Below are 115,343 nucleotides of genomic sequence, written 5' to 3'. Positions count from 1 at the left end.
CGATCCTGATGATCCTCTGCATCGTAGCAGTAGTCTCTCAGAGCGAAACCTTGCTCGCATTCAACACTCAGTTCCGGGAGGGTCTTGGCGTGATTGGCCAGAAGAATTGATTGCCGATTGCCACAAGGAAAAATCAGGGAAATCCTACAGTAGTGTCTATGGTCGCATGGTCTGGGATCAGCCTGCTCCAACTATTACTACCCAGTTTTATGGCTATGGTAATGGACGATTTGGGCACCCAGAACAAGATCGAGGGCTTTCCCTAAGGGAAGGAGCAATACTGCAATCGTTTCGACCCGACTACCAATTCATTGAGAAAAGTGACAACTATCATTTTACAACAATTGGTCGAATGATCGGCAACGCAGTCCCCGTTCGCTTAGGAGAGATAATCGGGGTTTCAATTCAACAACATATCCAGTCTCATTATGGATAACCAGCCCTATAAAATGACGTTAAGCCTGAACTTGCTTAACCACCTTGGTATTAATCTTTATAGCAGCGTTCCAGCAGTACTGTCCGAGGTAGTTGCAAACTCTTGGGATGCAGATGCTGAACTCGTTACCATAACGATTGATAGTGATAAAATAGTCATCACCGATGATGGTAACGGTATGGCGAAAAACGATATCAACAACCGCTACTTATCAATTGGCTATCAACGGCGCAATGTGCCAGATGGTAGTATTACCCCTAAATACCAGCGGAAGGTGATGGGTCGGAAAGGAATCGGTAAGCTTTCTCTGTTTTCTATTGCCCGTAATATCACCATTTATTCGGTGAAAGATGGAGAAAAAAATGGCTTCCAAATGCTACTTGCCGATATTGAAAAAAAAATCCAACAGGAAGAATCCACATATTATCCTGCTGAACTCAATGACTTTCCACCTGATCTTACTCGAGGTACCCGAATTATCTTACGAGACTTAAAAAAGCGTCAGCGTCAAACTCCTGCTGCGTTACGTAAACAGCTTGCTCGACGGTTTAGTATACTCACTGCAAAGAGGTTTGCGAAAATCAGAGCACGTGGAAATTCAGGGTTAGAAGTCTCTCTAACTCTGGGCGGTACTCCTCAATATCGTTGAAAAATCTTCGGATAGCTCCACGAAATTCATCCTTCGTTTCATAATACCTCCTGTCTATTACCTTCTTCCTCATGTATTTCCATAATCGCTCAATTAAATTCAAATTCGGTGAGTAACTCGGCAAAAATACCTGCTCTATTCGCGATGATGATAACCACTCCCGCAAACGACGACTCCGATAGTATCTCGCGTTGTCGCAAATCACTCTGATCCTTCCACTCGGATGCTTCCGCTCTAAGGCTGCATACAACTCAATCGTTGATTCACTATCCACCCGCTCGCTTTCCACCACCTCCACATCTCCCACATCATGCGCGTTCAATGCCGCGTTGATGTTCACACGTTCCCGACCCGTGTTCGATCGCACTTCATACCGACTCCCCGACTTGATCCACCCGTAACTGCTCCGTGTGTTGTGCTGAGGATGCACCGCATCACTGAAATACACTACCCCACCTTCCTCGCCTTCACCCCTATCAGCAAGCAATCCCGCCAGACGTTCAAGAAATTCCTCCTGCTCCGCTCGATTCCCCTTCGATAACACCAGACTCGTCTTCTTGTACACAAAGCCCAGACGCTTCAGCAATGCTACCATCCCGCTCTCCGTATATCGCACACCATAACGCTCGCACACCAACTCCACTACCTCCTTCGATGTATGATGCAGATGTCCCTCCAGTTCCTTCGATACAGCTGATGCCTGTTCACCGCTCAGCTTCCCACCATAGCACACATACTTGTCTTCTATGTAATCCTCAAAGCTCTTTGATGCTCGATACCCTTCGGCATACCGATATATCGTCGAATTATCAACACCCAACGCAAAGGCCGTCTTGCCAACGCTAAATCCCCGTCAAGCATCAGCAGCGTCGTGATCTTCACATACCGACGCTTCTCTTTCTCCATTCGCTGCAATTTCCGCAGTTGTGTCCGTAATTCCTCCGTAAGTTCTATCATCTCTTCCCTCTATCTATTCAATGACTACTATCTTTTCCCTAACGTAACCCCATCATCCCTTTTTCGCAAACTACTTTATTTCGAGTATATCTTGGGAAGTAAGCATCATTTTGCCCTTTCTATCAATAATGATCCAGTTACCATTGAAGATAGAGATTACTTCTCTAAAATTCAATTTTTGTGGATGTATGATTTAGATGATGATTTCAAGCACTATTTCAAAAATAGCGACCACAGTGAAGTTCGTAAAAGCACTATCTGTTGGGAAAATGATGATGGAAGTTCTGGTAAAGGAAATGTAATAGGGTGGATTGGTACAGTAAAATCTGCCGGAAGTCTAAAAGATGATGCAGGAAATATTAATAAAATCGTCATTCTTGTTCGTGGTAAAATGGCACAAGAAGATATCCTCGATATCTTTAATGAAGGAGGAATGTACTCCAAATACATCATTGGCGAACTCCACGCAGATTTTTTAGATCTTGACGATAGCGATGATATCACTACCAGTAGCCGACAGCAATTTATTGATGGAGATCCAAGGCTTAAATCACTTCAGGATTTTGTTCAACAAGAATTAAAGCACATTCAAAAAAAATGGACTAGCCTACGGAACGATGAAGGAACAAAAGTTGCACTTGAAATTGATGCAATCAAACAATGGTTCAACTCTTTAGGAGAAGATCATAAAAAGCGAGCAAAATCACTCTTTGGAAAAATCAACCAACTTACCATTGATGAACCCGAAGATCGAAAAAATTTACTCAAATATGCAGTCCTAGCATTCGAACATCTGAGCTATAAAAATAATTTGGATGCCTTGGAAAAAATCGAACCTGATGATATCCTATTAGTCGGAAGCATCTTTTCTCGGCTAGATGATATTGAGGCAAGCCTGTACTACCAAATCGTGCGTGGAAGAATAGAAGTTATCGAGACTTTAGAGAAAAATGTAAAAGACAACGCATTAGAGAAAGTCATTCAAAACCATATTGCCGAGCACCTCTGGTTACTTGATCCAAGCTGGGAACGAGCTACAGATTCTAAATTTGTTGAATCAAGAATTTATAAAGAATTTTATGAAGCATTTGGTGAAGAAATAAAATCTGATCTTACAGCCGAAGAGCAACAAGCAAGATACGACATTAAATATTCAACAATTTCAGGAACTCATATTATTATTGAATTAAAGCGACCTAATGTGAAAACTAAGACCGGAGCTTTGATCGATCAAGGAAAAAAATATCAAAGGATTCTGAGAAAAATCATCCAAAAACATAATAACCACGATCCTATTATTGAAGTGGTTTTTTTAGTCGGTCAGCTGCCGGTTGGTTGGGACGACAAAAAAGAACGTGACGAAGACATTCAATCTTTACAAATTAAAGGTATGCGAATACTCTTATATAGCGAACTATTAGATAATGCTCGCCGTGTATACAGTGAATATCTTGAGCAACGCCAATCAACTGGCCGTATCCAAAAGCTGCTGGATAGCATTGATACGGCCAGTCTTCTCTCCTAAACCAGCGTTCTTTCCATGTCAGAGATCAGTACCTGAGCATATTTCAGAAAAGAATAACGCCACCGCATAGAACCATGTATCCTGCTGATATGATTTTTGCCTTATCTGAATTTCAGTAGCTGATGCATCATCAGCTACAAATCACAATGTGATTACGATGACCTCACTTCCCCTCCCCGAACTCCGTTTTGGATTGGCCGCCGAAGAAGTGATCCCCGGCACTGCCCTCCTGAGCGACCCGCTTGGATATGCCGAGCGGAGCGTCAGCATCCCGATGGACCTGGTGTTCCTGCTGGAACTGTTCGACGGGTCCACCACTGCCGAGCAAGCCGTTGAGCAGGGAAGCAACGCCGGCATCCGCTGCACCGTTGCCGAACTGCTGGACCTTGCCGAGCAGTTGAGCGCAGCCTGCTTTTTAGAAACCCCGCAATTCCACCAGCGGAAAGCGGAGGTTGACAACGCCTACAACGCCCTTGCCGTCCGCCCGATGGCGCTTGCGGATGCGTGCTACCCCAGCAACCCGGCGGAGTTCCACCGCCAGCTTGATGAGTGGCTGGAATGGGACACCCAACCCCACGACCGCACCCCGCCCCCGGCAATCATCATCCCCCACATTGACCCGCACGTTGGTTGGCGAAGCTACGCCCGCGCCTGGAACGCCTTGCGGGAAACCGATGCCGACACCTTCGTGATTTTTGGCGTGCCGCACGTGATGAACTACGACCGGTTTATGATCTGCGAACAAGACTTTGCAGTCCCCGGGGGCGTGGTTCGTACCGATCGCCAGTTTATCAAACGGCTGCGGGAGCGGCTTCGCTACCCGGCCACCCATAACCAGATTGCCCACCGCGACGAGCATTCCATTGAGCTGCAAGCCATCTTCCTCCATCACCTGTTCCCCAATCGTGATATCCAGATTGTCCCAATCCTCCACGGCGCGTTGTGGGAGTATGTGGAGGAAGGTTTGGGTTCGCCCGATAGCGACCAGCGGGTGCAAGATTTTTATCAAGCAATCGGCACCGTTGCCGCCGAACTTGGCCGAAACGTCTGCTGGATTGCCAGCGCGGATTTATGCCACATCGGCCACAAGTTTGGCGACAACACCAGCGGGCGGCAGATGCTGAAAAAGATTCGCGAGTTCGATGAGTCGGTGATTGACCACACCCTTCGCGCCGATGCTTCGGGCTTTATTGGCCACGTTGCTGCGGTGCGGAACCGCTACCGGATTTGCGGTGTTGCGCCAATCTACGCCACGCTTCGGATTAGCGGCGCACGCGCCGGGAAGCTGCTCCACTACGAGCAGTGGGATAACGCCCAGGAGAAGTCCGCAGTGACGTACGCAAGCGTTGGGCTGTGGTAGGCCGCCCCCTTGTTCCGTATCTTCATGGCCATACAATCACTGTTCGGAGAGATAGACAATGAACCGATGGTTTTTCTTGCTGATTCTTCTGGCGTGGGTTCCGGCCAGCGCGCAATATCCTGGCTGGAGCCAGTACACCAACGGCAACTTCGTCTCGGCAATTCTTGACGATGGCGATAATCTGTGGTTGGGGACGCTGGGCGCGGGATTGATCCATTACACCAAAGCAACCGGCGCGAAGGTGATCTACAACCGCGCAAGCTCCGGAATGCCCGACGACTGGGTGTCCACAATGGTCCGCGACAGCAGCAACCGGCTGTGGATTGCCACACAGCGCGGGGTGGCGATGTTCGACGGCACAACCTGGGCCGTGCACGACACCTTCCCCAACGGCAGCCAGATTCCTGTGCTGACTTCAATGGCCGCCAGCCCCGACAACAGCATCTGGGGTGTGGCAACCGGGACCTCGCGGTACGGCGTGCTGAAGTTCGATGGCCAGGAATGGAGCCGCCCCGCCGACACCTCCGGCTTCGCGCCGCAGATCGTCACCTTCAGCGTTGCCGCAGCAAAGGACTCGACAATATGGGTCGGGACCGAAGCCAGCTATCTAACCTCGTTCAACGGGAAAAAATGGAATGAAGGGGAAACCGGCAATGCCTTCTGGGTTGGCACCGATTCGGAAGGGAGCGTCTGGTATGCGAACAACCCGGGGACGCTGTACCGAACCAACAGCAGCAACGACACCAGCTACACCCTTGACATCCCCACTACTGGAGCTACTCGCAGAATCCTTGTCCTGTCGCCAAGCCAGGTTGTGATTCTTGGCGAGATAGATGTGAAGTCAACAACGCACCATTTCACCATGTTTGATGGAACGAAGCTGACCCCATACCGGAACCCACGCGGCATGGTGCTGCATTGCGTTGCTGCCGGGGCCAACGGGGACCTCTATTTCGGCACCAACAAGGGGCTTGCAAAATTCCACGACGGACAGTGGGAGTTTTTAGAATTGGATCTTGGGGATCTTCCCTCCAACCAACTGTACGATGTCCTTCGGATTGGGAGCGTGGTGTGGATTGCCGGGCAAGGGGGCCTAACCCGCTTCGACGGAACCACCTGGACCACGTTCGACTCCTCCACCATCGGCATCAGCGGCCAGCCCGTCTCACTCTCCCGCGACGGCAAAGGGGGATTCTGGGTCCTGACGAACGAGGGCGCGTCGCACTTCAACGGAGCAACATGGATCGCGGTTCCCCGCGCCACGCTTATCGGCACCAAAGCCCTGCTGCACACCATCACTGCCGATGCTTCTGGAACAATCTGGATTGGAACAGGCGGCGGTGGGGTGATTAAATACAACGGCACGAACGTCGTCCGGTATTCGCCGCCGGGGCTGACTGGGGATGTGAAATCCATCGCCATTGATTCCGCCGGCAACCTGTGGATTGGGTCGGTGCAATCGGGGATTGCGGTGTTGGTTGCCGCCACCGCGCAGTTCCAATCCCTGAATCAATCCAACAGCAAACTCCCTTCCAACAAGGTCAACGCAATTATTCCCGACGGAGCCGATGGCGTGTGGATCGGGACCTCGGTGGGGATGGTGCGTTTCAGCCTTTTGGCGCAAACCACGTTCCAGAATGCCCCCCTTGCCAGCCCCTTCATCCGCTCGCTGCGGCACGCCCCCGACGGCGCGCTGTGGCTGACCACCAGCAGCGGCCTGTACCGCTACGATGGCCAGCGTTGGGCTGGATTCACCCGGGAAAATTCTGGCTTTGTTGATATAGGAGCGGTGGATATCGGCCCCGACGGCGATGTCTGGATTGCCACCACCGCAAGCGGCCTTACCCGCTACGATGCCCGCATCATCACCGGCGTGCAGCAGCAACTGCCGGGGCCAAACGTGCTGGACCTGCGGTGAAACAAGGGAAGAAAGGCGTGGCAAGTGTGAGATAAACAAGAACGTCACCGTGAGGGCTGAACCTTGCGGTGACGTTCTTGTTGTGCTATCGTCGGCGTTCTCAGAAATTTTCTGGGTTCAGCGGAAGCAGCCGTTCGTGGACGAACTTCCGCCCTTCGCGAATCAGCTGGCCATCCAGCATCACGTTGGCTCCGATGCAGACCAGGTCCCAGTGGATGGCGCTCTGGTTGCCGTTCGGGGCGATGTCGTAGGCCTGGCCAAGCGTCAGGTGGTTGGACCCCCAAATTTTTTCGTCGAACAGGATGTCGTACATCGGCTCATCAATGAACGGATTTGTTCCGAACGAGAACTCGCCAAACCGCCGCGCCCCTTCGTCGGTGTTCAGGATATCCTCCAACGCCTTCGCGTTGCTCGATTGGAAATCCACCACAACCCCATCTTTCACAATCAGGGTGATGCTCTCGAACGGCTTCCCGTCATAGACCGTTGGGGCGTAGGAAATTTGGCCGTTGACGGAGGTGAGGATTGGCGAGGAGAAAATCTCTCCATCGGGGATGTTCAAATCGCCAGCGCAGGAGATCCAGGTTTGCCCTTCAATCGAGAAGCGGATGTCGGTCCCTTCCCCTTTCAGGTGAATCTCCTTTCCGGCGGCAAGAAGTTCATGCAGCGGCTTCATCCGTTCGTTCAGGTCGGCGTAATCCAGAAGGCAGGCGCGGTAGAAGAAATCGGCGAAGCGGTTGGTGGGCATTCGTGCGTTCATGGCAAACGCCGGCGACGGATAGCGCATGACGCACCAGCGGGTGTTGTTCACCCGCTCGCGCATGTGGACCGGATGCTGGTACTCCTCGGCATACGCCTTGCTGGCATCGGGCTTCACGCCGCTTAGTTCGTAGATATTCTCGCCGGCGCGAACGCCGATGTACACGTCCATCTGCTGCATCAGCGGGAGCGCGGTTACGTCGCGGACCTTGGCCCACAACTCACGCGATCCGTTCTCGCGGATAATCCGCTCGGTGTCGGTGTCGCGGATCATCACGAAGGGGACCGCGCCGGCCTGCAAGGTTGCGCGCGCCATCTCCTGCGCCAGCTGGATTCCGTTGATGCCGAACAGCTCGATCATCACATTCTCCCCAGGCTTTGTTTGGGTGGAGTATCCAATGATCTTGTCGGCCAGTTCCCTGTTTCTTGAATCGTACATGGTTGATTGCTTCTGATTGGTTGAGCGTGATTGATTGCTTCTGATTGATAGATGTCGTTGGTCGGGCGGCGCTGGGCGGGGTGTTGGCTCGCCGTTTCTTGCCGGTTATTCGGCCTTCTCCTTCCAGACAAATTTCAGGTCCATGCGGGCCATTGCGTCAAGCCAGCGGCCGCGGACGTTGGGTTGCAGCAGCTGGTAGTGCATCTCGTAAAACAGTGGCATCAGCGGGGCATCGTTCATGCCAATCTGTTCGGCTTTGGCGTAGTGGGCCATGCGGGCAAGCGCGTCAATGGTGGCCACCCCTTTGCGGAAATTTGCGTCGAAGTCCGCGCTCCTGTAGCGGGTTCCGTTCGGATAGCTGGGAAGCGTGTCGAAGGCCGGAACGTTCGCGCCGTACAGCAGTGCCAGATAGGTTTCCGGGTCGGGATAATCGCCGTACCAGCGTGTTCCCCAAAACGAAAAATGCCCAAGCTCCGCCTGCGATTGCATCTGCGCAAACTCCACCTGCTTGATCTCCACGTTCACGTTCAGCTCCCGCGTGAGCATCTCCTGGACGGCTTGCGCAACCTCCACCAACCGTGGCTCGGGATAGATAAAAAGGGTGATTGGCCCCAAGCCTTTCCCCTGCGGATAGCCAGCCGTGGCCAGCAATTTCCGCGCAAGCTCCGGCTGGTAATCGTAGCCCTTGATTGCGTCGGTTTGGTAGTTCGGGAAAACGGGCGGGACCAGCCCATGGATTGCCGGAGCGTAGGCCGAGCCTTGCAGCACATAGCGGACAATCTTCTGGCGGTCAATCGCGTAGTTGAAGGCGCGGCGCAGATTGGCATTGTTGAACGGCGGGCGCGCGGTGTTGAAATCGAAAAACCACGTCAGCATTGCCGGCGTGCTTTGCACCTGGTAGCCCGCGTATTTCTGGGTTGGCTTCCCGGTGGCGGTGTCAATCACCATCGTGTAAAACTCGGTGGGGATTCCGAACAATTCGTCCAACGTCTTCTGCTCAAACTCGCTGAATTGCACCTTGTCGTCGGTGACAAACCGGAAGCGGAGTTCATCCAAAAATGGATAGTGATTCCCTTGCTCATCGCGCCCCCAGTAGTTCGGGTTCCGTTTCAGCACAATCTGCTCGCGGTTGGTCCAGCTGACGAACGTAAACGCCCCGGTCCCAACCGGATGCTGGAAGAAATTCTCCCGATACTTCTCCACCGCCTCACGCGGGACAACGCTGCCAAGTGAGTTGACCAAGTAGTAGATAAACGGTGCGAACGGCTCCACCAACTCAATCTCGAACGTGGAATCGTCCACGGCGCGGAATCCGGGGATATCCTTTGCGGCGGTGTCGCCAGCGTTCATCGCCGTAAAATATTCGGACGCGCCGCGGACCTTCCCCTTGAATGCCCAGAACGCCAGCGTCTGGGTGCGGGGGTCGCAGCAGCGGGTGAGTGAGTATTTCACGTCGTGCGCGGTCATCCGCCGTCCTTTGCCGCCGGGGAAGCATCCGTCGTCCTGAAACTTGACATCGGTGCGGAGCGCGAAACGGTAGGTCTTCCCATCCTCGCTGATTGCCGGAAGCGTGCGGGCAAGCTCCGGCACAAGCTCCAGCTTGCTGTTCAGGTCCACCAGCTTGTCGTAAATCTGGGTGCAGATGTCGTCGGCGTGTTTGCTGTTGACCTGCACGGGGTCCAGCCCTTTCGGGTCGCCACGCAGCACGTTCAGGGTGTAGGTTCCGCCGTAGATCTTCCCCCCTTTTCCGGCGGTGGTGGTTGTGGCTTCCTCCTTGCCGCCGCATCCAACGGCCAGCAAGCTGAGAAGAAGAAGCATGGGGAGCGAAGCAGCAATGCGCATGATTGAAGGATTCCGAAATAGGTTAGAAAAAGGGGAAGCGGGGCGAAACTATGAAGCAACAGGAACGAGGCCAAAAAAAAAGCACCAATCAACAGAATTGATCGGTGCTTTTTGGTTTTGTTGTCGGGGAGGCCGGATTTGAACCGACGACCTTCTGCTCCCAAAGCAGACGCGATACCGGGCTACGCTACTCCCCGAACGGGCTGCAAATGTCGGCAATCGCGCTGGTGTGAACAAGTAAACAAAAGTAGTTTCGCGGAAAAATATTTCGGAGGGGTGTAGCTTGGGGGGTGTCAAGCCAACAGGAACTCATCAACAACCATCCATAATCATCCATCATGCTGGCAACGTTTGGGCATTCCCCTGTTATTCTTATCACCGGCGCAAGCAGCGGCATTGGGCGGGCGTTGGCCGTGCGGCTTGCCGGCAGCGGTGCGCGGCTTGCGATTGTTGCCCGGCGTGGCGCGTTACTAACCCAGCTTGCCGCCGAAGTTGAAGCCGCTGGCGGAGTCGCGCTCCCGTTGCCTTGCGATGTCACGGTGCCCAGCCAATTCCGAGAAGCCGTTGCCGCAACGATTGCGCGATTTGGCGAGCTTCACGTGCTGGTGAACAACGCCGGGCGCGGCAACAACGCCTACATCCACGACACTCCGGAGGATCAGCTGGAAAGCATCTTTCGGGTGAATGTTTTCTCGTTGTGGCATGGCACCGCGGCGGCGTTGCGCCACATGGTTCCGCTGCGGCGCGGGCAGATTATCAACGTGGCCTCGGTGGCGGGGAAGATCGGTTTCCCGGGGAACGGAGCCTACGTTGCGGCAAAACACGCGACGGTTGGATTCACGCGGGCGCTCCGTTCGGAGCTTGCCGGCACGGGGGTGCTGGCCACCGCCGTCATCGCCGCCGGAACGCTGACCGACTGGGCAACCGCCGCCGAAGGGGGATCCATGATTGCCCTGTTCGACTACGAGCGCGAACGTGGGAACCAGCTTGCCGCGCAAATGGGTCGCGAGCTTCCCCCAGCCATTCCGCTTCTTTCCGCCGACCACGTTGCCCAAGCAATCGCCGGGGCGATTGGGGACCCCACGCCGGAACTGTACACCCACCCGGGCCTGCGCGATTGGGTGATGGAGTACGAGGCGAATCAAGAATTAGCCGAGCAGAAATTGGAGCCGTTTTGGCTGGCCAATCGGGAGGGGTATGAGAAGCAGCACGATGCCCCGCCGGCGGATTGAGCGGGATGGCACGTTTCGGCACGCGCGTGGTTCTTTATCCCCGCGCTTTTTTCTGCAATCGCTCCAACTCCATCATGGCTTGCAGCGGGGTCATGGAGTAAAGGTCAATCGCGCTCAGTGCCTGGCGAAGCTCTTCGGCAATCGGGTCCGGCGTGGGCGCGGGGAGCGCAAGCTCGAACAGCGAAACCTGCGGCGATGCGGTGGCGATTGCCCCACTGTTCGCCCGCCGCGCCGCTGGCCCATTGAACGGCATCTGCCCGCCGCTGTGGACCTCGGCGGCCAGCGCGGCTTCGGTTCCACCAATCGGTTTTTCTTCCGAGGCACTTTCCAGCTGTGCCAAAATCTCCTTTGCCCGCCGCGTCACCTCCTCGGGCAATCCCGCCATTTGCGCCACTTGGATTCCGTAGGAGTGGTCCGCCGAGCCGGGTGTTACCTTCCGCAGGAAGATCACGTGGTCGTCGTGTTCACGCACCTCCACTTTGTAATTGCAGATATGCTGGAACCGCTCGGCAAGGGCGTTCAGCTCGTGGTAGTGGGTGGCGAACAAGGTTCGTGCGCCGATTCGCTCGTGCAAATATTCGGTCATGGACCAGGCGATGGAGATGCCGTCGAAGGTGGAGGTCCCCCTGCCAACTTCATCCAGCAAAATCAAGCTGCGGTCCGTGGCGTTGTTCAGGATGTTCGCGGCCTCGTGCATCTCCACAAGGAAGGTGCTTTCCCCCGCCGCAAGGTTATCCTGCGCGCCAACTCGGGTGAAGATTTTATCCACCACACCAATCCGCGCACGCTCGGCGGGAACGAAGCAACCAACTTGGGCCATCAGCACAATCAGCCCGGTTTGGCGCAGGTAGCTTGATTTGCCCGACATATTCGGCCCGGTGATAATGGCGATCCTGTCGGCAGCGGTGTCCAGCGCGGTATCGTTCGGGACGTAACGCTCGCCCGGGGGCAGCAACGTTTCCACCACCGGATGCCGCCCGCCAACGATCTCCAACACGGTCGAGTCGTCCACCGTTGGGCGGGTGTATTCCCGCTCGCGGGCAACGCGTGCAAACCCAACAAAGCAATCCAGCATTGCCAGCAGCTGGGCGTTCCGCAGAATCGCCTCGCTGAACTCGGCGGTGTAGCTTTGCAGCTCGGCGAACAGCTCCCGCTCCAGTGTGGCAATCTTTTCTTCGGCATGGAGGACCTTCTCCTCGTACTCCTTCAGCTCGGGGGTGATGTAGCGTTCGGCGTTGGCAAGGGTTTGCTTGCGGGTGTAATCGTTCGGGACCCGGTCGCGGTTGGCGTTGCTGATCTCGATGTAGTAGCCGAACACATTGTTGAACCCAACTTTCAGCGAGTTGATGTTGGTGCGTGCGCGCTCCCGTTCCTGCAATCCCTCGATGTAGCTTTTGCCGCTTGCGCGAAGGTCCCGCAGCTCGTCAAGTTCCGGCGAGTAACCGCTGCGGATTGCGCCGCCATCGTTCAGGGTTGCTGGGGGGTCATCGGGGAGTGCGCGGCCCAGGCGTTCGGCAAGGTCCCTGGGGTGGCTTAGCCCGCGGCCAATGGTGGAAAGCGTGGCGGAGTTGCAGCGTGCAAGAAGCTCAACCAATCGGGGAATCCGGTCCAGCGTCAGCCGGATGTTCCCCAGGTCCCGAGGGGTTGCGCGTGCGGTGGCAACGCGGGCCATCATCCGCTCAAGATCGCTGACGCAACGGAGTTCTTTCTCCAGCTCGGTGGCGATGGATGGATCGTCGAACAGCGAGGCCACGGCGTTCAGCCGCTTTTCAATCTGCTCGCGCGATTTCAGCGGGTGGATCATCCAACGTTTCAGCAGCCGCCCTCCCATTGGGGTGGCGGTGCGGTCAATCACCCCAACCAGCGATCCGTGGCGGCCGCCATCGTTGGTGGAGAAAAGGATTTCCAGATTCCGTTTGGTTGCTGGGTCAAGGGCGATGTAGTCGCCGTGGGCGTAGTGGCCAATCCGGCGGATATGGCTAAGCCGCGCCCGCTGTGTTTCCATCAAGTAATGCATCGCCCCGCCGGCGGCAATCGTTGCCAGCCGAAGCTCCTCGATCCCAAACCCTTTCAGCGAGTGGGTCCCGAAGTGCTCGCGCAGGCGTTCGCTGGCGTAGTGGTGGTCAAAGATCCATTCCTCCAGCTTGGTGATTCGTGGCTCGCTGCTAAGGCGGCGATTGCTGAACTGCTCCTTCTGCCCACGGCTCACGATAATCTCCGCCGGGCCGATGGACTCCAGAATTTCGTTCAGTTCGGAAAGGTGATTCTCGGTTGCCGAAAACTCCCCGGTGGAGATGTCGCAGAAGGCAATGCCGGCATGGTCCCGCTCGATAAAAACCGAGGCCAGATAGTTGTTCCGTCCGGCTTCCAGCAGCTTGTCGTTCATTGCCACGCCGGGCGTCACCACCTCAATCACGTCGCGGCGGACGATTCCGCGCGCAAGTTTTGGGTCCTCCAACTGTTCGCACACGGCCACGCGGTATCCGGCCTTCACCAATTTTGGGAGGTAGTTATCAAGCTGGTGGTAGGGGAATCCGGCAAGCGGGGTTTCCTCCTCGGCTCCGTTGTTGCGGCGGGTTAGGGTGATTCCGCAAACGCGCGCGGTGATTCCGGCATCCTCCTCGAACGTCTCGTAAAAATCGCCCAAGCGGAACAGCAGAACCGTGTCGGGATACTTGGCTTTGATCTGATGATATTGCCGCATCAGCGGCGTGCGTTGCTTGCTCATGGCGTGGGACTCTTTCTCTCTATCTATCTGCGCTCTGCTGTCAGTTTGGGATTGGGGGAATGGGGGTAAACGGCCCTCCATCCACCTGCGGCCCCAAAGATACAACGCCCCGAAGCCGAAGCGTCGGGGCGTTGGATAAAAAAGCAGGGCGCGGGGAGGGGAAGCGGTGAAGGCTAAAGATGCCGAAGGCTAAAGGCATCGAAGGATAGAGACACCGAAGGCTAAAGACCTTTTATCAACCCCGATTGAATCGGGGCGGCTACCAGATGCTTTGCTTTAGCCGTAGCGAGTTTGTCACCACGCTTACGGAGCTCATGGCCATTGCTGCGCCAGCAACGATTGGGCTAAGCAATCCGGCGGCGGCAAGGGGAATGCCGATGACGTTGTAGATAAACGCCCAAAACAGGTTTTGCCGGATGATCCGCATGGTGCGCCGCGAAAGGGCGATTGCATCGGGAACGCGGCTAAGGTCCCCGCCAACAAGGGTGATGTCGCTGGCGGACATGGCCACATCGGTTCCGGTGGCCATTGCAATCCCAACGTCGGCGGCGGCAAGCGCGGGGGCATCGTTTACCCCATCCCCCACCATCGCAACCACGTTTCCATTGGCCTGCAGTTCTTTCACCTTCTCCCCTTTGTCGGCGGGAAGGACTTCGGCGATAACCTGCCGAATCCCCAACGCGGCAGCAACGGATTCGGCGGCGGCGCGGTTGTCGCCGGTCAGCATCACCGTTTGGATTCCCATCTGGTGAAGTTTCGCCACCGCCTGCTGGGCGTTTGGTTTGGGGGTGTCGGCAAGGGCGATTGCGCCGGCAACGGCTCCGTCAAGCTCCACCCACACCACGCTGCTTCCGGCGGGGGGAACCCAAGCGGATGCTTCGGCGGAGCGGTCCAGCGTGGGGATGGTGCTGGCGCGCCCAGCGAACAGGGTTCGCCCGTCGGCAACGGCATACACCCCCATCCCCGCCGCCGATTTGAATTCCGCCACCTGCACGTGGCCAAGCTCCATCCCCTGCTTGGTTGCGTGGCGAACAATCCCCTGGGCCAATGGATGCTCGCTGTGGGATTCCACCGCCGCCACCAGCCGCAGCAGCGTTGCGGGGTCGTTGCCGTGGAAGGCTTCCACCGCCACCACTTCTGGGCGGCCGTGGGTAAGCGTTCCGGTTTTGTCGAACACCACCACGTTGGTGCTTCCGGCGCGTTCCAACGACTCGGCATTGCGGATTAAAATCCCCCGCTTTGCCCCTTGCCCCGACCCAGCAATCACGGCGGTTGGGACCGCCAGCCCCATGGCGCAGGGGCAGGCAATCACCAGCACCGCAACGGCGTTAATCAGCGCGTGCGCCAGCCCTGCATCGCCAAGCAAAAGCCAGCCAAGAAACGTCAGCACGGCAATGCCAATCACCACCGGAACAAAGATTCCGGCAATGGAGTCGGCAAGGCGTTGCACCGGGGCTTTGGAGCTTTGGGCCTCCTCCACCGTGCGGATAATCTGCGCCAGAACCGTCTCCTGGCCCACCCCTTCGGCCCGCATGGTGAACGCGCCGGAGGTGTTAATGGTCCCGCCAACAACGTTCGACCCAATGACTTTTTCCACCGGGATAGATTCCCCGGTCATCATCGCCTCATCCACGGCGGTTGCCCCTTCCACCAGAACTCCATCGGCGGGGATTTGCTCGCCGGGGCGGACCAGCAGAAGGTCGCCGTGGCGGATGAACTCTGCTTCAACGTCGGTGATGGTTCCGTCGCTTGCGCGGCGGTGGGCAATTTTTGGAGCAAGCCGCATCAAGCTGTGGATTGCCTCGGTCGCTTCCGACTTCGCGCGCGACTCCATCCACCGCCCCAGCAGGACCAGGGCAACCACCACCGCCGCCGTGTCGAAATAGACCTCGTGTTGGCTAACGCCCGGGAGCAGGTGGGGGAAGAACATCAGCACGCTGCTGAACAGCCACGCCGTGCCGGTTCCAACGGCAACCAGCGTGTTCATGTCGGCCACAAGGTGGCGTGCGTTGCGGGCCGCAAGCCGGAAGAAGCTCCGCCCGGGAAGGGCAAGGATGAACGTGGTCAGCACGAATTGCAGCAGGTTCAGTTCCCCCATCCATCGCATGGCCAGCGGTTCCAGCGGGGTGATAATCATTGGAAGCATCGAGACCATCATCACCGCAGCGGCGGCGGGCGCGGCCATCAGGAAGTTCCGCCGGTAGGTTGCGGCGGTCTCGGCCTGGTGGTGGTGCAACGCGGCATCGGTTGCGGGGGAAGCGGAGTATCCGGCACGCTCCACGCGGTCCTGCAAGGCGGCAATCGGAACGCCGGCCACCATTTTTACGCGGGCGCGATTGGTGGCCAGGTTCACGGCAACTTCTTGGACCCCATCCACTTTCCGAAGCGAACGCTCCACCCGTGTGACGCAGCTTGCGCAGGTCATCCCCTCGATGTCAAGGTCAATGATTTCCGCTGGGGGAGGGTCGTTCGGCGCGCCGGTGGTTGTTGGGTGTTCAATCGGCGGCAATGCTGTTGTTGTCATGGTGTTGTTGCTTTCTGTGCTTCCCACTTGTGAAGTAGGCGGAGATTTATTGAACCACAAGGGGGGAGACTGGTGGTTTTTTGAAGAGGGCGCGCCACAAATATTCTTTGGGCGGTGGCGCACCGATTTTCACGATGTCCACGAATCCAGTTTGGTGAGCATCGCTTGTTATTGGTCCAGCGTAAAAAGTGGCATTCTGTAGGGGTGGCATCGGCTGTGGTGTCGTTAGGTCGCCATACCCAAAGGCAAGGATATTCACCTCGTTCGGGTGCTGGCTGATATAATTTTGCAGGTTCAGTGCGGTGCTGCTAGAAATGTAATCGGCAAGCACGTCTTGGATTAACCAGATGGTTTTGCCGCCCCATGCCAACGCCGTCTGCGATTTTACGATGAGCTGGCTGACCATACGCGCCCAGACTTGGCGGTAATTAATTCCGGGGCCTGTGTGGTCTTGGCGTAGAATTGCATCTTCAAAGGCCATTGCAATCTGCGTTCGGTTGCGCTTGTTCCCTCCGGCTGTGCTCGAGGCCATAACCTCCAGAATGACAATGGGGTCTGAGGGGAAATCATCAATCCAGAGATCGCCTTCCCTTTGTGCTACGGTGAAACCGTTTTTTTCGGCTTCACTTCTTGTTCTCCTGAAACCTAATCCGACGATGTCCGCCACTTCCGACAATTTTTTCCTGCATGAACCTGCGATGATGTAGTCAAAGGTGTAGTCAAAATATTTGTCCTCGTCCTCATTGGTTGTGGTCTCTATTTTCATTTTGGCATCGGACCAAACGCGGTAGCTACCCTTCGGTAATGCAACGTGCTGCAGAAGAGACCGCAGAACGAATTCTTGATGCGCGTGTTCATCGGAGCGCATGGTGAGAAGTCGGCGAGGGCAGACAATCCACGGTTGATGGGCGTCGTTTATCAGAAGCGAGCAAACACCAGCCTGAACTTTTGACTTGCCCGGGAAATGTGCTGCCAGTTCAGAATGCTGGGTTAGATCTATCACGGATTGGTGGCGGTTCCCGCCGCCGTCGCACTCGGCTCCCATGAATGGGCAATGGGCTGACTGAAGGTTTTCCTGAGCTTCAACAGTCCATGCATCGCGCCGGTATCCGAAAAGCTCAAAGATTTTGCTCATGGAGATAGGAGAGTATGTGTGCACTGAGTGCCCGGGCAACAGGGGGAGGAACCGAGTTTGCCACTTGCCGATGCTGGTCCAGATTACGGACGGTTCCGCTGCGGGAGCGAATGGGGCCAATCAGGTAGTAATCATCTGGATAACCGTGAATCCTCATGTATTCACGCGGGGTTAGATACCGGTCTTCTGTTGGATGGTAAAATATCTCGCCACAGCGCAGGGTGTTTGCCGGGCGCTGCCTATGAATGCGGAGATACTTTGTCGTGTCTTTCGCTGTAAGATTTCGCCTAAGGCTTAGGCTTAGATGGGTTTGCGCTGCTAAATATGAGCCTTCGGGAACCAAGTGGATTCTCTCGCGATCCCTCTCGGGGGTGACATCAACATGGCTGTCTCCGGATTCATAATACGGTTTGCCAGGTGTTTTTGGAGCTGGTTTTCCAAGTCCGCCCAACACCGCCCCCACAGTGTTATATGGCTCAAGCGGGAACAGGCCGTTGCACTCATCTTTGGGGGCATGGGTTCGCTCTGGAAACATGAAGCCGTTGCGGTCGCGTGTGGCCACCACAAACAATCGTTCCCGCAGTTGCGGTACACCGAAGTCCGCAGCAACCAGTACCCTCCATTTCGGACAGTAATGGATGCTCTCAAGGTCTTGTAAGAAATGCTCGAACACCTCACCTTTTCGGTTCTGCTCACCCTTCGCGGAAAGCAGCCCTTTCACTTGTTCGATCAGCATAGCCTTCGGTTGGAAAACAGCGGCGAACCGTGCCATCTCAAAAAGCAGTAGGCCACGTGCATCGTTTAACCCCAGTTGCTTCCCTGCCAATGAAAAGGATTGGCAGGGAGGGCCGCCGAACAGAAGGTCAAGTTCACCTGCTTTAAGTCCAAGCTCGTTCATCAGTGCTTGGGGGTCTATCTTGCGAATGTCGGATTCAATCACGCGAGTTACCCTCTGCTCACGCTCTGCAGCTGCCCGAAGTGTTGAGCAAGCATGTGGGTCCGACTCGACCTCAGCCAATACCGTAAAACCTGCCTGCCTTACACCAATATCCATCCCCCCTGCACCGGAGAACAGACTTAAGGCTACTCGTTCTTTACGCATACGAAAATGAGAATTGGAGGGGGCTTGAGCAGGCAAACACCTTGAAGCACGCTCCGTGATGACACGATGACCGATTCCCGGCTCTTGATTAACCAAATTACCGAACAGTCCTGTTTCTTAGTGAATGCCGCCAAGCGTGTAGCCGGCATCCTCGATTGCTTCGGTAAGCTGCTGGTTGGTTGCGCGTGCCGGGTCGCGGCGGATCTGCGCGCTTCCAATCGTGACGTTCTGGACCTCTATTCCCTCAAGCTCCTGCAATGCTTGCCGCACTGCCACAACGCACTGCCCGCAGCTCATGCCGGCAATGGTGAGCGTTTCGGTGGCCGATAGGGTCGTATTCGTTTCTGTGGTATCCATCGTGATTTTCCTTGTGTGATAATGTTGAATTTTCCCCCGCCATGTTGGCGTTGGTTGGCGCGCGTGTGTGTGTGTCAGGCACGGCGGCAGCTGCAATCCAGGCATCCATGCTGGGCGCACGTGCGGCAGGTTTCCTGAAGACGTTCGCGCAGTTGGGTTCGTGCGCGGTGGCGGCGAACTTTTAAGTTGTTGCGGGTGATCCCAAGCTGCGCCGCCACAAACTCAGGGTCGCCATCCTCAAGCTCCAGCAACCGAATCACCTCCGCCTGTTCCGGGCGCAGGGTCGGGATGATGTCGGCAATGCAGGCGCAGATCATCCCTTTCTCGTCGGGTGGAACCTCGGTGCTTTGCCGCATATCGTCCAAGTCCTCCCGCCCCCGTTCAAGATGTTTCCCCTCGACGGCTTTATGGCGGTAGTAATCAATAATGGCGTTGTTGATGATCCGGTGGAACCACGGGATCAACCGCTCTTCATCGCGCAGATCGGGGAGCGTGCGAAGCACTTTCACCAAGCTGTCTTGAAGGATGTCCTCGGCTGCGTCGGGGTCCGCAACTTTGCTGCGGATATAGCGGAGCGTTGCGGCCCGCCCGTTCACCAGCATCTGTGCGATAGCGTCAATTCCCATGTTGGCGTTTCCCATGTTGGCATTGCTTGATTTGATGTTGCAATCAAAAAGACGAGGAGGCAGAATGGCGGTTACAACAACCGCAGCGGTCAGGATTGGGGAGGATTAGTGCGTTGGAAATTGGCGAAGGTCATTCCAGCCATAGCCGATGTCCTGATAGGTGAAGCCGTCAATCGTCACCTGGCCCTGGTCCTCAAAATCGGGATTGAAGGATGAGTAGAAGGCCCGCGCCGAGTGATTCTCTTTCAGCACAAACAGGACGAAGGAATCAATCGCCCGCTGCCGGAATTCCTGAACGCACTGCAGGAACAGCTTGCGGCCAAGCCCTTTCCCCTGATGCTCGGCAAGCAAGTAAATGGCCAGCAGCTCGCCGGAAAACGGGAGGTCGCTGTGGCGGCTTAATCCCCCCATGACGTAGCCAACGATAAGGGGCGCGGCTGCGGAATCGCCCGCTGGATCGCCGTCCGGCTGAAGCGTGGCAACAAAGCAGAAGAGCGCGCTGTTTGCCGGGGAAAGCCGGTTGCGCCAACGCTCCTGCAGCACGGCGGGGTCCATGCTTTGCAGCGCGGCATCGTCAATCAACCCGCGGTAGGTGGTGTGCCAGCTTTCGCGGTTCACAGCGGCGCAACCGGAAGCGTCGGTGGCGGTGGCGCGGCGGATTTGGTAACGGGGAAATGTTGGCATACCGGCATTGGTTGATAAGAGGGCAGAATAAAAATTTGAGCTGCCCATCAGCTGGGGTGTTGCAGGCGATTGGCACCGTGTAATCTTGCAAAACTTACACTTCCCTACCAGCTCCGGCTTGCACCGTCAGGCAGGGTTGGCGAAGTTGTCGCGCTTCGTAAAATGAGGGCGTTTTTTGGGGTGTCCCTCCGTCCTTTTCCGAAACCCTGCCACGCATGGGGGCGTAGCGCGGCGTGCATTCCGCTTCGGCCGCGCTTCGGTGAACACGACCTGCAAGCATAACCATAATCCACATAGAACCGAGGGTAGCACCATGACCAACAGCTTCAGCGCCCGTTCCCCCTTTCAGGTGGGTGGGCGCACCTACGACATCTTCCGCCTTGACGCACTTTCCCAACTTGGCGTTGACCTCCGCAGCCTCCCCTTCTCCATCCGTATCCTCCTGGAAAATCTTCTCCGAACCGAAGACGGCCTTTCCGTCACTGCCGACGACGTTCGCGCGCTTGCGGCGTGGAGCCCGGTTTCGTTGCCGGAGAAGGAGATTGCCTTCACGCCGGCGCGGGTGCTGATGCAAGATTTCACCGGGGTTCCCGCCGTGGTGGACCTTGCGGCCATGCGCGACGCAATGGCGGCAATGGGGGGTGATCCCGCAAAAATCAATCCCCTTTCCCCCGCCGAATTGGTGATTGACCACTCGGTCCAGGTGGATGCCTTCGGAACGGTGGATGCGTTCCGTATCAACACCGAGTTGGAGTATGAGCGGAACCGCGAACGGTACGCATTCCTTCGCTGGGGCCAGAAAGCCTTCCGCAATTTTAACGTTGTTCCGCCCGAGACCGGGATTGTTCACCAGGTGAATTTGGAGTATCTGGCGCGCGTGGTCTTCACCGCCGACGCTGCCGATGGAAACCCGCTTGCCTACCCCGACACCCTTGTCGGGACCGACAGCCACACCACCATGATTAACGGGCTTGGGGTCCTTGGCTGGGGCGTTGGTGGGATCGAGGCCGAGGCCGCACTGCTTGGCCAGCCGGTCTCGATGCTGATTCCAAAAGTTGTTGGATTCCGCCTAAGCGGGACGCTGCCGGAAGGGGCAACCGCCACCGACCTTGTGCTGACCGTCACGCAGATGCTGCGCGCGCAGGGGGTGGTTGGGAAGTTCGTTGAGTTCTACGGCCCGGGCCTTGCCGCGCTTCCGTTGGCGGACCGCGCCACCATCGCCAACATGGCACCAGAGTACGGCGCAACCTGCGGCATCTTCCCGGTGGATGATGAAACCCTCCGGTTCCTCCGATTCAGCGGACGGAGCGAGGAACAGGTTGCCCTTGTGGAGGCCTACATGAAAGAGCAAGGCCTGTTCCACACTGCCGACACGCCAGAAGCTGAGTACAGCGAGCGGTTGGAGCTTGACTTGGGCACGGTGGAACCAAGCATCGCCGGCCCGAAACGCCCCCAGGATCGGGTGCGGCTGGCCGATGCAAAGGAATCTTTCCGCGAAGCACTTCGGGGGATGGTGGGCCACAACACCCCAGCCACCGCCGCGGCGCAAACCGAGCAATGGGAGGACGAAGGTGGGCACCCGGCAGACCACCACGATTACTCCAAACACGCATCGGCAGTGCGGTTCCACATGGGGAACAATGAGTGCGTTCTGCACCACGGCTCGGTGGTGATTGCAGCAATCACCAGCTGCACAAACACCTCCAACCCATCGGTGTTGATTGCCGCAGGATTGCTTGCCAAAAACGCTGCCATGCGCGGGCTTACGGCCAAGCCCTGGGTGAAAACCTCGCTGGCACCGGGGTCGAAGGTCGTCACCGAATATCTTGACAAAGCGGGCCTGACCCCATATCTGAACCAGCTTGGATTCCAGACGGTTGGATATGGCTGCACCACCTGCATTGGCAACAGCGGACCGCTTCCGGCGGAGGTGTCGGGGGCGATTAACGAAGGGAATCTTGTGGTCTGCTCGGTGCTGTCGGGGAACCGGAATTTCGAGGGGCGCGTGAACTCCGAGGTCCGCGCCAATTACCTGATGTCCCCGCCATTGGTGGTGGCCTACGCGCTTGCCGGGCGGATGGACATTGACCTCCATAACGACCCGATTGGCGTGGATGCCGAAGGGGAGAAGGTCTATCTAAAAGACATTTGGCCAACCACCCACAGCGTCCGGCAGACGGTGGAGCAAAGCCTGCAAGCGGAGATGTTCCAGAAAAGCTACAGCAGCGTGTTCGAAGGGGATGCGCACTGGAAGGCGTTGCAGATTCCCGACGGAGAGATCTACGAGTGGGACAACGACTCCACCTACGTGAAGAACCCGCCCTACTTTGTGGACATGCCGCGCCAGGCCGCCGAAACGCTGGCCGACATCACCGATGCGCGGGTGCTTGCGGTGCTTGGCCACAGCATCACCACGGACCACATCTCGCCAGCGGGAAGCATCAAAAAAGATTCCCCGGCAGGGAAGTATCTGATGGAGCGTGGCGTTCAGCCAAAGGACTTCAACCAGTACGGTGCGCGGCGCGGAAACCACGAGGTGATGATGCGCGGCACCTTTCGCCAACGTCCGGCTGCGGAACCAGCTTGCCCCGGGGACCGAAGGGGGCTTCACCACCTACCTTCCAACTGGTGAGATAGCGACAATCTTCGATGCCTCGATGCAGTACCAGCAAAGCGGAACGCCGCTGGTGGTGATTGCCGGAAAAGAGTACGGCAGCGGAAGCAGCCGCGACTGGGCCGCAAAAGGTCCGCGCCTGCTTGGCGTGCGTGCGGTGATTGCCGAAAGCTACGAGCGCATCCACCGCTCCAACCTTGTGGGGATGGGGGTTCTGCCGTTGCAGTTCCTTCCGGACCAAAGCGCGGAAACGCTTGGGCTAACCGGGCACGAGGTTTATCAGATCACCGGATTGAACGATCTGTTCGCCGGTGGATTCCCCGCCGCACGGAACCTGACCGTCCGTGCCGAACGCCCTGACGGGACAGCGGTGGAGTTCACAACGCTGGTGCGGATTGACACCCCGCAGGAAGTCCTGTACTACCGCAACGGCGGCATCCTCCATTACGTGCTGCGCGGATTGGTGAACGGGAAGTAAGCGGCCTCATTCGTCAACAAACCGGAGCCGATGGGAAATGATCCATCGGCTCCGGTTTTTTTATGGCCATTTCCAGTTTGGGATTGCGTGGTGGTTGGATTGCCGAAATTTATTTATGTTCCGAACGTAATAAATATCAAAGATGCTTTCATTGCCGCTGGGTCGAATTTTTTGTCATGGTAGATTGAGCAGGTGTTTTTGCTGAGTTATTCGCCAAGTTTGAATTTGATCAAGAAGAAGGTAACAGACACGAGATTTATAGAACGAAGGAGGAGTGTTGAGAAGAGACAATGAGGCTTTTCAGAGGCATCAAGAATTACTGACCAGAGTTAGAGGGACTTCTAACCCTGAATTCCCGTGTGGTCTGATTTCCGCAAACCTCTTTACGTTGAGTATAATTCTAAGACTTACGGTCTTCTTTAGTCTTGCCCTGTTGCTTATGTCGTGTGACCCCGAAGACCTTGGGCATGGCCCAGCTCCCGGTTGGTCAACATGGCGAGATTGGAAAGGGATCGAAGCACCGAATTATGCCTACGATCTTGCCTTCTCACCTACTCAAGGCATCTGGATTGCCTCTGCTTCCGGCATCTTTTTCTTCGATAATCCTACCTTTACTCGCTACGATAGCGTTACTACTAATGGAGCACTCTCACGCTCCGATTTTCGTGCCGTAGATATTGCTTCCGATGGATCCGTCTGGGCTGGAGCAACCAATGGTCTGCTTGCTCGCTTCAATGGCACACAGTGGCAGGAATTCCCAGACCTTGCCGACTCTCTTTATTCTGCCACCATTACTGCAATTCAATGCCGTGGTGACAATGAAGTCTGGGTAGGTACCAATGCCGTCGGCTTGCTGCGGCTTACGGATAGTCGGTGGAGTAGCATCACGGCTGAGAACACTAATAAAGAACTGCCTGGCAACATTATCAATGACATTGTGGTGGATCGGAATAACGTTGTGTGGGTTGCAACCGATTCAGGAATTGGTCGGTTTGATGGGAGTAGTTGGCAGGGGCTGACGGTACAGACAACGAATGGGAAGTTGCCAGAGAATCGGGTAACAGCAGTTGCGGTAGATTCCTTGAACCAGTTATGGGCAGGGACATATCGTGGGTATTTACTGAGGTACGACGGACGAGAGTGGTTGAGTTACGCTCCTGACAGCACAAGTGGAAAATTGCCGGGGCTTCCGATTATCAGCTTAGCAGTGGATGGTCGGGGAGTAAAATGGATAGGGTTTGAACTCAGTTCTTATGGAGACCCGAAACGCTATGGTTATCATGATGGTGGTGTGATGAGATTTGATGATATATTCTGGAAATGGTATTCCAGTGAAAGCACATATACTGCTATGCCCGGGGGGGATGTAGTAGATGTTGAAATTGATGCTGCTGGAAAAATATGGATGGCAATTCTTGGATCGGGAATCAGCAGCTATCGTGGTGAATAACCGTCTTTTTCATAGTGCCATTCACCTTACACAGAATCTGGGAAGTGGATATTCGCGTGCTCGGTGGCTCAGCATCTGCGAGCCTCGACAAATTGGAATTTCCAACAGGAAATTCAACTGATGTTTTGAATAAATCTAGAACCTTTCATTCGTCAACAAACCGGAGCCGATGGGAAATGATCCATCGGCTCCGGTTTTTTTATGGCCATTATTTGCTTTGGGGTTAGGCCGCAACGCGCTGCAGAATGGAGTGAACCGGAACGTGCGCTGGCGGGCATGGTTCCGGCAAGCGATACCGCCGTTCCTTCACGATGTCCAGCAGGTCCGTCACCACTGCGTTGGCGGTGGGGATTGCGCCCGCGCCCCGCCCCGTGAACCGCTGGACCCCAACCCCATGGCACGTCACCTCCACAATGTTCACCTCATCGCGAACCTCCGCCAGCGGATCGGTAAGCGGAACAAGCCGCGGGGCAACCGATGCTTTTATCCTCCCGTTCTCGCGTGCGGCTTCGGCCACCAGTTTTATCGTGCTTCCGGCGGCGCGTGCGTGCTCCAAATCCCGCTCGGTGATGCACTCAATCCCGGTTGTGGGGATCGCATCGGGGGAAAGGTGAACGCCGAATGCGTGGTAGATCAAGATGGAGAGCTTCTGCGCAGCATCCGCGCCGGAGATGTCCGCCGTTGGGTCGGCCTCCAGGAATCCTTCGCGCTTGGCAATCGCCAACGCCTCATCGCGGCTAACTCCATCGGCCAAGCGGGAAAGGATAAAGTTGGTGGAGCCGTTGACGATTCCGCGCAGCTTGTTCACTTGGTCGAACGGAAGCGTTTCATCAATCAATTTCAGAATGGGGATCGAGCCGCAGACCGACGCGCCGTACAGCAATCGCCCGCCATGCAGTTCCTCCAACCGCCGAAGCAGCGGCAGATGTTTGGAGACCACCAATTTGTTGGCCGTCACCACCTGCTTGCCGTTGACCAGTGCGCGGGTGATGATCCCCAACGCCTCCGCCTCGCCCCCAATCACCTCCACCACAACGTTGATGGAAGGATCGTCCAGCAACGCCGTTCCGTTGGTGGTAAGCAGCTGGGGCGGGATCTGCACCGAGCGTTCTTTCTGAAGGTCACGCACGCACACTTTTGCCACCCGGAAGGTGGCTCCGGTGCGCCATGTGATGGTTTGCGCAACTTCGCTAAGCAAAGGGTAGAGTCCGCTTCCCACGGTCCCACATCCAAACAGGGCAATGTTCAAAGTTTTCATCAGGTTATGCTGGTAGAGTGTTGTTGGTACGGTTGACGGCAGTGCTACTGCGGTGCGATTGCGGCTGCGATTGGCGCGACTTCTGGAGCGGGCGGTGTGCCGCTTCCAAAAAATCCCCCACGATGGTTTGCATCTGGTCGAACTCAATCAGGAACGCATCGTGGCCGCAGGGGGAATGGATCTGGGCATATCTGGCGTTGGGAATCAGCCGCGCAATCTGCTGCTGCTCCTGCGGGGGATAGAGTACGTCGCTGCCGATGCCGACGCACAGCGTGGGTTGGGCAATGGAGCCAAGCACCTGCGGAAGCGTGCCCCGCCCGTGCGCAACGTCGTGCCGGTCCATGGCGCGGGTGATTGCGTTGAACGATTCCGGCGTGAACCGCCCGGCCAATTGCCGGCCATGATGCTCCAGCCACAGCTCCACCGCAAAGGCCTCGTCGGGTTGGGGCGTGCTGTTGGGGGTGCTGCGGGTTCGGCCAAATCGTTCGGCAAATTCTTGGCTGCTTCGGTAGGTCATCATGGCAACTTTGCGGGCAAGGCGAAGCCCTGCGGAAACATCGCCGGCGGCATGGCCAAGCGCGATTGCTTCGCGGGCAATGGCATTGAACGCCAGCGCCCACGCCGAATGCTGCGCAGCGGTGGCGATTGGGATCAGCAGGTCCACGTCGTCGGGGAAAAGCAATGCCCACTCCAGCACCTGCATCCCCCCCATGGATCCGCCGATGGCGCAATGGAGCCGTGGGATTTCCAAATGGTTCAGCAGCAGCCGTTGCGCCCGCACCATATCGCGGATGGTGAGTGCCGGGAAACTGTGGCCGTACGGAACCCCCGTTTCGGGATTGATGCTTCCCGGCCCGGTGCTGCCGTAGCAGCTTCCGATGATATTGGAGCAGATGATGTGGTGGCGGCGGGTGTCCAGCGCGTTGCCGGGGCCAATCAGCCCTGCCCACCAACCGGCGCGGCCATTTGGACCAACACCAGCGGCGGCGCTTCCGGTAAGGGCGTGGCAAACCAGAATGACGTTGTCGCGATTGGGGGAAAGTTTGCCGTACGATTCGTAGGCAAGGTGGAGTTCGGGAAGCACCGCCCCAGACTCCAGAACGAACGGAGCCGGAAGCGTTGCGATTGCAGAAACGTGATGCGGAACAGCCGACATGATAACTCCTGATAAGCGTTGCAAGAAACTCATCAGGAATCGAAGAAGGGAAGGAGAACGAAGGCTTCCGAAAACGAAAACGCCCGCTTCAACTTCTGCCGTGGCAGGGGGGAACCGAGTGGGGGGAAGCTGTGAAAAGAGTGCTGCGGTGTGGCGTTCCCCTTTCCAGAAATATCTGGAGGAAGAACCGTGGCAGCAGAAGAACAAGCGTTGCGCCCCCTCTCATCTCCCCTGAAAACAACAAACCCTCCGTGTTGGCGACAGGAGGGCTTCATCCTTCTGCTGCCGCCCGACCCCGCGGAATGGTTGCGGGATGTGCGGACCGGCAGATAAGCAGTGTGAATTGCCCTCATCGTCCCTGGGTTTGCTGCCAGGCAGGATTTAGCACCTTGCCGTTCATCCTTTCGGAGAACCGGTTGCTACGACGTCATCGGGCCTGATCCCTCGGTCGTTCTTGATGAGTTGTGCCAAACATACGGCGGCGGGCCAGGCGAACGCAAGGGGTAGGAATCTTTCAAAATGTAGAATCGCGGCTGTTTCGGGGAAGGGGGTATTTTGGGCGGGCGTTGGCCGCCAACGTGGGAAGCAGGGGGGCGCGTCGCCTTTCCCTCCATCCATTGCATGGCTCCGCATCGCTCAGCACTTGATTGTTCTTCCATGAATCTTCTTTTTGTTCTTGGCACCCGGCCCGAGGCCGTGAAGGTGGCCCCGGTAATTGCTGCGTTCCGCGCCCAGGGGGCGTGGGCGAACGTCCAGACGTTGCTGACCGACCAGCATCGCGACATGGTGGAGCCAATCCTGCGCCTGTTCGATATCGCCCCCGATATCCGGCTGAACCTGATGCGAAAAGGGCAACGCCCGTTGCCGTTGGCCGCCCGGGTGATGGCGGAGATGGACCGCGTGCTATCGGCCATGCGCCCCGATTTGGTGGTGGTCCAGGGGGATACAACCTCGGCAATGGGGGCGGCGATGGCGGCGTTCCACCACAAAATCCCGGTTGCCCACATCGAGGCGGGTTTACGAACGGACGACCGGTACAGCCCTTTCCCTGAGGAGATGAACCGCCGGATTATCACCCAGCTTGCAACGCTCCATTTTGCGGCCACCAACGCCAACCGCGACCGCCTGCTGGCGGAGAACGTTCCGGCGCAGAGCATTGCGGTGACGGGGAACCCGGTGATTGACACGCTGCAGCGAATCACCAGCACCCGCCCGCCGGCTGCGGGCACCGCTCCAAGCCGCCGCACGATTCTGCTGACCACACACCGCCGCGAAAATTTTGGCGTGCCGCAAGCCAACATCTTGAAGTCCGTTGGGCTGATTGTGGAGCGGTTCGCCGATGTTGAAGTGGTGGTTCCGGTGCACCCAAATCCTGAGGTTCGCCGTGCCGTGCGGCAGCATCTTCCCAGCCACCCCCGTATCCACCAGATTGCCCCGTTGAACTATCCTGAGTTTATCCAACTGATGGCGCGTGCCTTCCTTGTGATGACCGATAGCGGCGGCGTGCAGGAGGAAGCGCCAGCGTTGGGGAAACCGGTGATCGTCCTGCGAACCGAGACCGAGCGTGAGGAGGTTGTGGAGTCGGGAAATGGGATGATGGTCCCGTTGGAATCGGAAGCAATCGCCAGCGCGGTGGCGGGGCTTCTGACCGATGCCAAACTCTACCGGCGGATGTCGCGCAAGGCCTTCCCCTTCGGCAAAGGGAACGCCGCCGCGAAGATTGTGCGGGAAGTGAAGAAGTGGGCAAAAGGGCTTCGGGGATAAAGGGGGATGGGTTCCGATAATTGCGTTGCCACACCTCCGTTCACCTCCCGATTTCTTTCAGCATCTCCATGTTTTCCGAACTGTTATCACGGTCGATCGCTGTTGTTATCGGCAGGGAATACCTTGAAGAGTAGCAACCGGAGATTATCAGATTGGCGACGCTCTTCATGCTGTCAACCTTCAAAACTTTGCCCGAGGAACATGGCGCGGGGAAGATGCGGTTCCTTGGCGTTCCATTGTGCCACCGTTGCGGGACCGCTGGGTACCGCGACGAACAATTCTGCCCCCAATGCGGCGAAGAATTTGACCGCACCCAGCTTCAGCACCGTGCCGAGCAGCGATGCCCGGCTTGCAACGCTGCGGTTCGCCACCCGGTTGCTTTTTTCTGCACGGCCTGCGGCAACGAACTGCCGCCGGAGGCCAGCAACCACCATCCCCACGCCGCCAACGGAAGACGCTAACCGCCACCATGGCACCATAACAACCATAACCTATGCTTGAACAAGGAGAAGCAACGATGAAGATCAACACCACGATGATGCTTGCCACCACTGCCGCCGCGATGATGCTTGCCACAACGTCGTTTGCGCAGCAACCAAAACCGACGATTGAGCCAATGGGAAGCCAACCGAACATCCAAACCCAACGGCCAAAGGTCCAGATGGTGAAACGCCCCGACCTGAAAACGCAAGTGGCGTGGGTTGGCGGAAGCGGGGCCGGGCGCACCGTCAATCTGAAAATCTACAACATCGGCGAAGGAAACAGCACGCAACCCTGCTCGCTGAACGTGGAGTTCAGTTACTACGCCTGCTGCTACGGTCAGGGGGGCTACCAGGAGCCGCAAAGCTATGTGAGCCAGGACCTGACCTTTACGATCCCAGCGCTGGCAAAGGGGGCATCGCATCAGTATCAGATCCCGATTCCGTCGGGGGTTGATTATCGCCCATTCAGTGCTCGCGTCTATGTTGACAGCGGCGACCAGGTGATGGAAACCAACGAGGAAAACAACATCTACACGCTAAGCTCGCCAATCCAACCCCATTAACGTTGAAGATAGCGACGGCAAACGGGTGATAGTGGAGGATTAGCCCTGCTTCGGTTCAAGAAGGCAAGGGGGCTAAAACCCCACTGTCACCCCATTGCTGATGGCGAGGTCGTACGGGCGCACCGCCGGTGGAGGTTGATGGTCGTAGCGGTAGTTCAGCGCGACGTTGAAGCTAAGAAGGTCGCTGATGGAGAAGGTCCCCCCCAGGTTGCTCAGCACGCGGAAATCGCTGGGGTCGCCGAACGCTGGTTGGTAGTACGTGGTGGTGGTAACGGAGAAATTTTTCCGCACCCGCCACGCAAACGATAGATAGTTAGTGGAGCGGACCATGCTTGACTGGTGGTCGGCGGGATCAAGGTCCAGGACCTCACGCTCGTACATTGCTCCGGTTCCCAGATGAACCGTTAGCAAGAACGTGTCGGTGTTGGCTTCGGCAAGGGTGAATCGAACGCCCGCCCCAAGCAGACCCCGGTCCTTCAGCCGGATAAAATCGTTGAACTCCTTCTGGGCGAACCCTTCGGCTTTCACCGTTGGGATCAGGGTGTACACAACGCGGGCATGGAGGAATCCATCGTGCTGTTTTAGGGTTCCGGCATCGGTGCGGCGTTGCCAGTTTGCCACGGCAAAGGTGTAGATTGGATCGGCCAGATAATCAACCCGTGCCCCCAAGCCAAGCCGCAGATATTGGGAGTTCCCTTGCTGCAACGCAAGGTTGAACCCCGCTTGCCCATGCACCCCTTCCCCACCCCATTCCCGCCGCATAGACTCCGTATTCACCTGGGCCTGCGTGGTTCCCAGCACCAACCAACCAGCGGCCACCACTTGCGCCGCCCTGCGCCAACCGTGAAATATCTGTGAAGTATGGATCATGGGAAGCAAGCTACATGATCGAACGCCACCGGCGCAACAATCTTCCCAATTCGCCCCTTGCTGATCAATCAGATTCAAGCCATTTTACTGCGGGCAGAACTGCCCATCGGATACGTTCGCAACACTTTTTTTTCAAGGAGGAACATCATGGTTCGCTGGCTGCCCACCGCGCTGACATTGCTGCTGCTGCTTGCCACTTTTGGCAGTGTTCAAAGCGTTGCTCAAGACCTTCTGCCCGAAGTTCCCTCAACACCGGAACAGGATAGCTTAATCGCCATCGGAGTCCATTGGCACGACCGCAAGGATTATGACGAAGCGATTGAGTTCTACAAAAAAGCATTGCAGAAAAACCCTGCCAACACCATAGCCTTGTATGAGCTTGCCTACTCGCAATATGAAAAAGGGGAGAAGGAGGAAGCCTTGCAAACAGCAATGGAAGGAACGCGCTACCGCTCGCAGATGCTGCCACAGCTCTACATGGTAATCGCCAATATCCACGACGACCAGGGGGAGCCGGAGAAAGCGGTGGAGATATATCAGGAAGCCCTTGCCGCCAGCCCAGATTTCTTCCTGCTTCACTACAACCTGGGGCTGACGTTTGCCCGAATGAGCAGGGGGAAAGAAGCCGAAGCCAGTTTCCAGCAAGCATTGCGGCTCTATCCATTTCACCCCTCCAGCCACATGGCGCTGGCCCAGCTATGGATGGCACGCGGCTTGCACGCCCCCGCCCTTATGGCGTACACACACTTCCTGATTCTTGAAGGGGGAACCGAGCGGGCGCAACAAGCGGCGGCGGTGGTTGAAGAAATCATCACAGGCAGAATTAACCAGAAGAATAACGAGAAGAATAAGATCTATCTGAGCGGTTCTTCCGATACCAGCGAAGGAAATTTCCAACTGCAAGAGGGGGCGTTGGCGTTGATGGGGCATCTTAACAAGCTGCTGGACTCAGCGTTGGTGGACAGCGTGGGCGCATACCGTACCGATCTGGACAAGTACATAAAAAACATCCGGGCGGCAGTGGATTTGGTTGCGGAGGCAGCGGAGAAGAACCCTGTGGCAACCAGTTTTACCCAGCAGTTCTACTTGCCCTGGTATTCGGAAATCGTTCGGTTGAATCATGTTCAGGCCTTCTGCCATTTGGTGGCGGCGAACTCCATGATCCCCGGCGCAGAGTCCTGGCTAACCGAGCACCAGAAAGAAGTGAAAGCGTTCGCCAATTGGATGAAAGAATACAGACCCGTCAAACCCATCAAGTAATCATGCGCCATCAGCTGCGGAGCTGCCTTCTGATCCTGATCGCCTTGGTCGGCGCGGCGGCTCCGCTCCGGCTGGGGCTGCCAGCCCTGATGACGTTGCAGGCCAACGGAACCCCCCGCAACGCACGTGAGCTTTCGGCAATGGCAGCCGGCGAAAGCTACAACCCCACAGCGGTGCGTGCGCTGCTTCAGGAATGGCGGAAATAACCCCCGCGATTTCCTTCTCCATTCCAAGGAGATCAAGCGGATTTGCCGCCCTCCTTCTTACCACAATTCCGAAGCTCTGCTCACTGCTGGGGGCGGCTCTTCTCCCGATGCTCCACCGTCTTCAAGATGTACGATTCCGCATCGGGAGTTTTGCAGCTGGTTTGGCCGTGGTCAACCTCAACTTTGCCAATTGCCCGTGCGGTGGCAATCGCTTGTTGGCGCAGGCCCGGGCGCAGGCCAATGGAGATCAATGCTGTGTTCATGGCGTAGCGGGTTCGGTTCTTCGCCTTGTGGATGGTGGCTTCGATGATGGGGAGCAGTGCGGCAAGGGAGTCGTCGGCCACGGCTGGGTTCCCGGCTTGCTGTGCGGTGATGAACCATCCAGCACTGCTTACCCACTCCTCCTTCGACTTCCTCCATTTCGCAGATTTCTTTGTTCCGTCTGGCGCATCGTCTGCAATTTTTGCAAAGGCATCGGTGAGTGGGGCGGAGTCTAAATCGGCAACCCACGTATCCAGAATTTTGCCGTCAAGCTGTGCGGGATCGGCAATCATGGTGGCAAGCATCCGTGCATCGTGGTTGCCGCTTTGCCACAACGCTAACGCCAATGGGTGGTTCCTTTTCAGCTTCTTTGCTAAGGCTCCAAGATTGGCATAACTCACCCCGTACATCTCCCCCAAAACACCATGCCTCCGGTAGGTTTTTCGTGTTTGCTCGCTGCCGAGCGACTCCAATTGTTGAAAGACTTCTTCTGCTGTCATGGCTTTCCTCTGTTGATTATGGACGGGTTCAGACTTGCCGCAAAATACAAGCGGGGGATGCATTGCTGCATCCCCCGCTTGCTGTTGTGTGATCGGTGCGATTCTGCTTGTGAGCTTTCGGCTTAGAAGACGCTCATCACGTGCCATTTGCCGTCGTTGCAGCGAACAAACGTTGCCGATTCGTTCTTGAGAACGCTGACGGTTTTGTTGACGCTGGCCCCGCTGATTGTCAGGGTCCGAATTGAGGTGCTGTTGTAGGTGTTCACCACAATCAGCAAGCTGCCAACTGGAAGGTCCGTTGGGGTTGGCAACGTCACCGATAGCGTGTCAAGCGGCGAGATTTCGTGGACCGTGTATGCCGGGTCCAGCGTGATTGCTGTGCTTGAGCTGTAGGTCTTCAGCGAATATGCTGCCGTGCCACGCGTGATGGTCAGGGCCGGTGCTTTGGTTCCGGTTCCGTCGTGGTTCAGCTTCATGGTTTCGTTGGTGGTGGTGACGTCGGCCATGTTGACGTTCACCCCAATCCCTTTGTTCGCCACGTTTGCGTCGTTCCCCACGCTCACGTCAATGCCGGTTCCGTTGGCGTAGCCGTTCATGTTCACTTGCAAACCAACGCCACCCGTGGCTGCGGAAGTTCCCGACTTGTCAATCTGCACAACGTTTCCGGTTGCGGCGTTGGCGCTGGCGGCTGCCAAAATCACATTCCCTGTTCCGCTGTTGCTGGCATCAACCGTGGCGCCGCCGCCGTTGTTGCGTGCGCGCAGTGTGCTGGCCGATCCGCTTTCGGCATCCAATGCCACGCCACTTGTCACGCCCGATGAAGTGTTCTGCGAACGAACACGAATGCCAGGGCCGCTTGCGTTGGTGTTCGTTACGTCGAACACTGCCGCCGGCGATGAGCTTGCCGATCCGCTGAAGGGGAGCGCAAATCCGTTATCGGTTCCGGGTGCCCAGTTGGTTCCGTCGAACTTCAACACTTGGTTGGTCGTTGGCGTGGTTGCCGAAACGTTAGTTCCGCGAATCCGCGCCACTGTCAGGCTACCGAACGCGCCGGTGACATCGCCCGCAGCATTGGGAAGATCGCCAGCAACAAGACCACGGAAGGTTGGTGCACCAGTGGATCCGTTTGGCGAAGCAAAGACCATGTTCTGCGTTTGATTGGCCAGCGTAGCGGTCAGCGTTCCGGCATTGGTGACAGGGCTGCCACTGACGTTGAAGATGGATGGCATTGCCATGCCGACGGAGGTAACGGTTCCTGTTCCGGCGTTATCGGCAGCCGGTGCCCAGTTGGTTCCGTCGAACTTCAACACTTGGTTGGTCGTTGGCGTGGTTGCCGAAACGTTAGTTCCGCGAATCCGCGCCACCGTCAGGCTACCGAACGCGCCGGTGACATCGCCCGCAGCGTTGGGAAGATCGCCAGCAACAAGACCACGGAAGGTTGGTGCACCAGTGGATCCGTTTGGCGAAGCAAAGACCATGTTCTGCGTTTGATTGGCCAGCGTAGCGGTCAGCGTTCCGGCGTTGGTGACGGGGCTGCCACTGACGTTGAAGATGGATGGCATTGCCATGCCAACGGAGGTAACGGTTCCTGTTCCGGCGTTATCGGCAGCCGGAGCCCAGTTGGTTCCGTCGAACTTCAACACTTGGTTGGTCGTTGGTGCGGTTGCCGAAACGTTGGTTCCGCGGAGTTTAGCAACGGTTGGGTTTGGATAGGTTCCGGTTAGGTCTCCGCCCGCAGCACCGTTAGGTGGCGCACCGGTAAGGGTGACGGAACCGGCGGCTGTTAAGCGACCGTCATCATCAACGGTGAAGGTTGGGATTTGGGTCAGGCTGCCGTAGGTCCCTGGTGTTACTCCGGTGCTGGCCAACTGCAAGTCGTCGTAGGCACCGGTCACGTCGCCGTCGGCATCGGGCAAATCATCAGCAACGATGCCACGGAAGGTTGGTGTGCCAGTAGATCCGTTTGGCGAAGCGAAGAAAAGGTTCTGCGTTTGATTGGCCAGCGTAGCGGTCAGCGTTCCGGCATTGGTGACGGGGCTGCCGCTGACGTTGAAGATGGATGGCATTGCCATGCCAACGGAGGTAACGGTTCCTGTTCCGGCGTTGTCGGCAGCCGGAGCCCAGTTGGTTCCGTCGAACTTCAACACTTGGTTGGTCGTTGGTGCGGTTGCCGAAACGTTGGTTCCGCGGAGTTTAGCAACGGTTGGGTTTGGATAGGTTCCGGTTAGGTCTCCTCCCGCAGCACCGTTAGGTGGCGCACCGGTAAGGGTGACGGAACCGGCGGCTGTTAAGCGACCGTCATCATCAACGGTGAAGGTTGGGATTTGGGTCAGGCTGCCGTAGGTCCCTGGTGTTACTCCGGTGCTGGCCAACTGCAAGTCGTCGTAGGCACCGGTCACGTCGCCGTCGGCATCGGGCAAATCATCAGCAACAAGGTTGCGGAAACTTGGAGTTCCGTTTGCTCCGTTTGGTGCAGCAAACACGGTGTTTTGTGTTTGGCTTGCCAGCGTAGCTGTGAGCGTTCCGTTGGTGGTGACGGGGCTGCCGCTGACACCGAAAATGCTCGGCATCGCCAGTCCGACGGAGGTAACGGTTCCGGTTCCGGCGTTGTCGGCAGCCGGAGCCCAGTTGGTTCCGTCGAACTTGAGGACCTGGCCGTTGGTTGGTGCGGTCGTGGCAACGTTAGTGCCGCGGATTCGTGCAGTGGTCAGGTTGTTGATTGGCCCGGTGACATCACCCGCAGCATTCGGAAGATTGGCAACGTTAATGGTGCCGCTGATATTCGCTCCATTCAGGTTCGTCAAGGCCGAGCCATCGGTGGAAGGTTCCCACTGCCCAGCGGTGTTGTTGAAACGGAGCATCTGGCCAGTAACCGTTGGCGCGGTTGCCGAAACGTTGGTGCCGCGGAGCTTCGCAACGGTTGGGTTTGGATAGGTTCCGGTCAAATCTCCCCCGGCAGCACCGCTTGGCGGAAGGGTTGTTGGGATCACACCCGGGGCAAGATCAATCGCCAAGATGGTGTTGTCCAGAATCTCGGTGGTGGTTACTGCGCTGGTTGCAATCTCGCTTGCGCCAACAGCATCGGCCGCAATCTCGCTAGAGTTGACGGCGTTTGCAGCAATCTTGCTGGCGGTGACGGCATCGTCGGCCAAGTCACCATTGCCCACGGCTCCGTCAAGGATTTTCGCGCTGGTGATGGCGTTTGGCGCAACGGTTGGGTTTGGATAGGTTCCGGTTAGGTCTCCTCCCGCAGCACCGTTAGGTGGCGCACCGGTAAGGGTGACGGAACCGGCGGCTGTTAAGCGACCATCATCATCAACGGTGAAGGTTGGGATTTGGGTCAGGCTGCCGTAGGTCCCTGGTGTTACTCCGGTGCTGGCCAACTGCAAGTCGTCGTAGGCACCGGTCACGTCGCCGTCGGCATCGGGCAAATCATCAGCAACAAGGTTGCGGAAACTTGGAGTTCCGTTTGCTCCGTTTGGTGCAGCAAACACGGTGTTTTGTGTTTGGCTTGCCAGCGTAGCTGTGAGCGTTCCGTTGGTGGTGACGGGGCTGCCGCTGACACCGAAAATGCTCGGCATCGCCAGTCCGACGGAGGTGACGGTTCCGGTTCCGGCGTTGTCGGTTGATGGAGTCCAGTTGGTTCCATCAAACTTGAGGACCTGGCCGTTGGTTGGCGCGGTCGTGGCAACGTTGGTTCCGCGGATTCGCGCAGTGGTCAGGTTGTTGATCGGACCGGTGACATCGCCCGCAGCGTTCGGCAAATTGGCTGGCGGAACGGTCCCGGTGGTGATGTTCGTTGCGTTGATGTTGGTGATGCTTGCCCCGTTCAACGCTGGCAGATTTCCGGTGAGATTTCCGGCGTTCAGGTTCGTCAAAGCCGAGCCATCGGTGGAAGGTTCCCACTGCCCAGCGGTGTTGTTGAAACGGAGCATTTGGCCAGTAACCGTCGGAGCGGTTGCCGAAACGTTAGTGCCGCGGATTCGCGCAGTGGTCAGGTTGTTGATTGGCCCGGTGACATCACCCGCAGCGTTCGGCAAGTTGGCTGGCGGAACGGTCCCGGTGGTGATGTTCGTTGCGTTGATGTTGGTGATGTTCGCCCCGTTCAACGCTGGCAGATTTCCGGTGAGGTTCCCGGCGTTCAGATTCGTCAAAGCCGAGCCATCGGTGGAAGGTTCCCACTGCCCTGCGGTGTTGTTGAAACGAAGCATCTGGCCAGTAACCGTTGGCGCGGTCAGCGAGACGTTGGTGCCGCGGATTCGCGCAGTGGTCAGGTTGTTGATTGGACCGGTGACATCGCCAGAGGCGTTGGGAAGATTGGCCAGCGAAACAGGGCCAACAAGGCTGGATGAGTTAAGATTGACCAAGCTGGAACCATCGGTGGAAGGCTCCCAGCGTCCGGTGGTGTTGTTGAACCGAAGCACCTCCCCGTTGGCTGGGGCGGCTGCGGAAACGGGAACGCCCCGAATCGCTGCCACCTTTGGGGTTGGGTAGAAATCGGTTAAATCGCCACCGGCGGGACCTGCGGGCTGTGCGCCGGCAATGTCAACCTCTTGGGCATTGGTGACGCGCCCTTTTGCGTCAACGGTGATCTTCGCCACCTTTGTGTTGCCGCCGTAGCTTCCGGCCAACGCGCCGCTGTTCACCAATTTTTCTGGGGTGATGGCATTGTTCTGGATCATCGCCGTCTGGATTCCGTTCGGGCGGATGAACAGCGTCACATCGCCGTTGGTTCCGCCGCCGCCAAGCCCATCGCCAGCGTTCACTGCGGTGATATCCCCCCCCCCCGTGCTGTTCAGCGTTTGCCATTCAGGGGTTCCCCCGTTGTTCACCAGCACTTGGCCATTGCTGCTTCCTTCGGTGCCTATTTTGCTTGGGCTAATGGATCCGTCGGGAATTTGACCCAGAACGGCGCTCCCCAAATTTTGCAGCAACGTTGGCGAAAGTTTATCCAGCGTTACCGCGCCGTTTGCCAGCTTGTCGGTGGTGATCGCGCCGTTCGGCACGGTCAGCGCGCTGGCGGCGCTCAGTGCGTACGGGGCCGAAACCAGCGGCGTGCGGGTTAGCTCGCTTCCCCCAATCGTCACCCCAAGCTGATAGGGCTTGTCGAACTTCAAGGAGCTGAGCGAGGTGCTTTGCCCCAACGTCACGTTGAACAATCCCTTGCTGATCTGCACGGATTGCGTTTCGGACCAAATGGCGGTTGCCCCTTCGTAAATGTTGAAGGTCATCGTTACCGAGCCGTCGGGGAACGGGGTTCCGTTGCTGTTGGTCAGAAGCCCCTGGTAGGTCATCTGTCCCGGAATCTGGGCCATCCCCTGCTGTGCGGCAAACAGCGCGGCAGCAAGCGTGGCGGCGTAAGCAATGCGCGAACGTTTCATGGCGGTTGTTAGTTGGTTATTCAAGGTTTCTATCTTTCCGTGGTGTTGTCTCTCTCTCTCTCTTCACTCTGTCTGGTTTTTCGGCTGACCCCAACAGCGTTAAGGGCTGTCGGCTGACTTCTTTAGATCGCCCCCACACTCTGGGCAGTAAAAGGCAATGGCGTGGGGGATAACGAACCCGCAGTGCTGGCAGGTTGGCCGTAGCGATCCCCCGCAGCAGGGGCAGTAGTTCTCGGTTCGCAAGGCCAGCGTGCCGCACGTGTGGCAGCGGCGTGCTGTTAGGATGTACGGTTCGCCAGCCCGTGCGGCGGTGCGTTGTTGGTTCATTGGGCGCTCGCTCTCGGATTCGTTGGCCATTTGGGTTCCTCCCTTGTTGTGGGCACTGGCCTCGGTTGTGGGCCAGCTTGCCGGTAATGCTTCGGGATTTGGGTGGATCCGCTGGTTCCTACCTTCCCTCCTTCGTTCTACCTTGCACCGGAGGAACACGCTGCGGGGTCTTGCACCCGTAACCAATCTATCCGCGCCGTGCCAAGAACTGCGGCAAAGCGTGCCAAGATTTCCTTTTCGCTATTTTTTTTCCTTCGGATTCCTTCCGGTTGATGTTGTGGCCAGTGTTGCCCGCTGCGCCATCGAAGGGTGCGTTCGCCTTTCCCCAATGCCTCATTGGCTCAAAAAACTGCTGCCCATTTCCATGATTTCAAGATGGAGCGGGGCGATTACAGTTTGCCAACCAAGCGATTACAGTTTGCCGAGCATGGGCGATAGGGCGAAAAAAAATGGCGAGCCGAACAAGTCGCTTGATGCTACCAGGCCTCCGCCCCCCCCCTTTTTTCCATAAAACCTTTAACGCTCGATTTTTCGCCAGATGCAGGCCCTACTCGATTTTGCCAACCACGGTATTCTCCCCTTTGTTGGGCGGGAACAGGAACGATCTAGAATCATGGGGTTCTGGGAAGCCTCCGGCGATCAACAGACGCTGCGCGCTGCGTTGGTTGTTGGGGAAGCAGGGGTTGGGAAGTCGCGGCTGTTCGATGAGTTGTTGTTGGCAAATGAGGAGGCTGGCGGGGTTGTGGTGCGGGCAAAATTTCACCCCGGGGGGGCAACTTCTGTGGTGGCGTTGGTTGCGCGGTCGCTCTGGTTGTCGCCGGAGCTTCGGGCGTTGTTGAAAAAAGAACCGGACGCAACCACAATGGCGGTGGTGGCCGCGCTGCAACGCTTGTCGCGGTTGCGGCGGATGTTGCTGGTTCTGGAGGATGTCCACCTGCTGGCGGGCGACACCGTGCGTGAGTTTGCCATGCTTATCAACGCCGTGGCCGATGAACCCTTCGCCCTGCTCCTTTCGGCGCGCCCGCTGGAGCTTCCGGTGCGCGGGATTATCGAGCCATACCTTACTCTGGAAATGGAGCTTCACGGCCTAAGCCAATGTGAAACCGAGCAGATGTGGCAAGCCCTGTTCAACCGTGCCGACGAGCCGGAGCTTGTGGCGCAGCTTCGCCAAAAAACGTTCGGGAATCCGCTGGCGCTCCGGTCCGCGCTTCGCACTGCCGTCAGGATGGACCAAGGGGTAATGGCCGACGAGGTTCGGTTGCGGTTCGACCGCTCGGGCTTTATCGGAACGCTGGAGCGGAACGTGAGGTTGTTGTCCGAAGGAATGACCGCGCATCTTACCGCGGAAGAACATCACGCCGCCGGGCAGTTAGCAATGTTGGGAGAGGTGTTCGCGCGCGAAACCGCCGCCCTGCTTCTGGACGATGCTGACCGCTTGATTGAACAACTACTATTCAAAGGCGTGCTGGCAACCTCCCACACAATCTCAAAACACCTTTCCCGAGACTTCAGCCGCAAGCCGTTGCTGGCGTTCACGCACACCTTGCTTCACCATCATCTGGCCGGCAACGCCCAGCTCCCCATCCAGCGGTTGATGGAAATCTGCGCACGGCAAACCCCGCTCTATTCCATCCTCCCTTTTGAACTCCTTGCCGATTGCGGGCCGCACGTGAGCGTTGGCAGCAATCTGGCGTTGGAAGCATTCCGGGGATCGCTCTCCTGGGTCTATCTAGAGCTTGATTACACTGCCGACTGGCGGCTTGCGCCTTCGGTTGGGAAGGCAATGGGGGTGTTGCTGGAGCACAGCCAGATCCGCTGGGAACCCACCGACCATGCCCAGGCATGGCTGCTCTACCTGAACTGCCTGATCCGCTCGCTCCGCCGCGACAACGATGCGCCGGAGTGGGAAGAATACATCCTAAAGTACTGGCAGATTGCCATGAGCTTGGAGGCTCCCGAGCTGCTTCATTGGCGGTTGCTGGCGGTGAATTTTCGGTTGGCGTTGGAGGGGAATCGGGGCTATCCGCCGGAAGAACAGATTGCCCAGCAAGTGGCCACCGCTTTGATAGATGCCCACCCCGAACTTGTGCGCCACGAGAGCTATATGCGGTATGCCTATTTGGTTGGAATGGTTCACCAGGGGAGCGGCAACCGCGCCGGGCTGCGGCAGTTGAAGCAGACGATTGACGGCGCGTTGGCCAATCCCGCAACCACCGATGCCTACCGCAACGGCGTGTGCCGCAACATTCTTCCGCTGTTCATCCTGATGTTTGAAAACGCGGGCGAGCTGGAAGAATCCTTTGTGATGCTGCGCCAGGTGGAGGCAGTTGGGGCTGGGCTGAATCTTTCCACGCCGATGATCGGCATCCGGCTGTGGTACTCGATTGGCGCGGTAAGCACATTGCTGCCGATGTGCGAGGAGTTCATCCAGCACGCGAAGGATCGCCAGGTGTTGGAATATGCCTGGGAGTCGGCCATGGTTCGCCAGTGCGCGCTGTGGCTTACCGGAGCGGACCCCGCCGCTGGCTTGCAGGAATTGATTGCCTTCCACGACCAGCTTTCGGCAACGCAGCGGCGGCTGATTAACACCAGCGTTGCCGCCGGCGTGGCGTGGCTTGTGGGCGCGGGCGATGTTGCCGCAGCGGTTGCGGAGCAGTTCACTTTCCGGTATCACCATCCGCAATTGGGGGTGATGCTGTTGCTGCAAAACCCCGCCACCTTCCCGCAGCTGCTTCTGGACGAGCGGTTCCAGCACTCCCGGCTCCGCCCGCTGGTTGCTGCCCACACCGAAGGGGCCGCCGCCGCAGCGGTGCAAGCGGCAACGGAGCTTCTTGCCAAACCGATTGTGCGTATCGAGCAGGTTCTGGACCTTTGCGCAGCACTTACCCTGATTACCGATAATGAGTGTGGGTTGCTTCAGGAGTACGCCCAGCTGGCGGGGGTGGCGGCTTCCGCACTTTCGGGTGGGCTGGATTGGCTGGCGGACCGGAAGATGTTCCCGGCAATCCTTCATATCCTTGAACGCTTTGGCCACTTCCTAAGCCAGCGCGATTCCGATTCGCGGCGCAGCGGTGCCCAGGGTTTTGCCACCGAGCATCGCGCCCGGCAACCGAAGCAAGCCACGGCTGCCGCGCCAACGGCTGAAGAAAAAATTGCGATCACCCTGCTTGGGCGCGTGGAGTACACCATCCCCGGCCAGCCGCAGCAATCGGTGCGTGGCGGGCGGATGAAGGCGATTGTTGGGCTGCTTGCTGCGGACCGCATAGCCCGCCGCCCGCTGGCGAAGCAAGAGTTTTACCGGCTGGCCGCTGGGGAGGAAGGGAAAGATTTTGAGTTGGCCCGCAAAACCGTCAACATGGCCATTGCCAGCTTGCGGAAGATGCTTGGCGACGATGCGTTCCTGCGGGATGAGGATGCCATCCGGCTGAACTTCCAGCGGGTGCGGGTGGACCTGGTGGATATCCATGAAACGATGAACGCCGTCCAACGGCTTCTGCGGGAACGTGCGTTTGGCAGGGCACGCGAGGGGATGGTTCAAGCCGCAACGCTGTTTGCCGGCGAGGTCCCCTTCCCCGGGTTGTACCACGAATACTTCGAGGCATTGCGGGAAGAGTTGGAGACAAGAATGCGGGCGTTGATGATTGAGGTTGGGGAAGCATTGCTGCGCGAAGGGGACGCAGCCGGTGCCGAACAGGTTCTATCCATCGGGTTCGACTGGCTGCCGAACGATGAGGAGCTTGCGGCGTTGCTCTGCCAGGCCTTGCTCCAATCTGGCCGCCGTGCCGAATCGGAGCGGATACGGCTTCGCAGCCAAATAGAAGCCGAATAGCCCCCGAAAGACTGGGCAACAATTATGCTGTCCTTCTTCATTCCCGCGATTTTCTTCCCTTCGCCCTCTTGGTTTTACGGGAAGGTGATGTTACTTTAGCCAAAGCAGGAATCTGGCACGCAAGCCCTGCGTTTGCAGCGTGTGGCATTGCCGCCGTAAGCCCTCTCAATCCTGTGCCCCATCCCAACGCACTCCGCAGAAAGTAGAAGGGGGGACGCTCCTCACGATGTTCGGCATCCCCCCTTTTTTATCCTTGACGTATCTATCCTTTGGCTGCCGGCTGCGCGTGTGGTGTGCCGGCTCCTTTTCGGTGGCTTGCTTTCGGAGCAATGCTGCTTCTCTGTCCCGCTTCGTTCTCTTCCATCGTCTGCCTTGCTTGCCACTTCCGCCCATGGGAGTGGGTATCGGCCTAAACTTCTGCTGAATAAAGGAGGATCATCGGCTAACCAAGTAGTCTCGTCATCGCAAGGTCCACGCGCATCGCGTGCAAACGGCGTTGCCTGCCGTTGCCGCATGAATGGTTCTTAACGCTGCGCAATGTTGGACTTGGCAACCAATACATCAACCCGTTTTCCAAAAACTTACCAGAGGAGTACCTCATGAGCTATCGGCGAACATTGTGCAGTTCGACGAAGGCGGCAAGTGCCGCTAACGTTCATAGGACAACAAGTGCCGGCCGGCTTCTAAGCACGGCTGCGCTGCTGTTCCTTGCAGCAACTGGGCTACAGGCCCAAAACACCGGAACGATTCAAGGCTCGGTTACCGATGCCGACACGAAAAGTCCGGTAACTGGCGCAACCGTGCAGGTTGTTGGCCAGAAGATCGGTGCCATCACCGACCGCAACGGAAAATTCACCATCCGCAACGTCCCAGCCGGAAAAGTTAGCGTGGAAGCGCGTGCGATTGGCTACACCAAACTTGCCAAATCGGCCGATGTGAAATCGGGGGAAACCGCCGATCTCAGCTTCAGCCTGCGTGGCGTGGCGTTGCAGCAGAATGAGATTGTGGTGGTTGGCCTAAGCGGCGCAACCGAACGGAAAAAATTGGGGAACACTATCGGATCGGTAGATGGTGAACAAGTGGCGCGGGCCGTAACCCCCAGCGCGATTGACGCGATCTCCGGGCGCGTAACTGGCGTAACCGTCACCCGCACCAACGGCGTTCCGGGCGCGGGAACCTACGTCACGATTCGTGGACGCAAAACCATCTCCGGCAGCTCCGAACCGCTCTACATTGTGGACGGTGTGGTGATTGATAACAGCTCCCAACAAGGGGACCTGTTCCAGGGGGGGAACGTCCAACTAAGCAACCGCGCGGTGGACATCAACCCCAGCGACATTGAGTCCATGGAGGTTCTGAAGGGGGCATCGGCAGCGGCCATTTACGGGTCCTTGGCCGCCAACGGTGTGGTGATTATCACCACCAAAAAAGGGAAAGCCATTGGCGACAAACCACGCGTGACGCTTTCCACAGCATACCAAACGGACAACAAGGTGGGCGAGGTCCCGTTGCAACGGATTTATGGGCAAACCATCCCCTACAAGCCGGGGCAAAATGGGGAACCAGGAACTCCAGGTGGGTCGCAATCCTACGGTGCGAAACTGGCCGACGGAACGCCAACCTACGACCACAGCAGCGATGTCTTCCGCACCGGGGAATCGTGGGAATCCACCCTTTCGGTTTCCGGTGGCGCGGGGTTAACCAACTACCTGATCTCCGGCACGTGGCTGGATCAAGAAGGCTTCGTGATCGGGTCCGAGTTGGACCGCAAAAGCGTGCGCATGAATATCGGCACCCAGGTTCTTCCGAACGTCATGCTGCAGTCGAACTCCAACTACATCCAGATTGACAACGACCTTCCGCAAAACGGAAGCAACACGGCGGGCATTCTGCTGGGCGGGTTGCGTACTCCGCCGGAGTTCAACAGCCTAGAGTATCTGGAGCCAGACGGAACGCAACGCCGTTTTGCGGCGTACGACAACCCAATCTGGACCCAACACAACAACAAGTTTAACACCAACATCAACCGGTTTATCCACAGCTCCAAGGTCTCCATTGATATGTTCGATTGGCTGAATCTTGGCGGCGTGTTGGGGGTGGATCGCTACGACCACCGGAACCTTGAACGCCTTGCCGTTGGCAGCGCGGCCAGCGACGGGCGGTTGGGCCAAATCCGTCACTTCAATTTCTCCACAAGCAACATCAACCTGGACCTGACGGCGAACGTGGATTACAAGTTCACCGACGACCTGTTGGTGGAAGTGACGTTGGGGAGCCAAATCCTTTGGGGGAAAGCGACCAGCGATGTGAGCAAGTCCACCCAAACGCTCTCCTTTTTTGATGAAGTGAAAGCGGGTGCAAGCATTGATGCCGAGTCGTCAACGGCCGAATCGAAAACCGTGGGGTTGTTTGCCCAAGCAACGGCAACGCTGATGGATCGCCTTAGCCTAACGCTGGCAGTCCGCCGCGACGGAAGCTCCACGTTCGGGACCTCCAAGCAGTTCCACACCTATCCCAAAGCCAGCCTTGCCTACACCCTTTCCGATGAGTCCTTCATGGAGGGGACAAAGGATGTGATCAGCAACGTGCGGTTGCGTGGTTCCTACGGCGCGGCTGGGTCGCCTTCGCTTCCGGGCGCGTATGCAACCAACATTCTGTACAACACCGCAGGATTCCCCGAGCCGTGGAGCCGTCAAACTTCCGCAGGGCGGAACGGGCAGATTGGAATCAAGCAAGGCCCCGGCGATTACACGGCCTTTGTCACCACCGGCAACACCAATATCGAGCCGGAACGGAACACCGAATATGAGTTCGGGATTGACCTTGGATTCCTGAACGACATGATCGGCATCGAGGCCACCTTCTACCACAGCGACATCACCAACATGATCCTTTGGACACCGGTTCCGGGTTCTTCTGGCTTCGACCAGCAGTTGCGGAACAGTGCGGAGATGTGGAACGAAGGGGTGGAAATTGGCATTAGCGCGTCGCCGGTTCGGACCGAGGACTTCACCTGGAGCACGAACATCAACTACACCAAAAACACCAACATGGTGACCAAGCTCTCGGGTGCGGAATTTGTGCAGTTGGAAGGTGGGTTTACCGGTGCGGTCAACGTTGGAGTGGAAGGGAAACCATTGGGGGCAATTCGCGCCACCGGGTGGCTACGCGACATCAACGGAAACCGTGTTTATTCGGGGGACATCTACACCGACAAGAACGGCAACCTTGACACCGCCGAAGACTACTTTGGGAATCCCTACAAGGGAACTCCAGTGATTGATCCCGACCAACAGATTGTGGGCTACACCGATCCCGATTTCCAAGTCTCCTGGAGCAATGATTTCAGGGTGCTTAAAAATCTGAGCATTGGGTTCTTGTTCGATGCCTCGTTCGGGCAAGACGTATGGAACGGAACACGGGGCGCACTGTACAACTTCGGCACCCATGCCGACACCAAAGACCGCGACGAACTGTGGGTGAACGACCGTGGGGAGAAGGTCATGGATATTTCCAACCCAGACTCCGCGTTCCAAATCACGCGGAAATCCTACTACCGCCAGTACGCCAACAGCTTCCTTGATGGTCCGGACGAAGCACACGTTGAGGATGGATCGTACATCAAACTGCGCGAGGTTCATGCCGAGTACACGTTTGACGGGTTGCCCGATTGGGGCATTCCTATCAGCCAAGCAACCATCGGCGTGGCAATCCGCAACCTGCTGACGATCAGCGACTACAGCGGCTACGACCCAGAAGTCAACAACTTCCAGCAAGCCGAAGGGCGCGGGTTTGATTACTTCACACTGCCGCAAACCCGCTCGCTCCGTTTTAACCTGTCGCTTACCTACTAACCATCCATTGAGGCAACCATGAAACAGATACCGATAAAACAGACAATAACAGGGATCATCGGCAGTGCTTTCCTTCTGCTGATGATGGTTGGAATTGGCGGTTGCACCATTGATGAATCTATCAATGAGGACCCCAACGGCATCAGCGAAGCAAAGCTGAAATCAAGGGATGGAGTGCTGGGATTGCTGGTTGGGCTGCAAAGCATCACCGGCGACTTCTACAGCGGCGACCGCTCGCGCCTCAACAGCATCTGGACCTGGCAGATGTGCGGCTCCGGCTTGGCACGCCCGCAACCGGTTGGATGGAACGACTATATCCAATCGGAAGATGGTCCAACCAACGACAACTGGCTGAATGGCTACCGCGCTGTGCGGATTGCCAACGACATCCTGAAGTATGCCCCAGAAGTCAACCTGGGATCCGAAGGGGAAAACCAAGCGGCATTGGGAATCGCCAAAGCCTTGAAAGCATTGGTGCTTGGTGAGCTTGCCGCGATGTACGGATCCATCCCGATTGAAATCAACGGGCTGGAACCATCGCCATTTGTCACGCAGGCCGCCGCCTACGATAAGGTGCAAAGCCTGCTCAGCGAGGCGTTGGGACATTTTGCAAAGGCCGGCGGGCTTGTGCAAGATTTGAACTTCGGTGGCGATGGTGCCAAGTGGACAGCAGTTTGCCATTCCTTGAAGGCACGCTACTTCTTGCACGTCAAGAAATATGCCGAGTCGCTTGCCGAGGCCAAGCAAGGGATTGCCGCTGCCGACGGAAACCTGCTTGCCATCTACACCGAAACCATAGGCGAATACTCACCATGGGGCCATTGGTCCCTAACCGAAGGTGTCCCCGGGGAACAGCCGATCGTTGTGGAAAAAACGCTGATGAACCTGCTTGCTGCCGACAGCAACGACACACGCCGCGCCGAGTACTTCACGCCGAACGATGATGGCAACTTCGTTGGGCTTGCCGCGCATGGCCAAGCCAACGCCACGGAGGATGAGTTGAATCCGAAGAAGGCGGCCAGCTTAAAGAAGTACGGCCAGTTTGGCGATGACTTCCCGATGATCTCCTTCGAGGAGAACACCTTGATCGTTGCCGAGTGCGAAGCCCGCGTGGGAAGCGTCACGAATGCCGTGACGGAGCTGAACAAAATCCGCACCGCCGCCGGCCTTGCCGATTTCAGCTCTAGCGATGCCGCCGCAACGATTACCGAGGTCCTGCAGCAGAAGTATATCGAGCTATTCCTGGAGGGCCAGGCCTACCACGATATGCGCCGCACCGGAACGTTGCCGGAGTCGCGCGTGCCGAAGCGTTGGAGCTATCCAGAAAGCGAAAAGAACGCCAACCCGAACACGCCCGCCGATGCCGATGCATTGGTTAGCACGTTGGTGGGACCGTAAAGGCTCCGCGCCGCACGCCCCGAACAAGCGGGGTGAGTAAACAGCAAAAGAGCCTATCTGCGCAGGTGCAGATAGGCTCTTTGCGTTCGTTGCTTCGGCTTCGCGGGCGCGTTGTATCAAGAAAAAAAACGATCTTCAGGAAACCGAAACCCATATCCACAAAAACTCTATTGCATGCACGATTCCCAACTCTCCACACTCTCCACACTGCGGCCACGCGCCGGGCAGCTGCTGCGGAACGGAATATTTATCGCGCTTGGGGTGCTTAGCGCGGGGCTGGCGTTAAAAGGCTTCTTGCTTCCAAGCAATTTTTTGGATGGCGGCGTTACCGGAATCTCGCTGCTGCTGAACAAACTTACGGGGTGGGATATCGCCCTGCTGATCTGCGTGGTGAACGCGCCGTTCATTGCCATGGGGTATTTCCAGGTGGGGCGCAATTTCGCGGTCAAGACTGGGTTGGCGATTGCTGGGCTGTCGCTCTGCTTGCTGCTGATTCCCTATCCCGTTGTCACCACCGATAAACTGCTGATTGCCGTCTTCGGCGGTTTCTTTCTGGGGTGCGGAATTGGGCTTTCCATGCGTGGCGGCGCGGTGATTGATGGGACCGAAGTGCTGGCGTTGTTCATCAGCCGCAAAACCAGCATGACCATCGGCGATGTGATCTTTGTGCTGAACGTGCTGATCTTCAGCACCGCCGCGCTGCTGCTTACCCTGGAGACGGCCTTCTACGCCATGCTGACCTACCTTTCGGCTTCCCGCACCGTGGATTTTATCATTGAAGGTATCGAGGAATACGTTGGGGTGACGATCATCTCGCACCGGTACAGCGACCCGATCCGCGTTGCGATTATCGAGAAAGTTGGGCGCGGCGTGACGATGTACCGTGGGGCGGGCGGATACGGTAAGCAAGGGGACGTGCAGCAGGATATTGACATCGTGTTCACAGTGGTGACGCGGCTAGAGTTGTCGAAACTGCAACAGGAGATTGACCTGATTGATCCCGATGCCTTCGTGATCCAGCACAGCATCAACGACACCAAGGGGGGGATGATTAAGAAACGCCCGTTGCATTGATGCGATCACCCGTCGGTATATTCGTGCCGCCGGAACATCCATTGGCATATCCATCAGCGCGTCGCACGCCATGATTTCATCTATCGTTCAAAGGGTGCTGCAATCGGCAGCGCAGCGTAATCAACAGGACCAACCCAACGCAACACCGATGACCCACAGCCAGCAGATAGCCCAAGCCGTTGCCACAATTCAGGAAACGATCAACGCAACCGGCGTTCCGTTTCGGCCCACGATTGGGATAATTTTGGGGACCGGACTTGGCCGCCTGGCCGAGCGGATTGAAGCGGTGGCCAGCATCAGCTACGACGACATCTCCCACTTCCCAATCTCCACGGTGGAATCGCATCATGGCCGGCTGATTCTGGGGCGATTGGGGGGGCGCGACGTGGTGGCAATGCAAGGGCGGTTCCACTACTACGAAGGCTACACCATGCGCCAGATCGTCTTCCCCGTTCGGGTGATGCGGTCGCTGGGAATCGCCATGCTCTTTGTCTCGAACGCTTGCGGCGGAATGAACCCACACTACCGCCGTGGCGACCTGATGATTATGGAGGACCATATCAACCTGCTGGGCGACAACCCGTTGATTGGCCCGAACGACGACACCCTGGGCCCGCGGTTCCCCGATATGTCCGAACCCTACAGCCACAGGCTGATTGCGATTGCCGAACAGGTGGCCTTGCAGGAAAAAATCAAACTGCAGAAAGGAGTCTATGTGGCGGTGCCGGGGCCAAACCTGGAAACCCGTGCCGAGTACCGATTCCTCCGGACAATCGGGGCCGACGTTGTTGGGATGAGCACCGTCCCGGAAGTGATTGCCGCACGCCACATGGCGATGGAGGTTTTTGGCATCTCGATCGTCACCGATGAGTGCTTCCCCGACAACCTTGCGCCGGTGAATATTGCCGAGATTATTGCCGCCGCCAACAGCGCCGAACCGAAGATGACAACGATTATTGAAGAGGTGATACGGCAAGCAGAGGGGTGATGCAAGAAATGCCCGCAGGGACGCTTGCAGAAACGTTCGCTGCGGATCGCCTGGCTCCGATTCTCCGTAACCGATAACCGATTTTTGGCATGGCAGAATTCAACCTGAAGATCCCGGAAAAAATTGCGCAGGAACGGAACCGCCGGGCTGCGATGGCCACCACTGTGACGCTCCACGTTGCGGTGCTGCTGGTGATGGTGTTTACCCAATGTGCCTCCCCAACAAAACCTCCGGAAGAACTGACTGAAATAGAATGGGGCGGAAGCGGCGGCGCGCCAAACGTGGACGCACCCGCCGGCCCGGCAATGCGCGGAACCCCGGTGCCGCAACCGAAGCCGCAGCAAGCAACAACAACCCAAAAACCGGAAACAACAACGCAGCCAAAAACGGACCCGCAAAAAGTGGAGGTCCCGAAAACCACGAACACCCCCTCGCGTGAGACGATTCCGGCAACAACGGCAAAGCCAACAAAGCCGAACACCGCGCCAGCAACAACCAACACAAACTCGCAAGCCTCCCCTTCCTCACCATCGGGAACACAAGGGGGGCAGCGCCCGGACGGAACGGGGACAACGCCCGCGGGGGGAAGCGGCGGAAGCACCAGCGGCTACTCCGTTGCGGGGCTTGGCACGCGCGGCTGGCTTACCTCACCCAGCGCCCGCTACCCCGATGAAGAAGATGTTAGCGGCGTTGTTGTGCTCCGGTTTACGGTGATGCCAGACGGCAGCGTGACGAACATCCAACCGGTGCGCCGCGCGGCGGCATCGCTGGTAAACGCTGCCACGGCGGGGCTGCGGAAGGCGCGCGCCAGGGCGCTTCCCCCAAACGCGCCGCAAGTTCCCCAGCAAGGGACCATCACCTACACCTTCAAACTGAAGTAATCGCGGTTATCCTTCCTGCTTCATTACAACATAGCCTTCCGAGTGAGCCACGTAGGTGACGGCGGTGAGGTCCCCCACCACGTTCAGAGTGGTGCGGCACATATCCAGCACGCGGTCCACCCCAAGGATAATCGCGATCAGCGTTGGCTCCCCCCCGACGGTTGCCAGCACCCCAATGATAAACGGAATGGAGCCGGAGGGAACGCCCGCAGTCCCAATCCCCCCAAGAATTGCCAGATAGACCACCATCAGTTGCTGCCCCAGCGTCAGGTCCACCCCGGCAAGCTGCGCAAGGAACAGCACTGTTACCCCTTCGTAGAGTGCCGTCCCGTTTTGGTTGGCGGTTGCCCCCACCGTCAGCACAAAGCTGTTGATTTCGCGCGGCGCGCCCAGGTTCTCCTCGCTCACCCGGATTGCCGTCGGCAGCGTGGCGTTGCTGCTGCTGGTGGAGAACGCCGTCAGAATCACCATCTTCACCCGCCGGAAAAACTCAATCGGGTTCAGTTTTGAGAGGAGGATAAGGGAAAGGGAATAGACCCCGAACATATGCAACGACAATCCCGCCAGCACCACCACCACAAACCACCCCAGGGCCACCATCAGGTCCACCCCGAACCTGGCAAGATTGGTGAACAGCAACGCCGCCACGGCATAGGGGGCAAATCGCATAATCAAATCCACCAGCTTTGCGGTGATGTGATACAGCCCATCCACCGCGCCGATGAAGGGGTCGGCAACGCGGCGGGGCAGAAGCGTTGCAGCCATCCCAATCACCAGCGCGAAGAACATCAAGTGGAGCATATTCGGAGGGTCGCTGGACATGGACATCAGCGGGTTGACCGGGACAATCGTTTTCACGACAGTCATCAGGGGGGTGTCGCTGGCGGAAGCATCTTTCTGTGCGGTCTCCACCCGTTTGGTGGCATCCCCCCCGAACTTCTCCCGCATTTTTTCGGCCACCACGGGGTCCACCTTCTTCCCAGGTTCAATGGTGTTTGCCAGCGTCAGCCCAATCACTACCGAGATTGCGGAGATGGCGATGGTGTAGGCAAACGATTTCACCGCCACGCGCCCCAACTTCCGTATCTCCCCAACGCCCGCCACCCCAACCACCAGCGAGCTGAAGACCAACGGAATCACAATCATCATCAACAGCCGCAGAAACAGCTTGCCAACTGGGTCGGTAATGTTGGCGATAACCCACTCAATGGCCGGATGCTCGTCGCCCCAGATGCCGTTGGCCGCAAGCCCCGCCGCCACGCCGATTGCAAGCCCAATCAGGATGCGGTTGTGCAAGGCCATTCCACGCGGTTTGTCGGGGGTTTGGTCGTTCAGGTCGGTTGTCAGTTCGCGCTCGTAGTTGTTTGGCATATCGGAAGGGAAAGGATAAAAAGATGGGAGAGGGAAGAAATGCCAGCACCAAGATGACGAAAATGGATGGAAGTGGGAAGCAAGGAAGGAAGATTGCAGAAGCGGCGGGTGCGGCAACCAGCTCCCGAATCCGAAGCATCCGCTGCGAAAACCCTCCACCCCCCAGCGGTGGAAGGTTGGGTGGGGGTGATACCGGAAACGGTGGAACCTACTAACCCGCCATCGCAGCAGCCCCCTCCCCGCCTCCCCCAATTTTGGGGGAGGGGCTGGCAGAGGATGACCGGGACAACCGTGAGAAACGAATCTTTCTAGAAACCCTTTTCCCCCCAGCATTGGGGGGACGCGCAGCCCGCCAGGGCGAAGCAGGGGGGGGCGCGACGGTGGTGAGGCGATGCCACCCCACCCCAATCCACCCCAACCTCAGTCGGCTCTTACCTATCCCTCCTTCCCTTTTGCCAATTTCTTCGCCTGGCGCAGAAGTTTTTTCAGCAAAGGCGATAGCTGCTCCAATTCTTCTATCGAGCGGACTTTCACGTGGCGAATCTTTTTTCCGGTCCCGACCAGCAATCCATCAGGGTCGGGAAGTTCGGCACCACGCATAAAATAGAGGTTGCAGTATCCGTTGTTGACTTGGATGCCGCACGTTTCGGCGTGCTCCTTGTAAAGTGCCATTCGCCACCCGGTTGGCCAGATGGTTTCCTGGGACTTGGGGAAAGCTGCCCACACCAATGCGCGCAGCCGCAAGGCAATCTCCTGAAGCTCCGGCGGACGCTGCCGCAGAAGGTCATCGAAGGTTCCCGTTCTTTTTGATTCCAGCTGGCGGGCGGCGGCGGGCATCCGTTTGGATAGCGGCATGGTGGGTAGGCGGTATGATGGATAGATGTTCAAAAATACGCCTGCCTGCTCCGTGATTCAATGGCGCAACGGCTATCCTGTTCGTAACCCTTCCAAACCATCGGCTTCCTTCGGGGAGTGCTATTTTGCCCCCCGTTTCCGCAGCAACAGATCTATCAATTCACCAAATCAACGAGCACAGGAACATGGCTGAATCGTTTCGCAATTTCATCAATGGCCGTTGGGTTGATGCCCAGCAAGGGCAAACCTTCCAGAACCACAATCCCGCTAATCTTGACGACGTGATCGGCACGTTCCCGCTAAGTGCCCAGGCCGACGTGGCCGCCGCCGCGCACGCCGCCAACGAAGCCTACAAAACATGGCGGATGACCCCCGCGCCAAAACGTGGCGACATCCTGCGCCGCGCCGGGGATCTTCTGGCCGAGCGGAAGGAGGAGCTTGCACGCGCCATGACCCGCGAAATGGGGAAGCCGGTGTTCGAGACGAAAGGGGATGTTCAGGAAGCGATTGACACCGCCTACTACTCCGCCACCGAAACCCGCCGGTTGTTCGGCTACAACACCCCCAGCGAGCTTCCGGACAAAATGAACTTGTCGTTCCGAATGCCGATTGGGGTCTGCGGGATCATCACCGCGTGGAATTTCCCAATGGCGGTTCCAAGCTGGAAGATTTTCCCGGCCCTTGCGTGCGGCAACACCGTGGTCTATAAGCCATCGGAGGACGCGCCCCACTCCGGCAATCTGTTGGCCGAAGTCCTGCAAGAAGCGGGGCTTCCCGATGGTGTGTTCAACGTGGTCCATGGCGGGGCCGAGTGTGGCGCGGCCATTGTGGAGCATCCATCCATCAAGGTGGTTGGCTTCACCGGGTCCACCCAGGTTGGAGCCGAAATCGCCGCACGCGCCGGAGCTCTCAACAAAAAAGTCTCGTTGGAAATGGGTGGGAAAAACGCCCAGATTGTGATGCCCGATGCCGATTTGGACTTGGCATTGGATGGCGTTGTGTGGGGGGCATTTGGGACCACCGGGCAGCGGTGCACCGCCACCAGCCGGTTAATCCTTCACGAGGCGATTTACGATGATTTCATCAATCGCCTTATCACCCGTGCCTCCAAGCTGCGGTTGGGGCCGGGGCTGGAAGAAGGGACGGACGTTGGGCCGGTGATCAATCAGAAGCAGCTGGGACGGGTGCAGGAGTACGCCCGCATTGGTCGCGAGGAAGGCGCGTTGTGCGTGCTTGGTGGCGACGTTGCCGATGAGGGTGAGTTGGCACGCGGCTGCTTCTTCCACCCCACCATCTTTATCAATGTTGACCGGAACATGCGGATTGCCCGGGAGGAGATTTTCGGCCCGGTCCTTTCGGTGCTGAAAGCGCGGGACCTGACCGATGCCATCGAGATTTTGAACGACACCCCGTACGGCCTTTCCTCCAGCCTCTACACCTCGAACGTCAACGATGCCTTCCGTGCGGTGCGGGATATTGAGGCGGGGATCACCTACATCAACGTGCCAACCATCGGAGCCGAGGCGCACATGCCGTTTGGTGGGGTAAAAGGGACCGGCAACGGGCATCGCGAAGGCGGCTGGACCGTGTTCGACATCTTCACCGAATGGAAGACGGTCTATATTGATTACAGCGGATCGCTGCAGCGTGCGCAGATTGATAACTACTAAGCCGGGCCAGCCAAATCGGGTGCAACATAGCTGGGAAGGGAATGGATTTGCTGCCGCCGCAGGCGTACCTTGCGGCGGCAGTATTATTTGCGGGCTGGTTTGCAAGGCAACTTGAAAGGCAATGGGGGGGGCTTCTCCGATCTTGCGATCTTCGCAACGCCTGCAACTTGGTCACAGCAATCGCGAATGGGGGATTCCGTTCGCAATTTCCCCTCCGTAGTTTCTTTTCGGGCGTGTGTATGTGTGCCCGACTTCGTTATATTGAGCCTCCGTTTATCAGCAATCAGCCGTTAGGTTGGTTTGGCAATAAACGGAGTACCGCAATGGCCAGGGGGCCTCTCCTTCCCACGGAATCAGATCCGTTTCTCAGGTAGCAGAAAGCATCTCAACAATCTGACAGCAGACAGACAACTCGAACCAATCTTTTGGGATACCAGGTATGAAGCGAACAGCACGGAACACCGGAGCATGGCTTGCAGCGTTGCTCCTAATGGCAATGACGGTAGCGGGCTGCGATTGCGGCGGCGGCAACACACCTCCGGCAAAAGGGGGCGCAGCAATGGCCATCACCACCGAAGATAAATTCAAAGTTCCGCCGGGAGCGGACCCCAGCGTCAGCGCCGAACTTGGCGGCAACGGCTTTGAGAAAATAGCAGCGGATAGTGGGTGGAAGACCGGAACGATTACGCCGGAACAAATGCGCTACATCGCTGATACAAACGCAAAGAAAGGCGGGCAGGTGACAATATCTTTAGGAGAGTTTCCGGCAACATTCCGCCAGTATGGGAAAGATGAAAATTCATCTACTACCAGAATGATTAACAGCATGGTTTACGAAAACCTAATAGGCGTTAATCCTCTAACCTTGGAATTCCTTCCTGGCTTAGCTTCACACTGGAAAGTAGGTGAGGATGGACAAACGTACTGGTTCCGTATTGATCCTCGCGCTCGTTTCAGCGATGGTCATCCAGTTACCAGTGAGGATGTGATTGCAACTTATAAGCTGGCAATTGACTCGACGATTCTATCACCATATACGAATTCATTTTATGGTGAATTTGAGATGCCTGTTGCTGTGAGCAAGTACATTTTCTACGTGCGCTCAAAAACAAAAATTTGGAAAAACATGCTCTATTTTGGTGGAACTACTATTCTACCTGCGCATGTTATCGGAGGCTTAAGTGGCAAGCAGTATTTGGAAAAATATCAATATGATATGGTTCCCGGGACAGGTCCATATATTGTGCTGCCAAATGAGGTTGAGAAGCAAAAATCTATCACACTAACGCGCCGCGCAAACTGGTGGGGGCTGGAGGATCCGTTGAACAAAGGGGTCAACAACTTTGATAAAATCAAGTTGCTGATTGTTCGTGATGAACGGCTTGCCCTAGAAAAATTTAGAGCTGGTGAGCTTGATCTGTACCCGATTTCACGTGCAGGTTGGTGGAAAGATGAATTTGATTATGATGAGATTAAGCGAGGGATAGTTCAAAAACGCAGGGTATATACTGATAACCCAGTTGGAGTTAGCGGGTTTGTTTTCAATATGAGGAAACCTCCGTTTGACGATCCAAGAATCCGTGAAGCATTTATTTGCTTATTTAACCGTGAGCAATTACTGGAGAAACTGATGTATAATCAGTACACCGCTACGGATTCGTATGAACCAAACTCAGTGTATGCGAACCCAAATAATCCGAAGTACAGATATAACCCCGAGCGGGCTGCACAGTTGTTAGCAGAAGCTGGCTATACCACTCGGAACAATGAAGGTATCCTTGTGAAGAATGGGCAACCGTTTTCAATCGAAATGGCAATTACTGAGGGATTAGATCGGCTTATCACCCCAGTCCAGCAAGACCTTCGCAAAGCGGGAATTGAGCTGAAATTGAGGAACATAGATGGACCTTCCAATTTCAAGCTGATGAACGAAAGGAATTTCACTATCGCGTGGATTAGTTGGGGTGGGCTGCTCTATCCAAATCCAATCAGCTCGTTTGAGGGTAAACTTGCCGATAAGCCTAACACCAACAACTTAGCTGGATTTAAGAATGCTCGTGCAGATGAGTTGATGAAAAAGGAGCAAGTTACGTTCGACCAAGCCGAACGGGTGAAAATTTTACGCGAGCTTGATAGCATCCTTATGGAGTCCAAGCAATACGCTTTGGCATGGTATGGTCCATATACTCGTGTTGCTTATTGGAATCGTTACGGCCATCCAGATTTCTACATCGGTAAAATTAGCGACTTCCAAGCCATACTTACCACATGGTGGTTTGATTCGCAAAAGGCAGAAATCGTTGCGAAGGGGCGAACCGATAAATCTGTAAAGATGGAAGTTGGCGAAACAGATGTGAAATTCTGGCCAGAGTATAACAAAGCCCATCCGGTAGAAATTAGTGCTACGGGCAAGGCAGAATCAACAGCGAAACCCGTAGATTCTGCTAAGCCTACAATGAAATGACAAGAGAAAAATTGGCAGGAAGGCTGATACCTTCCTGCCAATAATCTTCGCCATAGAACTCACACAAAACCGCGATAACCTCACATGCTAAACTATTTCATCCGGCGTTTTCTACTTGTTATTCCTACCTTTTTGGTAGCAACAATGGTGGTATTTGCTGTGCTACAGTACACGCCTGGCGGACCGTTCGAGCAAATAGAAATGCAGATGAAACAACGGATGATGTCCGGTGAAGCAAGTGGTGGCGGTGGTGGCTTAAATAGCAAAGGTGATATCCAAATACCTGAACAGGCAAAGGAAGAGTTGATGAAGTATTTTAATCTGGACAAACCAGTTCCAATAAGGTACTTACATTGGCTTGGTAATATTGCTACTGGGGATTTTGGAACTTCCTACATTTACTCAGAACCAGTACTTACGGTTGTTACTAGTCGGTTCCCTGTCTCCATATTTTATGGGGTTATTGGTTTCGTTTTAACGTACCTTGTTTGCATCCCTCTTGGGATTATGAAGGCAGTAAAGCATAGTTCCACATTTGATGTTACCAGCTCTGCTATTGTGTTTGTCGGATATTCCATCCCCGGTTGGGCCTTAGGTGCTGTATTATTAGTCACGTTAGGTGGAACGTATTTCCCATTAGGGGAGTTTAGATCAAGCGGGTGGGAGTACATGTCAACGTGGGACAAGATTATGGATCAGTTACACCACGCGGTGCTTCCACTGTGTGCCTACATGATTGGTAATTTTGCGACGTTGACGATTCTTATGAAAAACTCTCTATTAGAAAACCTTGGACAAGATTATGTCCGCACGGCATTTGCAAAAGGATTGACCGAGCGCAGAGTCATTTTTGTCCATGCCCTGCGAAACTCATTGATCCCCATTGCCACAGGCTTGGGAGGATTATTAGGCGTGATATTTGCTGGCTCGTTCCTGATCGAGAAAGTCTTTAATATCAACGGATTGGGTTTGGTTGGTTACCGTGCAGTTGTTGAGCGTGATTATGCAGTGGTGATGGGAACCTTAGTATTTGGCCTTGCCATTCAGCTAACAGGAAATATTTTTAGCGATATGTTGTACGTTATCATTGATCCAAGAATAAAATTTAGATAGTTAAATAATAATCCCACAAATACCTGTTGCAATTATCCATCTTGGTGCTATGACAACATCGAATACAACACAACAAAAGCCGCTATCAATTCTTCAGCGTCGTTGGCGAAAATTTAAGTCGCTACGACGCGGATATTATTCTTTCATCCTGCTATCCATATTGTATGTGGTTTCTTTTGCCTTGCCACTGTTAGTTAATAATAAAGCCGTAATTGTTTCCTACGAAGGGGCATGGTACTTCCCTGCCTTGTCCGGTACTTTTTATTCAGGAGAGGCTTTCGGCGTTTCAGGCATTAAGAGTGAAGTAAACTATCGTGAGTTAGATTCCTTGTATGAGCAATCAGGCAATGGGAATTGGGTGCTGATGCCTTTATACTCATGGAATCCTTACGAAAGCGATTATGATAACGTATTGAAAGCTCCTTCAGCTACGCACTTGTTCGGTACAGACAACACTGGTAGAGATGTCTTTGCTCGCTTATGCTATGGATTTAATGTCTCCATTTCCTTTGCCTTAATTTTGACGATATTGATAGATGTGTTAGGAGTGTCAATTGGTGCCATTATGGGCTATTATGGTGGCAAGTTCGATCTTTTCTTTCAGCGGTTTATTGAAATTTGGCAGACAATCCCAAGCCTATTTGTGATCATTATTATAAGTTCCATTATTTTCCCCAACTTCTTCACGCTTGCGGGCTTACTTGTTCTATTCGGTTGGATGGGGATGACATATTTTCTGCGAGGCGAAGTTTACCGTGAAAAAGCAAAAGATTACGTCTCGGCAGCGATTGCCTTAGGAGCGACCGATAACAACATCATTTTCAAGCATATACTACCAAACTCACTTACGCCCATTATCTCGGGTTTCCCGTTTGCCATAATCGGGGGGATTAGCAGTTTGGTCGGTCTTGATTATTTAGGCTACGGATTGCCACCACCAACACCAAGTTGGGGACAAATGGTGAGCGTTGGGCTGAATGAGTTCAGCGGCAGCTTCCAGAACTGGTGGCTTGTCCTAACTCCCTTAAGCGCAATGTTCCTTACCCTCATACTGGTGACCTTCATCGGCGAAGCTATTCGCGAAGCATTCGATCCAAAAGAATATTCGCGGTTGCGGTAGCGGGGGAAGAAGAGCGAATGGGTGACAACCAATTTTGGATCACGCTTCAGCATTTTGAAGAGGTGCAAACTATGCCATACATCACTAGCTTTGAGCGAAACGCTATTCAGCGTGGACATACCGAAGGGCTTCAGCAAGGACTTCAGCAAGGACTTCAGCAAGGACTTCGAAAAAGCATTCTCACCTTGCTGATGTTCCGTTTTGGGGTGCTGACCGAAGCTGTCACAGAAAAAATTTCTGCGATACACTCAGCCGAACAACTTGAACAGGTGATGGCTCTTGCCCTGAAATCCGAATCATTGGAAGCCTTCGTTAGCCAGCTACCGAACACTTGAGCATTACAGCAGAACCCTTCCACTTATCTCTGTCCGGATACTACTTTGACCAAGGAAAAACTTCTCGAAGTCCGCGATCTACGGACCTATTTCAAGACCGGTGGCGGCACTGCGAAAGCGGTGGATGGGGTCACGTTCGACATCTTCAAGGATGAAGTCCTGGGGATTGTGGGGGAGTCTGGCTCTGGCAAATCGGTTACCGCTCTCTCGCTGATGCGCCTGATCCCTAATCCCCCAGGCGATATCGTTGGCGGCTCCATCACCATGAACGGCAAGGACCTGCTGCAATTGCCTCTTCCCGAAATGCGGAAAATGCGCGGTAACGACATCGGCATGATCTTCCAAGAACCGATGACCTCGCTGAACCCGGTCTTCAAAATTGGATTTCAGGTGATGGAAACTATCCTGAACCACGAGCCGGTTAGCAAGCAGGAAGCATTCGACCGCGGCGTGCAAATGTTGGAGCTTGTGGGAATCCCCGACGCACGCAAACGGATGAACGATTACCCCCACCAGTTCAGCGGCGGGATGCGCCAGCGCGTGATGATTGCAATGGCCCTAAGCTGCAATCCCCAACTGCTGATTGCCGACGAGCCAACCACTGCCCTTGATGTCACCATCCAAGCCCAAATTCTTGAGCTGATGATGCGGCTGAAGGGGGAGCGGAACGATTCGGCCATTGTGATGATTACCCACGACCTTGCCGTTGTTGCCGAAACCTGCAACCGCGTGATCGTGATGTATGGCGGGAAAATTCAAGAGGTTGGGGACGTGCGGCAAATTTTCAACAATCCGCTTCATCCCTACACGCAAGGCTTGCTGGCTTCCATTCCGCACCCGGTGAAGGGGCATCGCGAGCACCGGCTGAAGGCTATTCCGGGAATGGTGCCGAACATCCTGCAAATGCCTGCGGCGTGCAAGTTCAACACCCGTTGCGAACGTGCGTTCGACAAATGCTTTGCCGAAGAACCGCCATTGATTGAAAAGGAGCCAGGCCACTTTGTGCGATGCCACCTTTACTGAGCGGTGGTGATCCCGTTTCGGCTATCCACAGCTTCCACGTGCTTGCGATTCTTCCACAACCGATAATCCTTCCGCGCTTATGGCCAACGATATACTGTTAGAAGTCAAAGATCTAAAAGTTCATTTCCCTGTCTTTGGGGGCATCTTCCAACGGAAGGTGGCAACCGTCAAGGCGGTGGATGGCGTGTCGTTCACCATGCGCCGCGGGGAAACGCTGGGCTTGGTGGGGGAATCGGGATGCGGCAAAACCACGGTTGGCCGTGCGCTGATCAATATCACCAAAATTATGAGCCCCGATGCCCAGATCGAGGGCGAAATCCTGTTCCATCTCCCCGATGGCAAAGTTGTGGACTTTGCGAAGCTCTCCAAAAGTGAAATGCGCCCCTACCGTTCGCGAATCCAGATGATTTTTCAGGACCCCTTCAGCTCCCTAAATCCGCGAATGACGGTGGCGCAAATCATCGAGGAACCGCTCCGCATCCACACGAAGATGTCGAAGACGGAGATGAAAGAACGGGTGATGTGGCTGCTGAACAAAGTGGGGATGCAGCCGGAGCAAGCCGGGCGTTACCCCCACGAGTTTAGCGGCGGCCAGCGCCAGCGCGTTGGCATTGCCCGCGCCCTTGCCACCAACCCAGACCTGATCGTCTGCGACGAGCCGGTCTCCGCGCTCGACGTTTCTATCCAAGCGCAGGTTATCAACCTGATGCAGGATATTCAGGAGGAGTTTGGAGTTTCCTTCCTGTTTATCGCCCATGACTTATCGGTGGTGGAGCATATCAGCGCACGCATTGCCGTGATGTATTTGGGGAACATGGTGGAGTACGGGGAAGCCGAGCAGGTCTTCTTTTCGCCGAAGCATCCGTACAGCCGTGCGTTGTTATCGGCAGTGCCGGTGGCCAACCCCGATAGCGGGCGCGAAAGCCGAACCGCGTTGCAAGGGGACGTCCCAACGCCGTTGGCAAAACCGAGCGGTTGCCCGTTCCGCACACGCTGCCCAATCGTCCGCCCCGACTGCGCCAACCAGTTCCCAGCATTCCGGCAGATGGAACAGGGGCATTACGTGGCCTGCCCGTACACGGAGTAAGCCGCTGCGCTGCGGCACACCACGCTGCTTGCGGTGGATGGCAAGGGAGGGGAAAATGGAGTTGGCAAGAATACCTTGGTAAGAAAAGCAGGAACCGCTGCATAACGGGCAACAATTGCTGTTGCCCGTTTTTGTTGGTGGTTATGGAATGGAGAGTGAGCGGCTTACGCAAGCCGCTTACCTTCTTCCCACTCTGCACGCGCCCACCGGCACGCGGTAACATTATCGAGCCGGAGCGGTCTTATTTCATGCCTGCCAGCAATCCTATCCAACTTCTCCATTACGGGAAAACGTCATGGGCGTTAACGCAACGTCAAGCTCCCCCGTGTGGCGTGCTTTGCAGGCTGTTTCTGTTGCTGCTGCCGTCGCCGTCATCGCCATTCTGCTGATACAGCCGCGCATTGGGCTGTTCATCGCTTGGAACCTGCTGATCCCTCTTGTCCCCTTCATGCTGCTGGTTGCGCCGATGCTTTGGCGTAATCTTTGCCCCATTGGTGTGGTGGGCCAGTTCTTCGAGCGGATTGGCGTTGGGTGGCGGCGCAAGTTGCCGCGCCGCCTGCAGCGCCTTGCCCCGGCGATTTCCATCACGCTGCTGTTTGTGCTGGTTCCGTTGCGGCTGGTGCTGTTTAACCATGATGCCGATGCTCTGGTTGCGCTGATGGTCGCGACGATTTTGATCGCATTTGTTGGCGGCGCGCTGGTTGCCGGCAAGGCCGCGTGGTGCTCAACGTTTTGCCCGGTGCTTCCGGTTGAGCGGTTATACGGGCAGAACCCATTGATGAACCTGCCCCACGCCCATTGCCAGCAGTGTGTGGGGTGCGTGGGCGCGTGCTTTGACCTTATCCCGGCGCGTTCCCTTTCGGTAATCTCTGGGGCGCACAACCGCAGCCAGTATCCCCCCATGAGGGTGATGGCAATCTTCGCTATCGCCTTCCCAGGGTTTGTCCTGGGCTACTACACCGTGCCGGCGGAAGCATCGCTTGCCACCATCTATCCCTGGATTCTGATGATGAGCGCGGCCTCAGCAATTCTGTTCATTGCTTTGCAGCGTCTGCTTGCGCTGCACCCCAACACCATGCTTCGCTTGGGGGGCGCGTTTGCCATCAGCATCTATTATTGGTTCACCATTCCGGCCATTGCCACTGCGATTTCGGAGACGTTCGGCACGGAGCCGGGAGCCGCGTGGTTCCTGAATGCGCTCCGCATTGCCATTGTTGCGGTTGTTGCCGCGTGGTTGGCGATTGCATTGCGCAAAAAACGGCCCGCAGCCATTGCGTTGTGATCCCACGGCGTGCGCGGTTGTGCTGCAAGGCTTGGCAGAACGGATTGCCCGCAGCCACGCGTGCCGGTTGTATCAAATGGGCCTGCAGCTGGAATGGGCGAAAGAGGATGATCTATATCATGGTTTACCCGCAGCGAGCGCACCGAAATTGCACCCGCTAATTCGATCTCGTTCCAATCACTAAAACGGATACGCCATGGTTTCGGATCATTCTGCGCCTGCGGGCCGGCATCGCTCGTGGGCCGAGCCGTACAAGATCAAAGTGGTCGAACTCTTAAAAATGACCACCCCCGCCGAACGCCGCGTTGCCCTGGAAGAAGCGGGCTACAACACCTTCCTTCTCTGCTCCGATGACGTGTACATTGACCTGCTGACCGACAGCGGGACCAGTGCCATGAGCGATGCCCAATGGGCCGGCATGATGCGTGGCGACGAAGCCTACGCCGGCAGCAGCAACTTCTATCGGCTTGAAGCCGCCGTGCAGGAACGCTACGGCTACCAGTATGTGGTGCCAACGCACCAGGGCCGCGGTGCCGAGCATCTTATCTCTAGCATCCTCATCTCCCCGGGCGACGTTGTTCCGGGGAACATGTACTTCACCACCACACGCTTGCACCAGGAGTTGGCCGGCGCAACCTTCGTTGATGTCATTATTGATGAAGCGCACGATTCCGAATCGCTCTATCCGTTCAAAGGGAACGTGGACCTTGAGAAATTTCGCGCATTGATTGAGCGCGTCGGTGCCAAGAAAATCCCCTACATCTCCGTTGCTGCAACGGTAAACATGGCGGGCGGCCAGCCGATTTCCATGGAGAACGTTCGCGCCGTAAGCGAGCTTGCGCACCAGCATGGAATTCGCGTTATCCTTGATGCAACGCGTGCCATTGAGAATGCTTGGTTTATCAAGCAACGCGAGCCAGGGTTTGCCGATCGTTCCATTGCCAGCATCCTTCTGGAAATGTGTTCCTACACCGACGGCTGCACCATGAGCGGCAAGAAGGATCTGCTGGTGAACATCGGCGGCTTTTTGGCACTGAAGGAGTGGGAGATTTTTGAGGAAGCACGCAACCTTGTGGTGGTGTACGAAGGGCTTCATACCTACGGCGGGCTAAGCGGGCGCGACATGGAGGCAATGGCAATCGGCATCGAGGAGGCGTTGAGTGAGGATCACATCCGTGCGCGGATTGGGCAGGTGGAGTATCTGGGCCAGCAGCTGATTCAGGCCGGTATCCCGATTGTTCTTCCGGTTGGGGGCCACGCAATTTATCTGGATGCTCGCCGCTTCCTTCCGCACGTTCCGCAGCATGAATTCCCCGCCCAGGCCCTGGCCGCCGAGCTTTACCTTGAAGGCGGCATCCGCACGATGGAGCGCGGCGTGGTCTCGGCAGGGCGCAACAGCCAGACCGGCGAGAACAACTATCCAAAACTGGAGCTTGTTCGCCTGACGATACCGCGCCGGGTGTACACCCAAGCCCACATTGACGTGACGGCCGAATCGGTTATCAGCCTGTACGAACGCCGCCAGACAATTGGCGGGTTGGCGATGGTGTACGAACCGAAGTATCTGCGGTTCTTCCAAGCAAGATTCAAACCAGTGGGCGTTGCATCCGCAGCGGCGGACCCAGCGGCGGCGCAGGATAGCACGCCGGTGGCTAATCGGCACGATTCATTTGAACCCGTAGGCAATCCATGAACTTCAACACCATCATCGAGCCGTTCCGTATCAAGGCGGTTGAGGCAATAAAGTCCACCTCGCGCCAGGAGCGCGTTGCGGCGCTGGAGCATGCCGGCAACAACATCTTTTTGCTTCAGGGGGAAGATGTGCTGATTGATTTGCTGACCGATTCCGGAACCGGCGCGATGTCCGCCGCGCAGTGGGGCGCGCTGATGCAGGGGGACGAATCGTATGCCGGAAGCAGGTCGTTCTATCGGTTCGAATCGGTGGTGCGCAACATCACGGGATTCCGCCATATCATCCCAACGCACCAGGGCCGCGCTGCCGAGCGTATCCTGTTCAGCACCATGCTGTCGCCGGGGGACATCGTGCTGAACAACACCCACTTCGACACCACACGGGCGAACATCGAGGCCGAGAACGCCGAAGCGCGCGACATCGTGATTGCCGAAGGGCACACGCCGTCGTCGCTCCATCCGTTCAAAGGGAATGTTGATCTGGAACGGCTTGAACGGACGCTGGCCGAAGAAGGGGACTTGGTCCGATTGGTAATGGCAACGGCCACCAACAACTCCGGCGGCGGCCAACCGATCTCGCTAGAGAATCTTCGGGGCATTCGCCAGATTGCCCATCGCTACGGCAAACCATTCTTCCTTGATGCTTGCCGGTTTGCCGAGAACGCGTGGTTTATCAAGCAACGCGAGCAGGGGCAGCAGGGGTGCACGCCGTTGGAGATCGCCCAGGAGATGTTCTCCCTTGCCGATGGCTGCACCATGTCGGCAAAGAAGGACGGGCTTGCCAACATTGGCGGATTCCTTGCCATGAACGACGACGCGCTTGCCGAACGCTGCCGCAGCCTGCTGATCCTTACCGAAGGATTCCCAACGTATGGCGGCCTTGCCGGCTACGACCTTGAGGCGATTGCACGCGGGCTTGAAGAAGTGGTGGAGGAAGATTACCTGCGGTATCGCATCCGCTCGATTGAGTATCTGGCCGAAAAACTGATTGCCGCCGACGTGCCGATTGTGCGGCCCCCGGGCGGGCATGCCGTGTACATTGATGCCCGGGCGATGCTCCCCCACATCCCACCGCTTCAATATCCAGGCATTGCTTTGGCCACGGCGTTGTACGTCGAGGCGGGTATCCGGGCTTGCGAGATCGGCACGGTGATGTTCGGCCAGCAACCCGACGGCACCGAGGTGCCCGCGGCGATGGACCTTGTGCGGCTTGCCATTCCACGCCGGTTGTACACGCAATCCCACATTGACTACGTTGCCGAAGCGGTGATCCACGTGGCCAAGATGCGCGACGCACTGCGGGGGTATCGGATCACATCGGCGCCGGCGGTGCTTCGGCACTTCACCGCGCGGTTCGAAGGCGTAACCCCGTAGCAAACGCGGCACCCAAACAATCGCTCTCCATAAAAAAAACGGGCCACATTGCTGTGGCCCGTTCTCTTGAATGGGGTTGGCCTACTGGGATGAAAGTGACGTGTTGGGCCGTAGGCTAAAGCTGGCTGGCGGTGGGGGGCTGAGACCTTGATAAAATTACAGGGGTCGAAGAACCCCCTGTGGAGAATCTCTGCGCGTCTCCACCAACCTTTTCCCGATAACAAGAACCTCAACTCCGCCAAATGTCACACCGCCGCCGCTGGGTGCCCCGGCGGCAATGCCTGGCAGATTATTCTTCCGGCACAAGGGGGCGGTATTTTTGCAGCAAGGCTTCGGCCCACTGATGGAGTACATCGCGCAGGGCCTGTGGCTCCAGAACTTCGGCATGGTGGGCAAAGGAGAGTATCCAGCCGGCAATCCATGTCAGCGATGGAACGTAGAAGAGCATCTCCACCCAATCCCCCACCACCCGTTCTTCGGCAAACCCAAACTTGTACCGGTCCGCGGTGAATCGCGCCCCTTCGCGGGTGAACCGGACGCGCACGGGATAGGTGGTTCCGCCCTCCCTCATGGTGTGCACAACGTGCTCCCGAATGGAAAAGCCATGCCGCTCGGGGAAGGATTCGCCCAGCGGGCGGATTGCCATAATCCGGTCGCTGCGGAAGTCGCGAACGTCCAGCCGTAATCGGCACCAAGCAATCAGATGCCAGTGGCTGGCGTAATAGACCAGCCCCAGCGGCTCCACCGCTCGTGTGGTTCGTTCGCGCAAGCCGCTTTGGTAGGCAATCTCAACAACGGTTCGGTGGGCAATCGCTTCTTGGATAAGCGACAAATGGGCGTGGGGGGCGAACGTTGGCTGCGGAGCCGGGATATATACCGCCGTTGCGGACCCAACGCGCTCGATAAACTCCTTCCGTTCCGGCGGAAGCACTGCCCGGATTTTCATCAGTGCCGAGCGTGCATGGCCGCGTAGCGATTCATCGGTCAGCCGCTCGGTGAATTCGCCACCCAGGAACAGAGCCGCGGCTTCTTCCTGGGTGAACATCACCGGCGGAAGGTGATATCCTTCCAGAAGGCTGTAGCCTTTTCCGGCCTCGGCATAAATTGGAAGCCCCGCTTCCTCCAACGCCCGCAAGTCACGATAGACGGTGCGGACGCTGATGCCGAAATCTTCCGCTAAGTCTTCGGCCCGCACGATGCGGCGGCTTTGCAGGCGGAGTGTGATGGCGACCAATCGGTTCAAACGGTCCATGCTGTGGCAAAATGGTGTGGCACAATGGTGATGGCTGGTTGTGGGCAAAACGGTATCATCGTTGCCGCGGGTGCGTTGCTGCGTGCGGGCTTCGGCATGCCGCAAACTAATCAACACCAAGAAACCAGCTTCCCAACCTCATCAACACACACCAAATGAACTCCATCTTCCGCTGCCCCCATTGCGCGGCAGAGTGCCGGACCCAAGCTGCCAACATTGCCTGCGTTGCCTGCGGCCGCACCTTCGAACCCCGCGACGGCATCTATGATTTCCTCACATCCGAACAACTCCCTCTCCATCGCGATTTCCTTGACCAGTACCGCCGGATTCGCCGAACGGAGAAGCGGGGCGGAGCCGAGGCGGCGTGGTACGTGGGGCTGCCGGAGGTTGCGGACGATCATCCGTTCAAAAAAGAATGGGACCAGCGGCGGGGAAGCATGGAGTGGTTGCGGACGTTTTTGCAGGAACGATTTCCTGGCCGCCAGCTGGATATTCTGGATGCCGGGGCCGGGAACTGCTGGCTGACGCGCTGGCTTGCCGAGTGGGGCAACCGCGCAACCGCCCTGGACCTTGACGACGACCCCCGCGACGGGCTGGGCGCGGGAAGCCATTTCCTTGCATCGCTTCCGGTCAGTTTCCAGCGGGTCCGTGCCGACTTTGCGCGGCTTCCATTTGCCGATGCAGCGTTCGATCTGGTGGTCTTCAACGGCGCGTTCCACTACGCCCTGCAGCAAGGCGAATTGCTGGATGAAGCGTTGCGCGTGGTCCGGCCCGGCGGAGCCGTTGTGGTGATTGATTCCCCGGTGTACACCGCCACCGAAGATGGAGAGAAGATGATGGCCGAGCGGGCCGAACGTGGGCGCGCGGGCTATCTAACCATCATGGGGCTGAACGATTTGGCAAACGCGCGCGGGCTGAAGCTGGAAGTTTTTACGCCGGGGCTTGGCTTTGGCGGCTGGCTTCGGAAGCAGTTGAGCGAGATTCGGCGCGGGCGAGAGATTGCGATGATGGACCGGATTGTGTTCAACAAAGCCAGCGTTGGATAGCTGGTCTTGCGTGCGCCAATCGCCCAAATCATCCAATGGAGTTCCGCTGGTTTATGTGGACCGGAACAGCCACCATCCGCCCCCTAAATCTTCAAGGTAGTAATACTCTTCCGGCGAGATGAAGGGGCAATCGCTGGGGCAATAGATGTAGCCAAAAACGTTGTCGAACTGCCCATCCACCGTGAACTGGACCGCTTGCTTCCAGGGGAGTGCGGCGTTGATATATTTCACCCAAAGCTCCGCCATCATTGCCGTCACCGAGTCGAGCCGTGGGACCGGCAAGCGGTAGTGCTTGGCGATTTTGGCAAGCGTGTCGCGCCCGGCTTTTCGCAGCCGTTCAACGTACCGAAGCCGGGCCTGCATCTCCTTCCGTTGGGTTGGGGTTGCGGTGGCCAGATAGTCGTCCACCACTTCTTTCGGGGTGGTCTCGGTGGCGGCATCCCACAGGATGGAGTGATAGTTCAGTTGCGATATCTTATCGCTGGTGCGCCCAACCATCATCAACGAATCGCCACGTTGGAACTGCGCAAGCAGTTGGTTGAAGCGTTCGCGGTTGGCCTGAAAATGCTCCCTAACCTGCTGGTTGCTCAGCAAGAATCTTCCCCATTCGCGTGCCATCACTGGCTTCAGTTTTTCGGGGAATTCGGTGGTGGTTGATAGTGTGGCCAAGCGTTTCTGGACCTGCTCGGTCCCCACTTGCCGCCGTATCGCGCTGATTCGCCACCCCAGCTGCTCCACCTTGCGGAACAGGAACGTGAAGTCAATCGTCAAGGGGCCGAACATCGGGACCGTGTCGCCGGTGGCGGCAACGGTGGCAACGCCCAACGAGTCGTGGATATGGACGGAGAAGGTCCGTTGCACCGCGTAGTTCAGCGTTTTGCTGAACATCAGCGCGCCGCGGTCGCCGTTGGTAAGTTGGTTGGCAAGCTCGTCGGCGGCGTAGGTTTCGATGCTGTCGTAGTCCATCCATCGCCCACGTGAAAGCTCGATATACCGCTCGGTCATCCCCCGGATAATCACCGAGTCCAGCGGGTTCCGAAACGTTGCCGGGCGTTGGGCGCAAACCTCAAGCACTGCGGCAAGCATCATCAAGCAGCAGCAGGAAAACCGCAGGCCAACGGCACGCAGTGGGCGATGGAGTAGGAAGGGAAATGTGAGAGATATTCTGCGCATCATCAGACCTTTACAAGGTGAATAAGCAACCCAACAATGCCCCCGATGAACGTCCCGTTCAGGCGGATATATTGAAGGTCGCGACCTAAGTTCAACTCAATCTCGCGGGAAAGCCGCTGGCCATCCCAGGAATCCACAATTCGGCTAATCACCCCGCCGATAGCACTGTGGTGGTTGCTTACCACGCTAATCACGGCGGAGCGGAGCTTCGTGTCAATCGTCTGGCGAAGCTCTTGGTCCTCGGTCAGCCGCTGGTGGAACGACTCGATCCCCCGCAGCACGTAACTTCTGATGGTGGAGTCAGCGTTTTGGGCATCGGCCAGCATCCATTCTTTCAAGGAAATCCACAGCCCCGCGATGTAGCCGCGCACGGTTGGATTCTCCACCAAATCATTCTTCCATCGGTTGACGTTCTCCCCCAATTCTTCATCCTGCTGCAGGCGGTGAACCCATTCCTCGGCGCGGCTGTTTAAGTCTTCGCGCATTGGGTGGGCGGGGTCGGCGGCGGCCTGCTGCAGCACCTCAATCAGCGCGGTCAGCACTTGGTCGGTGGCGCGTTCAACAACGGCATTGGGAACAAGGTTGCTTCCCCATTTCAAGGTTCGCTGCAAGGACCGCTCAATAAACTGGCGGATCATGTCGCGGCGGGTTGGCACCCATTGGGCCAGATAGGTTAATGCCGAATCAATGATCTGCTGGTGCCTGCCACTTTGGACGATCAGTTCCAAGCCATTCCCCAATAGCGTGCTGGCATTCAAATCTTTCAGCTTGTCGGTGGCGGCCTCGGCAATGGTGGCTTGCACCTGTTCATCATCAAGCTGGCGAACGATGGTGGCAATCCCTTCGGTCAGCAGTTCGGCAGCGCGTTGGCGGTGGCTCGGTTCATCCAGGTAGCCAAGTGCCGCGTTCGCAGCGGAAAACCGGCCGATCTCGGTTCGCAAATTCTCCACCGAAAGCAATCGGGTTTCCACGAAGGTGCCAAGGTTGCGCCCAATCTCATCCTTCTTGTTCGGGATAATTGCTGTGTGCCAGATGGGGATGCCAAGAGGGTGGCGGAAGAGTGCCACCACCGCAAACCAATCGGCCAGCGCGCCCACCATTGCGGCCTCGGCAAAAGCGTTTACGTGGTCCCAACGCACCACCCAGAAAATGGCTTGGTTCCCCAAATGGTTGGTCACAAAAAAGATTGCCGTCATCAGAAGGAAGGCTCCGGTGGCAATCCGTTTCATCCGCCGCAGCGCGCGGACTTTGTCGTCGGTCATAAGTGGCATCATCAAGGAATCAGCGTCGCCCACAACAGTGGGGAAGCAAGGTACATCGTGCAGGCTCCATCACCAAGCCCGCCGCCACACCCTAACTGCAATGGAGTGTGTGAGGTTGCAGCGTCGGGGTGAGGAAAAAAAGGAGGCGGGGAAGTGAGTGATGGTTTTTATGAAACTCTGAGATGAACATCAACAGGGGCATGATCGGCCTGGATCATGCCCCTGTTGTGTGATTCTTCCGTTCCCTTCTTACTCCCCTTTCTTCCGCCGCTTCGGTTGCACGGCTGGGGCTTCGGCTGGCGCGGTTTCCGCCACCGTTTTCTTTGGGCTGGCTTTCCGCTTTGCTGGCTTGGCTTCCGGTTCGGGGGCAAGGATAGATTCCGGGGCTGTTGCTTCCACCGGTGCTTCTTCCTTTTGCGCGGCGGCTTTTTGCTTTTTGCGCCCGGCCGGTTTGGTTTCTGGGATTGCTTCCGAAACCGCTTCCGGTTGGCTGGGTTCCGGGGTGGTTTTGGCCTTCCGTTTTGCGGGAGCTTTGGCCGGCTTGCCGGAAGGGGCTGGCGCGGCTGCAAGCTCCGGCGCGGATTCTGTGGTTGCTGCTATCTCTACTTTTTCCTCAGTGGTTTTTCGGCGTGTGCTTTTCTTGGCTGGGGCGGGAAGCTCCGTGGGGGATTGCTCCGCCGCTCCGGTTTCTGCCGTTGCCACTTCTTCAATGCTCACGCTGGCCGCCTGCTCCTGCTCCGCCGGTGTTGCGGTTTGCGTGGCAGCGTTTGCGGCGGCATCGGCTCCCATTGCTTGCAGGGTTGTGCCGGCGGCGGTTTGCTCCCCGCCACGATTGCGGCGGCGTTTCTTTTTCTTCTTTTTCTTTTTGGCAGGCTCCTGTAGTGCTCCATCCGCAGCCTGCGGATGGAGGGTGGTGGGCGTTTGCTGTTGGGCCGGCTGCGTTGGCGGGCTTGGTTTGTGCGAAGGCGTTGCGTGCTGATGCGTTCCGCTTGCTGGCTGGGTTGTTGGCCGTGCTTCCGCCTGCGGTGGCGGCGGAGTTTTTCCGGTGGTGGCCTTGCTGGTTGGGCCGGCGGTTGCCGTTGCGGCGTGGAATTCCTTCTGGTACAACTCATCCAGGAGCATTGCCACCAACAGCCACTCATCCTCGGTCTGCGAAAGGCCTTTTACCAACGCCTCGAACCGTGCAATCCGCTCGCGGTGGACCTGCTTGGTGATTTTCCGCATCCGTTCTTCCAGCAGGTTAATCAGCCGTTCGGCAATCCGCTGCTCCATCTCCTCTTGCGTTGGCAGCTTCATCTCAACGAAGTCAACGTTGTAGCGGCGGGAGATTTTATTCAGGTCGGTTTTGTCGGACATATTCGCCACCAGCGTCACCACAACGCCGGTGTTCCCTGCGCGGGCGGTGCGTCCGGCGCGGTGCAAGTAGCTTTCGGAATCTTTTGGGACGTCGTATTGGAAGACGTAAGCAAGGTCGCTGATGTCAATGCCGCGCGCGGCCACATCGGTGGCAACAAGGAACCGGACCTCGTGGTTTTTAATCCGGCGCATGGCGGTTTCGCGGTCCTTCTGGCTAAGGTCGCCCGATAGTAAATCGGCGTTGTAGCCACGGCTTCGGAGCGCGCTGGCAACGTATTCCACATCGGTCTTCATGTTGCAGAAGATGATGGCCGATTCCGGGCTTTCTATTTCAATCAACCGCATCAGCATCAGGTCCTTATCCATTGGGGGGACCATGTACCAGCGGTGCTCCATCGTGCTGACGGTCTCGTGGCCGGCGCTCAAGGTTAGGAACTCTGGCTTTGTCAGGAATTCTTCGGCCAGCAGCTGCACCTTGTAGGGCATGGTGGCCGAGAACATCCAGGAGATCCGTTTGCGGGGAAGCCAGGAGCGGATTTCAACCATGGCTGGGTAGAAGCCCATGGAAAGCATCTCATCGGCTTCATCGAACACAAGGACGCGCAGGTTGTTGAAGTTCAGGGAGCGGCGGCTAAGGTGGTCGGTGATTCGGCCTGGTGTGCCAATCACCACTTGCGCGCCGTCGCGGAGGGCTTGAAGCTGGGGGCCGTAGCCAACGCCGCCGTAAATCAGCGCGCCCTGAAGCCCGGTCCCTTGCGACAACGCCAGGAATTCTTCGTGGACCTGCATGGCAAGCTCACGCGTTGGGACCAGCACCAACGCCTGTGGCGTGCGGATGCTTGGGTCAAGTCGTTGAAGCAGTGGGAGAAGGAACGCGCCGGTTTTGCCGGAACCGGTGTGCGACTGGACAATCATGTCGCGGCCAGAAAGGAGGTACGGAACCGCTTTGACTTGCACCGGCATGGGGGATTTCCATCCCATGGCGGCAACGTTGCTGGCCAGCGGCTCGGGAAGCTGATCGAACGCAAAATCGGGAAGCCTGTTTTCCGGCTCGGCAAGGATTGTTGGTGTTGTGTTGTTGGTCATTCAGTAAATGCGTCGTGTACTATGAACGTTGATCAGTTGATGCCGCTGTTGTGTGTGGACCAATGAAAATTTTACCATCAAAATGAATTAAATGGTCGGGATATTCAGCAATCCAGACTTCGGTTTCCCAGGCAATGTCAGCGGCCCATTTTTTGAAATCTTTGCGTGTTAAAAAAGCCGTGACAAAAACAACACCAGCGGTAGAGTGTTTCGCCATGGATTGTAGTTCTGCTATGCGAAGCTCGTTGATAGCTCCACTGCTATGCACTGCCTCGATAATGTACAGCCAATTCTTTGTTGAACTATAAGCGATAATATCAGGGAGCTTTTCGTGTGAAATAATTGGGAAACCCAAAGAAGAAAGTTGTGATTGCTGAAGGTAAAGAAATTTATTCTTGGTATCCCCTATATATAGCACTTCTGCACCAAACCCGTAGCGCGGTAAAAAATCTTCAATAATATGCCGTTGAAGCCTATTGTGCTCACCAGAAGATAGCTCTATGGTAATGCTACTCGGCAGATTAACAGGGATTCCGTAAGTATTCTGATTATTAAGAGAATTTTTGTAGCCAAGGGATTTTTGTGCAGATAAATGCCAATTCGCAATTCCGTATGTGACCATCAGCTCGATCATTTCAGAGGTAAGTGAGTATCCCCGTGTTGGATCATTTGTTGCGGCTTGAGGGTTATCAGCATTGCTTTCTACAATTCCTGCCATAATTAAAGGCCGTAGATCCTTGCGACGGATATTATCGTACGACCCGCTGGAAATATTTTCTTCAAAATTCTGATTGATATAGTTGATGATTTCACGGGTTTTTATCTTTCGATTACGGTTCAATCCTCTATCCCAATTCCCCTGTACGCCAGCTACTGCAAGGAGTACCATTGCTGCTCGCTCGGCGGATCGCTTCGTCATTTTCTCTACGGATACCCCAACCATTCTTAAAATTTCGATGGTTTCGTCAATAAGGTTTTGTATGGAAGCAGAGCGTATTTTTTTCATTGCTCAAAAACAATCATCGTTTGCGCCCCGATGCTTAATAGTGGTGATTCGAGTAGCACGTTATTTGAATATTCATTGCTTGTCAAACACTGAACAACAGATTTAGCTAAATGCAAAGCAAGAATTGGCGGGACTGCATTCCCAATTTGGTAATACTGTTGTGTCTCGGTGCCGTGGAATGTAAACCAATCGGGGAAACTCTGAAGCCGCGCTGCCTCACGGATGGAAATGCGTCTTCTTCTACCATCGCTTAAGCGAACCCTTTGCATATCACCCGTTGGCGCAGCAATGTTGCGGCAAGTTAATGTTCGCGCTGGTTTGTTAAGGTGTAAATCCCGTGGATTAACACACTTGGAGGCTTTTTCATAGTTCAATACGTAGCGATCCATTGATGGAGTTAAAATTTTACTCTCATCTATTGTTGTATCAATTAAATCTCCAATTGCTTCACCAACGGTTGTTGTTTTTGTTAGGGGTGGTGGATAATTAAAATTACTGCGATGCCCCACAACAAATAATCGCTCACGATTTTGCGGAACACCGTAATTCACAGCATTTAAGATCCGATACTCAATCCTGTAACCAAGCTCCCCAAGCTCCGCCACTATGTGCTCAAAATAGCCACGATTTGAGTAGAGCATACCACGCACATTCTCGAATAACCACAATTTGGGTTGTATGTTCCGAATCGCATTGATAAAAACTGGGAACCCGTTCCGGTCATCTTCCGCTCCTTTTTGGTGTCCACCTACGCTAAATGGCTGGCATGGCGGACCCCCAAGAACGATATCATACCCATTGCTAATGGGGGTGGCTAACGTCAACCGCTCAGTAAAGCAATGGCCTTGCAAGTTGTGATTATAGGTGCTGGCGGCTTTGGGGTCCATCTCATAGCCATCAACAGCAATTCCCATTGCCTCAAAGCCTAGGGAGATACCACCGCACCCTGCAAATAGATCCACCGCACGCAAGCCAATCGGATGCGATGGTTGAAGCGCAGCATTGATGTATTCAATGTAGTTCATAGCTGTTCGTTGCTCAATCTATTCAGATTTGTTCAATTCTTCCTATAATTTTTCATTCTACTACTCACCAATAAAACTCCCACTTCCCTTGCGTGCTGGCTTCCCCTGTTGCAACTTTGCTGTGGGTGCGTCGTCTGTCCGGCGCGTCTGCTGGAACGCGAGCACTAATCAACCGCTGGCATTCTGACGCAGCCCCTTTTCCCAAACAGTCCGATGAACGATACTCAACTTCCCTGGAGGAACCGACCGATGCTTATACGCCGAACCGCCGCACGCCTTGCGGGCGCGTGTGCCGCTATCCTGCTGGCCACCGCTCCGCTAACCGCCCAACAAACGATTGACCGCACCCAGCCCGATGGCGAATCCCCGCTGGTGCAGCAGCTGCAGAATCAAATTGGCCAGACTGCGCTCAATTTCTGGACCGCAAAACTTAGCGATTACAAACAACAAATTGACCGCACCCTCTCGGCTGCCGACCTTGAAACCTTGAATCGGCTCCGCGTCCGCTGGAGCATCCTGACCAGCGAGATGCTGGAGAAAGCGAAGAACGAGGACGCACAGATCGAGCAGATAGAAGAAAACGAGGCCACCGCCGATCTAGAGATTGAACAAGAAGGGATGGAAAAGCTCACCGAAGTCTTCTCCATTTTTGGAACGGCGATGGAGATGTCCGGACGCTACCGCACATCGCTTGATGGATTGAAAGAAGAGGTGATTGGTGACCTTGCCACATTTTTGACCGAGCTGCAATCGCAGGCCGACCGCTACGTTGCCGCAAACAAGAAGGCGATCATGGCCGACCCCGAAGCAAAACGCCAGCTGATTGATAACCGCGATGACTTTAACGAGACCATCGCCGAATTGAAATCGGAGAAGGGACAGGAACAGGTTGGAGAGGTCTATGATTTCGGTATCGAGCCGCTGATTATGCTTTTCAACGGAGCCGATCTTCGGGCGTTGTTCAGCGAAGCGTTGGGCCTTCCGAAACCGGTCACGGGATTTGAGCTTCCAGAAAGCTCGACGCTGAAGCAGAATTTCCCGAACCCGGCCAACACCACAACCACCATTGGCTATGTGCTTACCGAGCCGGCATCGGAAGTGATGCTTCGGATCTATGATGCCAATGGCGGGCTGGTTCGCTCGCTCGACCAATCCGACCAAGCCACCGGCGACCATAGCGTTACCGTGGATGTCTCCGAGCTTGCCACCGGAAGCTACTTATACCACCTTACCGTCAAGACGGCAAAAGGGGAGATGGTGTACGCCAAGGCAATGCGCGTGATCCACTAACGTGATCCTCTAAAAAGAAAACAACCGAATAATGGCTTGGCCCCGTTTCAGCATCCGTTGAAACGGGGTCGCTATTTTTTGGGGGATTGATCGCTGCATGGCGAACCACTATTTTGGCCAAAGAAATTTTCTGCAATCTGCTTCCCTGATGAACCGCCATGGATAAGCCACATTCCACGCTCCCGCTCTCGCCACGTGCCTTGCTGATGGTGCTTGCCTCGGTGATGGTGCTTGCCGCTTTTATGCTCCCCGACGAGGAGGAGTATTACTACAACGTCAACGCCCAGTTGGAGGTGTTCGGCGAGACGTTCCGCGAGCTGTCGCACGGCTACGTGGAAAAGCTGGACCCAGAAAGAATGATTACCGCCGCCATTGATGGAATGTTGGAAGAACTGGACCCCTACACCGAGTATCTGCGGAAAGGTGAGGCCGCCGAAATTGAGTTGCTATCAAGCGGCTCCTACGGCGGGATTGGGATTAGCGTGGGAATGCGCGACAGCATGGTGACGATCACCGATGTGATGGATGGATACTCGGCACAGCGCGAAGGGGTCCGGATGGGGGACAGGATTATGGAGATTAACGGCGTGCGGATGCTGAACGGACCGATTGAACGGCTGCGCGAACAAACACGCGGCCTGCCGAACACCACGGTCCCGCTAACGGTGCAACGCGACGGCGTGGATACGCTGCTCCATTTCACCCTTACCCGCGAGACGATTCGCGTGCGGAGCATCAGCTACAGCGGCATGGTGGCCGATAGCGTTGGGTACGTGCGGCTAACCCGGTTCAGCAGCAATGCCGGCGATGAGATGCGTGCGGCAATCCTTGACTTGCAACGCCAGGGGATGAAACGCGGGATGATCCTGGACCTTCGCAACAACCCCGGCGGCGTGCTGGAAGCAGCGGTGGATGTGGTGGCGAAGTTCGTCCCCTCCGGCAGCCTGATCGTCTCCACCCGGGGCCGCGACTCCGCCGAAAGCCAGGAATACCGCTCCACCGAAGACCCGATTGCAGAAGGCTTGCCGGTGGTAATTATGGTGGATGGATACTCAGCTTCCGCTGCCGAGATTGTTGCCGGGGCAATGCAGGACCTTGATGTTGGCGTGGTGATTGGGGTCCCCAGTTTTGGGAAGGGCTTGGTCCAATCCACACGGCTGCTTCCCGACGACAATATGCTGAAGATGACCACGGCGCGGTATTACACTCCATCGGGGCGTTGCATCCAAAAAATTGATTACGCCGGGGACCAAGCCGGGGGAACGGTGGACACCAGCCACCGCCTGTTCCGCACCCGCATCGGGCGGCCCGTGTACGACCACGGCGGGGTGCTGCCGGACACGCTGGTGCGGCTGCCAGATACTGCCGCAATTATTGCCCGGCTTGCGGAATCGAACCTGTTTTTCCGTTTCGCCAGCCAGTCCGCTTCGGGGATGCGTGCGCTGCCCCAGCGGTTCGCCATCACCGATTCGCTTCTGGCAGCCTTCATGGAATTCTCCACCAACGAGCTGAACGAATCCCAAACGCCGGACCCATTGATTGAGCAGATAGATGACCTGTACGACGATGCCCGCCGCACCCGCCGCAGCGCGCAAGTGGTGGAGCAAATCGAGAAGCTGCGCGGCGTTGCAAAAGCCGACCAACGAAGGGAGATGGAGCGTTACCGCGAGGAGGTCCGCCGCTGGCTGTTTGATGAGATCACCGCACGCTTCACCACCCAGCGTGAGCGTGTGGCGAAATCGCTTCCGAATGATCGCCAAGTCAATGCCGCGCTTGGCTTGCTCCGTTTGGGGGGGAAGGGCTATCGGAAGTTATTGGCGATACGATAACCGGCTACGCGCTTCGGTGGCGGCGCAGAGCAATCGCTACCGCGAACATTGCTGCGGCCAGCAAACAAAGTTGCGGCCACCAATCCCCCCAACGGGTGTAGAGTGTACGGCCGCTCCGTAGCTCAAGCTGGTCGGTGATTGCTGCGGCCACGTTCTGCTCGGTCTCGTTGTAAATCTCACCGTTTGGCGAGATGAAGCAGCTGATTCCCGTGTTGGCTGCACGCGCTATTGGCCGGCGGTTTTCGATTGCGCGAAGCAGGGCAAAACGTTGGTGCTGCAATGGGCCGGTGGTTCCCAGATACCACCCATCGTTGGTCACCACTGTTAGGAAATTTGCGCCGGAGTCAACGAACTTCCGCACCACGTTCGGGTAAACGCTTTCGAAGCAGATCACGGCTCCCCCTTTGGCTGGCTGGCCATTCCGCAACGGCAGATCGAACACCGTGATAGATTGCCCCCTTCCCCACGCCGAAATCCCCATATCCCACGTCAGCATTTTAATCAGGAAGGGAAGATCATCGGCAAACGGAATCCGCTCGCCAAACGGGACCAGCTGCATCTTGTGATACACGCCTGTCAGGCCCTTGCCAGGCACAAACAGCCCAACGGAATTGAAGTGGTCGTAGCGGAAGCTGTCCAGCTGGCCCGCCGCGCCATACTCAACGCCGATTTTGGAACTGGGGGGAATCGGCTCGGTATCGGAGTAGCGGTGGTAATCGGGGAATCCGCTCATCAGCGGAACATCAATGCTGTTGACCAGCTCCATCACCTCCGCCATTCTTCCTTCGGCCCCGGGCGTTGTTAGCGTGCGGGGAATCGCCGTCTCCACCCAGAGCACCATATCTGGTTTTTGCTGAAGCGCGGCCACCGCTTTCCGGGTCATCTGGCCGTTCAACTCAATCTGGTTTACGGTATCCACCTGCTCCCACTTGTCCCACGGATCAACGTTCGGCTGGATGATGGTGGTTGTCATCCCTCCCCCCTTTGTTGGCGATTCGTCGCGCAGAATGCCGTGGGCGTAGGGGAGCAGAATTGCAGCGGCCAGAACCCCCAACCCAACGCGCCGAACTTGGCGGCGTTGCTGTTGGGGAATATCCGCCCCGGCGGCAAACAGCAGCGCGGTAAGGGCGCAGTTGATTGCCAGCAAAACAAAGCTCAGCCCCCACACCCCGGTGAACTCAATAAACTGGATGAAATAGTGGTTGTAGGTTTGGGTGTTCCCCAGCGTTAGCCACGGATAGCTGGCATCGGTGAGCGCGTGAAGGTATTCCCCGCCGGTCCATAGGAATGGAAGAAACAGCAGTGCATGGAAGGGGGATGCGCGCCGCATCACCCAACGGTACAGAAGCATCGGGATCACAAAAAAGAGGGGGTGGATGATGATGAGCAACAGGCAGCTAATCATCAAGTACGGCTCCGTCTTCGATTGCCAGCTTCCCACCCACCACGTTGTGAGCGCGGAAAAAAGAAGGAAGGAGCCGTAGCTCCAGCGGAAGGCTTGCTTCCACGTTGCCGCGCGCCGAAGCACGTACAGCAAGGGAACAAGCCCAACCGCGCCGAACAATCCAACAGGGTTCGGGGGATAGGCTAATCCCAAAAGTAGGCCAGTGGCCACAAGAAAGTTCCACGTGGGAAGGCGATCCAGCACGGCGTTGCGAGGTTCGGTTGGCATCACAGATGATTGAAGAAAGTAGCGAGTGAGTTGGTTGCGCGAATCGGCCGCAAGGGGCGTTCACCGGGGACGAAGTTAGGGAACCGCGTGGCGATAGCAACGTAACGGCCTCGCGTTGCGGTTGCGCGTGCGGCGGTTGCGGCGGTTGGGCCATGCGGCATCCAAGCTGCGCCCACTGTGATTTTTTTGCGGCTGGTGTGTTTACCTTTCAAGTGCTTCTGGGGCAAGCATTTCCGGGGCTTTCCATCTCTCAAATTCATGCGGATTCGTTTCTTTCTATCCAAGAATATTGTGCTGGCCGCAGCCTTCCTTTGGCTGGTGGTTGCGGCGTTGGGCAACCCGGTTGCGGCCCAGCAGCTGGATTCCGCAATTTTGGTTCAGCCGCGTTCGCTTCTGCACCCCGACATCCCCCGCACCGACTGCCGCGACGACACCATCACCCTTACCAACATCGTGCAAGGGACCATTCCGGTAACGGTCTGGCTTGCTTCCGGTTCCGCAAACGTAGCTTCGGGATGGACCCTGCAAGGGATCAGTTTGGACAGCTTGCAGCGTGCCACGCTCGATGTTCCGCTGCGAACCTCAACCTCCATCCCACTCCGGTTTTGCGGCACCGCCCCGGTGGGAAGCGTCCTGCGCGACACGCTGATGGTGAGCTGGGGGAATGCCGGATCGCTCCAGACGCGGACCGTCCCGCTGCAGGCCACCATCACGCCGGTGTGGGCCGCGCCAGCCGACACGGCGTTTCCCAACCCAATCGCCGTTGGCGGGCGCGATTCGCTGACGGTGCTTGCCGTCAACCGCACAAGCAAGCCGATCACCATCACCACTGCGCGGCTGGAAAGTCCGTTTGGCGATCAAGGCTATGCGATCCTTGCGCCCACCAGCCAAACCACGGTTGGCCCGCGCCAATCCCTTCCGGTTCGTGTGCAGTTCACGGCGAATGCCCAATTCCAGTCGCCGGTGCTGAACACGGTTATCATTAACGAGCGGGACACGCTAACCGAGCTTCGCATCGGCCTGCAAGCATCCGTTGTTCCGGCATCGCCGCTGCCGCCGCAGCTTAGCGACACCGCGCTTCGGTTCGGTCCGGTTCGGTCCGGCCAGTGCAAGGTGGATTCGTTCACCGTAACTTCGCCGGCCAACACACTGCTGCGGATTGACTCCGTCACCATTGAAGGAATCAACAACCAGCGCGACTTGCGTTACCGGGTAATCCGTCCGGTCAGCTTCCCCGTTACCATGCAATCCAGCACGGCGGTGGCGTTTGTTGTGGAGTTCTGCCCCGGCGCAAACAACCGCCCTGACGACACCACTGCAACGCTGCGGCTCCACTACCAACTGAATGGGCAACAGCAGCAATCACAAGTGGAGCTTTTTGGAAGCATGGCGGTGGATACGGTCCTCCCCACCATCACGCCGTTGGAGTTGGATTTTGGAGCAGTGAAGGTGGATACGTGCGTCACCGACACCATCACGATTGTTGGCGAGGCCACCCACCAAGTTACCCGCGCCGAATTTTGGCGGAACAACCAGCGCGTTGACACCCGCTTCACGCTGGTTGAGCCAACGGTGTTCCCGCTGGTGATCGCCCCAAGTGGGGTGCGCCTTGTTGTCCGCTTCTGCCCCGACAGCACCATTGCCGACACCACCGCAACGCTGTTCCTTTCCACCAGTTGGACCAACTCACCAATCGCGATTCTGCTGCATGGTTCCACTGCCCAGCAGGAGCCGCCGCTGGTTGAGCGAAACGCCGTCAGGCTAAGCCGCGCAACGGGGGAGGCAGGGAACAGCTTCCAGCTACCGATGGCCCTTGTGGCTCCGATTCGCGCCGACCAGAATGTGCAGTCGCTGTTCTTCAGAATACGGATGCCGGCGCGGGCACTCTATCCCACCCAAGTGACGAACGCCGCCGGGGCCACAATCCCCCACTCCTACGCCGTGGCGCACGCTGCCGACACCGCCGCCGGAACACTGACCTTCAAGATTCCCGGCCCGATCACTGGGCAAACCGTCGCACGGGTTCAACTGATGGGGCTGGCAACTGGATACCCGGAGACGGTGGTGGCGGTGGATAGCGTGGCGGTGGATTCCCCATTCATAACGATTGACACCGCCAGCGGTGTTGTGGAGTTGGAGGGATGCGAGATCGGGAAAGGGCTGAGCTTCACGAAGCGGGCGCGCGTCACCAGCATCCGCCCCAACCCGCTTACCGATGGCGCGGCCATTCGGTACATCGCCCCAATCGGAGCGCGGCCAACGTTGCGGTTGGTTGATCTTCTTGGCGGAACAGCACGAACGGTCGAGCTTCCAGCTGGCATCGGGCGCGAGGAAGTCTATCACCCCAATCTGGATGGCGTGCCTGCGGGAATCTACCTTTTGGAGATCGCCGTCGGTTCCGAAAAAAATGCCATACCGATCATCATTGCCGAGGGGGGAGGATGACCACCCCATTCCTTCCCCCGCTCGGTTTTTTTATGCCCCCTTCCCTGCTTCTGCGTGGGGTTCGGGGCGTTGTTGTTGCTGCTGTTGCCCTGCTGCTGTTTGTTCTCCCCGGCATGGCGTTGGGCCAGGAGCGTTCGGTTCTTGACGTTGGCCCGACAAAGGTTGGGGTGATTGGCGAGCTTGGCATTGGCGTGTCGCAGGGGAGCATTCCGGTCTATGCCGGAACGCACGATTGCGGATTGTTTGAATCGGGGACGGCCAACCGTGGCGGGCTGATGGCCGCGGTGCAGATTCCGGGCTTGTTCGGCCAGCGGTGGGGATTGTCGCTGATGGTTGGGTGGCGATCGGGAGCCAGCACGCTGGAAACCCCACCGAGCGACCCAACGGTGATTTTCGATTCGGCAACCGTTGCCCCGGTTACGCTGGAGAGGGCATTGCGATTGGACCGGAGCAACCAGCACGCGCTGTTCAGGGCCAGCGCAGAGTATCAAGTTGACCCGCAGTTTACCGTTGGAATTGGCGGGACCGTCAGCTACCGATTACGCTCCGCAATCACCCAAACCGATAACGTGAGCGGCCCCGGCGATCACAGCTTCCAGGATGGCCTCCGCAGCCGAACCATGAACGATGGCGAACGGCTATCGGGCGCGGGCATCTCTCTTGCACTCTCTCCATCAGCCGATTACACCTTCCCCCTTGGCCCGCAGGTGTCGGGGCTGGTGGGAATTGCCGGCGAGGTTGATCTCCTCTCGATGGTAGAACGCTTGGCGTGGCGAGACTTAACGGTGCAGGGCCGGCTGGGCTTGATGATTCATTTGGGAGGAATGGATACCGCAGCATCCCTCCCTTCTGCGTTGCCGGATCCGATAGCCGCCCGCCAAAGGGTGGATACTCCGGCCTCCTCCCGGGTGCAATCGCTTCCCCTTTCTTCCTCTGCTCCGGTTGATTCCGGAGCTCAGTCGGGCAGCCGTGGTTCGGCACAGCCGCTGGTGGCGCATTTGCAATTGCACGCTGTGGACGCTGCGGGGGAAGCAACCCCGGTGGCGGCGGTCGGCGTAGATCATGTTCGGCTGCAACACCGGTGGGAGCTTCGGACCGGCAGCGGTGTGGCGATTGATGGGGAGCTGCTGCAACAGCAACTTCGGCTTCCCCCCGCCGCCGCCGCGAACTTCACCCCCGATTTGCTTGCGGAGGTTCCAACTTCGGAGTGGCAACGCCATTTGCTGAACGTTGTGGGATTCCGCATGGCCCACCGCTATCCCAATGCCAGAGTGAGGTTGCGCGGGAGTGGCCAGCTTGTTGGGGAAATCCAGGAATATCTCCATGCGGCGTGGGGAATCGAAGTGGCGCGGATGGAGCAGGAGCCAGCCAAGCCATTCCACGGAGGGGCAACGGAGCGCGGCGATCGAGATGCGCGGGTGACGTTGCTGGCCGACACCGTGGCCCTGTTGGACCCGGTGGTGATATCGGCGGAGTCAACAACGGTGGACCCGCCCCGAATCCAGCTTGCCCCGGCGTTTCAATCGGGCGTGGGGATTCAGGAGTGGAAGATCCGGATTGCCCACAATGGCCAACCCGTTGGTGAGTACTCCAGCCAGGCCACGCTTGGCGGAACCGCTCAGATCAATTGGCGGATTGCTGCCGACGGCGCGTCGGGAAAGATGACGACCTTGCTGGCCGAGCTTCAGGTGCGTGACTCCAGCGGAGCTTCCACAACGGCGGCTGCGCAATTGCCGCTGCAAGTGGTCCGGACCGAGCGGATAACCGAGCAGACCTTGAACCCCAGCGGAAGCGTGATACAAGGGCGTTGGAGCCTTCCCCGCAGCATGGCCGCCAATCACGACAACCAGCCGCGCACAAGCCGCGTTCTTGAGGAAGTGGCCGCAGCCGCAGGGCCAGGAAGCAGGATAGAAGTGATGTTGGCAGATGGTGAACCAGCAACCAAAGATTGGGGGAAAGAGGTGGCAACAACGTTGCGGGAGAAGTGCGCACAGGCGGGGAAGCGTTGCAGCATCAGCATCGGCACCGCCCCGGCAATTCCCACCAACTCGATTGAGATTCGAGTTGGTGGGCAATAGAGATCAGAGTGTGTGAGATGGAGATGGAGTATGAGATCGGCAATGCCGAGCGGCAACCTTAGTTTGGTTGCATCAGCTGAATCGTGAGGGGCTGCGCTTGTTCGCCGATGTTGGTGATGGAGACTTGCGCCGCCATTTGCCGGGCAATCTGCCGAATGCTCTCCGCCGTTTCCGACTCGGGATTGCGCACCACCAGCGGCTTCCCTTCATCCCCACCTTCGCGCATTTCCATCACCAACGGAATCTCACCCAGGAACGGGACGTTCATCTCGGCAGCAGCACGTTGTCCGCCGCCGTGCGAGAAGATGTCGTACCGTTTGCCGGTGTCGGGGGCGATGAAATAGCTCATGTTTTCGATAATCCCCAGCACCGGAACCTGGACCCGTTCAAACATCCGCAAGCCTTTGCGTGCATCGGCCAGGGCAACGTCCTGTGGGGTGGTGACGATCACCGCGCCGGTGAGGGGGATGGATTGCGTCAGTGTCAGCTGAATATCGCCGGTGCCGGGGGGAAGGTCGAAGATGAGGTAATCAAGCTCGCCCCATTCAACATCGGTCATCAACTGCTTCAGCGCGCCGGCGGCCATTGGCCCGCGCCAGATTACCGCTTGGTCGGGGTCAACAAGAAATCCCAGCGAGATCACTTTTACGCCGTAGGCTTCCAGCGGGGCAATTTTCCGCTCGCCGTTGGTGTTCTCATAAACGTAGGTTTGCTTGCCGTTCAAGCCGAACATCAGCGGAGCCGAAGGGCCGTAGATGTCGGCATCAATCAGCCCAACCCTCCCTCCTTCCTGGGCCAGTGCCACCGCTAAATTCACCGCCACGCTTGATTTCCCAACCCCCCCTTTCCCAGAAGCCACTGCGATGGTGTTTTTCACTTCAGGAAGGATGGATGCTCGGCGCGCGGCCGTGGGCGAGGTGACGCGGCTGGTCATCTGAATCTGAACATCTTCGGCACCCAGTTTCCGAAGGGCTTGTTCAGCTTCTTCTTTCATCTGGTCTTTCACCGGGCAGGCTGGGGTGGTGAGTTCTATCACAACGGCAACGCTTGTTCCGGTGATCTGGATATTCTTCACGAACCCAAGCGAGACGATGTCGCGCCGAAGGTCGGGGTCGTTAATCGCCGAAAGGGCTTGGCGGACAGCTTCTTCGGTGATGGTTTGTTTGCTGCTTGTTGAGTTGAACAGTCCCATGGGCAATGCGAATAATTGGTTGAAGCAAACTTAACCATCACACCACCCAACGGGTCGCCGCGAAACATGAACTTACAGGGGGAAGGGTTGTGGGGAATAGGAGTGGCGCAAAAGAAACGGCCCGACAGCAGTTTGCGCTGTCGGGCCGTTTGTCATCAGGATAGATGCTGGCGGTTATGCGTTCTGCAACTCCGCGTGATACTTGATGCTGTTAGCTTGGTAGGCCAGCACACCCAGTGCCCAGGGGTGGGCAACGCCAAGCATCGTGTAGGTTAGCAGCACGATCGTCTTGGAGGGATCGTCGGGGTGGTCGCTTAGCTTCATCGTGTAGAGCGACGGGAAGAAGCCGCTAACGCTTGGGTCGGCAATTTCCACATCACTGGCGGTGAATTCGGCCAGTGGCATGTTGACCATCACCTCGCCGATACGATCGAAGACCACTCCATTCATCACGCGGTGGATGATAAACCGCCCACCTTCATCGGAACCGAAGGAGTTCAGGTAGGAGAGTCCTGCAAAGATCGGGTGGTGGCTGAAGAACTTTGCGACGGTTCCGCCAGCAACCTCCCAGATTTTTTCCCGCGAGGCGTTAACCTCCACTTGAACAGCAATGGTTTTTTCCGGCATATCCAGCCGGTTCATCAGCTCGTTCAGGGTCTGCGTCATGTGTTCCTCGTTGACGCTGATCTGGCCGTAGCGGCGGCCATTGATGTCCTGAACCTTACTCGGATACTTATATGTGTATTCCATGATTGTACCTCTCCTTAGCGTAGCGTGCCAGTTAGCAATGGTTCCTCGTCATTTTCAGCAAACTCTTGGCGTTGGTGTCATCATTATCGCTACCCCAGTGTAGCCCTGCCATTCGTGTGCCATTTCAATCTTGCGGTGTTGTTCATCTCCAGATCGCGCAACTATCTATACGAGATGTCCAGCACAGTAGTTGACGGAATTATTACATTCCTGTAACCGAATCAGTAGCCCAGCGAACCGCAAGGTTGAATGGCGAAATAGCGATGGTTTTTCAAGGGTTTGTCGTCTGTTTTTTGATGTCGTGAATTTTTTACACGAACCATGACGAAATTTCCCGGAGGAGTTTTATTGCTCCCCTAAAGTAAATTCTTTACTGTACCTCCCTCTTCCTACTATTACCCTTTTCACAAACGGTTGTTACGGTGGTTCTGGATTTCTGCACTGTCACGGTGTGTGCGCTGGTGGCAACCCGCTCCTTATCGCCGCTCGCGATACGGCATGACATTTTTCCCCTGGGTAATCGAGGCCAGCAGCATTTGCATGATGATGCTTCCCGAGATGCTGGAGGATTTCAGCAGGATATCGGCCTGCATCAAGGCTTCGAACGCATTCCGCAAGTGGTCCATAGGGTATCGCTGCAAAGCCGCCAGATATTCGTTTAAGAAAAATGAGGTGATGCCAACCGCACGTGCCATTTCATGCTGATCCCGGGTGCGGGCACGAAGCTCGGTTAATCGCCACAGAATGGTGAAGTAGCGCGTCAGCATCGTCAGAATAAGCTGCTCCGGTTCCCCTGCGCGCAGCATCCGCTCGGCGATTTCCGATGCAAGGCTTGCGTTCTTGGTTCCCAATGCTTTCTGAAGTTCAAAGATGTTCCATGTTTTGGAGGTCCCCACCACCGTCCGCACATCGTCAACAGTGATGCTTTTTTTCCCTTCAACGTAAGTAAACAGCTTTTCAATCTCATTGCTAATAATGCGTAAGGATCCGCCGGCATAACTCACGAATAATTCAACAGCATCCGGGGTGATCTCCTTCCCACGCTTGCGAATCCTCTCGGCGGTCCATGATGGAAGCTCGCGGTCGTAAATCTTTTTGAATTGAACACTGGCGGCGTGTTCGGTGATAAGGTTATACGGTGCTTTTGGGGTCTTCCCTTTTAGCACATCTCCAGTGGCTGCGGTTAGCACAAGTGTGGTGGAGGGGGAAGGGGAGGCGATATATCGGGCGAATGGGGAGGTTGGGTCGGGTTTCCCGCGCAGGCTAAATGTGCGGTCAATGTCGCGCACCACAACAACGCGGCGATCGGCCATCAGCGGGTAAGCCACGGCACGCTCCACAACTTCTTGCAGCGTGACTTCCGTTCCGTGTAAAAGGTCAAAATTGAAGCTGACGGTAGATTTATCCACCGATCGCTCAATGATTTCCTCCACGGCCTCATCAATCAAAAACTCTTCCTCCCCAAACAAGAAATATAACGGCTCAATTTTCCCATGCCGTAGCTGGGTTGCTAAACTTTCGGAGGTAACGATTGCCATGATAGTGTACCAGTGTAAAGGAGGCTCAATATACCGAAGCCTTCCAAACAACATGGGCATCTTAGCAATCTGCTAAGATGCCCATGCATTGTTAACTCTCGGTTCCTCTATCCTTCTGCCGAAGGCTCGGACGATTCACCTACTGATAGGGCAGCATTCTTCTTTGCTCCCCGTTTGCCTCTGGTTTTTGTTACGGCAATTTTTTTCTTCTTCCCAGCACCGCGTGGTTTTGGTGCCGGGCGCGTGGCCGAAGCGGCTTCCGGCGGAGCTTCTACCGAAGAAACCTCAACCATGGCAACCGGCTCGCTTGGTGCTGCATCAGCATTTTTCTTTGGGCGGCCGCCGCGTCCCTTTTTCGGTGCAGCAGGAGTATCGGAAGCAGCAGCTGCATCAGCGTTTTTCTTTGGACGACCGCGACGACCTTTTTGTGGTGCGGCAGGAGCATCGGCAGCGGCAGCTACGTCAGCGTTTTTCTTTGGACGACCGCGACCTTTTTGTGGTGCGGCAGGAGCATCGGCAGCGGCAGCTACGTCAGCATTTTTCTTTGGGCGACCGCGTCCCTTTTTCGGTGCGGCAGGAGCATCGGCAGCGGCGGCATCAGCATTTTTCTTTGGGCGACCGCGACGACCTTTTTTCGGTGCGGTAGGAGCATCGGCAGCGGCAGCATCAGCGTTTTTCTTTGGGCGACCGCGACGACCTTTTTTCGGTGCGGCAGGAGCATCGGCAGCGGCAGCATCAGCATTTTTCTTTGGACGGCCTCGACCTTTTTTCGGTGCGGTAGGAGCATCGGCAGCGGCAGCATCAGCGTTTTTCTTTGGGCGGCCGCGTCCTTTTTTCGGTGCGGCAGGAGCATCGGCAGCGGCAGCATCAGCGTTTTTCTTTGGGCGACCGCGTCCCTTTTTCGGTGCGGCAGGAGCATCGGCAGCGGCAGCTACGTCAGCATTTTTCTTTGGGCGACCGCGACGACCTTTTTTCGGTGCGGCAGGAGCATCGGCAGCGGCGGCATCAGCGTTTTTCTTTGGGCGACCTCTGCGTTTTGCAGATGCTTTTTTGGAACCCCTACGTTTCTTTGTCCCAGCAGCGGCTGGTTCGGCGGTTGCCGCAGCAGCAGAGCTGGTGGCTCGTGCTTCTACCGTAAGCAAGCCTTCAATAATTCGATAGAGGTTAAGGGATAGGGAAGCACTTCCTGCATCAATAATCCGTTGCGAGGCGGCTACGCCAGCGGTGCCTAAGCTGCGGACATTGCTAATAATCTGCGCAACCTCTTTGGCTCCCATAAATTCGGTAACCACACCTATTGTGAGCGGGTGACCGCTGTTCGTGTAGGTGACAAAAACATAATTGCCGGAATTCTTTGTAGGGAAGGAGGAAATAGGTGAGGCGGGGGTGGCGTGAATCGTTTCCATCAATGACCCGATCATTGAGATCATTTGGGTCCCAAGCTCGGCTGCGAGCGCTGCCTGACTCCCGTTCAGTGATGCCATGAGCAATATCCTGCGTGATTAATTTGGATGTGCTGCGAAATACCTTTCGCATTGAACGGGCGCAAATATACAGAAAGGAATTTCAGAAATAGCCAGAGAAAAATTACCCGCATGAAATTTGTGACAATCGCCGATGTATTCTTTCTGGGTTATGGTCATTGTTGCGGGTGCTTTTCAAAGCGCCGAAAAATCCGCTGTGCTCATGTCCGTTCGCCTGGTTATTTGGAATAAAGGTGGATATGGCGAAGGATTTTTGCGCGAAATGCTTGCTATGCCATCTTCATCGGCAGGAAATTCCCAATAGATTCTTAGCACCGGAATCACAAATTATTGGTGGTGGGCAAGGCGATCATCTGAATTGCGCAATCGCGAATTGGCACCCACGTTCCAAATCCGTTGTCACAGTTGGTTGTTGGTTCCGTCATCAAGGCAACGCTGCATGGGGGAAGGGCAACCACAGAGCAACGCCAGCCAGCGATAACAGCAGTCCCCCCTCTCCTTCTTTCAGGGCTGCAATCAGTTGGAACCAAGCGCGTCAGTGGTGCACCAATAATTTGCTTGCAAGGGTTCTCCGATAAGCCCTAAATTTTCCATCAGCCCATTCACAACAAGATGATTCCGTTCCATGATCGAGACAGGGGAAGATGCGCTATGAGAATATCACGATCTGCCGCTATGGTTTTTCTGGCCGGTCTGTTGGCTGCGGCATTGACGCAGGATGCCTCTGCTGCCGGCGGAGGTGCAGGTGCAAAGGTTGTCTATCCCAACCCTTTCACCGAAGGAACAGTTTTTCAACTTTCGATGCCGAACGATGCACGCATCCGCATTAGCGTTTATGATTTATTAGGGAAGCCAATCCGAACCCTGTTCGAAGGAATTCACCCAAAAGGGAATTACGACGTTCCCGGGATGGAAACGACGAAACCGGAAAACCAGTTATCCCCGGAATGTATATCTGCGTGCTGTTTTCGGAGAACGTCGCGGTGAAATCGGTGAAGGTGATAAAGATTGCCGCCTGACCCCCACTTTCGCTATCGTGAAGCAGAGTTGAGCAGCGAATGAATTGCGGCAACAACCTCATCGGCAGTGATCGCCATCATGCAGGTGTCGTTCGGACGGATGCAGTGCTGCTGGCTGCATGGGCTGCATGGAAAAGAATGGCTGATGGTGCGCGTGTGGTCCCCAATCGGGTGAAAAACATCCGCATAACCAGGCCCAAACAACCCAACCGTTGCGGTTCCTACCGCCGAAGCAATGTGCATCATCCCACCATCGGAAGCCAGATAAATCTTCGCTTGCTGAAGCACCGCTGCCGTTTGGCGCAGCGATAGCTTCCCCGATAGATCAACCGGATGGAGTTCCTGCAGCAACTGCGTTAACTCCCCCCCCCTTTCCCGCTCCTCCGGCGAACCGATCACCACAATTTGCATCCCCGGCTGCTGCGCCAGCCCCCGCGCCACTGCGGCAAATCGCCCAAGCTCCCATTCCTTCAGCCGAGTAGATGCCCCAGGATGAACCACCGCAAATGGAGCCACAACCCCACGCTCCCGAAGCAATGCCAATGCTTGCTCCCGTTCCTCCACGCTTACCACGTAGGTCAGCCGTTCAATCTGTTGGGGGAAAATGCCAATCGGTGCAAGGGCATCCCACAGGAGTTCGGTTTCGTGGCGTTTTGGGCGGGTCGTTTTTTTTCGGGCACGCCACTCCTTCCACTGCGCCCTGCCACGGTCCAGGCGTGGCGTGCGGTCGAAGATTGAGGCCCGGAGAATCGCCCAATCATCCCGCAATGAAATAATCAAATCTGGCTTCCAACCTTGCAGCGAATTCATTGCATCGCGCAAAGGAATTGGCTGCGTATCCCAGCGGATAAATTTTTTGCTGTTGTAGCGGACGACACCATCAATGTCGGGGTTGTTCCGCAGCAACTGTTCGCTCCAGATGCCAACGGCAATCGTGATCTCCGCTTCCGGATATCGCCCCCGGATTGCCCGAATCGCTGGGGTGGCCATCAGCACATCACCCATGTGGTCCGGTTTGTAGATAAGGATGCGTTTCGGGTTCTGCGGAATCGGGCGGCGATAACCAAGCCATGAAAGAAATGCCGCAACGGCGAACAGAGGCGGGTCGTTCCGTAGCAGCCAAAGAAAACGGCGGACGTTCATGGAATAGCAGTAACTCCCATCAGAAATCAGAATTTTTTGCCAGCAGCAAAGTACGGATAAAATGAAGGAAGCAGGTCGTTGCCGGCAACCTGCTTCCTTCATGCGATCTATGATTCAGAGATAGCGTGTGCTATCCCGCCTAAGCCTACGTTTTTCAAACCCCGCCAGTGATTACCCTTGCCTGCTTCAAGTCTATCAGATATTCCTTCCCATCCAGCAGCAAGCGGGCTGTTGCCGAGTCGTTGAAGATCACCGTTCCCGTCACCGATAACGTCCCGTGCGTGCTGCCGGCGGAAATCGCAACATCGCAACGGCCAGAGAGGGATGGCATGGTGGAAGGGGTGTACGATTCAACCGCCAGCGATGCAAGGGTGATCTTGACGGTGACATCGTGATAGCTGGCCGTGCTGTTGGCAAGCACCGTTGCGTCGCCATCCACGATATGCTCCCCCGAAATCTGGTATCCGTCGGCTGTGCGTGCAATCTGTATGGACTCCGTCAGCTCCGTTTGAAGCGTCAAATCTCCGTTGCGGTAGGTTCCTTGCCCGGTGGAAGCGGCTACGATGCTGAATGTGTCATGATTGCCGGCTGGCCTCATTGGGGTTACGGTGTAGTTCCGTTTCCACTCGCTCATGGTGTCCACGTAGTTCCGCTCGAACCGCACGGCGTTGCTGCTGGCTGGCGTGCTTCCGGCCATTCCAACCCGGTGGATGTTTGCTGCCGGAAGGTGAAGGGTGGCTTGAAGCGCGTCAATCGAATCGGCGTTGGTGGCCGATAAAAGGTCTTGAAGATCGGCAACCAACCCGTGGCTTTTTGCCCCGACAACGCCCGCCACAATTGCAGCCATATCGCTCCCTTCACTCCCGGTTGAAGGGGCCGGCGCTTGGTCGGCGCAACCTGCTATCAAAGCAGTAATGCAGATGAAAAGAAGAATGTGGCGCATGGTTTGCTCCCGTTGTTTAAGTGACCCAAGGTTTGGTGGCGGGGTAACGATACCCTGTGGTGTTGGATACGTAACGGATGGAATCGCGGATGGGTTAGCGATACCTCCCTCTCTTTCCTGTATCCTCCTTTCTCTCTCTCTCCAACAAGGCTTCGCAACAACCATTGTGCCAACCACCTTGGCTGCCAAAGAAACCCGCGTGCAGAAGAAGAAGTTACAGGGCTGAACCCGCACCAACGTGGCGGCGCGTCACTGGCCGTGAAGGCTGGGGGAGCTTGGGAAAGAACGGAGCAAAAAAATGAGATGTACCGGGCTATCCCACGCGCAGGATCACGCCGTGCAGGTACCCCGTCTCCGGCATTGCCGGATGCACCGGATGGTCAGGCGAAGCCCCGCGCTCTTCAAGGATGACGCACTCGCGCCGGGACTTCCGCAACGCCTCCCGAACCATCTCCAACAACGTGTCGCGGGTGATGTGGTGCGAGCACGTGGCAAGGAACGCAACGCCATCCGGCGCGGTAACTTGCACGGCAAGGCTGAACAACTCCACATACCGCTTCCGCGCTGCGGCGATATGTTTTTTTGACCGAGCAAACGGCGGCGGATCGGCAATCACGGCGGCGAACTGCTCCCCCTGCGAACGGCGGTCGTGCAGCTCGCTGAACACATCGTTCTCACGCCCCTGAATCTGCGCAAGGTTGTTCAGCATGCAGTTGGATTGCAACGAACGAATCGCTGCTGCCGAGCTGTCCACGGCAATCACCCGTTCCGCGCCGGCATCCGCTGCGTGAAGCGCGAACCCTCCATCGTTGCAAAACAGGTCCAGCACCTGCCCCGCCCCCATGAATCTCCGCATGGCGATTCGGTTGGTTCGCTGGTCCAGATACGCCCCCGTTTTTTGCCCGCCAAGCGGATCCATTTGGTAGCGGATTATTCCATCGCTGATCTGCTGAACATCGGCGGTGCCGCGAACCAGGCCAACCCGCTCGGGCAATCCTTCCAGCACGCGAAGCTGATGGTCGTTCCGCTCAACAACCCCGCTTACCCCTTCAATCTCCATCAAGGCATCGAACAGCAGGTCGCGCCGCGCCTCCATCCCTGCGGCGGCAATCTGGACCGACATCACTTCGTTGAACCGGTCAACAATCACCCCAGGCACGCCGTCCGATTCGGAGTGAAGAAGGCGGTAGGTGGACGATCCCGGGAAGAGCATTTCGCGCAACCGAAGCGCACGCCGGATGCGGCTGCGGAACCAATCGCCATCAAGGGGAACATCCTCCCGGTCAATAAGGCGTGCGGCAATCAGGGAGTTCGGGTTGTAGATCGCCACCCCCATCAGCTTCCCCGCTGCCGAGCTTACCCGCACCACATCGCCCCGCCCCGCCGAACTATCAACCGTTTGAATTTCGTTGCTGAAAACCCACAGATGACCGTTGAGCAACCGGCGTTCTTCCCGAGGTTTTAGCGTGAGTGTTGGTGTGGACATGGTGTGTTGTAAGGTTCCTGAACCGAGAGTTTTACTGGATCGAAAATTTCACACGGGAGCATTCGGCTCCGCTGGTTGCATCTTGCGGAACCACAGAATCACCAGAACAAGAATCACCATTGCCACCGCCGCCCCGGGAAGGCTTTGCAGGAACAACTCGGTGGTGATTGCTGGCGGCTTCTGAAGCTCCGGCGGCATTTCCCCCACCGCCGATAAGCCCATGATGGTGACGGCGTTGAACATTGCGTGGCCAGTAATTGCGGGGATAATGCTTCCGGTTCGTTCGGTGACAAATCCCAGGAAGCAACCAAGCCCCAGCAACGGAAGAAACGCCAGCGGCTGGAAATGAAGCCCCGCAAACAACAGCCCACTAAGCAGGATTGCCCCCGCCGGACGCAATGCCTGGCGGAACAACCCTTGCCCAAGCCCGCGGTACAACGCCTCCTCGCTCAGGGCCGGGATCAACGCGCCAATGGCGATGGAGATCAGCAGTCCCGTTGGTGTGTCGGAGGCCAGAAGCAGGCGGTAGGTGCTTTCGGTGTTTTCCTGCGCGGACTTCAGCGATGCCAGAATGTCGGGCGGGATCAGGTAGAGTTCTTGGGCAATCAGCACCGTTTGCAGCAGCGGCCACAGCGACACCATCGCAATCCCCATGGCAAGGTAGCTGAACGGAGGCCCAGGGCGCAGCCGCAGCGATTGCTCAACCGGACCGACGGCGTACCGCGCCAGCATCACCGTTGGGGCAAGCATCAGCAGAAGCTGGGCAACGCCAATCATCACCCGCGCCAACGTTCGGTTGGCCGGGTTCTGGGCATCCAGAATCAAAAAAAAGGACCCGGTTAAATGGAGCAACGTGCAACCAACGATTGCCACCACCCCAAGCAACACCGGATGCATCATGCCACCCCGGTGGGATTCTCCATCCATCAACTCTGGCTGATTCATATCTGCTGCAAGAAGGGGAACAATGGGGAAATGGATTGCATGATCCTTTGTGAATCTGATGATGCGGGATTTGCCCACGGGTGCGATTACGCCGCCACCACTTTCTGATACGCCTGCAGCGTCAGCTGGCCCACCCGCTTCCACGAGTATTCCGCCGCTATTCGCTGGCGTAGCGTGGTGCTGGGTGGGGCGGCAAGCGCGGCGTTGATGCCGTTGGCGATTGATTCGGTGGAGTTCGGGTTCACGTACCTTCCTTCCTCCCCAAAGTAATCGCGGGTGCCGCCATGCGGGGTGATTACCACATTGGCCCCGGCAAGCGCGGCCTCCAACGCGGCAATCCCAGGCGTCTCGAAAAAAGAAGGGAGCGCGAACACCGGCGCGGCAGCGTAGGCCGAGGCCAGCAGCTCGGAGTCGTTCGGCAGGCCTTCGATGATCTGAACTCTCGGGTTCTTTTTTGCCAGCTGCAAGCAGCGGTCGGCATACTCCCCCCGGTGGATTTTCCCGATCAACACCAGCGGCGCATCCACCCTTTCCATCGCCTTCAATAATCCCAACACATTTTTCCGAAGCGAGCCAATGTGCCCAACATTCAGCACCGGGTTGTGGATGCCGTATTCCCGAAGAAACAGTTCCGGCGTTGCATCGGCAAAGCGCAGATTGACCCCGTTCGGCACAACGTGAACGTGGCGCGCGTCCACCCCAAACCCGTTGGTGATGATCTCCGCCTCGGCACTGGTGTTTGGCAGCACCCCGTTGGCGGCGCGGCAGACCGCTGCGGAAATCCCGAAGTCCGTTCGCAGGCCGCTGACCGCACGTTGCAGCATTCGCTCGGCTTTCAGCACAAGCCGAATTTGGCGCGGGGAGCGGAGCGTGAAGAAGATGGAGGAAACAACGAACGGCATCCCAAACTGCCGCAACCGCATGGCGATGTCGTACGACATCAGGTTTGCGCCGAACAGGTGGACAAGGTCGTACTTCCCTGCTTCGAACGGTTCCCATTGGTTGAACCACTCCACCCGTACCCCCAGCGCGGAAAGGGCGTGCGCGGTTTCTTGGGCCTGGACCCACGGCCCCCCCGCCACCAGCCGGACGCTTTGTTGCGCGATGAAGCAGACCCTCATTGGCGAAGCCTTGTTAAAGCATCTTCCACGGAATGGAACAGCATTTTGAAGTTGTAGCCCCGCGTCGGCGGTGGCTTGTCTGGAAGGTGGTTTGCCCGGTCCCAGGCGATCTCATCAAGGGGAAGGGTTGCGGTTGCCGCCACCAACGTCCGGTTCTCCAGATTGTGTTCAAGGTTTAGCATCAGGTCCTTGGGGCCATTGTGGGTTTGCACCGATAGCACTCCGTTTTCGATGCTGGCTTCCACCCGTGCTTTGCTCCGTTGGATCCACCACTCGGCGTAGCTTCCCATGGTGATTACCGGGATCTTCCGCTGGCAAACTTCCGTGAACACCGCTTCGGTTACGCCCCATTGTTGGTGCGTTGGATGGTCGTAAAAAATGATCGGCTCGCCACTATCAACCTTCGATGCCAATGCCTGCTGGTAATGCTGGATCATCTGCCCCGGCGTTGCGCCAACCCTGCGGAAGTTCCCCGGCGAAACCGGATGAATGGGAACCTGCAGCACTCCCCCAAACTCCTTCCGCCAATCGTGCCACGGGTGGAACGGGAGGTCATCGTACGCCAGGGAAAACTCGCTGGAGTAGAGGAATCCGCAATCGGCCACAGCGTCGGCAAGACCCGGGTTCCAGAAGCCGTTTGGGGCGGCGAACCCGCGTGGGGAAATCCCTTGCTGGCCCAACAGCGCGATTGCCCGCCGGATATTCTCCACATTCTTCCGATACCCCCTGAAGGTTCGGTGGCGGTGGCAATGCACCCCAATCTCATCCCCTTCGAACTCCGCAAATCTTTCTATCCAACCTTCGTGCGCTTCGGTGTGAAGAAACCACGTAATCGGCACGTGGTAGCGTTGCGAACGGTGGTGCAACTGCTCAATCTGCTGGCGTGTGCCGTGGTCGCTGTCAATCCGGTAGCAGAAGATTGTGGGGGCGTTCCCGGGGAACCTCCATCGCGTGGGGAACGGAAGGGAACGCAAGGCATGAAGAAGCGCAAGCTGGCGATGGATTCCCCTGCGGTGGAACCCCTTGTTCGTGCTGGCCAGAATCTCGCTTGGAAGCACCCGAACCACCGGGGCGGGAAGCAGTTGCCGCCTGGCGTGGGTGCTGGTTATCAGCCTTCCAATGGCCGCGCCGCAGGCCGTCAGGTATCCCTCTCCCACCCGCTGAAATTGCGTTGCCGGTTCTTCAATCAACGCCCCGCGTTGACGCAGCGCGGCGGCGGCCAAGTTCCGCAGCTCCATCCCCTCTGCCAGCACCGCCCCGCCGTGATTGAGATACTCCATCAGCCTATTGGCCGCAGCGGCGGATAGCTTCCCGTTGGCAACAATGGCACTGTAGCGGGCGGGGGAACGATCAGCATCAGGCGGGATGATTTCCCAAATGGCTCCGATCTGCTCCAACAAAATCTCCCACCCCGGATCGGAGGAAAGAAGCCCTATGGTGAGGTTCTGCTGCATCGGCTTATGGTTGGCGAAAGATACCGTGGCGATTGCTCTGGAAACCACAGGAGAGATCGCAGGAGAAGCCACCCGGGAAGGCATTCATGCAACAGTGGCAACGCCCCTTTTTCACAACATCAAGCGGCAGTGATGGAAGCACGCCTTACCCCCACTTCGTTGGCGAGAAGCCAAGCTGGCGGTCCGGCTCTTTCATTAACACCACGACGGTGGAGGTGCGGTTGATGGTGAAGGTGGATTCCCGCTCGGTCCAGCCTTCGCTTAGCGCGGCGTTCACGGCGGCAATGCCGGTGTCGTCGCCGCCGGAGCGAACAAGCAGCGCACGCCGCGAGCGGTCGCTCCCTTCTTTCAGTATCAGCATCAACGCGCCGTCCTCGGTCTCGGGGTTGCCAATGCGAACCGCTTCGGCAATTTTCCAGCCGCTGTTGAGCAGTTGGTTTGCGCGGTCAAGATCGGCGTTTGCGTTGCCTTGTATCAGGAATGCTTCCATGTCTCGGTTATTCGGTTGTTGGTGATTGAATGGCCGGTTGCTGGCCAATCGTTGGCGGCCAATCGGCAGCGATAAGCCATGCCGTTATTCGTTTTCAAGCAAAGGTTCTTTCCGGTTGTTCAGGGCCGCCGGCAGCTTCGCGTGGATTCCGCCAAACCCGCCGTTCGACAGGGTGATAAGAACATCCCCCTGACGCGCATTGTTGGCAACGCATTGCACAATCTCATCCACCGTGGGAAGGTAGTAGGCGGTGATTCCTTGCTGGCGCAAGTCGTCCATCACTTGCTCGGGCCGCAGCCGTTGGTCGGGCGGAAGGTCGTGCAGGCGGTCCACCTGTGCCAGCACCACCAGGTCGGCATCGCCAAAGCATTCGGCAAGCTCGCGCTGGAAAACGCTGCGGCGGGTGGTGTTGCTGCGTGGCTCAAAAATGGCCCAAAGCCGCTGCGACGGATGCCGCACCCGCAACGCCCGAAGCGTCTGGCGAATGGCCGTTGGATGGTGCGCAAAATCGTCGTAGATCGTCACCCCGGCGTGCTCGCCCTTCCGCTCCAACCGGCGTTGGGTGTTGGTGAACGTGCTCATCCCCTGGTTGATTTCCTCCCAACCCAGCCCCAGCCACTGGGCAATCACCGCCACCCCAAGCGCGTTCCGCACGTTGAACTCCCCAAGCAGTGTGCTCCGCAATCGCGCTTGCAGCTGGCCGTCGCGCAGAAGGTCGAAGCTGGTGCCGTCGGCATCGTAGGCGATGTTGGCAGCGCGCCACCGGCATCCATCCCCCAGGCCGAACGTCTCCACCGTGGTGAAAGCATTGGCCACCACGCTGGTGGCGTTTGGGTCGTCGCCGTTGACGGCAATCACCCCGTTCCCGGGGACCGTGTTCACCAACCGGCGGAACGAGAGAAGGATGTCATCAAGCGAAGAGAAAATATCGGCGTGGTCGAACTCAATGTTGTTAATCACCAACGCCGTGGGAAGGTAGTGGGCAAACTTGGACCGCTTGTCGAAAAATGCGGTGTCGTACTCATCGCCTTCCAGCACCACGTGGTGGCTTTCTGGGCGGTGCTGCCACCCCGCGCTGAAGTTCCCGGGAACGCCGCCAATCATAAAATTAGGGGAACGCCCGGCGGACTCCAGCACCCACGCCATCAGCGATGACGTGGTGGTTTTGCCGTGTGTTCCGGAGAGCACAATCGAGGTTCTTCCCTGAATCACCTGCTGCTTCAGCAACTCAGGAAGCGAGGTGTAGCGAAGCCGTTGGTTCAGCGCGGCCTCCACCTCGCTATTCCCACGCGACATCCGGTTGCCGATCACCACAAGGTCGGGGGCGGGGTCAAGATTTTGCGGTCCGAAGCCGCTCATAATCGCAACGCCAGCATCGGCCAGCAGGGTGCTCATGGGGGGGTAAACGTTCTCATCGCTTCCGGTCACGGTGTGGCCCAGGGCACGCATCATCAAAGCCACGTTCCCCATTGCCGTGCCGCAGATGCCGATAAAATGGATGTGCATTGTGCGATAATCGGATGATTAATGATGGCCGCAATATAGCTCCGCAGCATGGCCGCCGCTTCGTTGCTGGGGGGCTTGGCAACCGTGCGTTACGGGTGGGGCGTTTCAGGCCACTGCCGATTGGGTGTCCCGGAAATCCCCGGGGTCTTGCTCCCCCTCTCCGTCGGTTGTTTTGGCGTTGCTTGCGGAGGAAGTCACGGAGAGGGGGTGGGGGGGTGAGGTTGGGTAGGAGCGGGCGGCATGGCCTTGCCGCCGCGCCCCCCTGCTTCGCCGCAAGCGGCTGCGCGTCCCCCCAATGCTGGGGGGAAGTGGTTTCTGCGATGAACGGTTGTTCGCTGCTGCCCGGGTCATCGCCTGCCAGCCCCTCCCCCAGCATTGGGGGAGGCGGGGAGGGGGCTTGCTGCGGTGGCGGCATCGTAGGCTTCGCCGCCCCTACTCTGGATTTGTATATTGCCCCGCGTGGCCACGCAACAACGGCGTGGCCCGAAGGTCGCTACTCTCTCTCTCCGTCTCACCATTCTTCTTTTCCATTGCTGCACCATGCGTCCCATTACTTTGGAAATCACTGGGTTCCATAGCTTCCGCCAGAAGCAAGTCATCAAGTTCGACCACCTGTTGGCCGATGGATTGTTCGGAATTTTTGGCCCCACCGGAAGCGGAAAATCTTCCATCCTTGATGCCATCACCCTGGCCTTGTATGGCAATGTCCACCGGACTGGGTATGGCATTCAGGGAATCATGAATAAGCAAGAAACCAATGCCTCCGTTGTCTTCACTTTCGAGATTGGCAACGGAGCCGAACGCCAACGCTACACCGCCGAGCGCCACTTTGTCCGAAAAAAAGAAGAGACCCAAGTCCGCAGGCTACGGCTGACGCACCACACCCCCGAATGCGACGTTGTGTTGGCCGAAAAAAAAGGGGAGGTGGACCAAAGCAATCCAAAACATCATTGGCCTAACCCTTCAGGATTTCCGCCATGCGGTGATGCTTCCGCAAGGGAGATTTGCCGACTTCTTGGCCCTAACCGGATCGCAACGTGGCGAGGTTTTGCAACGCTTGTTCGGGTTGCAGCAGTATGGCGAGCAGTTAGATAGAAAGCTAAAAAAACGGATGGATGCCATTGGCATCGAGCAAGCCGAACTGAGTGGTGGGCTGGCGCAGCTGGACCAGTTCAACGACGAAGCTCTTGAGCGATGCAAGCGCGACCTTGACGAAGCAACTGCCGCCCGCACCGCCGCCCAGCAAGCCCTGGGCATTGCAACGGAGCGGGCCGCCGCCGCCGCCGAGTTGCTGACCCTTCTTGAACGATTATCGGAAACGGAGCGGGCCGCCGCCGCGCTGCCGGAGCAGGAACTGTTGCTTGGCCGCCACCATGCCGCCCGCGACCGTGCCCAACGCGCCCAGCATCTGCGCCAGCCGATTGGCAACGCAGCGGAAGCACGCAAACGCCACGCGGAGGCGTTGGAGGAGTACAACGAATCGGTGGAGAAAGTGCGTGCGCACCAGCCAAAACTTACCGCCGCCCGCGACCGATGGAGCCGCGCAGCGGAAGCATTCGAAGGCCAAGAGCAACGGGAAGACGTTGTTAAACAACTCAACGGATTGAAGCAGAGCAAGGAGCGGCTGCAACGGGACCTTGGCGAGCTGCGGAAACGGAAAGATCTGCTTGACGAGGCAAGCAAGCAGGTGCAAGCAAGGGAGCAGGCACGCCAGGAAGCCGAAGCCAAAAAAATGGAAACGGAGGAGCGCGCCAAGCAAGCAACCCAGCAACTGAAATCGCTGGAGATTAGCCACCAGCAGCAGGCGCAAATAACATTGCTGCGCCAGCTACTCTGGAAGCGCACCGAGGCCGCCACCCAGCTGCACCATCACCAAGCCGAGCTTGAACGAACCCAGCACCAACGCACCGAATTGCAGGCGAAGGAGCAAGCCGCGAAACAGGAGCTTGAGAAGCTAAGCGCGGCAGCCAACAACACCAACCAGCAGCGCGATGCGGCGCGGGAACGGGAGCGCGAGCTGGGCGAAACTTTGCAGAACCTTCGGGCAACCCACAGCCAGCTTACCGAGGCACGCTCGGTTCTCCAAACGCTGAATCTTCATGGGCTTCAGGAGCAAGCCGCTGCATTGGAAACCAAGCTGGCGGAGCTGCGCCGGAACCACGCGACGCAGGAACCCGAGGTCTCGCAAGCCGAATCGAACCACTTGGCTGCCCGGAGCCGGCGCGAGGAATTGCAGCGAAGGATGGGGCTTGCCGCCGCCGCGCTCCATCTGCACGATGGTCAGCCATGCCCGCTTTGTGGCGCACTGGACCACCCCGCGCCGTATCGCCCCGAAGAAGGTGAGCAAGGGGAGCTTCAGGAACGGCAGGGGGAGGAACTGCGTTGTGAGAAGATCTGGAAAGAAGCGGCGGGGAATCTTCAAAAACTGGATCGTGAAATCGCCGCCGCCGAATCGAAGTTGCAGCAACTCCATCAGGACATTGCCCGCGCCGGAACCACAGCCAACAAGGCGATGAGCGACCTTCGCGAAGCCCTTTCCCGGCATCCAGAACCGATTGCCGTTCCTTCCCCCGATAATCTTGAATCGGCGATTGCGGCAATCACCCAGCGTGGCGAGGAAGCAAAGCTGGAAAAAAGCAGAGCAGCCGAAAACCTGAAGCAGATAGAGGCGCAGGCCGCCAACAACGAGCAAGCTCTGAACCAAAAAAGCAGCCAGTTGGCGACCATTGGCGGGGCATTGGCCAGCATCCACACCAGCCACCAGCAGCAATCCCAAAAAGTGGCGGACCAAACGCGCCAGCTTCAGGCAATCAGCCAAGAACTGCAGCAGCACGCTGGCGACAGATCCATTGAGGAAGTGGAGACCGAGCTTGTCAAGCTGGCCGAGCGGGAGAAGGCCGCCGCCGATCTGAAAAAAAAGTGCGAGGAGATAGAGGCGCAACGCAAAACCGAGCAGGCCAACCATGACACAGCCCGCGAAGCCGAAACCGCTGCCAAGCTGCGCCATGCCGCTGCCGAGACCGCGTGGAATGGCTTGTTGACACAGGTGGAGCAAGCCAAGAAATTTATTGGAGAGGAGTTCCAGAAGCTGGTCCCCAACCGTGCCGCTGGGGAGACGATTGAACGCATTGCCGAGGAGCGGGAAGCGGAGCTGAAGCGAATCGAGAAAGAACACTCCGAAGCCAGAATGGAGTACGAGTCGGCGCAGTCGGCACAGCATCTTCTTAGCGAGGCCAACGACAAGTGCTTCAACAAACGTTGCAAGGCCGAGCAGGAGCGCGACACCTTGAACGCCGCCTGCCGCGCGGCGATTGCCGAGCAAGGATTTGCCAGCGAGGAGGAGGCAACAGCGGCGTTGTTAGAACCAGCCGAGATTGGCCGATTGGTCCAGGAGATCACCACCATCGAAGGCCATATCCGCGAGGTGAGGAAACAGGAGGCGGAGTTGCGCGAGCAAGTTGGCGGGCGAACAATCACCCACCAGGAAGTTGAGCAGCTTCGGGAGGCGCAGAGGATTGCCCAGGAGGAGGCAAACAACGCAATTGGCCAGGCCGGCGGGGCACAAAGCAGGTTGGAAGAATGCCAGGAACAGAACCAGCTGTGGCATCAGCAGCAAGCACGAAGCAGCGTGGTGGGCGAACAAATGGCCACGATTCAGCAGTTGGGGAAATACCTTCACAAAAATCAGTTTGTGAACTATCTTGCCAACGAGCGGCTGGACGACGTCTGCCGCCGTGCCACCCGATTGCTGGAATCGTCAACCAATGGCTTGCTTGAACTCCGCAGCGATAAGGAAAGCGGTTTCTACATCATTGACAACTGCAATGGCGGGATCCGTCGCGAGGTCAATTCGTTATCGGGGGGGGAAACGTTCCTTGTCTCCCTTTCCCTTGCCCTGGCCCTTAGCGACACCATCCAGCTTGGCCACGCGCCTTTGGAGTTCTTCTTCCTTGATGAAGGATTCGGAACGCTGGACAGCCAGCTGCTTGATGCGGTGATGAACGGGCTGGAGCGGCTCCGTTCGCCGAACCGCGCAATCGGCATCATTTCCCACGTTCAAGAGCTTCGCCAGCGCATCCCCCAAAAACTGATCGTTACCCCAGCAACAACCGAGCGTGGGACAACAGTGGAGTATGACTTCTAAGGCAGCAGGGGGCAGCCAAACAGCAAGGCCGATAGACCTGCGTGGCGGCAGGATGCTGGGGTTCCAAGCATCAGCGCGTGCAATTTTTTAACCGATTTCCAATAACCGACAATGGCTTCTGATACACCAACATCTTCTGGAATACGCGGCTCCTACTTCCGCTCGGCGATGGGCATCACCCTGGTGGTGGGGGCGTTCCTTCTGTTAGTGGCTGGGGTGTTTGCCGTGGAAATTTTCAGCGGCCTTCCCGACCTTGAGGAGCTTGAGAACCCACGCCCCGATCTCTCCACCCGCATCTACAGTGCCGACGGCCAGCAGTTGGACCAGTTTTTTGTTCACAACCGAACGTATATCACCTTCGATTCCATCCCGCCCAACTTCATCCACGCGCTGATTGCTACCGAGGACCAGAAATACTACGACCACTGGGGGGTGAACCTTGAGCGGATTATCAAGGCAATGGTGAAGAACATCCTTTCGATGAACCTTACCAAAGAAGGGGCCAGCACCATCACCCAGCAGCTTGCCCGAAACCTCTACTTATCGCAGGAGGTTTCGATGACCCGCAAACTGCGCGAGCAACTAACCGCTGTCCAGATTGAGCGCACCTACACCAAAGATGAAATTCTGGAGATGTACGCCAACACCGTCTATTTTGGGCGCGGGGCGTACGGGCTGCAGGTGGCTGCCGAAATCTACTTTGGCAAACGCCCGATTGACCTTTCGCTGGACGAGTGCGCCTACCTTGTTGGCGTGTTAAAAGGGCCGGAGAATTACGACATCGAGCAGCACTACGACCGCGCCATCGAGCGGCGCAACACCGTGCTGGCATTGATGCAGGAAGTGGGCTACATCACCGGAAGTGAGTACAGCAAGTTCTCCGGAATCCCAATCAAGCTGGCAAAACGGAAGCGCGTGCCGAACGTTGCCGGGCATTTTGTGGAGGCAGTTCGCCAAATCCTTTCCAAAGAACCGAAGCTGGAAGGCTACAACCTGTACCGCGACGGCCTGGTGATCTACACCACGATTGACAGCCGGATGCAGAAGTACGCCAACCAAGCCGTGCGCGAACATCTGGAAGGTTTCCAACGGCAGTTTGAAGGAAGCTGGAGCTGGCGCGGGCGCGAGCGGTTGCTGCGGCAAATCACCGAGCGTGCCGCACGCAACACCGAGGAATACAAGGCAGCGGTGAACGATGAACACCGCGCAAAAATCTTGAAAGCCTTAACCAGCCGCCCAGACTTCATTGATTCGGTGAAGAAAGAAGCAATCCAAATCGAGACCGGGTTTGTGGTGATGGAAGCAAAAACCGGCTACGTTCGCGCACTGGTTGGCGGGCGCGACCCTTCCAGCGGAATGGGGCTGAACCACGTCACCCAAATCCGCCGCCAGCCTGGGTCCTCCTTCAAACCATTCGTCTATGCTTCGGCACTGGAGGAAGGGATGAACCCAAACTCTGGAATCTCGGCAGGAACGTTCGTCTATCGAATGCCCGGCGGCGAAACATGGCAGGTGCTGGGAAATTCCGGCGGAGCTTTGACGCTCCGCAGCGCGCTGAAATTCAGCGTCAACTCCGTTGCTGCCCGCTTGATCTGCGAGCGAACCACGCCGGCAAAAGTGGTGCGCTTGGCAAAAAATATGGGGATTAAATCCCCCATTCCTGAGCTTCCCTCCATTGCCCTGGGGAGCGCCGAAGTCACCCCGCTGGAGCTTACCGGAGCCTACACCGCCTTCCCCAACGATGGCGTAGCGGTGGAGCCGATTCTGGTGACGAAGATTGAGGACCGTTGGGGGCGGGTGATCTACCAAGCGCCGCGTGTGTTGCACGAAGCCTTGCCGGCAAAAATCGCTGGGCAGATGGTCTCGATGATGCGCGGCGTGGTGGATGGCGGCACGGCAAGCTCCATCCGCCAATGGTTCAACTATCCCGCAGCCGGAAAAACCGGAACCACAAACGATTTTGCCGACGCGTGGTTTGTGGGCTACACGCCGGAATTGGTGGCGGGGGTATGGATTGGCTTCGACGATCATCGAATTAAGTTTACCGGGTGGTATGGCCAGGGGGGGAAAGCCGCCGCGCCAATTTGGGGAAGGTTCATGGCCATGGTCTATAAGGACGACCGCTTGCCGTACGACGTGCGCGAGTTTAGCGGCGTGGCGAAAGGATCGGCCGGCGGGGGGACGCTAACCCCGGGCGATGCCCCAATCGAAAACTCGGCCCCGCCAAGCGATGTTCTGGGAACCGATGCCACCGAAGACCCCGCCGGCCAGACCTCGACCGAAGGGGGCGACAAACCATCCGCTCCGCCCCAGGGCGACCCTCAAGGCACTGTTGACAAGGACAAAGCCCTATCCCCCAGCAACGACAAAGATTTTGGCGGGGAGAAGCCGAAGTAATGCCAACGTTTTCCCCTGATACCAAAGCAACGCTATGCCGAACAACCTGATTCTGGCCTTCGACATTGGTGGAACAAAGCTGGCAGTGGGGATTGCGCAGGCCGAGCCATTCCGCGAAACTGGAGTGTTTGATGAGTTGGTGAAAGAACCGGTTCCTTCCCCGGGAACGCCCGCCGTTGTCATCCAGCGGTTGATGGAAATTGGCGCAGGGCTGCTGTCCAACGCCCGGGGCCAGCTTGCGGGGATCGGCATCTCCATCGGTGGACCGTTGGACCACGTTGCCGGGACGGTTCTCAACTTCCCGCATCTTCCCAACTGGTTGGATATCCCCCTTCGCCAGCAGCTTTCCGAATCCTTCGGGGTCCCCGCGCTGTTGGATAACGATGCCAATCTGGGCGCGCTTGCCGAGCACCGGCTTGGCGCGGGGAAGGGGGCGGCCAACATGGTTTATCTCACCATCAGCACCGGAATTGGTGGCGGCGTGATACTGAACGGGATGTTGCACCACGGGGTGGCTTCGGGGGCAGGGGAGATGGGGCATATCACCGTGCAAACCGATGGCCCGCGTTGCCCGTGCGGCAATCATGGATGCTTGGAAGTGATGGCAAGCGGAACCGCGATTGCACGCCGAGCCAACGAAGCATTGGCCCGCTATCCCATGCGTGGCGGATTGCTTCGCCAGATGCTCTCCAACCCGCAATCCCCTGCCACTCCCCAGCAAGTGTTTGCCGCCGCCACCGCCGGCGACGAGCTTGCCGAAGAAATCTGGGAGGGAACCGCGAAGTACTTGGCGATTGGGATCGGAAGCATCATCCACGTGCTGGCTCCAGAGGTGATTGTGCTTGGCGGAGGAGTGGTGCAAACTGGGGAGGGATTGCTGGGACCGGTGCGCCGTCACCTTGCGGATCATGTTTTCTACATTCCTCTCCGCTCCATCCGCCTGCTTCCGGCAGCGCTTGGCCACGACAGTGCGGTGATTGGCGCGGGCCTGCTTGCAACCGAACTACTAAGCTAAAACGATCCATCATGCCAACCTCCCACTTCGCTCTCGTTCTGCTTTTTCTGCTATTCGGCGTTGCGCAGCTTTCTGCCCAAGCCACGGACCCCGCCGCGCTCCGCAACGACAGCCTGTTGTTCCGTAAGGTGTTGGAGATTCCCAACCGCTACATCAACGACCACTGCCTGATCCGCAAGGATTCGCTGTGGCATCTGTTGTACACCACCGGCCACATCAGTAAGAAGAAATGGTACCGCGATGGCAACGAGGTCGAGATTGGCCATGCGGTCAGTCCTGATTTGCTAACATGGAGGGTGTTGCCCCCGGCATTCAGCACCGGCCCGGCGGGGTCGTTCAATGCTGGCCATGTGTACGCGCCGTACGTGATTGAGCGGGACGGGGTCTATTTCATGTTTTACACCGCAACCCCGGGGTCGCCGATGGAAGGGGAGCACCTCTGCTTGGCCACCTCAACCGATTTAACAACATGGGTGCAGCATCCGAACAACCCGCTGTTTCGCGATGCCGCTGGCCAAACAATTCGGGTTTCCGAGCGGGACCCGCATATCTATTACGATTCTGCGATTGGCTACATCATGTATTTCGTTGCGCGGCTGCGCGAGGATTCCGCAAAGGGGCGTGCGGACCAGGAGTTCAGCTGCGTGGCTGCCGCCACTTCTCCCAATTTGCTGAACTGGACCGACCGTGGCCCTGTGCTGATTCGCCGAACAAGCGGCTACGATGCCTTCACCTACATGCATCCGGAATCGCCATGCGTGATAAAAAAAGATGGACTGTACTATCTATTCTACAAAAGCGGATCGGGGATGCGGTATATCATCAGCGAAACGCCGCTGGATTTCCGCGACCGCGCCGAGTACTTCCTTTCCACGGCGCACGCCGGGGAAATTGTGGAATGGGATGGGCGGTGGTATCTCACCTCATGCAGCCGCCAAGTAAACGACATCGCCCATGCATGGAGCGACCGCACGCAGGGGATGTTCCTTGCACGGCTAACGGGGGTGGGGCTTCATCCAATGGTTGCGCGAATTCCCGACGAGCCAAAGGAGCCAGTGAAGTTTTCGATACTCCCCAACATGGCCACAAACCGCGCCACAGTCTGGCTGCGTGTGCCGCTGGGGGAGTGGTCGCTGGATGCCCCGTGCAACATCACGATGATGAATCTGCAAACGTTCAAGGTGCAATCGCTTGGCGAGGTGGTGCTTCGGCAGCGGTACAACGAATCCGGGGCAACAGGCTTCGGAATGTTTTGGATGAAGACTGCGCTGATTGATCAGGGAAGCTACCTAATCACCGTCCACCAGGGCTTGCAAAAATTCCAAGCAACGGTGGCGGTGATGCCGTAGGCGGAAGCCCCGGGCCAATCCATCCTTTCCTCCAGAATTGAGAGCGGCATCGAGTCTGTTGGCGGGATATTTCACCTCAATGTAATTCTTGCAAAGGCTGCGATTCCTGATTCATCGGGAATCGCAGCCTTTACTTTTGCCACATTTTTTTCTGCGAAAAATTGCCACCCACAGCGCCAAACCACAAGCCGTTATCGCCCAGCAGTTGCTTTGTAACCTTTCCAAAACACGTTTACTCTAACCAGTAGCACCGTAAAAAAATAAATGGAGTAAACAATGAAGCACGCAAACCAATTGCCGAAGCAAATGAAAAAAACAGGGCTGTTTATTGCCGTCATCATCGCACTTTTTGCCATGCAGGGTTGCGAGACAGAGGTTGCACCTACTTCGCCATTAGAGGGTACGGAATACACGACCCTAAAAACCGCAATGCGGAAATTATGGGGCGATCACATGCAGTGGACCTACGCAACCGTTGATGCCTTCTACCACAACCCTGATGGGCTGCAGGCACAACTTGATCGGCTTTTGCAAAATCAAAAAGATATTGGCGCAGCGATTGTGCCATACTACGGCCAAGCCGCTGGCGACGCGCTGACGAATCTGCTAACCATCCATATCCAGCAATCCGTCCCCGTTCTTACGGCTGCGCGAAACGGAGACCAAGCTGCGCTGGACAAAGCACTTAGCGACTGGTATGCAAACGCTAAAGAAATCGCCGATTTCTTGTCGGCAGCAAATCCAACACATTGGCCGCAATCAGCTACCGAACCGATGCTGGAGGAACATATCTCCACAACCACAACGTACGCTGTTGATCTGCTTCAGAAGAATTACACAAAGGCCATTGAGGATTACGACCACGCGTTTGCCCACATGATGATGCTGGCAGATGTGCTTGCTGATGGGATCGCCAAGCAATTCCCTGATAAATTTTAGCAATGAAATCTTGATTCGGCGTGATGCGCCAATGCGTCTTCCCTGATAAGAATCAGTGGCGCATCACGCGTAAACAACAACTGAACATAACCACACAAGGAATAAAACAATGGAAACCGCAAACTCGAACCAATCGCTTGCGCAAATCTTCAATTTGCTGAAATACACCTTCGTCATCGTTCCCATCGTTGCTGGGGCCGATAAGTTCACAAACTTGCTGACGAATTGGGCGCAATACATCAACCCTTCCATGGCTAATCTACTGCCATTCTCCGCTTCAACATTTATGATGATTGTGGGCGTTATTGAAATTGCGGCAGGGGTTATCGTGCTGAAAAAAACAGAGCTTGGTGGGTATATTGTTGCCGCATGGCTTACCGTTGTTGCGCTGACGCTGTTGATTGGTTTTAATCATGTTGACGTGGCAGTGCGGGATCTTGTGATGGCCATTTCCGCCTTTGCAATGGCCAAACTCTCTACAATCATCAAATAAACTGGTTATTCAACCGACTATGGTTCAGTCCGAAAAACTCACCGAAGCAGAAATTATCCGCCGGATTGCGGATGGGGAAAAAGCCCTGTATGAGATTATCGTCCGGCGGTTCAATCCATACCTGTATAAGGTCGGCAGGTCCTACAACTACACCCATGATGACACGCTTGACCTGATGCAGGACACGTTTATTGATGCCTATAAAAACCTTCGGCAGTTTGAAGGACGCTCCGATTTTAAGACATGGATTATCCGTATTATGATGAACAATTGCTACCGGAAACGGGAAAAGTCGAGCTTTAAGCATGAGGTTGCCCAAGATATCAACGAGAATTCAGTACCGATGTTTACCAACGCAAATAACGACACGGATAAAGTGGTTCAACGCCGCGAGTTAGGGGATGTTATCGAAAACGCGCTGAGCAATATCCCGTTGGATTATCGGATGGTGTTTTCGCTACGGGAAATCAACGGCATGAACGTCGCCGAAACCGCAAGCCTGCTGAATATCAGCGAGGCCAATGTTAAAGTCCGGCTGAATCGCGCAAAGGCAATGCTGCGGGGCGAGATCGAAAAAACATATTCTGCCGTTGAGCTGTACGAGTTTAACCTGATTTACTGTGATGCGGTGGTGGAAAACGTGATGAAAAAAATCAGCGAACTCTGAACACGTACCTCAATCGCCATTTCCACATATCCACAATAGCACTTCACCTACCATGGGACAGATCGTCAAAATAATCTCCATCGAAAGCCTTACGCACGATGTTCGCCGGGTGGTTGCGGAAAAACCGCCGATGCTTGCATACGCGCCGGGACAAGCGGTTGATATTTCCATCAATAAGCCGGGGTGGGAGCAGGAATTACGCGCTTTCACCTTCACTTCGCTGCCCGAAGATGACCACATTGAGTTCACCATCAAAACATACCCTCCCCACAACGGGGTAACGAACCAATTGCTTTCGCTTGGCAGCGGGGATGAGCTGATTATCCATGATGTTTTTGGGGACATCAGCTACAAGGGCGAAGGGATATTTATTGCTGGTGGAGCAGGGGTGACACCTTTTCTGGCAATCCTAAAACAGCTTGAGCGGGAAAACAAGGTTGGCAACAACAAACTGATTTTTGCAAACAAGACAAAAGCGGATATTATCCTTGAGAATAAATTCCGTGCGCTTTTAGGCGAAAACTTTATCAACGTTCTTTCAAACGAGGAAGTTGATGGTTACGAGCATGGATTTATTTCGGCAGAGCTTATTAAAAAACATGGTGGCGATCACTCCGAATTCTTTTACCTCTGCGGTCCCGATCCGATGATGCAAGCAGTGGAAAACCACTTGGCTGCACTTGGCATTGCGGGCGATCGCATAGTAAAAGAGGCTTTTTAGAAAGGCTTTGATCGGGCGCATTCCAACGCGCCACTGTGACGGCTGGTTTGGACGCTCCTGATTTATCGGAGCTGAGGTTCCGAAAAAATAGTAGCCGTCCCGATTGTAATCGGGACGGCTACATCTATTTTGGAACGCGCCCTAGCTTTATTTGGTTTGTGCCGGTGGGGCTGGTGCCGTTGTTGGTGCTGGCGTGTTTGGTGCACTTGGTGTGCCAGGGGCTGGTGCCGTTGTTGGTGCGCCTATTTCGGTGAAAGTAACATCGGAAGGGATGTCAAATTTCTCAGCCGGAACGGTGATATCCGTTTCCAATTTTGTGGCGGTCATTTTTATCGTCATTCCGTTGGCGTTCGACTCCAACAGCAAAGGAAGATTTTCCCACATCCACACCTTTGCCGAAACTCCATCTTTTGTGAAGCTGTAGCCTTTGCATTGTTTGCCAAGCAATTCCATCCCTTCAATCTCCTGAAGGTTAATTGCTTTTTTCTCTGCATCGCTCATCTTGGTGAAGTCCGGGGCTTCGTTCCCGATGAACCCACCTTTGGCCGGGGATTTAGTTCCATTTTTTTGTGCGGCATTATAGCTGTACTGCACCCCATCTTTTTCGACCATTTTCATGTTGATGGCTTGCCCCGCCATTGTGGCGTTCATTTCGCCGGCTTTGCGTGCGCCGTTGTCGTCCCAGTACATCACCATTTTCATGCTTTGCCCCATCGCCTCCATATTCATTTCCATCATGCCGGATTTGACGGATAGATCCCCCTTGCCGCTGCCGGTGGTTGTTGCTGTTGTGGCCCCGGTTGCGGGTTCTTTCATTGTGGCGGTGTCGCCAGCGTTCTTTGGCTCGTCGGCTTTTTTGCCACAGGCGGCGATTGCCAAGCAAAGCAGAAGGAGCGTTGCGGAAATGCGTTTCATCGTACGGTTTGTTGGTTGTGTTGAGTATGCTGTGTTCCCGCAACCTTCTTGAGGGCCCGGGATGGAATTCTTGTGTGTTCTTCTCTCCGCCACGCAGCGGTGTTTCGGCTTGCTGACACTCGGTTGGAATGGGATCGTTACCCTTCTGGGTGGGGAATGCTCCATTTGCTTCGACGCCGAAGGCTAAAGACCTTGTATAAATCCCGACGAAGGTCGGGACGGCTACCGGTGAATTGAGTATGCGGCTGCAATTTCCGGCACGCTGGAATGCGCTTGATTATTCTTGCGAGGTCTCTTGGGCGATGTTGAGGCCGCCATCAATAAGGAGCGTTTGGCCGGTGATGTAGGTTGCGTCGTTGGCGAAGAACCAGACGGCGTTGAAAATATCATCAATGGTTCCGTAGCGGCGCGCGGGAATGCGATCCGCGGGGATCAACGTGCCCGGGGCGGGGTCCTCCGGAATTTCGATTGTCCCCGGGGCGATGCCATTTACCGGAATTGTGGGGGCCAACGCCCGCGCAAGCGCACGGGTTAGCTGCAAGGTTGCCGCTTTGGCAACGTTGTACGGAACCCGCCCGCGCCAAATCTGGTACGCCCCCAGCGACGAAAAATTGATGATCCGCCCCTGCTCGCCACGCTCGTTGATTTCCGCTTGCTGCATGATTTCGGCGGCGGCTTGCGCGGCAAAAAATTCGCTGAAAAGATTGGTCTCCATCACCTGCCGCCACAGCTCCTCGGTGATCTCGGCAAGGGGGCGGGGCGCGGGGTAGATGGCGGCGTTGTTGACCAGCACATCAATCCGGCCAAAGCGTTCGGCACCGGCGGCGATTGCGTTGCGGATTTCCGTTCGGTTCCGCACGTCGGCCTGCACCAGCATGGACTGGACCCCGTGCGATTCCACCTCGCGCTGCGTTTGCTTGGCGGCTTGTTCGGAGCTGCCGTAATGGATCGCAATGTTCCAGCCACGCTGGGCGAATCGCAGCGCCAACCCCCGCCCAATGCGGCGGCCTGCACCGGTGATGAGGATGGTGTTTGGCATTTCGCTGAGTGTGTGTGTGTCGTTTGCCCCCCGCCCCGGGCCGATCCCGCAGCGCGGAGGACTACGTTGGTGGATTATTGCGCACCCTGGCCCAGGGCCTCGAAGTACTTGCGGATCAGCGTTTCGTAATCCTTCGTGTAGCCGGCCTCGCGGCTGCGGAGAAGGTCGCGCTGCTGTTTGGCGCGGCTGGCTTCGTCGGGGAATTTCAGCTGCCCCGGGCTGGTTCGCACAACGTCAACGCCGGGCTTCGATTCCCGTTCCTTCTCGAAGTCCCGCTCCCGCTGCGATTTCATCGCGTCCAGCATTCGGCTCAGGATTTTCTCCTGCCGCTCAAGGGTTTCCGGTGTCACGTTCCCCGACCGCATATCGCTCAGGACTTCCTCCACTTCTTGCGCGGCGCGGTCCAAATCCCCCACGCGATTTTTACGGGTTCCCCCTTCTTGGCGTGCCTCCTTGTTCAGCTCCTCCAACGATTTTTTCACTTGCTGCTGCTGCTGGGTCAGCTTGCGCATCCGCCCTTCTTCGCCGCCGTTTTCTTCGCCATCTTGGCCTTCGCTTCCCCCCTGTCCGTTCTTCCCTTTTTTCTTCCCTTGCTTCCCTTCTTGCTCCCCCTCACCTTCGCTTTGCCCTTGCCCCATTCCTTGCATTGCTTGGTTAATCATCTGCTGCTGGGCGGCCATTTGCTGCAAGCGTTGTTGGAACGATGCCATCCCTTCCCCCATTCCGCCGCTTTGCTGGCCCTGGCCTTGCATTTGGGCAAGGGCTTGCTGCATCATCATGGCGGCTTGGTTCATCGCGCTCATGGCCCCGCCTTGTTGCTGCGATGCCTTGTTGCCGTCGCGCTGCTCAAGGGAGTTGGTGGCCGATTGCATCTGGCGCATCGCATCGCCAAGCTGGCGGCCCATCTCGGGGGTGACGGCAAAACTTTTTTGGGAAAGCTGCCCAAGTTGGTCGCCGATGTTCTGCATCTCCTGCCCCATTTGCCCTTGCTCCTGGGCTTGGTCGCGGAACTCTGGGCTGTTGGCTTGGGTGTTCTCGGTTCGCTCCTTTAAGGCTTCCTGGCGTTTGGAAAGGTCCAGCATATCCTGCAACGCCTTCCGCATTTTGTTGGTGACGGCGCGTTGGGTGTTCTCCTGCATCTTCTGCTTCACCCCCTGCATCTTCTGCTTGAACTTCTGCGCCGATTGCTTGGCTTGCGCACCCTGCTGCTTGGCTTGCTCCATGTTCCCTTGCTCCATCTGCTCCCCGGCTTGCTCCATCTGCTGGCCAGGGTTCTCCTGCTGAAGCTGCTGCTTGGCTTGCTCCATTTCTGTGGTTGGCATCTCCTGCTGGGTTGCCATTTTTTTGGAAAGATCCTCGGCTTCTTGCTGCATCTTCTGCGCGTCCTTTGCCAGCTCCTTTTGGCGTTCGGCAAGTTGGTCGCGGGTGGCCTTGTCGTTGGGAGGAGTGTTGGCCGTTTGCTCGTTGATGGTCTCCTGCTGGCGGGCAAGCTCGTCGGCGCGGCGGATCAGTTCGTCCACCTTCTGCTCGGTCTGCATCCGCTCCAGAATCTTCATCGTCCGCTCGATGGATTTGCGGAACTGTTCTTCGTTGAACTTGTAGTTCTTCATCGCCTCGGCCATCTGCTCGGGGGTCATCTTCTGCATCGCTTGCTGCATTTGCTCCATCGCCTTCATCAGCTCCGGATTTTTCAAATCTTGGAAGAGCTTCTGCAGTTCCTGGTATTTCTTCAGCGTCTCGGGTGAGATTGCCCGCGCCTCCTTCAGCTTCTCGCTTACCTCGCGAAGGTTCTCGGCAATCTGCTCCAGCCGTTGCTGCAT

At 56.8% G+C, this 115,343-nt stretch carries 83 protein-coding genes, 1 tRNA gene, 1 pseudogene and 1 riboswitch (2 of these 86 only partly in view); of the genes and pseudogenes, 43 read left to right on the top strand and 42 right to left on the bottom strand.

Going from position 1 to position 115,343, the window contains the following annotated elements:
* Together IPM61_05680 and IPM61_05675 are read left to right on the top strand one after the other, a co-directional pair.
* Window positions 1-436, top strand: partial view of a DNA cytosine methyltransferase gene (locus IPM61_05680; protein ID MBK8910802.1) — the end only. Its footprint begins 659 nt before the window's first position; only the last 436 of its 1,095 coding nucleotides appear in the window; its start codon lies beyond the left edge, outside the window; its stop codon occupies window positions 434-436.
* A complete protein-coding gene (locus tag IPM61_05675; protein MBK8910801.1) occupies window positions 429-1,085 on the top strand; it encodes an ATP-binding protein in 657 nt (218 codons plus the stop codon). Before IPM61_05680 ends, IPM61_05675 begins: the two co-directional genes overlap by 8 nt.
* Here IPM61_05675 and IPM61_05670 read toward each other — a convergent pair.
* On the bottom strand, window positions 1,018-1,905 hold the full coding sequence (locus tag IPM61_05670; GenBank protein ID MBK8910800.1) for an IS630 family transposase: 888 nt from the start codon (window positions 1,903-1,905) through the stop codon (window positions 1,018-1,020). The two genes, IPM61_05675 and IPM61_05670, sit on opposite strands and share 68 nt — an antisense overlap.
* Before the next feature lie 228 nt (window positions 1,906-2,133).
* On the opposite strand from IPM61_05670, the gene IPM61_05665 reads away from it, so the two are divergent.
* The 3 genes from IPM61_05665 to IPM61_05655 all read left to right on the top strand — a co-directional run bounded on the left by IPM61_05665 (window position 2,134) and on the right by IPM61_05655 (window position 6,845).
* Window positions 2,134-3,567, top strand: a complete 1,434-nt coding sequence (locus IPM61_05665) for a hypothetical protein (protein ID MBK8910799.1) — start codon at window positions 2,134-2,136, stop codon at window positions 3,565-3,567.
* A gap of 157 nt (window positions 3,568-3,724) precedes the next feature.
* Window positions 3,725-4,927, top strand: a complete 1,203-nt coding sequence (amrB, locus tag IPM61_05660) for an AmmeMemoRadiSam system protein B (GenBank protein ID MBK8910798.1) — start codon at window positions 3,725-3,727, stop codon at window positions 4,925-4,927.
* Window positions 4,928-4,985: 58 nt separating this feature from the next.
* Window positions 4,986-6,845: a hypothetical protein gene (locus IPM61_05655; protein ID MBK8910797.1), complete on the top strand. Its 1,860-nt coding sequence runs from the start codon at window positions 4,986-4,988 to the stop codon at window positions 6,843-6,845.
* 100 nt (window positions 6,846-6,945) lie between these two features.
* Here the strand turns inward: IPM61_05655 and IPM61_05650 are convergent, their stop codons facing one another.
* The 3 genes from IPM61_05650 to IPM61_05640 form a co-directional block, all read right to left on the bottom strand.
* On the bottom strand, window positions 6,946-8,043 hold the full coding sequence (locus tag IPM61_05650) for an aminopeptidase (GenBank protein MBK8910796.1): 1,098 nt from the start codon (window positions 8,041-8,043) through the stop codon (window positions 6,946-6,948).
* A 105-nt stretch (window positions 8,044-8,148) separates the two neighbouring features.
* Window positions 8,149-9,885, bottom strand: a complete 1,737-nt coding sequence (locus IPM61_05645; protein MBK8910795.1) for an ABC transporter substrate-binding protein — start codon at window positions 9,883-9,885, stop codon at window positions 8,149-8,151.
* Between the two features lie 123 nt (window positions 9,886-10,008).
* Window positions 10,009-10,082, bottom strand: a tRNA-Pro gene (locus IPM61_05640).
* A gap of 141 nt (window positions 10,083-10,223) precedes the next feature.
* Here IPM61_05640 and IPM61_05635 point away from each other — a divergent pair.
* Window positions 10,224-11,117, top strand: a complete 894-nt coding sequence (locus IPM61_05635; GenBank protein ID MBK8910794.1) for an SDR family oxidoreductase — start codon at window positions 10,224-10,226, stop codon at window positions 11,115-11,117.
* A 34-nt stretch (window positions 11,118-11,151) separates the two neighbouring features.
* Here IPM61_05635 and mutS read toward each other — a convergent pair whose 3' ends face one another.
* The 7 genes from mutS to IPM61_05600 form a co-directional block, all read right to left on the bottom strand.
* On the bottom strand, window positions 11,152-13,821 hold the full coding sequence (gene mutS, locus IPM61_05630) for a DNA mismatch repair protein MutS (GenBank protein ID MBK8910793.1): 2,670 nt from the start codon (window positions 13,819-13,821) through the stop codon (window positions 11,152-11,154).
* Window positions 13,822-14,104: 283 nt separating this feature from the next.
* Window positions 14,105-16,369: a cadmium-translocating P-type ATPase gene (gene cadA / locus IPM61_05625; GenBank protein ID MBK8910792.1), complete on the bottom strand. Its 2,265-nt coding sequence runs from the start codon at window positions 16,367-16,369 to the stop codon at window positions 14,105-14,107.
* 46 nt (window positions 16,370-16,415) lie between these two features.
* On the bottom strand, window positions 16,416-17,504 hold the full coding sequence (locus IPM61_05620; protein MBK8910791.1) for a hypothetical protein: 1,089 nt from the start codon (window positions 17,502-17,504) through the stop codon (window positions 16,416-16,418).
* Window positions 17,488-18,606 (bottom strand): DNA cytosine methyltransferase, encoded by a 1,119-nt coding sequence (locus IPM61_05615; protein MBK8910790.1) that lies wholly within the window; start codon window positions 18,604-18,606, stop codon window positions 17,488-17,490. Before IPM61_05615 ends, IPM61_05620 begins: the two co-directional genes overlap by 17 nt.
* Before the next feature lie 117 nt (window positions 18,607-18,723).
* Complete coding sequence (locus IPM61_05610) at window positions 18,724-18,963, bottom strand: heavy-metal-associated domain-containing protein (GenBank protein MBK8910789.1); 240 nt, start codon at window positions 18,961-18,963, stop codon at window positions 18,724-18,726.
* 74 nt (window positions 18,964-19,037) lie between these two features.
* Window positions 19,038-19,604, bottom strand: a complete 567-nt coding sequence (locus IPM61_05605; GenBank protein ID MBK8910788.1) for a sigma-70 family RNA polymerase sigma factor — start codon at window positions 19,602-19,604, stop codon at window positions 19,038-19,040.
* 90 nt (window positions 19,605-19,694) lie between these two features.
* Complete coding sequence (locus IPM61_05600) at window positions 19,695-20,273, bottom strand: GNAT family N-acetyltransferase (protein ID MBK8910787.1); 579 nt, start codon at window positions 20,271-20,273, stop codon at window positions 19,695-19,697.
* A gap of 313 nt (window positions 20,274-20,586) precedes the next feature.
* Here IPM61_05600 and acnA point away from each other — a divergent pair.
* Together acnA and IPM61_05590 are read left to right on the top strand one after the other, a co-directional pair.
* A pseudogene (gene acnA, locus IPM61_05595) lies at window positions 20,587-23,365 on the top strand (aconitate hydratase AcnA).
* Window positions 23,366-23,753: 388 nt separating this feature from the next.
* The gene (locus tag IPM61_05590) at window positions 23,754-24,815 is read left to right on the top strand and encodes a hypothetical protein (protein MBK8910786.1); all 1,062 of its coding nucleotides are present in this window, start codon (window positions 23,754-23,756) and stop codon (window positions 24,813-24,815) included.
* A gap of 223 nt (window positions 24,816-25,038) precedes the next feature.
* On the opposite strand, the gene IPM61_05585 is transcribed toward IPM61_05590, so the two are convergent.
* On the bottom strand, window positions 25,039-26,073 hold the full coding sequence (locus IPM61_05585) for a homoserine dehydrogenase (protein MBK8910785.1): 1,035 nt from the start codon (window positions 26,071-26,073) through the stop codon (window positions 25,039-25,041).
* Window positions 26,074-26,077: 4 nt separating this feature from the next.
* Entirely contained in the window at window positions 26,078-27,229 is a 1,152-nt protein-coding gene (locus IPM61_05580; protein MBK8910784.1) for a homoserine O-acetyltransferase, read from the bottom strand.
* Window positions 27,230-27,575: 346 nt separating this feature from the next.
* Window positions 27,576-27,693: riboswitch (SAM riboswitch) on the bottom strand.
* Window positions 27,694-27,886: 193 nt separating this feature from the next.
* Between IPM61_05580 and wecB the strand changes: the two genes are divergently transcribed.
* From wecB to IPM61_05565, 3 genes are all read left to right on the top strand, one after another.
* Complete coding sequence (gene wecB / locus IPM61_05575) at window positions 27,887-28,993, top strand: UDP-N-acetylglucosamine 2-epimerase (non-hydrolyzing) (GenBank protein MBK8910783.1); 1,107 nt, start codon at window positions 27,887-27,889, stop codon at window positions 28,991-28,993.
* A gap of 152 nt (window positions 28,994-29,145) precedes the next feature.
* On the top strand, window positions 29,146-29,454 hold the full coding sequence (locus IPM61_05570) for a zinc ribbon domain-containing protein (GenBank protein MBK8910782.1): 309 nt from the start codon (window positions 29,146-29,148) through the stop codon (window positions 29,452-29,454).
* A gap of 32 nt (window positions 29,455-29,486) precedes the next feature.
* Entirely contained in the window at window positions 29,487-30,038 is a 552-nt protein-coding gene (locus IPM61_05565) for a hypothetical protein (protein MBK8910781.1), read from the top strand.
* A gap of 72 nt (window positions 30,039-30,110) precedes the next feature.
* On the opposite strand, the gene IPM61_05560 is transcribed toward IPM61_05565, so the two are convergent.
* Window positions 30,111-30,908 carry a DUF481 domain-containing protein gene (locus IPM61_05560; protein ID MBK8910780.1) on the bottom strand — a complete coding sequence of 266 codons (798 nt, stop codon included), beginning with the start codon at window positions 30,906-30,908 and terminating at the stop codon, window positions 30,111-30,113.
* A gap of 147 nt (window positions 30,909-31,055) precedes the next feature.
* Here IPM61_05560 and IPM61_05555 point away from each other — a divergent pair, with 147 nt between their 5' ends.
* Both IPM61_05555 and IPM61_05550 read left to right on the top strand, forming a co-directional pair.
* Entirely contained in the window at window positions 31,056-32,168 is a 1,113-nt protein-coding gene (locus tag IPM61_05555; protein MBK8910779.1) for a tetratricopeptide repeat protein, read from the top strand.
* A gap of 2 nt (window positions 32,169-32,170) precedes the next feature.
* Window positions 32,171-32,374, top strand: coding sequence for a hypothetical protein (locus IPM61_05550; protein ID MBK8910778.1), 204 nt, complete (start codon window positions 32,171-32,173; stop codon window positions 32,372-32,374).
* A gap of 80 nt (window positions 32,375-32,454) precedes the next feature.
* Here the strand turns inward: IPM61_05550 and IPM61_05545 are convergent, their stop codons facing one another.
* The 3 genes from IPM61_05545 to IPM61_05535 form a co-directional block, all read right to left on the bottom strand.
* Window positions 32,455-33,135, bottom strand: coding sequence for a DNA alkylation repair protein (locus IPM61_05545; GenBank protein ID MBK8910777.1), 681 nt, complete (start codon window positions 33,133-33,135; stop codon window positions 32,455-32,457).
* A gap of 122 nt (window positions 33,136-33,257) precedes the next feature.
* Window positions 33,258-38,516, bottom strand: a complete 5,259-nt coding sequence (locus IPM61_05540; GenBank protein ID MBK8910776.1) for a hypothetical protein — start codon at window positions 38,514-38,516, stop codon at window positions 33,258-33,260.
* A 99-nt stretch (window positions 38,517-38,615) separates the two neighbouring features.
* Window positions 38,616-38,873: a hypothetical protein gene (locus IPM61_05535; protein ID MBK8910775.1), complete on the bottom strand. Its 258-nt coding sequence runs from the start codon at window positions 38,871-38,873 to the stop codon at window positions 38,616-38,618.
* Window positions 38,874-39,456: 583 nt separating this feature from the next.
* Here IPM61_05535 and IPM61_05530 point away from each other — a divergent pair.
* The 6 genes from IPM61_05530 (at window position 39,457) to IPM61_05505 (ending at window position 50,867) form a co-directional block, all read left to right on the top strand.
* Window positions 39,457-42,672, top strand: coding sequence for an ATP-binding protein (locus IPM61_05530; protein MBK8910774.1), 3,216 nt, complete (start codon window positions 39,457-39,459; stop codon window positions 42,670-42,672).
* Between the two features lie 599 nt (window positions 42,673-43,271).
* Complete coding sequence (locus IPM61_05525) at window positions 43,272-46,526, top strand: SusC/RagA family TonB-linked outer membrane protein (GenBank protein ID MBK8910773.1); 3,255 nt, start codon at window positions 43,272-43,274, stop codon at window positions 46,524-46,526.
* 18 nt (window positions 46,527-46,544) lie between these two features.
* Complete coding sequence (locus tag IPM61_05520) at window positions 46,545-47,924, top strand: RagB/SusD family nutrient uptake outer membrane protein (GenBank protein ID MBK8910772.1); 1,380 nt, start codon at window positions 46,545-46,547, stop codon at window positions 47,922-47,924.
* 174 nt (window positions 47,925-48,098) lie between these two features.
* Complete coding sequence (locus tag IPM61_05515; protein ID MBK8910771.1) at window positions 48,099-48,998, top strand: YitT family protein; 900 nt, start codon at window positions 48,099-48,101, stop codon at window positions 48,996-48,998.
* 148 nt (window positions 48,999-49,146) lie between these two features.
* Window positions 49,147-49,986, top strand: coding sequence for a purine-nucleoside phosphorylase (locus IPM61_05510; GenBank protein MBK8910770.1), 840 nt, complete (start codon window positions 49,147-49,149; stop codon window positions 49,984-49,986).
* Between the two features lie 89 nt (window positions 49,987-50,075).
* Complete coding sequence (locus IPM61_05505; GenBank protein ID MBK8910769.1) at window positions 50,076-50,867, top strand: TonB family protein; 792 nt, start codon at window positions 50,076-50,078, stop codon at window positions 50,865-50,867.
* Between the two features lie 6 nt (window positions 50,868-50,873).
* Here IPM61_05505 and IPM61_05500 read toward each other — a convergent pair whose 3' ends face one another.
* Window positions 50,874-52,238 carry a dicarboxylate/amino acid:cation symporter gene (locus IPM61_05500; protein ID MBK8910768.1) on the bottom strand — a complete coding sequence of 455 codons (1,365 nt, stop codon included), beginning with the start codon at window positions 52,236-52,238 and terminating at the stop codon, window positions 50,874-50,876.
* Between the two features lie 435 nt (window positions 52,239-52,673).
* A complete protein-coding gene (locus IPM61_05495; GenBank protein MBK8910767.1) occupies window positions 52,674-53,093 on the bottom strand; it encodes a DUF1801 domain-containing protein in 420 nt (139 codons plus the stop codon).
* Window positions 53,094-53,278: 185 nt separating this feature from the next.
* On the opposite strand from IPM61_05495, the gene IPM61_05490 reads away from it, so the two are divergent.
* The 10 genes from IPM61_05490 to IPM61_05445 all read left to right on the top strand — a co-directional run bounded on the left by IPM61_05490 (window position 53,279) and on the right by IPM61_05445 (window position 66,253).
* A complete protein-coding gene (locus IPM61_05490; protein ID MBK8910766.1) occupies window positions 53,279-54,763 on the top strand; it encodes an aldehyde dehydrogenase family protein in 1,485 nt (494 codons plus the stop codon).
* Window positions 54,764-55,202: 439 nt separating this feature from the next.
* The gene (locus tag IPM61_05485) at window positions 55,203-57,227 is read left to right on the top strand and encodes an ABC transporter substrate-binding protein (GenBank protein MBK8910765.1); all 2,025 of its coding nucleotides are present in this window, start codon (window positions 55,203-55,205) and stop codon (window positions 57,225-57,227) included.
* 84 nt (window positions 57,228-57,311) lie between these two features.
* The gene (locus IPM61_05480) at window positions 57,312-58,340 is read left to right on the top strand and encodes an ABC transporter permease subunit (protein ID MBK8910764.1); all 1,029 of its coding nucleotides are present in this window, start codon (window positions 57,312-57,314) and stop codon (window positions 58,338-58,340) included.
* A gap of 49 nt (window positions 58,341-58,389) precedes the next feature.
* Complete coding sequence (locus IPM61_05475; protein ID MBK8910763.1) at window positions 58,390-59,460, top strand: ABC transporter permease subunit; 1,071 nt, start codon at window positions 58,390-58,392, stop codon at window positions 59,458-59,460.
* Between the two features lie 17 nt (window positions 59,461-59,477).
* Window positions 59,478-59,795: a hypothetical protein gene (locus IPM61_05470; protein ID MBK8910762.1), complete on the top strand. Its 318-nt coding sequence runs from the start codon at window positions 59,478-59,480 to the stop codon at window positions 59,793-59,795.
* A gap of 45 nt (window positions 59,796-59,840) precedes the next feature.
* Window positions 59,841-60,818 carry an ABC transporter ATP-binding protein gene (locus tag IPM61_05465; GenBank protein MBK8910761.1) on the top strand — a complete coding sequence of 326 codons (978 nt, stop codon included), beginning with the start codon at window positions 59,841-59,843 and terminating at the stop codon, window positions 60,816-60,818.
* 79 nt (window positions 60,819-60,897) lie between these two features.
* A complete protein-coding gene (locus IPM61_05460; protein ID MBK8910760.1) occupies window positions 60,898-61,905 on the top strand; it encodes an ATP-binding cassette domain-containing protein in 1,008 nt (335 codons plus the stop codon).
* 295 nt (window positions 61,906-62,200) lie between these two features.
* Window positions 62,201-63,187, top strand: a complete 987-nt coding sequence (locus IPM61_05455) for a hypothetical protein (GenBank protein MBK8910759.1) — start codon at window positions 62,201-62,203, stop codon at window positions 63,185-63,187.
* Between the two features lie 196 nt (window positions 63,188-63,383).
* Window positions 63,384-64,880, top strand: a complete 1,497-nt coding sequence (locus IPM61_05450; GenBank protein MBK8910758.1) for a tyrosine phenol-lyase — start codon at window positions 63,384-63,386, stop codon at window positions 64,878-64,880.
* Complete coding sequence (locus IPM61_05445) at window positions 64,877-66,253, top strand: tryptophanase (protein MBK8910757.1); 1,377 nt, start codon at window positions 64,877-64,879, stop codon at window positions 66,251-66,253. The genes IPM61_05450 and IPM61_05445 overlap by 4 nt, the downstream gene beginning before the upstream one ends.
* A gap of 289 nt (window positions 66,254-66,542) precedes the next feature.
* Here the strand turns inward: IPM61_05445 and IPM61_05440 are convergent, their stop codons facing one another.
* Complete coding sequence (locus tag IPM61_05440) at window positions 66,543-67,505, bottom strand: YafY family transcriptional regulator (GenBank protein MBK8910756.1); 963 nt, start codon at window positions 67,503-67,505, stop codon at window positions 66,543-66,545.
* A 155-nt stretch (window positions 67,506-67,660) separates the two neighbouring features.
* On the opposite strand from IPM61_05440, the gene IPM61_05435 reads away from it, so the two are divergent.
* Window positions 67,661-68,551, top strand: coding sequence for a class I SAM-dependent methyltransferase (locus IPM61_05435; GenBank protein ID MBK8910755.1), 891 nt, complete (start codon window positions 67,661-67,663; stop codon window positions 68,549-68,551).
* Window positions 68,552-68,602: 51 nt separating this feature from the next.
* On the opposite strand, the gene IPM61_05430 is transcribed toward IPM61_05435, so the two are convergent.
* The 5 genes from IPM61_05430 to IPM61_05410 form a co-directional block, all read right to left on the bottom strand.
* Window positions 68,603-69,640, bottom strand: coding sequence for a hypothetical protein (locus tag IPM61_05430; protein MBK8910754.1), 1,038 nt, complete (start codon window positions 69,638-69,640; stop codon window positions 68,603-68,605).
* 86 nt (window positions 69,641-69,726) lie between these two features.
* A complete protein-coding gene (locus tag IPM61_05425; GenBank protein ID MBK8910753.1) occupies window positions 69,727-71,001 on the bottom strand; it encodes a DUF445 domain-containing protein in 1,275 nt (424 codons plus the stop codon).
* A gap of 234 nt (window positions 71,002-71,235) precedes the next feature.
* Window positions 71,236-73,428, bottom strand: coding sequence for a DEAD/DEAH box helicase (locus IPM61_05420; GenBank protein MBK8910752.1), 2,193 nt, complete (start codon window positions 73,426-73,428; stop codon window positions 71,236-71,238).
* A 19-nt stretch (window positions 73,429-73,447) separates the two neighbouring features.
* Entirely contained in the window at window positions 73,448-74,434 is a 987-nt protein-coding gene (locus IPM61_05415; GenBank protein ID MBK8910751.1) for a restriction endonuclease, read from the bottom strand.
* A complete protein-coding gene (locus tag IPM61_05410; protein ID MBK8910750.1) occupies window positions 74,431-75,459 on the bottom strand; it encodes a DNA cytosine methyltransferase in 1,029 nt (342 codons plus the stop codon). The genes IPM61_05415 and IPM61_05410 overlap by 4 nt, the downstream gene beginning before the upstream one ends.
* 249 nt (window positions 75,460-75,708) lie before the next feature.
* Between IPM61_05410 and IPM61_05405 the strand changes: the two genes are divergently transcribed.
* Both IPM61_05405 and IPM61_05400 read left to right on the top strand, forming a co-directional pair.
* A complete protein-coding gene (locus IPM61_05405) occupies window positions 75,709-76,749 on the top strand; it encodes a T9SS type A sorting domain-containing protein (protein ID MBK8910749.1) in 1,041 nt (346 codons plus the stop codon).
* A gap of 158 nt (window positions 76,750-76,907) precedes the next feature.
* The gene (locus IPM61_05400) at window positions 76,908-78,578 is read left to right on the top strand and encodes a S41 family peptidase (GenBank protein MBK8910748.1); all 1,671 of its coding nucleotides are present in this window, start codon (window positions 76,908-76,910) and stop codon (window positions 78,576-78,578) included.
* A 4-nt stretch (window positions 78,579-78,582) separates the two neighbouring features.
* On the opposite strand, the gene lnt is transcribed toward IPM61_05400, so the two are convergent.
* The gene (gene lnt / locus IPM61_05395) at window positions 78,583-80,250 is read right to left on the bottom strand and encodes an apolipoprotein N-acyltransferase (GenBank protein ID MBK8910747.1); all 1,668 of its coding nucleotides are present in this window, start codon (window positions 80,248-80,250) and stop codon (window positions 78,583-78,585) included.
* A 258-nt stretch (window positions 80,251-80,508) separates the two neighbouring features.
* Between lnt and IPM61_05390 the strand changes: the two genes are divergently transcribed.
* Window positions 80,509-82,695, top strand: coding sequence for a hypothetical protein (locus tag IPM61_05390; protein MBK8910746.1), 2,187 nt, complete (start codon window positions 80,509-80,511; stop codon window positions 82,693-82,695).
* Window positions 82,692-84,773, top strand: coding sequence for a hypothetical protein (locus IPM61_05385; GenBank protein MBK8910745.1), 2,082 nt, complete (start codon window positions 82,692-82,694; stop codon window positions 84,771-84,773). The genes IPM61_05390 and IPM61_05385 overlap by 4 nt, the downstream gene beginning before the upstream one ends.
* 58 nt (window positions 84,774-84,831) lie before the next feature.
* Here the strand turns inward: IPM61_05385 and apbC are convergent, their stop codons facing one another.
* The 13 genes from apbC to IPM61_05320 all read right to left on the bottom strand — a co-directional run bounded on the left by apbC (window position 84,832) and on the right by IPM61_05320 (window position 100,195).
* A complete protein-coding gene (gene apbC / locus IPM61_05380; protein ID MBK8910744.1) occupies window positions 84,832-85,965 on the bottom strand; it encodes an iron-sulfur cluster carrier protein ApbC in 1,134 nt (377 codons plus the stop codon).
* A 174-nt stretch (window positions 85,966-86,139) separates the two neighbouring features.
* On the bottom strand, window positions 86,140-86,715 hold the full coding sequence (locus tag IPM61_05375) for a hypothetical protein (GenBank protein ID MBK8910743.1): 576 nt from the start codon (window positions 86,713-86,715) through the stop codon (window positions 86,140-86,142).
* A gap of 476 nt (window positions 86,716-87,191) precedes the next feature.
* Window positions 87,192-88,253 carry a DNA polymerase III subunit delta gene (gene holA / locus IPM61_05370; protein ID MBK8910742.1) on the bottom strand — a complete coding sequence of 354 codons (1,062 nt, stop codon included), beginning with the start codon at window positions 88,251-88,253 and terminating at the stop codon, window positions 87,192-87,194.
* 107 nt (window positions 88,254-88,360) lie between these two features.
* Window positions 88,361-89,737 (bottom strand): hypothetical protein, encoded by a 1,377-nt coding sequence (locus tag IPM61_05365; protein MBK8910741.1) that lies wholly within the window; start codon window positions 89,735-89,737, stop codon window positions 88,361-88,363.
* A gap of 1,031 nt (window positions 89,738-90,768) precedes the next feature.
* Window positions 90,769-91,899, bottom strand: coding sequence for a glycosyltransferase family 9 protein (locus tag IPM61_05360; GenBank protein MBK8910740.1), 1,131 nt, complete (start codon window positions 91,897-91,899; stop codon window positions 90,769-90,771).
* Window positions 91,900-92,053: 154 nt separating this feature from the next.
* The gene (locus IPM61_05355; GenBank protein ID MBK8910739.1) at window positions 92,054-92,842 is read right to left on the bottom strand and encodes a hypothetical protein; all 789 of its coding nucleotides are present in this window, start codon (window positions 92,840-92,842) and stop codon (window positions 92,054-92,056) included.
* Between the two features lie 313 nt (window positions 92,843-93,155).
* Window positions 93,156-94,328 (bottom strand): class I SAM-dependent rRNA methyltransferase, encoded by a 1,173-nt coding sequence (locus IPM61_05350; GenBank protein MBK8910738.1) that lies wholly within the window; start codon window positions 94,326-94,328, stop codon window positions 93,156-93,158.
* Window positions 94,329-94,376: 48 nt separating this feature from the next.
* Window positions 94,377-95,273, bottom strand: coding sequence for a CPBP family intramembrane metalloprotease (locus IPM61_05345; protein MBK8910737.1), 897 nt, complete (start codon window positions 95,271-95,273; stop codon window positions 94,377-94,379).
* Between the two features lie 86 nt (window positions 95,274-95,359).
* Window positions 95,360-96,394: a glycosyltransferase family 4 protein gene (locus IPM61_05340; GenBank protein MBK8910736.1), complete on the bottom strand. Its 1,035-nt coding sequence runs from the start codon at window positions 96,392-96,394 to the stop codon at window positions 95,360-95,362.
* Window positions 96,391-97,848: a polysaccharide deacetylase family protein gene (locus IPM61_05335; protein MBK8910735.1), complete on the bottom strand. Its 1,458-nt coding sequence runs from the start codon at window positions 97,846-97,848 to the stop codon at window positions 96,391-96,393. The genes IPM61_05340 and IPM61_05335 overlap by 4 nt, the downstream gene beginning before the upstream one ends.
* Window positions 97,849-97,993: 145 nt before the next feature.
* Window positions 97,994-98,338, bottom strand: a complete 345-nt coding sequence (locus IPM61_05330) for a hypothetical protein (protein MBK8910734.1) — start codon at window positions 98,336-98,338, stop codon at window positions 97,994-97,996.
* A gap of 84 nt (window positions 98,339-98,422) precedes the next feature.
* Window positions 98,423-99,844: a UDP-N-acetylmuramate:L-alanyl-gamma-D-glutamyl-meso-diaminopimelate ligase gene (gene mpl / locus IPM61_05325; protein ID MBK8910733.1), complete on the bottom strand. Its 1,422-nt coding sequence runs from the start codon at window positions 99,842-99,844 to the stop codon at window positions 98,423-98,425.
* A gap of 105 nt (window positions 99,845-99,949) precedes the next feature.
* Window positions 99,950-100,195 (bottom strand): hypothetical protein, encoded by a 246-nt coding sequence (locus IPM61_05320; GenBank protein ID MBK8910732.1) that lies wholly within the window; start codon window positions 100,193-100,195, stop codon window positions 99,950-99,952.
* Window positions 100,196-100,384: 189 nt separating this feature from the next.
* On the opposite strand from IPM61_05320, the gene IPM61_05315 reads away from it, so the two are divergent.
* From IPM61_05315 to IPM61_05275, 9 genes are all read left to right on the top strand, one after another.
* Window positions 100,385-100,939 carry an AAA family ATPase gene (locus tag IPM61_05315; protein MBK8910731.1) on the top strand — a complete coding sequence of 185 codons (555 nt, stop codon included), beginning with the start codon at window positions 100,385-100,387 and terminating at the stop codon, window positions 100,937-100,939.
* A complete protein-coding gene (locus IPM61_05310) occupies window positions 100,893-103,988 on the top strand; it encodes a hypothetical protein (protein ID MBK8910730.1) in 3,096 nt (1,031 codons plus the stop codon). Before IPM61_05315 ends, IPM61_05310 begins: the two co-directional genes overlap by 47 nt.
* A 111-nt stretch (window positions 103,989-104,099) precedes the next feature.
* Window positions 104,100-106,385 (top strand): PBP1A family penicillin-binding protein, encoded by a 2,286-nt coding sequence (locus IPM61_05305; protein ID MBK8910729.1) that lies wholly within the window; start codon window positions 104,100-104,102, stop codon window positions 106,383-106,385.
* Window positions 106,386-106,419: 34 nt separating this feature from the next.
* Window positions 106,420-107,400 (top strand): ROK family protein, encoded by a 981-nt coding sequence (locus IPM61_05300; protein ID MBK8910728.1) that lies wholly within the window; start codon window positions 106,420-106,422, stop codon window positions 107,398-107,400.
* Between the two features lie 11 nt (window positions 107,401-107,411).
* The gene (locus IPM61_05295) at window positions 107,412-108,749 is read left to right on the top strand and encodes a family 43 glycosylhydrolase (GenBank protein MBK8910727.1); all 1,338 of its coding nucleotides are present in this window, start codon (window positions 107,412-107,414) and stop codon (window positions 108,747-108,749) included.
* 276 nt (window positions 108,750-109,025) lie between these two features.
* Complete coding sequence (locus IPM61_05290) at window positions 109,026-109,688, top strand: hypothetical protein (protein MBK8910726.1); 663 nt, start codon at window positions 109,026-109,028, stop codon at window positions 109,686-109,688.
* Between the two features lie 109 nt (window positions 109,689-109,797).
* Window positions 109,798-110,181, top strand: a complete 384-nt coding sequence (locus tag IPM61_05285) for a hypothetical protein (protein MBK8910725.1) — start codon at window positions 109,798-109,800, stop codon at window positions 110,179-110,181.
* Between the two features lie 19 nt (window positions 110,182-110,200).
* On the top strand, window positions 110,201-110,848 hold the full coding sequence (locus IPM61_05280; GenBank protein ID MBK8910724.1) for a sigma-70 family RNA polymerase sigma factor: 648 nt from the start codon (window positions 110,201-110,203) through the stop codon (window positions 110,846-110,848).
* 52 nt (window positions 110,849-110,900) lie between these two features.
* Window positions 110,901-111,569, top strand: a complete 669-nt coding sequence (locus IPM61_05275) for a flavodoxin reductase (GenBank protein ID MBK8910723.1) — start codon at window positions 110,901-110,903, stop codon at window positions 111,567-111,569.
* Between the two features lie 147 nt (window positions 111,570-111,716).
* Here the strand turns inward: IPM61_05275 and IPM61_05270 are convergent, their stop codons facing one another.
* The 3 genes from IPM61_05270 to IPM61_05260 all read right to left on the bottom strand — a co-directional run.
* Window positions 111,717-112,484 carry a hypothetical protein gene (locus tag IPM61_05270; GenBank protein ID MBK8910722.1) on the bottom strand — a complete coding sequence of 256 codons (768 nt, stop codon included), beginning with the start codon at window positions 112,482-112,484 and terminating at the stop codon, window positions 111,717-111,719.
* 277 nt (window positions 112,485-112,761) lie between these two features.
* Window positions 112,762-113,523, bottom strand: coding sequence for an SDR family oxidoreductase (locus IPM61_05265; protein MBK8910721.1), 762 nt, complete (start codon window positions 113,521-113,523; stop codon window positions 112,762-112,764).
* A 74-nt stretch (window positions 113,524-113,597) separates the two neighbouring features.
* A protein-coding gene (locus IPM61_05260) for a hypothetical protein (protein MBK8910720.1) crosses the window boundary here: on the bottom strand, window positions 113,598-115,343 show its 3' end. The gene runs 1,848 nt beyond the window's last position; only the last 1,746 of its 3,594 coding nucleotides appear in the window; the start codon falls outside the window, past its right edge; it ends in the stop codon at window positions 113,598-113,600.

This window comes from Chlorobiota bacterium, assembly GCA_016710285.1.
In the GTDB taxonomy this organism is placed as follows: domain Bacteria; phylum Bacteroidota; class Ignavibacteria; order OLB7; family OLB7; genus OLB7.
Note: the sequence above shows the minus strand (reverse complement) of the source record. Positions and strands in the feature narration are given on the sequence as shown.

Bases quoted from the DNA above. Each gene is read 5' to 3' on its own strand.
- IPM61_05360 (MBK8910740.1), bottom strand. From the start codon at position 91,899: ATGAACGTCCGCCGTTTTCTTTGGCTGCTACGGAACGACCCGCCTCTG.
- IPM61_05655 (MBK8910797.1), top strand. From the start codon at position 4,986: ATGAACCGATGGTTTTTCTTGCTGATTCTTCTGGCGTGGGTTCCGGCC.
- IPM61_05650 (MBK8910796.1), bottom strand. From the start codon at position 8,043: ATGTACGATTCAAGAAACAGGGAACTGGCCGACAAGATCATTGGATAC.
- IPM61_05535 (MBK8910775.1), bottom strand. From the start codon at position 38,873: ATGGCCAACGAATCCGAGAGCGAGCGCCCAATGAACCAACAACGCACC.
- IPM61_05555 (MBK8910779.1), top strand. From the start codon at position 31,056: ATGGTTCGCTGGCTGCCCACCGCGCTGACATTGCTGCTGCTGCTTGCC.
- IPM61_05375 (MBK8910743.1), bottom strand. From the start codon at position 86,715: ATGGAATACACATATAAGTATCCGAGTAAGGTTCAGGACATCAATGGC.
- IPM61_05620 (MBK8910791.1), bottom strand. From the start codon at position 17,504: ATGAGCAAAATCTTTGAGCTTTTCGGATACCGGCGCGATGCATGGACT.
- IPM61_05485 (MBK8910765.1), top strand. From the start codon at position 55,203: ATGAAGCGAACAGCACGGAACACCGGAGCATGGCTTGCAGCGTTGCTC.
- apbC (MBK8910744.1), bottom strand. From the start codon at position 85,965: ATGGGACTGTTCAACTCAACAAGCAGCAAACAAACCATCACCGAAGAA.
- IPM61_05495 (MBK8910767.1), bottom strand. From the start codon at position 53,093: ATGCCGCTATCCAAACGGATGCCCGCCGCCGCCCGCCAGCTGGAATCA.
- IPM61_05350 (MBK8910738.1), bottom strand. From the start codon at position 94,328: ATGTCCACACCAACACTCACGCTAAAACCTCGGGAAGAACGCCGGTTG.
- IPM61_05475 (MBK8910763.1), top strand. From the start codon at position 58,390: ATGACAACATCGAATACAACACAACAAAAGCCGCTATCAATTCTTCAG.
- IPM61_05605 (MBK8910788.1), bottom strand. From the start codon at position 19,604: ATGGGAAACGCCAACATGGGAATTGACGCTATCGCACAGATGCTGGTG.
- IPM61_05520 (MBK8910772.1), top strand. From the start codon at position 46,545: ATGAAACAGATACCGATAAAACAGACAATAACAGGGATCATCGGCAGT.
- mutS (MBK8910793.1), bottom strand. From the start codon at position 13,821: ATGCGGCAATATCATCAGATCAAAGCCAAGTATCCCGACACGGTTCTG.
- IPM61_05330 (MBK8910734.1), bottom strand. From the start codon at position 98,338: ATGGAAGCATTCCTGATACAAGGCAACGCAAACGCCGATCTTGACCGC.
- IPM61_05290 (MBK8910726.1), top strand. From the start codon at position 109,026: ATGAAGCACGCAAACCAATTGCCGAAGCAAATGAAAAAAACAGGGCTG.
- IPM61_05315 (MBK8910731.1), top strand. From the start codon at position 100,385: ATGCGTCCCATTACTTTGGAAATCACTGGGTTCCATAGCTTCCGCCAG.
- IPM61_05345 (MBK8910737.1), bottom strand. From the start codon at position 95,273: ATGAATCAGCCAGAGTTGATGGATGGAGAATCCCACCGGGGTGGCATG.
- IPM61_05610 (MBK8910789.1), bottom strand. From the start codon at position 18,963: ATGGATACCACAGAAACGAATACGACCCTATCGGCCACCGAAACGCTC.
- IPM61_05340 (MBK8910736.1), bottom strand. From the start codon at position 96,394: ATGAGGGTCTGCTTCATCGCGCAACAAAGCGTCCGGCTGGTGGCGGGG.
- IPM61_05545 (MBK8910777.1), bottom strand. From the start codon at position 33,135: ATGACAGCAGAAGAAGTCTTTCAACAATTGGAGTCGCTCGGCAGCGAG.
- IPM61_05675 (MBK8910801.1), top strand. From the start codon at position 429: ATGGATAACCAGCCCTATAAAATGACGTTAAGCCTGAACTTGCTTAAC.
- IPM61_05585 (MBK8910785.1), bottom strand. From the start codon at position 26,073: ATGAAAACTTTGAACATTGCCCTGTTTGGATGTGGGACCGTGGGAAGC.
- IPM61_05280 (MBK8910724.1), top strand. From the start codon at position 110,201: ATGGTTCAGTCCGAAAAACTCACCGAAGCAGAAATTATCCGCCGGATT.
- IPM61_05285 (MBK8910725.1), top strand. From the start codon at position 109,798: ATGGAAACCGCAAACTCGAACCAATCGCTTGCGCAAATCTTCAATTTG.
- IPM61_05635 (MBK8910794.1), top strand. From the start codon at position 10,224: ATGCTGGCAACGTTTGGGCATTCCCCTGTTATTCTTATCACCGGCGCA.
- IPM61_05355 (MBK8910739.1), bottom strand. From the start codon at position 92,842: ATGCGCCACATTCTTCTTTTCATCTGCATTACTGCTTTGATAGCAGGT.
- lnt (MBK8910747.1), bottom strand. From the start codon at position 80,250: ATGCCAACCGAACCTCGCAACGCCGTGCTGGATCGCCTTCCCACGTGG.
- IPM61_05390 (MBK8910746.1), top strand. From the start codon at position 80,509: ATGCGGATTCGTTTCTTTCTATCCAAGAATATTGTGCTGGCCGCAGCC.
- IPM61_05305 (MBK8910729.1), top strand. From the start codon at position 104,100: ATGGCTTCTGATACACCAACATCTTCTGGAATACGCGGCTCCTACTTC.
- IPM61_05645 (MBK8910795.1), bottom strand. From the start codon at position 9,885: ATGCGCATTGCTGCTTCGCTCCCCATGCTTCTTCTTCTCAGCTTGCTG.
- IPM61_05300 (MBK8910728.1), top strand. From the start codon at position 106,420: ATGCCGAACAACCTGATTCTGGCCTTCGACATTGGTGGAACAAAGCTG.
- IPM61_05505 (MBK8910769.1), top strand. From the start codon at position 50,076: ATGGCAGAATTCAACCTGAAGATCCCGGAAAAAATTGCGCAGGAACGG.
- IPM61_05265 (MBK8910721.1), bottom strand. From the start codon at position 113,523: ATGCCAAACACCATCCTCATCACCGGTGCAGGCCGCCGCATTGGGCGG.
- IPM61_05565 (MBK8910781.1), top strand. From the start codon at position 29,487: ATGCTTGAACAAGGAGAAGCAACGATGAAGATCAACACCACGATGATG.
- holA (MBK8910742.1), bottom strand. From the start codon at position 88,253: ATGGCAATCGTTACCTCCGAAAGTTTAGCAACCCAGCTACGGCATGGG.
- IPM61_05435 (MBK8910755.1), top strand. From the start codon at position 67,661: ATGAACTCCATCTTCCGCTGCCCCCATTGCGCGGCAGAGTGCCGGACC.
- IPM61_05490 (MBK8910766.1), top strand. From the start codon at position 53,279: ATGGCTGAATCGTTTCGCAATTTCATCAATGGCCGTTGGGTTGATGCC.
- IPM61_05550 (MBK8910778.1), top strand. From the start codon at position 32,171: ATGCGCCATCAGCTGCGGAGCTGCCTTCTGATCCTGATCGCCTTGGTC.
- mpl (MBK8910733.1), bottom strand. From the start codon at position 99,844: ATGCACATCCATTTTATCGGCATCTGCGGCACGGCAATGGGGAACGTG.
- IPM61_05455 (MBK8910759.1), top strand. From the start codon at position 62,201: ATGGGCGTTAACGCAACGTCAAGCTCCCCCGTGTGGCGTGCTTTGCAG.
- IPM61_05445 (MBK8910757.1), top strand. From the start codon at position 64,877: ATGAACTTCAACACCATCATCGAGCCGTTCCGTATCAAGGCGGTTGAG.
- IPM61_05560 (MBK8910780.1), bottom strand. From the start codon at position 30,908: ATGATCCATACTTCACAGATATTTCACGGTTGGCGCAGGGCGGCGCAA.
- IPM61_05515 (MBK8910771.1), top strand. From the start codon at position 48,099: ATGCACGATTCCCAACTCTCCACACTCTCCACACTGCGGCCACGCGCC.
- IPM61_05430 (MBK8910754.1), bottom strand. From the start codon at position 69,640: ATGATGCTTGCCGCAGTGCTTGAGGTTTGCGCCCAACGCCCGGCAACG.
- IPM61_05420 (MBK8910752.1), bottom strand. From the start codon at position 73,428: ATGACCAACAACACAACACCAACAATCCTTGCCGAGCCGGAAAACAGG.
- IPM61_05540 (MBK8910776.1), bottom strand. From the start codon at position 38,516: ATGAAACGTTCGCGCATTGCTTACGCCGCCACGCTTGCTGCCGCGCTG.
- IPM61_05270 (MBK8910722.1), bottom strand. From the start codon at position 112,484: ATGAAACGCATTTCCGCAACGCTCCTTCTGCTTTGCTTGGCAATCGCC.
- IPM61_05440 (MBK8910756.1), bottom strand. From the start codon at position 67,505: ATGGACCGTTTGAACCGATTGGTCGCCATCACACTCCGCCTGCAAAGC.
- IPM61_05400 (MBK8910748.1), top strand. From the start codon at position 76,908: ATGGATAAGCCACATTCCACGCTCCCGCTCTCGCCACGTGCCTTGCTG.
- IPM61_05460 (MBK8910760.1), top strand. From the start codon at position 60,898: ATGGCCAACGATATACTGTTAGAAGTCAAAGATCTAAAAGTTCATTTC.
- amrB (MBK8910798.1), top strand. From the start codon at position 3,725: ATGACCTCACTTCCCCTCCCCGAACTCCGTTTTGGATTGGCCGCCGAA.
- IPM61_05530 (MBK8910774.1), top strand. From the start codon at position 39,457: ATGGGGTTCTGGGAAGCCTCCGGCGATCAACAGACGCTGCGCGCTGCG.
- IPM61_05385 (MBK8910745.1), top strand. From the start codon at position 82,692: ATGACCACCCCATTCCTTCCCCCGCTCGGTTTTTTTATGCCCCCTTCC.
- IPM61_05580 (MBK8910784.1), bottom strand. From the start codon at position 27,229: ATGTCGGCTGTTCCGCATCACGTTTCTGCAATCGCAACGCTTCCGGCT.
- IPM61_05510 (MBK8910770.1), top strand. From the start codon at position 49,147: ATGACCCACAGCCAGCAGATAGCCCAAGCCGTTGCCACAATTCAGGAA.
- IPM61_05615 (MBK8910790.1), bottom strand. From the start codon at position 18,606: ATGCGTAAAGAACGAGTAGCCTTAAGTCTGTTCTCCGGTGCAGGGGGG.
- IPM61_05415 (MBK8910751.1), bottom strand. From the start codon at position 74,434: ATGAAAAAAATACGCTCTGCTTCCATACAAAACCTTATTGACGAAACC.
- IPM61_05405 (MBK8910749.1), top strand. From the start codon at position 75,709: ATGCTTATACGCCGAACCGCCGCACGCCTTGCGGGCGCGTGTGCCGCT.
- IPM61_05320 (MBK8910732.1), bottom strand. From the start codon at position 100,195: ATGACCCGGGCAGCAGCGAACAACCGTTCATCGCAGAAACCACTTCCC.
- IPM61_05480 (MBK8910764.1), top strand. From the start codon at position 57,312: ATGCTAAACTATTTCATCCGGCGTTTTCTACTTGTTATTCCTACCTTT.
- IPM61_05295 (MBK8910727.1), top strand. From the start codon at position 107,412: ATGCCAACCTCCCACTTCGCTCTCGTTCTGCTTTTTCTGCTATTCGGC.
- IPM61_05410 (MBK8910750.1), bottom strand. From the start codon at position 75,459: ATGAACTACATTGAATACATCAATGCTGCGCTTCAACCATCGCATCCG.
- IPM61_05365 (MBK8910741.1), bottom strand. From the start codon at position 89,737: ATGGCATCACTGAACGGGAGTCAGGCAGCGCTCGCAGCCGAGCTTGGG.
- IPM61_05450 (MBK8910758.1), top strand. From the start codon at position 63,384: ATGGTTTCGGATCATTCTGCGCCTGCGGGCCGGCATCGCTCGTGGGCC.
- IPM61_05275 (MBK8910723.1), top strand. From the start codon at position 110,901: ATGGGACAGATCGTCAAAATAATCTCCATCGAAAGCCTTACGCACGAT.
- IPM61_05500 (MBK8910768.1), bottom strand. From the start codon at position 52,238: ATGCCAAACAACTACGAGCGCGAACTGACAACCGACCTGAACGACCAA.
- IPM61_05525 (MBK8910773.1), top strand. From the start codon at position 43,272: ATGAGCTATCGGCGAACATTGTGCAGTTCGACGAAGGCGGCAAGTGCC.
- cadA (MBK8910792.1), bottom strand. From the start codon at position 16,369: ATGACAACAACAGCATTGCCGCCGATTGAACACCCAACAACCACCGGC.
- IPM61_05335 (MBK8910735.1), bottom strand. From the start codon at position 97,848: ATGCAGCAGAACCTCACCATAGGGCTTCTTTCCTCCGATCCGGGGTGG.
- IPM61_05600 (MBK8910787.1), bottom strand. From the start codon at position 20,273: ATGCCAACATTTCCCCGTTACCAAATCCGCCGCGCCACCGCCACCGAC.
- wecB (MBK8910783.1), top strand. From the start codon at position 27,887: ATGAATCTTCTTTTTGTTCTTGGCACCCGGCCCGAGGCCGTGAAGGTG.
- IPM61_05470 (MBK8910762.1), top strand. From the start codon at position 59,478: ATGGGTGACAACCAATTTTGGATCACGCTTCAGCATTTTGAAGAGGTG.